Origin of the sequence: Pantoea endophytica (assembly GCF_002858935.1) — a bacterium.
Lineage (GTDB): Bacteria > Pseudomonadota > Gammaproteobacteria > Enterobacterales > Enterobacteriaceae > Pantoea > Pantoea leporis.
Genome location: NZ_PJRT01000001.1, coordinates 57,672 through 140,778 on the forward strand (window position 1 = coordinate 57,672; position 83,107 = coordinate 140,778).

Consider the following 83,107-nt stretch of genomic DNA (forward strand, 5'->3'; position numbering starts at 1 on the left):
TGGGCAGTCGGATAACGCCGACCACCCACAAAAGAAAAAGTATGGTCGCGTGGAGATGGTTGGACCTTTCGCGGTCCGCGATGGCGAAGACAACTATCAGCTCTACCTGATTCGTCCTGCCACCAGCTCGCAGCTCGATTTCGTTAATCTGCTGTTTGACCGCCCGCTACTGCTGCTGATTGTCACGATGCTGATCAGCTCGCCGCTGCTGCTGTGGCTGGCGTGGAGCCTGGCGCGCCCCGCGCGCAAACTTAAATATGCGGCGGATGAAGTGGCAAGCGGCAATTTGCGCCAGCATCCGGAACTGGAATCGGGGCCGCAAGAGTTTCTGGCTGCGGGTTCCAGTTTCAACCAAATGGTGAGCGCGCTCGAACGCATGATGACGGCGCAACAGCGTCTGCTATCCGATATCAGCCATGAATTGCGTACGCCGTTAACTCGCTTGCAGCTGGCAACCGCGCTCCTGCGTCGCCGTAACGGTGAAGGCAAAGAGCTGCAGCGCATTGAAACGGAAGCGCAGCGTCTGGATGGCATGATTAACGATCTGCTGGTGCTGTCGCGAACGCAGCACAATAACGCGCTGGTTAGCGAAGCGATGAAGGCCAATCAGCTTTGGAATGGCGTGCTGGAAGATGCCAAATTTGAAGCCGAGCAGATGGGCAAACTGATGGAAGTGCCCTATCCGCCTGGCCCGTGGCCGCTGTACGGTAATCCCCATGCGTTGGAGAGTGCGCTGGAAAATATCGTGCGTAATGCGCTGCGCTATTCGAATTCGCACATCAGCGTCAGCTTCTCGGTAGATATTGCGGGCATCACCATTCATGTCGATGATGATGGTCCAGGAGTCAGCCCAGAAGATCGCGAGCAGATTTTCCGTCCGTTCTACCGCACCGATGAGGCGCGCGATCGTGAGTCAGGCGGCACCGGATTAGGCCTGGCGATTGTCGAAACCGCCATCCAGCAGCATCGCGGCTGGGTTAAAGCGGATGACAGCCCTCTTGGCGGTTTACGCCTCACGCTGTGGCTGCCACTGTACTCCGCCCGTCAATAATTTGTTATGCTTCGGCCCTCGTTTCTGGGGGCCTTATGCTAAACATTGTCTTATTTGAACCTGAAATTCCGCCAAATACCGGCAACATCATTCGCTTGTGCGCAAATACCGGTTTCCAGTTACACCTGATTGAACCGCTGGGCTTTGCCTGGGATGACAAGCGCCTGCGCCGCGCCGGGCTGGATTACCACGAATATACCGCCTTAAAAAAACACGCCAATTACGCAGAGTTTCTGGCAACAGAAACGCCACAGCGCATGTTCGCCCTCACCACCAAAGGAACGCCTGCGCACAGCGCGGTGAGCTATCAGAAGGGTGATTATTTGGTGTTTGGTCCGGAGAGTCGCGGTTTACCCGCAGAAATTCTCAACGCGCTACCCGCTGAGCAGAAAATCCGCATTCCGATGATGGCGGAGAGCCGCAGCATGAACCTGTCTAATGCAGTATCAGTGGTGGTGTATGAAGCGTGGCGCCAACTCGATTATGCTGGCGCACTGATCAAAGGCTAGATGCCGTCACCGTACTCAAAGCCTGCGCCGTTGAAGTGCTGATCCATATCCATCGACGGTTTATCGCTGGTCGGTTTACCGACAATGCGCGCTGGTACGCCGGCCGCCGTGGTATGCGGCGGTACAGGCTGCAGGACAACTGAACCGGCTCCGATTTTTGCGCCGCGCCCCACTTCAATGTTGCCCAGAATCTTGGCGCCGGCGCCAATCATCACACCTTCACGGATCTTCGGATGGCGATCGCCGCTGGTTTTACCAGTACCGCCGAGCGTCACCGATTGCAGAATTGAAACATCATTTTCAATGATTGCCGTTTCGCCGATGACAATGCCGGTAGCATGATCAAGCATGATGCCGCGACCAATGCGTGCCGCCGGGTGAATATCCACGGCAAATGAGACGGAGATTTCGTTCTGCAGATAGACAGCCAGCGCTCGGCGGCCCTCTTTCCACAGCCAATGGCCGATGCGATAAGCCTGCAAGGCGTGGAAACCTTTGAGGTAAAGTAGCGGCGTAGAGTATTTATCAACGGCGGGATCGCGCTGGCGTACAGCCTGAATATCGTAGGCCGCAGAGACAATCATCTCTGGGTCTTCACGATAGGCTTCTTCCACGATTTCGCGAATAGCGATAGCGGGCATGATCGGGTTCGCCAGCTTGTTAGCGAGCATGTAGCTGAGCGCGCTGCCGAGGTTTTCGTGTTTGAGCAGTGTCGCATGGTAAAAGCTGGCCAGCATCGGTTCACAGTCGGCCAGGGCTCTGGCTTCGGCTTTGATATGGTTCCAGACCAGTTCTAACTCTTCAGACGACATTGCTGTTTGCTCCCGATAAAAAAAGCGCCTGATGGGGCGCTACAGGTGGTGACGCTGGCGCATCCTGCTTTAGCTTTGGCTGTTTTCGTCCTTCCTTGCACGGCCAAGTAAGGTCAATGCTGCCTCTCGCGCTGATTTTCCGCAATAGAGCACCTGATAAATCTGCTCGGTAATCGGCATTTCTACGCCGACGCGCGCGGCCAACGCTTTGACTTCTTTGGTGTTTCTGTAGCCTTCTACAACTTGTCCGATAATGCGTTGCGCCTCGTCTACGCTCTCGCCTTGCCCCAGCATCATGCCGAAACGACGGTTGCGCGACTGATTATCGGTACAGGTCAGCACCAGATCGCCTAAACCGGCCATGCCCATAAAGGTGGTGGCATCGGCGCCCAGCGCTGCGCCAAGACGGCTCATTTCCGTCAGGCCGCGAGTGATCAAGGCGGTACGCGCGTTGGCACCAAAGCCAATGCCGTCAGAAATCCCCGCACCAATCGCAATCACGTTCTTCACCGCGCCGCCTAACTGCACGCCGATGAAATCCTGATTGTTGTAGACGCGGAAACTTTTGCCGCAGTGCAGCTTCTGCTGCAGGTCTTCAGCGAACTCCGCATCGGTGGATGCCAGTGCGATGGCCGTTGGCATGCCGGCTGCCAGCTCTTTTGCAAAGGTAGGTCCGGAAATCACCGCGAGTGGAATCGCATCGCCGAGGATTTCACGCGCCACATCCTGCAGCAACCGGCCGGTCTCTTTTTCCAGCCCCTTAGTCGCCCAGACAATCCGCGAATCGGCACGCAAATGCGGCTTAAGCTGCGTCAGCACGTCGCCAAATACATGGCTCGGCACGACGACCAGCAGATCGCGACTGGCGTTAACCACGGTTGCCAGATCGGCTTCAGGAACGAGATTATCAGGGAAAGGGACATCGGGCAGGAAAGCAGCATTGCAGCGGTCAGCTTGCAGCTGCGCCACGCTTTGAGGATTGTGGCCCCAGAGCAGAACCGGATGGCCGTTGCGGGCCAGCGTGATGGCCAATGCGGTGCCGTACGAGCCGGCACCGATGACGCTAATTGAAGCGTTGAGTGTAGTCATCAGGCATCCTGATGTGGCGCTTCGCCTTCACCTTGCTGCTGCAGATAGTTCATGAACAGCGCATCAAAGTTCACTGGCGCCAGGTTGAGCTGCGGGAAAGTACCACGAGACACAAGGCTGGTTACGCATTCGCGTGCATACGGGAACAGAATGTTCGGGCAGTACGCGCCGAGGCAATGCGCCATCTGCGTGCCTTCGATACCGCTAATGGTGAAAATGCCCGCTTGCTGTACTTCACACAGGAATGCGGTTTCTTCGCCAACGGTTGCCGTTACGGTAACGCGCAGAACGACTTCAAAAACGCCATCAGCTAACTGAGAAGAGGCGGTGTCCAGATCCAGCTTCACTTCCGGTTCCCACTCTTTCTGGAAAACCTGCGGTGCGTTTGGCGCTTCGTAAGAAACATCTTTGGTGTAAACACGTTGAATCTGGAACTGCATTTCGCTGCTGCTTTGCTCTGACATGTGACTAAATCCTGTGAGTTAAAATTGTCTGACCGAAAAGTTATGCCTGGAGTAAAGGATCAAGTCCCTGACGCCCATCCAGCGCGTAAAGATCGTCACAGCCGCCAATGTGCTGCGCATCAATAAAAATCTGTGGCACCGTAGTGCGGCCGCTGCGTTGAATCATCTCTTCACGTTTCGCCGCGTTCCCGTCAATGGGAATCTCCTGGAACGACACGCCTTTCTGATCCAACAACGCCTTTGCACGGTGGCAATAAGGACAAGTGACTTTGGTGTAGATCTCTACATTCGCCATACGGTTACCTCTGAGAAGTTATTTACCGCGCACCAGTGGCAGATTTTCACCACTCCAGCCGCTCACGCCATCTTTCAGTACAGAGACTTTTTCAAAACCCGCTGCGCTCAATTTCGCTGCAGATTCACCCGCACTTTGACCGGTAGCGCAAACTACAATTATGTGCTGTGACTTGTGCTTTTCCAGCTCGCCCAAGCTCTCTTTTTTGATGTCTGCTGCCGCTACGTTGATAGCCCCAGAAATGTGTCCTTTGCGGTAATCGTCACGTGAACGCACGTCTACCACCACCGCGTCCTCTTTGTTTATCAGGTGGGTAGCTTCACCACGGCTGATAGTTTTTACTTTAGAGAACATACCTTTAACGGTGGTCACAATCACGAGAACGAGTAAAGCGACCCATGCCAGACTGAGGATGGGGTGATTGCTTGCAAACTGCATAATTTCTTGCATGAGGGGTAACGACTCCAAACCGGGCTGATAAGCTAAAACAAGGGTTCTGAGTATACCTGCGCCACTTCGCATGTACAGTCGCTAAGGGGACAGAGTTACGATTTGTGCGTCATTTTCCAAAAAAAGTGTTCTAATCCCAAAATTAAGACAAAGTTTATGCCGGTAAGCTCGGTACAGACATTTTTAGTATTAGTAAAGTAAAACCCGGCCGGGCTAACTGGTAAGCGGCTGTTCATCGTGGAATAATTATCGACTATGAAGGGAAAAGCGACCGTTACACACACAAGGACCCGTTACAACGGCACTGCGCTTCCGTTGTCATTTCGCTGGTCCGAAATCTCCCTGAGTCTGCTTCTGGCGGGCACATTATTACTTCCTGCCGCCGCTCACAGTGCGGACGACAGTAAAACGCAGTTGAAGTCCATTCAGCAGGACATTGCCGAGAAAGAAAAGAGCGTTAAAGCGCAGAAAGTGCAGCGCAGTAAGTTGTTGGATCAGCTGCAAAGCCAGGAAAAAGTGATTGCGCAGGCCAGCCGTCAGCTGCGCGAAACGCGTAACAGCCTCAGCACGCTCGAGGGTGAAATCGCGCAGGTCACCTCTTCTATCTCGCGGCTGGAAAAGCAGCAAGCACAGCAGGAAAAACTGCTGGCACAACAGCTTGATGCCGCCTTCCGTCAGGGACAGCATAATGGTCTGCAGTTGCTGCTCGGAGGCGAAGAAGCCCAGCGCAGTGAGCGTATTCTTGCCTATTTCGGCTATCTCAACGCCGCACGCCAGAAAAACATCGACGATCTCAAACAAACCCAGCAGCAATTAGCGGAACAGCGTCAATCATTGCAGGGCAAACAGGAGCAGCAAAAATCGTTGTTGGCCCAGCAGCAGACGCAGCAAAGCAAGCTGGAAGTCGCCAGCGCGGCGCGTAAGAAAACGCTCACCATACTGGAAAGCTCGCTGGAGAAAGATCAGGCGGACCTGGTTGAAATGCGTGAGAACGAAAGCCGCCTGCAAAGCAAAATCGTTAAGGCAGAGCGTGAAGCACGCGAACGTGCGGAACGCGAAGCGCGCGAGGCGGAAAAAGTGCGTCAGCGTCAGGCGCAGGCGAAAGCCAAAGGATCAAGTTATCAGCCAACGCAGAGTGAGCGCGAGCTGATGGCGCGTACCGGCGGATTAGGCAAGCCCGGCGGGCAAGCGGTTTGGCCGGTACGGGGACGTATTGAACATCGCTTCGGTGAATCGATGCAGGGCGAATTGCGCTGGAAAGGTCTGGTGGTCGATGCGCCAGAAGGTACCGAAGTGAAAGCCATCGCTGATGGACGCGTATTGATGGCCGACTGGCTGCAAGGCTATGGTCTGGTTGTCGTTCTGGAACACGGTAAAGGTGATATGAGCCTTTATGGCTACAACCAAAGCGCACTGGTGAGCGTGGGTGCTCAGGTGAAGGCAGGACAGCCTATCGCCCTTGTGGGCACCAGCGGCGGCCGCGGCACGCCTTCGCTCTACTTTGAAATCCGACGCCAGGGACAGGCCGTCAATCCACTACCGTGGTTAGGAAGATAAGTTTTGTTTCAACCCTCTAAGCTCTCGGCCGCCCTGTGCGGCCTGTTTCTGTCACTTTCCGCCCATGCGGGAAAACTCTCAATCGTGATTGATGACTTTGGTTATCGGCCAAAAGAAGAGAATAAAGTGCTGCAGATGCCCACCGCGATTTCCGTTGCGGTCCTGCCGAATGCGCCCCATGCGCGTGAGATGGCCACCAAAGCGCATCAGGGTGGTCGCGAAGTGCTGATCCACCTGCCGATGGCGCCGCTCAGCAAACAGCCGCTGGAAAAAGACACGCTGACGCCCGAGATGAGCAGCACGGAAATCGAGCGGATTATTCGAGAAGCCAGCGGCAAAGTGCCTTTTGCGGTTGGCCTGAATAACCATATGGGCAGCAAAATGACCTCCAGCCTGCCCGGCATGCAGAAAGTGATGCAGGTGCTCAATCACTACAATTATTACTTTCTCGATAGCATGACGATTGGCAATAGTCAGTCGATCCCAGCCGCGCAAGGTACCAACGTTAACGTCCTGAAACGCCGCGTGTTCCTTGATGATAGTCAGGATGAGGCTTCAATCCGCGCGCAGTTTACCCGCGCGGTGAAACTTGCGCAGCGCGATGGTTATGCCATTGCGATTGGTCATCCGCATCCGACGACGGTGCGCGTCTTGCAGCAGATGCTGCCGACATTGCCAGCCGATATCACGCTAGTGCGGCCAAGCCAGTTGCTGAATGAGCCGCTGCATCAGGGTGCGGCTTCGCCGCCATCCAAAACGCAGCCGCCACGCTTCCGTGCGCCAGGCGTGTGTAAGCCGGGCAAACCGTTGCCGCCCGTGCCGCAGCACTATGCCGTTGAGTTGATCAGTGAAAGCATTGCGCAAAGTCTATTGGTTCAGACAATAAGGCAGCTCTTCTGAGCTCGGGAAAAGAAATTCAATGAGAAGAAAAATTCTGCTGTTGGATACCGGCCGCGAATGGGGCGGCGGTACCAACAGTATGCTCGAATTGCTCAAGCGCATTGATCGGCAGAGGTTCGATATTACCTGCTGTTTCTACAACAACTATTCTCGCGGCAACAGTGAAACCATTGAGTCAATTCTCAATTCGATTGGCATTCCGGTGGTTTTTATCGCCCAGCGTCGTCAGCCGAAATGGGCGAAAATCGCCAAAGAGCTGTTACGCACGCTATTCATTTTTAACCGCTCTTTAAAGAAGCAGATGATCGGTCGGGTTGACGAAAAATGGCGTGTATTGCCAAACGCCCAACAGATTTCATCTCTTATGCAAGCTGGGCAATATGACGCGCTGTATATGAATAATCAACCGAGCACCAATGTTGAAGGCTATCGCGCGGTTGAGGATTTGCAGGTTGCACTGATTCAACATTGCCGCATTGAGCCACAGTTAAATTCAGTGTTAGTGGACATGGTTAATAAACGCGTTGATGCCGTTATTGCGGTTTCGCATGGCGTAAATCAGACTTTGCGCCAAAGCGGCATTGATGCGCAGCGTTGCTTCACCGTTTCAAATGCTATCGATATTCATCAGGCCTTACCGGATCGCAAAGCCGTTCGCGCCCGCCTGGCTTATTCCCCTGATACCTTTATTTTTGGATCCATCGGCTCTCTTATTACGCGTAAAGCGAACCATCATATCTTCCAGGCGCTGGGCCAATTCAAACGCATACATCCCGAAGCCAATTGGAAAATGGTAGTGGTGGGTGCCGGGCCGGAACAGGAGAATTTGGTCTTGCTGGCGCGCAAAGAGAACATTGCGTCGAATATTGTGTTTACTGGCTTTCAAAATAACCCTCTGGATTACCTCGCGGCGTTTGACACTTTTATTCTCGCTTCAAGTAGTGAAGGCCTACCGCGCGTCGTGTTGGAAGCCATGCTGGTGAAAACGGCCGTGATTGGTTCGAACGTAGTTGGAACGGCAGAACTAATTAGCCACAACGAAACCGGATTATTATTCGAATACGGCGATATTAAACAATTAAGTGCGCATCTTGCCGTATTATGGCAAGACGCAAGTTTACGCCAGCGTCTCATTAACACCGCCGAAGAACGTGTACGCGAATGCTACGCCATTGAAAACTATGTGGCCGGGGTAGAGACGATATTGGATAACAGTATTGAAAGGAAAACTCATGTTTGATTTTTTGAACAAAAATCGTCGGCATATTCGTGCACGTCATAATATTCCTTATGCGCAAAGCAATACGCAAGGCGACGTTACGGTTACCTCGGTTGTTATTCCGTGCACTGGCGCGGATTATGTTGAAGAAGCGTTATTAAGCGCTGAGTTTGCTCGTCGGTTTGCGCCGGAAATGGAAGAGATTGTTATCGTGAGCGACCAATCTGAGCAGGCTTTTGGCAAACTTCCACATAATTGCCGCGTGGTAACGCTCAATGTTCCGCATCGCGAGGAAAGTTATCGTTATAAGCAAATCTATCGCAGTCGCCTAATTAAAATTCAGGCGCCTTTACAAGCCAAAGGCGACGGTATTTTAATGATTGATTCGGATCTGAATTTGCTTAAATCGCCTGATATTCGTATGCATCCAGGCCACCTTTACTCCAGTTTCCGTAACGGGAAAATGATCGCCAAGCTAGAGGGCGCGGAAGCACAGGCCATTCCCGCCTATTACCGGCCATCGATAAGACCTTATTTTGAAGATCACGTTAATGGTGCGTACCTGGCGGCAACCCGACAAACCTGGAAACGCATTTGTCCACTCTGGTTAACGCTCTTTCAGGATACCTGGGAATTAATGAATGACAGCCAACCGCCGACGGATCAGCTTCCCCTCGCCGCTTTGTTGGATATGTTGGATCTTCGCACGGTCAATTTAGGAGAATGGGCAAACTGGCCGGTTTCCAAAAAGATTGGCGGTAGCTCAGCAACCATTCCGGCAGACGTCATTGGCGCGCACGGTGGATTTCCATTGAGTGAATGGCAAAAGTATTTACTGGATCCCACCCAGCCACTCACCTTTAAAGGCCAGGACTACACCCGCAAAGTGCGCTACCTGACGGACGATGAAAAGAAACAATCCTGAAACTCTCCGGCCACCAGGCCGGAGAATGAATTAATCCCAGCTCAACACCACTTTGCCCGATCTTCCCGAGCGCATCTCATCAAAGCCCTGCTGGAACTCATCAATGTGATAGCGATGAGTGATGATGGGCGTCAGATCGAGGCCGGACTGAATCAGCGCCGCCATCTTGTACCAGGTTTCAAACATCTCGCGGCCGTAGATGCCTTTGATGAACAAGCCTTTAAAGATCACCTGATTCCAGTCGATGGACATCTCGCCCGGCGGAATGCCCAGCAGCGCGATGCGGCCGCCGTGGTTCATTACCTCCAGCAAGGTGCGGAACGCCGGTGGCGCACCAGACATCTCCAGACCGACATCAAAACCTTCGGTCATGCCGAGTTCGGCCATCACATCACGCAGATTTTCCTGCGCCACGTTGACGGCGCGCGTTACGCCCATTTTGCGCGCCAGATCGAGGCGATAGTCGTTGATGTCGGTGATCACCACATGGCGCGCGCCGACGTGCTTGCACACCGCCGCCGCCATGATGCCAATCGGCCCGGCACCGGAGATCAGCACATCTTCGCCCACCAGATCGAACGAAAGCGCAGTGTGCACCGCATTGCCAAAGGGATCGAAAATCGCCGCCAGTTCGTCAGAAATGTTGTCGGGAATTTTGAAGGCATTAAACGCCGGAATCACCAGATATTCGGCAAAGCAGCCCTGACGATTGACGCCAACGCCTACCGTATTGCGGCACAGATGCGTGCGTCCAGCGCGGCAGTTGCGGCAATGGCCGCAGGTGATGTGGCCTTCACCGGAAACACGATCGCCAACGGCAAAGCCCTTAACTTCCTGGCCCATTCCCACCACTTCACCCACATATTCGTGGCCGGTGATCATCGGCACCGGAATGGTTTTGCGCGACCAGTCATCCCAGTTGTAGATGTGCACGTCGGTGCCGCAGATAGCGGTTTTACGAATCTTAATCAGCAGGTCGTTATGGCCGGGTTCAGGTATTGGCGCGTCCTTGACCATCCAAATGCCTTCTTCGGCTTTTAATTTGGCGAGTGCTTTCATTTCCCTGCTCCTGAAATAACGCCCAGCTGTTGACCAATACGGGTGAAGGCCGCCACGGCGTGTTCCAGCTGCGCCTGCGTATGTCCGGCAGAGATCTGCGTGCGGATACGTGCCTGACCTTGCGGCACCACCGGATAGAAGAAGCCTGTGACGTAGATTCCTTCCTGCTGCAACAGGCTGGCAAATTGCTGCGCCACTTTGGCATCGCCCAGCATCACGGGGATGATGGCGTGATCGGCGCCGGCCAGCGTGAAGCCTGCGGCAGTCATCTTTTCGCGGAAGAAGCGGGCATTTTCCCACAGACGCTGGCGTAAACCGTCACCTTCACTCAGCAGCTCCAGCACGCGCAGCGAGGCAGCCACAATCGCTGGCGCCAGCGAGTTGGAGAACAGATACGGACGCGAGCGCTGACGCAGCCACTCAACCACTTCTCTTTTCGCCGCCACGTAGCCGCCCGATGCGCCACCCAGCGCTTTACCCAGCGTGCCGGTCAGAATGTCGACGCGATCCATCACGCCGCAATATTCGTGCGTGCCGCGTCCGGCAGAACCCACAAAGCCCACCGCATGGGAATCATCGACCATCACCAGCGCATCGAATTCATCGGCCAGATCGCAAATGCCCTCCAGATTGGCAATCACCCCATCCATCGAGAACACGCCATCGGTGGCAATCAGGATGTGGCGCGCGCCTTTGTCGCGTGCTTCCTGTAAACGCGCACGCAGCTCACTCATGTCATTATTGGCGTAACGATAGCGCTGCGCTTTACACAAACGCACGCCATCAATGATCGATGCGTGATTAAGGGCATCTGAAATAATCGCGTCTTCGGCGCTGAGCAGCGTTTCAAACAGGCCGCCGTTGGCATCAAAGCAGGACGAGAACAGAATCGCGTCTTCCATGCCGAGGAACGCGGCCAGCTTGTGTTCCAGCTGCTGGTGGATGTCCTGCGTGCCGCAGATAAAGCGCACCGAGGCCATGCCAAAACCGTGCGTATCCATGCCGTCTTTCGCCGCCTGGATCAATGCCGGATGATTAGCTAAACCCAAATAGTTATTGGCGCAGAAGTTGATGACGGGCGGGCTGTTAGCTACGTTGATTTCTGCCTGCTGCGCCGACGTGATGGTGCGTTCTTGTTTGAACAATCCGTCCTGACGTGTTGTCTCAAGTTGTTGACGAATTTGCGAATAAAACTGACTGGACATGATTATGCTCCTCAGATAGCAAATATTTGGCACATATTACTGATCGAAAAGCGAATCAACGACATTTCAGCCATCAATATCTCGGTTTTGCAGCATAGTTCACGCTGCGAACAGGATTTGTGCAGCGTATACGGCGTCATCTGGCTGCCTGCGTCTGGCTGAAATGTTATGATGATAGGCATTCGTGGGTGAAACCTCCTGTTTCCCCCCAACTCTTTAAAGGCAAAGCATATGATTATCGTAACCGGTGGCGCTGGCATGATTGGCAGCAACATTGTTAAAGCGCTGAACGACCGCGGTCTGACCGACATTTTGGTGGTGGATAATCTGAAGGATGGCACCAAGTTCGTGAATCTGGCGGATCTCGACATCGCCGATTACATGGATAAAGAGGAATTCCTCAGCTACATCATGTCTGGCGAAGATCTCGGCCCCATCGAAGCCGTGTTCCATGAAGGTGCGTGTTCCGCAACCACCGAGTGGGATGGCAAGTACATGATGGATAACAACTATCAGTACTCGAAAGATCTGCTGCACTTCTGCCTCGAGCGCGAAATCCCGTTCCTCTACGCCTCATCTGCTGCCACTTACGGCGGCCGCAATGAGAACTTCATCGAAGAGCGCCAGTACGAGCAGCCGCTGAATGTGTACGGCTACTCAAAAATGCTGTTCGATCACTACGTGCGCCAGATTCTGCCTGAAGCAGACTCACCGGTGTGCGGCTTCCGTTACTTCAACGTGTACGGTCCGCGTGAAGGCCACAAAGGCGGCATGGCGAGCGTCGCGTTCCACCTCAATACGCAAATTAGCAACGGTGAAAATCCAAAACTGTTCGAAGGCAGCGACGATTTCCGCCGCGACTTCATCCATGTTGATGACGTGGTTGCGGTAAATCTGTGGTGCTGGGAAAACGGCGTTTCCGGTATCTACAACTGCGGAACAGGCCGTGCTGAATCTTTCCAGGAAGTGGCGGATGCGGTGCTGAACTTCCATCAGAAAGGCCAGATTGAATACATTCCGTTCCCGGACAAGCTGAAAGGCCGTTATCAGGCGTTTACCCAAGCCGATCTCACCAATCTGCGTGCAGCCGGTTACGACAAGCCGTTCAAAACCGTTGCGCAAGGCGTGGGCGAATACATGGCCTGGCTGAACCGTAACGTATAAGGAAACCGGCAGCAGCGATGAAAATTCTGGTTATTGGCCCATCATGGGTCGGCGATATGATGATGTCGCAAAGTCTCTATCGCACGCTCAAGGCTGAGCATCCTGAAGCGGTGATCGACGTGATGGCGCCGGCCTGGTGCCGCCCATTGTTGTCGCGTATGCCGGAAGTGAATCAGGCGCTGGCGATGCCGCTCGGCCACGGCGCATTGGCGCTGGGCGAGCGTCGTCGTTTGGGGAAAACCCTGCAGGCCAGTGGCTATGACCGCGCCTATGTGCTGCCGAACTCCTTTAAATCTGCGCTGGTGCCGTTTTTCGCCGGGATCAAACGTCGCACCGGCTGGCGCGGCGAGATGCGCTATGGCGTGTTAAATGATGTCCGCGTGCTGGACAAAGCGGCCTTTCCGTTGATGGTTGAGCGCTATGTGGCGCTCGGCTATGACAAACCGGTTGCTTCCGCGCAGCAGCTGCCGCAGCCGTTGCTGTGGCCGCAATTACGTGTCGATGACGATGAAAAGCGGATGACGGCGGCGCAATTTGCGTTGTCAGCCGATCGTCCAGTGATTGGATTTTGTCCGGGCGCAGAGTTTGGCCCGGCGAAGCGCTGGCCGCATTATCATTATGCCGCGCTGGCAGAGCAACTGATTGGCGAAGGTTATCAGGTGGTGCTGTTCGGTTCGGCGAAAGATCGCGAAACCGGCGACACCATTGTGCAGACGCTGTCAGAAGCGGCGCATGCGCACTGTAAAAATCTGGCGGGTGAAACGCAACTTGAGCAAGCCGTTATTCTGCTGGCGAACTGTGCGGCAGTGGTCAGTAACGATTCCGGCCTGATGCATATCGCTGCGGCGCTTAATCGTCCGCTGGTGGCGCTGTATGGCCCAAGCAGCCCGGACTTCACTCCGCCGTTGTCTCAGCACGCGCGCATTATTCGTTTGATCACCGGCTATCACAAAGTCCGCAAAGGTGATGCCGAACAAGGTTATCACCAGAGCCTGATTGATATTCAGCCAGCGCGCGTCCATCAGGAACTGAGCGCGCTGTTGCATCCGGTGCAGGAGTAAAGATGCACGTTTTGATTGTTAAAACCTCCTCGATGGGAGACGTGCTGCATACCTTGCCAGCGCTCACGGATGCGATGCAGGCGATTCCAGGCATCAAGTTTGATTGGGTGGTTGAAGAAAACTTCGCTCAAATCCCCGCCTGGCATCCGGCGGTGGATAGAGTGCTGCCAGTGGCGATTCGCCGCTGGCGCAAGCACTGGTTCGGTAGCCAGCAGCGTGAAGAGCGTGTGCAATTTAAGCGTGAGCTGCAATCGCGTCAGTATGATGTGGTGCTGGATGCACAAGGTTTGATCAAAAGCGCCGCGCTGGTAACGCGCCTGGCAAAAGGCGAGAAGCACGGGCAGGACAGCCGCAGCGCACGCGAACCTTTCGCCAGCTGGTGGTATGACAAACGCCATGAAATCAACAAGCAACAGCATGCCGTCGAACGTACGCGCGAGCTGTTTGCCAAAAGCCTCGGCTATGAAAAGCCTGCAACGCAGGGCGACTACGCGATTGCCGGCCATTTCCGCTCTACGCTGCCCAATGACACGCAGCCTTATCTGGTGTTTCTGCATGCTACCACGCGTGATAACAAACACTGGCCGGAGTCACACTGGCGTGCGCTGATTGAGTTAGTTCAGCCAACAGGATTGCGCGTGAAATTGCCGTGGGGCGCAGAGCATGAACATCAACGCGCACAGCGTCTGGCCGAAGGCTTCGACCATGTTGAGGTATTGCCTAAGTTAACGCTGGAGCAGGTAGCGCAAGAATTAGCTGGCGCGCGAGCGGTGGTGTCGGTAGATACCGGTTTAAGTCATCTGACGGCAGCGCTGGATCGTCCGAATATCACGCTGTACGGCCCAACCGATCCCGGTCTAATTGGTGGCTATGGCGAGAATCAGTACGTGCTGCGCCCTGCAGAAGGCCACAGCATGGCGGATATTCAAGCCATAGATGTCGCAACAATGATTAAAGAAATCACGGTATAGTTTTATAACGTACCGTAATTTAGCGTGACTGGTCACTTTTCTTTAAAAGCGCGTATTCTGTTAGCGTCATGCCCTGAGTACGTGGTTGTAACCAGCTAAATAGCTGCTCTAAATCATCGTAAAGGTGCTCAATATCAGCCTCATTTTTAAACGTGGGGCTGCCATCGGGCATAAATTCTGATGAATGCAGCATGAACTCAACGTAATCATTTCCCTGGCTAAGTGTTTGCTCAACCACCTGTTTCATCTGCTGCACATTGCCCCCCACCGGACGTAGCCAATTAACAGATGGACCGCGCTTCTTGCCGCGCATGTCATTCCACGCTTTTTTTAGCTGATTAGTGAAAGCGCCATAGCGGTACTGAATGCTCATCGGCAACTCCAGCAACGGGCTGTCACCCGCGCGGGAAATATCACTAACATCAAGGTAATAGGCATGATCCGGGAAACGGCTGTAATCGGTGCCGCCTTTACCTTGCGGCGCGCCGGATGAATTGCGCCAATCCACGCGAGGTGTGACGGAGCAATCAACTAAATAACCGTTGTCGATCAATGCTCGGGCGTAAACTTCATTAAAAGCCCAGCGTCCGGCACGATGACTGGTCATCTTCTGCCGAAAAGCGCTTTCCAGCAAATCGGTCATGTAAGCGACCTTGTCGCGCAGGATATTTTCTGGAAATTCAATCAAATAAGGCTGATAGCGCCAGTCATCATCGGTCAACGCGTATTCCGGCGGGCTATACCATGCATGAAGATGCATGCCGATTTCACCTTGCCCACGCGCCAGCAGATCGCGACCAAATTCAACATACGCCGCATCGCTCGCCATTTCGTAATTCGTTAGCCAGTTGGGTTTAAAACCGTATTTCTCACATAAGGCTTGAAAGCGCGGCAGAAACTGAACATTTCGCGTGGTAACCTTGCCGCTGCGATTGCGCCAAAGATTATCGCCTTCAGTATCGAGAGTGATTAAAAACGCAGGCTTATCCATAACTTATCCGATAAAATGAGCACTTTCTCATCGCTATGGTACGCAAGCCCATGAATGAGGGCAAACTTTTCATTTGCTGCAGTGAGCAGATGTTGGTAGCAGTATAATAGCGGTTAAACTAGAGTAAATTAGAATGCACATCGGCCCTAATACGCAGAATACTCATCTTAAGAGCAATGCGTAATGTCTGAAGCCAAACATACCTAATAAATTGATTTATCTTATATTCAGTCCTGTTTTATCAGGGGATGATAGATATTTTGTCATACAAAACAGGCTGGCGATTAGGAGCAAAAGAATTTGTCGAAGCGCATTCTGATGGTAATTGATGGCCTGCCGGGCGGTGGCGCCGAAAAAGTTGTTCTGACGCTGGCTGAAGGTTTTATCAGCCAGGGGCATCGGGTGTCGCTCTTCTCCTTACGCAAAGTCTGTGAATATCCCATTCCTGCAGGCGTTGATTATCAGACCGTGATTGATAAAAGCTCACGGCCGTGGCGCAAACTGACTGAAACCCATCGTCGTGCACATTTGCTTGATGAATCCGTGCGCCAAAGCGAAGCGCTGCACGGAAAATTTGATTTGGTCTTGTCTAATCTGCATAAAACCGATCGGATTGTCCGCTATGCGCGTGCGCTGGATGCCAGTAAAACCTGGTATTGCCTGCACGGCGTTTTTTCAGCCTCCTATCTTGCGCGCAAATCAGGTTTCTCTTTGTGGCTTAAGCGGCTGAAAATTCGCGATACTTATCGCGGCAAGCAGCTTATCGGTGTCTCGCAATATGTCATTGATGATGTGATTCAAAACATCGGGGTGAAGCCAAGCAAAGCACAGGTCATCTTTAACCCGTTTGATTTCGAACTTATTTCCCGCCTGGCCGCAGAACCGTGTCCACTTGCCGGAAGCAATTTTGTGCTGCATGTGGGGCGTTTTCATGAAACCAAGCGCCACGATCGCTTGCTGGCCGCCTATGCTCAAAGTGGCATCACGGCTCCGCTGGTGCTATTAGGTCAGGGAAGCGAAAAAATCACGGAAAGATTACGCCAGCAAGCCATCGATTTAGGCATCGCGGAGCGCGTACGCTTTGAAGGTTTCCATAAAAATCCTTACCCATGGATTCGCCACGCTCGCTTATTAGTGGTGAGTTCAGACAGCGAAGGTTTTGGCAATGTACTGGTCGAAGCTTTAAGCTGCGGCACGCCGATAGTGAGCACTCGCTGCCCTGGCGCACCATCAACTATCATGAGCGGAGATCTTGCACGCGGGCTAGCGGATTTGAATGCGGATTCACTGGCGCAGAAAATGCACGAGGTTTATGCCGCTCCGCCTGATTTGCAACATCTGGACTTAAGCATTTATAGTCTCAAGGTTATTTGTCAGCAGTATTTGCAACTGGCAGAAGTGGAAGAACCACTATTTTCAGGCACTGAGCACGTTTCAGGTTAACAGGTCCCCATGTCGGTGTGGCCGTATCATGGGGATAAAAACGTTGACGTATGTGATTCTCTTTTTACTCTTTTTGCCGGTCAAATGGGTGATGAAAATCTTCCATGGCCGAACCGGTAAAAATCTGGTGATTCAAACAGCCAAAATCGGTGATTTCATCAATATCACTCCGCTGTTAACTCATTTGGGGAAAAGCGACGCACTGTTAAGCAATAGCGTTGCCGCGCTCGCTTCGCGCGATAACACGCTGGAAAATATTTGGTATATCGAAGAGCATCGCTCCGGCCTCATTAAGAAAATTAAACTGGTCTGGCAACTGCTCAACCGTTACGACAACATCTATCTGTTACATCCCACCAACCTCAACCTGTTCATTGCCGCTTGCTGTAATGCCAGCAACAAACAGTTTCTTTCCAGCTACCGCCGCAAAGGTTATCAGGGATTGTTTTATCTCACCGCAAGCGGTGTGGTGGAGCATGAGAAAAATACTCTGACGCTGGAAAATTACCTAAAACTCGCCGATCGCTCGTTCACTAAAGAGAGTTATCCGAAGCATGCGACACAACCACTTTGGCACCCCAACTCGCTGCCGGATGAAATATTCCAGCATGATGGCATTCGCATTGGCATCAGTATCACCGCAGGCAATCAGGCAAAAACCATTCCACCGAAAATCTGGCAGCGACTTTTTGACCACTTAAGCGATTTACCCTGCCAGTTTTATGCCTTTGGCGCACCGAATGAACAATCACGCTTGCAGGAGCTGTATAAAGTTGTCGGCGCGCGCGCGAACCTGACAAGCCTTGTCGGCAAAGTGCCGTTGGAGGACGTCCCTGCGGTCATTAGCGAGATGGATTTCTATATCGCGTCAGATTCCGGCAATGTCTATATTGCCGATGCGCAACAAGTGCCGATCATTTTGATTTACGGCCCATGTTGCGTCGAAGAGCAGCGGCCGCTGGGTGATGTGTTGTTGATTGGCCCAAATCATATTGCGCCCTCATCCTTTGTTTTCGCCGCGCAGTACAAATTTATGCATCCTACTGAACAGCTGTTTGAACTGGATCAGCGGAAGCTTGACGATATTCACGATTTTATTAGCACGCGGCAGCAACAACGCCTGGCGCGACGGAAGAACATGAAAACAGCATGACAACGCAGCCCGAAAGCTCAGCCCCGTTACTCAGTCTCATTATTCCTATGTTTAACGCAGGCAGCGATTTTGCTGCCTGTGTGCAAGCGCTGCTGGCTCAAACTCTCACCTCACTGGAAATTATCATTGTCGATGATGGTTCCACTGACGGTTCGGGGGAGCGTGCTGATGCTTATGCGCAGCAGCATCCCCATGTTCGCGTTATCCATCAGACCAATGGCGGCGTATCGCGCGCGCGTAATGCGGGCTTAGCGGTGGCGCGCGGTAAGTACGTTTCGTTTCCGGATGCTGACGACACCATGGATGCCGCGATGTATCAAACGCTGGTTGAGATGGCGGAGCGCGACAACCTTGATGCCGCACAGTGCAACGCGGAATGGTTTTTCAAAGCCAGCCAGCAAGTAAAACCGCTGATTCCGCTCGATCGCCTCACCAGCACCGAGGTACTGAGCGGCCCTGAGTGGCTTAATAAGGCGCTGCAAACGCATCGCTACATGCATGTGGTTTGGCTGGGCATTTACCGCCGAGAGTTGATCGAACAGCTCAAACTCTACTTTGAACCCGGCCTGCATCATCAGGACATTCCATGGACCACCGAGTTCATGCTCAACGCACAACGTGTGCGTTACACCGATAAAGTGTTGTACTGCTACTACATGCATGATGCTTCCATCAGCAACCGTAAGCGCACCGGCCAGCGTAATGTGGAATATCAGCGTCACTACCTGAGAATCGCGCAGTTGCTGGAAGAGCTCAATGCACGCTACCGTCATAAGGTAAAAATCTACCCGGCATTTCACTACCAGATTACGCATGAGGCGCTCAGCGTCTGCCACTGTATCCGACGCGAACCCGAAGAGAGCGCACGTCAGGCGATGATTGCCGATCTGTTCGCTACGCAAACTCACCGGCGCATGCTGCGTAACGCGCGCGGTATAAAGCAATGGTATCAACTGCTGCTGTGGCTAAGCCGGATTTACCGCTGGCGCAAGAAATAAGCGCCGCGTCCGGCTTTCACGCCTTTGGGGTTTGCCTTACAATCAGCTGACTGAATTCTGAGATCATTTGAGTATGGCAAGCCCGATTCCAGACCAATTTGCACCGAAAAATATTCTGCTGATCAAGCTGCGTCATCACGGCGACATGCTGCTGACCACGCCCGCGATAAACGCGCTGCGCCAACGCTATCCTCAGGCGAACATCGACGTTCTGCTCTACAAAGAAACCCGTCCAATGCTGGAGGCGCACCCGGCCATTCGCCAGTTGCACATCATCGATCGCAACTGGAAGAAGGAAGGCGGCTGGCAAAAATTCCGGCATGAAATGGCCCTGCTTTCCGCGGTGCGCGCGTGCCATTATGACCTGGTGATTAACCTCGCCGATCAGTGGCGCAGCGCCATCATTACCGGATTCTCTGGCGCGCCGGTGCGTATCGGTTTTGCCTTCCGCAAACGTGATAACGCCTTATGGCGCTGGATGCACAACCATCTGGTCAGCACGGAAGATCATCATCAGCTGCATACGGTTGAACAGAATATGGCCGCGCTGAAGCCGCTGGGCATCGGCGGCGCCGGCGCAAAAGCCTCGATGCATTTCAGCACAGCCGATCAACAAATAGTGCAGGATGTACTGGCTCATCATGCGGTGAAAATGCCGTTTGTTGTGCTGCAACCCACTTCTCGCTGGCTGTTCAAATGCTGGGAAGATGAAAAAGTCGCACAGCTAATTGATGCGCTCGCTGCCGAAGGCCGCACCGTGGTACTGACGGCGGCGCCGGACCAGAAAGAAATGGCAATGATCGCCAATATTCAATCGCTGTGTCGCAGCCACAACGTGGTGTCGCTGGCGGGAGAATTATCCTTGCCGCAGCTGGCGGCGCTGATTGACGCGGCACAGCTGTTTATCGGCGTAGATTCTGCGCCGATGCACATGGCCGCCGCGCTGGAAACGCCGTGTCTTGCGCTGTTTGGACCCACCAAGCTGCAACACTGGCGTCCGTGGGGCGATCACAATCGCGTGATTTGGGCCGGTGATTATGGCCCGCTACCCTCGCCAGACGACATCGATACCAACACGCAACAGCGCTATCTTTCTGCCATTCCCGTTGAGGATGTGGTGGCTGCCGCCCGGAGTTTTTTGCATGAGTAAGTTACGCCTGGCGATTGTCCGGCAGAAATACCGCCCAGACGGCGGCGCCGAACGCTTTATCTCGCGTGCGCTGGAAGCGCTGGACGGTGAGCAGCTCGATCTCAATATCATCACTCGCAGCTGGCAGGGCACGCCGAATCCGGCCTGGCATCTGCACATCTGCAATCCAGCGAAGTTCGGTCGCATCTCGCGCGAGCGCGGTTTTGCGCGTGCCGCGCGTGAATGCTGGGAACGCGAAAAGTTCGATATTGTGCAAAGCCACGAACGCATCGCCGGTTGCGATATCTTTCGTGCGGGTGATGGCGTGCATCGCGTCTGGCTGGAGCAGCGCGCGCGCATCGTGTCGCCGTGCCAGCGCTTAAGCGCCCGCCTCAGTCCTTATCACCGTTATGTGTTACAGGCGGAAGCCGACATGTTCAACGCGCCGTCGTTGAAAGCGGTGATCTGTAACTCAGAGATGGTGAAACAGGATATTTTGCGACACTTCAGGCTTGATGCCAGCAAGATTCATGTGATTCACAACGCGATTGATAGCCAACGCTTCCAGCCAGCCAGCGAAGCGCTGCGTCATGCAGCACGTCAGCAGCTCAAACTGCCGCAGGATGCCACGGTGATGATTTACGTGGGTTCGGGCTTTGAGCGCAAAGGCTTAAAAGCGGCGATTGAAGCGGTGGCGAAAAGCGATCGCTATCTAGTGGTGGTCGGCCAGGATAAGCAGCTGTCGCGCTATCAGCAGCTGGCAAACCAGCTCAATTGCCTCGATCGCTTACGCTTCGTCGGCGTGCAGCAGGACGTGCAACCGTTCTACCATGCAGCCGATGCGCTGCTGCTGCCCACGCTTTATGATCCCTTCCCAAATGTGGTGCTGGAAGCGATGGCTTGCGGCCTGGCGGTGATCACCAGCACCGGCTGCGGCGGCGCGGAGTTTATCACCGCGGGTCAGGAAGGTTTTGTCTGCGATGCATTAGATATCAACGCGTTAAACGAAGCCGTACTGGCAACACCGGCGCTTTCACACAATTCTGCCATGGGCGAAGCCGCACGTCGCAGAATTGAACCTTATGGTCCGCAGCGGCTGGCGCAAGCGCTGACCTCGCTGTATCAGCAAGTGCTGCAGACCAGCTGACGAAGTGGTATGAGCAGGCGGTTAATTTCTGATAACATGCCGCCTTTCATCTGTTTTTTGACGCGATTCTGTCGTAACGGTAACTATGACGACTCTATACACAGCCTTGCTCTACCTGATTCAGCCACTAATCTGGTTGCGCCTGTGGCTGCGCGGTCGAAAAGCACCGGCCTATCGTAAACGCTGGGCAGAACGCTACGGCTATTGCAGCGGAAAAGTGCTGCCACATGGCATTGTGCTGCACTCGGTTTCCGTCGGCGAGACGCTGGCGGCAGTGCCGCTGGTGCGCGCGTTGCGCCACCGCTATCCAACGCTGCCGATTACCGTCACCACCATGACGCCAACCGGCTCCGAGCGTGCGCAGTCCGCGTTTGGCAAAGATGTACACCACGTTTACCTGCCCTACGATCTGCCAGGTTCGATTAACCGTTTCCTCGATACCGTCGATCCGCGACTGGTGATCATCATGGAAACCGAGCTGTGGCCCAACATTATCCGTATTCTGCATCAGCGCAAGATTCCGCTGGTGATTGCCAACGCGCGCCTGTCTGAGCGCTCGGCCAAAGGCTACAAGAAACTCGGCGGCTTTATGCGCGACCTGCTGCAGCGCATCACGCTGATTGCCGCGCAAAACGCCGAAGATGGCGACCGTTTCCTCAGCCTTGGCCTGAAACGTTCGCATCTCACCGTTACCGGCAGCCTCAAGTTTGATATCTCCGTAACGCCAGAGCTGGCGGCAAAAGCGGTCACGCTGCGTCGTCAGTGGGCGTCGCGTCGTCCGGTGTGGATCGCCACCAGCACTCACGAAGGCGAAGAGGCAATTGTGCTCGATGCGCATCGACGTCTACTGCAGCAGTTCCCCGATCTGCTGCTGATTTTGGTGCCGCGCCATCCGGAACGTTTCAAAGATGCCTGCGACCTGACACAAAAACGCGGCTTCAGCTTTATCCTGCGTAGCAGCGGCGAAATTCCATCAAGCTCCACGCAAGTGGTCATTGGCGACACCATGGGCGAACTGATGATGCTGTACGGCATCGCCGACCTCGCCTTTGTTGGCGGCAGCCTGGTTGAGCGCGGCGGCCACAATCCGCTGGAGCCGGCCGCGCATGCTATTCCGGTGCTGATGGGCCCGCACATCTGGAACTTCAAAGATATCTGCGCCAAGCTGCAGCAGGCCGAAGGGCTGATTACCGTTACTGACGTGGTATCGCTGCAGAAAGAAGTCGCTAACCTGCTGCAGGATGACGATTATCGCCGCTATTACGGCCGTCATGCTGTGGAAGTGCTGCATCAAAATCAGGGCGCATTACAGCGTCTGCTACAGTTACTCGAACCTCATTTACCGCCGCGAGCTCACTAATTCATGTCGCAACGCCAACGTCTCTCCGTGGTGATGATCGCCAAAAATGAAGCTGAACTGCTGCCGGAGGCGCTGGCTTCTGTCAGTTGGGCAGATGAGATTGTGGTGCTCGATTCCGGCAGCAGCGACAACACGATGCAGGTCGCTCGCGAACAGGGCGCGCAGGTTTTCCAGGCGGAAGGCTGGCAGGGATTTGGCAAGCAGCGCCAGCGCGCGCAGGCCCATGCGCAAGGCGAGATGATTTTGATGATCGATGCCGACGAGCGCGTTACACCCGAATTGCGTCGCGCTATCGAGCAGGTTCTCGCACAGCCTGCCTCGGACAATGTTTACAGCCTCGGTCGCAGCAACCTGTTTCTTGGCCGCTTTATGCGCCACAGCGGCTGGTATCCCGACCGCGTTATGCGCCTCTATCCGCGCAAGTTCAATTACAACGACAATCTGGTGCATGAATCACTGGAGACGCAGGGTGCGCCGGTGGTGAAGCTGGCGGGCGATCTGCAACATCTCACCTGTCGTGACCTGATGGCGTTTCAGCGTAAGCAGATGAACTATGCCGAAGCCTGGGCAAATGAGCGTTTCCAGCGCGGCAAACGCTGCGGCTTGTTCTCGATCTTTAGCCACACGCTCGGCGCATTCGTTAAAACCTTGCTGCTGCGTGCGGGTTTTCTCGATGGCAAACAGGGCTGGATTCTGGCGGTGGTTAATGCGCAGTACACTTTCAACAAATACTCGGCGCTCTGGGCGCTGCATCACACCTCAACACAAGGTCGCGTATGAGTACGAAAGCGATTTATCCCGGCACCTTTGATCCCTTCACGTTGGGTCATCTGGATATTGTGACGCGTGCAGCGAGGATGTTTGACCGCATCGTCGTGGCGATTGCCGCCAGCCCGAGTAAAAAGCCGCTGTTTAGTCTCGATGAGCGCGTGGATATGGCGCGTCAGGTGACGGCACATCTGCCGAATGTCGAGGTGATCGGGTTTAGCGACCTGATGGCGAACTTTGCTCAGGCGCAGAATGCCAATGTGCTGGTGCGTGGATTGCGTGCGGTTTCGGATTTCGAATATGAGCTGCAGCTGGCGCAGATGAATCGTCATCTGTTGCCCACGCTGGAGAGCGTGTTTCTGATGCCGTCAGAGGGTTTCTCGTTCGTCTCTTCTTCGCTGGTCAAAGAAGTCGCGCGCCATGCCGGTGACGTGCAGGCATTTCTCCCTGCCGTTGTGCATAAGGCGTTACTGGCGCGACTGGCACAGCCTTAACTCAGTGCTGGCAGCGTGGACACCAGAAGGTGCTGCGCTGACCATGTTTGCCGCTGACAATCGGCGTACCGCACGCACGGCAAGGTTCGCCGGCGCGGCCATAAACCTGCAACTGCTGCGCGAAGTAGCCGGGTTTACCGTCCGTTTGCAGGAAATCACGCAGCGTGGTGCCGCCCTGCTCAATCGAGCGTAACAACACCGCTTTGATGGTGTTAACCAGCAGCTCGGCCTCTTCCTGACTCAAACTCATTGCCGAACGATCGGGCAAGATCCCGGCAGTAAACAGCGATTCGCTGGCGTAGATGTTCCCGACGCCCACCACCACTTTGTTATCCATCAGCCACTGTTTAATCACGGTGCGTTTGCCGCGTGACTTTTCAAACAGATAGGCACCATCAAATTCGCTGCTGAGCGGTTCCGGACCGAGATGGGCCAGCACGCTGCTGCCTGCGAGGTCATTGCTCCACAGCCAGGCGCCAAAGCGACGTGGATCGGTGTAGCGCAACACTTTGCCGTTGCTCATCACTAAATCAACATGGTCATGTTTGGCGGCCGGTTGTTCGCCGGGTAGCACGCGCAGACTGCCGGACATGCCGAGGTGAATGATGATCCAGCCATGCGGTAGTTCGAGCAGCAGATATTTAGCGCGACGCTGCACGCTCAATACGGGTTGGTCGCTCAACGCGTGGATTTCATGCGAGACCGGCCAGCGCAAACGTGGATTGCGCACCACCGCATGCAGAATCGTGGCACCCACCATGTGGGGTTCGATACCGCGACGACTGGTTTCTACCTCAGGTAATTCAGGCATCTCATCTCCTCAACGAATTGCAGAAACAAAAAACCCGGCCGAAGCCGGGTTTTTCACAGAACACTAAAATTACTTAATTTTAGCTTCTTTGTAGATCACGTGCTGACGTACAACCGGATCGAACTTTTTCAGTTCTAATTTCTCTGGTTTAGTACGTTTGTTCTTCGTGGTGGTATAGAAGTGACCTGTACCAGCAGAGGAAACCAGCTTGATCTTCTCACGAATACCTTTAGCCATGATTCAGTTCCTTAGTACTTCTCACCACGGGCGCGGATTTCGGTCAGAACCGTATCGATGCCCTTTTTATCAATAACACGCATACCTTTAGCAGATACACGCAGAGTAACGAAGCGCTTTTCGCTCTCAACCCAGAAACGGTGAGAGTGCAGGTTCGGCAGGAAACGGCGTTTCGTCGCGTTCATTGCGTGGGAACGGTTGTTACCCGTTACCGGACGCTTTCCAGTTACCTGGCAGACTCGTGACATTTCTATTCTCCAAAAATCAAATCAGCTCGAGCTTTAAAAACTAGGTTTTGGCCGCCTCGTCAGGCCTTAGCCCGCCCAGGCGAGTTCCATGTGAACCCGCTAAGCTGGCCCAAACGCCAAACCCGAGATTCTCAAAGGTGGCGTAGTATACGCCGCTCAGCCCGAGTGCTCAAGTCCCGAACAGATAAAGATCCCTCTGGATCGCGCAAAAATGCCCTATTTCTGTTCAGTTGAATCGATGAATTACAACCAACCGCGCTCGGCGAAAGAGGTAAACTCGCCGTGACCGATCACCAAATGATCAAGTAAACGGATATTGAGCAGCGCGCACGCTTGCCCGACTTTTCCGGTAATATCGCGGTCGGCGCGACTGGGTTCAGCGATTCCCGACGGATGATTGTGCGCCAGAATCACCGCCGCCGCGTTAAGTTTCAGCGCTTCGCGCACGATTTCGCGCGGGTGAACTTCCACGCTGGCAATCGAGCCGGAAAACATCTTCTGCGCCTGCAACACGCGGTGCTGATTATCGAGGAACAGCGCCATAAACACTTCGCGCTCCTGATGCGCCAGCACGCTTTGCAGGTAATGGCGCGTCACCTGCGGATTCTCCATCACGTTTTCCCGCGCCAGCTGGCTGGCAAAAAATCGCCTTCCCAGCTCGGCGATGGCATACAGCTGCGTCATTTTGGCACTACCCACGCCTTTAATCTGCCCGAGTTCCTCTTTGCTGGCCGTCATAATGCGATAGAGCGAACCAAACTCGTTCAACATCTGATGCGCCAACAGCAGCACGCTGGTGCCGCTGATGCCGGTACGCAAAAAAATCGCCAGCAGCTCAGCATCACTCAACACTTCAGCGCCCATTAACATCAGTTTTTCCCGTGGTGCCAGTTCCGTCATGACCATCTCCTCCCTGCAATGCGGCGATTCTGCGCGTCAGCCACCGTCAGCGCCAGCACGCGCTGAACGATTTCAGAGCCAGCTCGCAAAGGCCGCAGGCAGTGAAAAGGCGCACTGTGGATTTTGTGATAAAGTTGCCTGCATCTGCCGCCCCTGACGCGGCAATTTGCTTTGAGGCGAACAACATGACGGGATTAGCTGGAAAGAAAATTCTGCTGGGCGTGAGCGGCGGCATTGCTGCATACAAAGCGCCGGAGCTGGTGCGTCGGCTGCGCGATCGCGGTGCTGATGTGCGCGTAATGATGACCGAAGCGGCCAGGGCCTTTATTACTCCGCTGAGCCTGCAGGCGGTTTCCGGTTATCCGGTATTTGATGATTTGCTCGACCCGGCAGCCGAAGCGGCGATGGGCCATATTGAACTGGCGAAATGGGCCGATTTAATTGTGCTGGCGCCGGCTACCGCCGATCTGATTGCCCGCGTCACTGCCGGCATGGCGAATGATTTGGTCACCACCGCGTGCCTGGCAAGCGCAGCGCCGGTTGCCATCGTCCCGGCCATGAATCAACAGATGTACCGCGCGCCGATCACGCAAGAGAACCTGCAGCGTCTGCAGCAGCGCGGCGTAATGATTTGGGGCCCCGACAGCGGCAGCCAGGCGTGCGGCGATGTGGGTCCCGGCCGCATGCTCGATCCGCTGGCGATTGTGGCGCACGCGCTGGAGTGGGCTGCGCCCGTCAACGATCTGCAACATCTCAGCATTATGATCACCGCCGGTCCAACCCGCGAAGCGCTGGACCCGGTGCGGTATATCAGCAATCACAGCTCGGGCAAGATGGGCTTTGCGATTGCTGCGGCTGCGGCCAAACGCGGTGCGAAGGTGACATTGGTTACCGGCCCGGTGGCGCTGCCAACGCCAGTTGGCGTGCAACGCGTGGACGTCGACAGCGCGCTGGAGATGGAGGCGGCGGTGATGGCGCAAATCCAGCAACAACATATTTTCATTGCCAGCGCAGCCGTGGCAGACTACCGGGCGGCTAACATTGCCGCAGAGAAAATCAAAAAACAGGGTGGCGACGACAGCGTCACGCTGCAGTTGGTGAAGAACCCCGATATTGTCGCAGGCGTCGCGGCGCTGCAGGAAAATCGCCCTTATGTTGTGGGATTTGCTGCCGAAACCCAGAATGTGGAAGAATACGCGCGGCAAAAACGGGTGCGAAAAAACCTGGATCTGATTTGTGCCAACGATGTGGCGCAGGCGGGTCAGGGCTTCAATAGCGACACCAATGCTCTTCACCTTTTTTGGCAGGAAGGAGAAAAAGTCTTACCGCTCAGTGATAAGACGCTCCTTGGCCAACAATTACTAGACGAGATTGTCAGCCGTTATGATGAAAAAAATCGACGTTAAAATTCTTGATGCACGTGTGGGCAATGAATTCCCGCTGCCGACTTATGCAACCTCTGGTTCCGCAGGCCTCGATTTACGCGCCTGCCTGGATGATGCGCTGGAAATCACACCAGGCATGACCACGCTGGTTCCCACCGGTTTGGCGATTCACATTGCCGATCCTGCTCTTGCCGCCGTGATTCTGCCGCGCTCCGGTCTTGGCCATAAACACGGCATCGTGCTGGGTAATCTGGTTGGTTTAATCGACTCCGATTATCAGGGCCAACTGATGGTTTCCGTGTGGAACCGCGGTCAGGACAGCTTCACGCTGCAGCCAGGCGACCGTTTAGCACAGCTGGTCTTCGTGCCGGTCGTGCAGGCCGAATTTAACCTGGTGGAAGATTTTGACACCAGCGACCGCGGCGCAGGCGGCTTCGGTCACTCAGGCCGCCAGTAATACGCGACACTTTTCGCTTAGCCATCTTTTTATTTCTTGTCGCCACAGGCCGCTATGTCTGTGGCAGATGAGGCAGTATTGCCTGTTTTTGGTGAATTTCAGGGGTGTTGAAGGTCATGGCAGAAAAAAAAGTCGCGAAACGGAATCGTCGCGAAGAGATTTTGCAGGCGCTGGCGCAAATGCTGGAGTCGGGCGATGGCAGTCAGCGCATCACCACCGCGAAGCTGGCCGCTAATGTCGGCGTGTCGGAAGCGGCGCTTTATCGCCACTTTCCCAGCAAAACGCGCATGTTTGACAGCCTGATCGAGTTTATTGAAGACAGTCTGATTACCCGCATCAATCTGATCCTGAAAGATGAAAAAGAGACGCTGACGCGCCTGCGTTTAATCGTGCAGCTGATTCTGGGATTTGGTGAGCGTAATCCGGGGCTGACGCGTATTTTGACCGGCCACGCGCTGATGTTTGAACAGGATCGCCTGCAAGGGCGTATTAATCAGCTGTTTGAGCGTATTGAAGTGCAGCTGCGTCAGGTGATGCGCGAGAAGAAAATGCGTGATGGTGAAGGTTTCCAGAACGACGAAACGCTGCTGGCGAGCCAGTTACTGGCGTTTTGTGAAGGGCTGTTGTCGCGCTATGTGCGCTCGGAGTTTCGGTTTCGTCCGACCGCAGATTTCGAGAGCCGCTGGCCGCTGATGGCGGCGCAGTTGGTTTAAAAGACCAGGTCGGCATAAATGCCGACCTCATTACCGAATAATTAAATCCCGTACTCTTTACGATACGCGCGCACTTTCGCCAGATGGTCAGCCATCTCCGGCTTCTCTTCCAGGTAATCAATCAGCTCAGCCAGGGTAATAATCGCCGTGACTTTGCACTTATAGTCACGTTCCACTTCCTGAATCGCCGAAATATCGCTGCGACCGCGTTCCTGACGATCCAGCGAAATCAACACGCCCGCCAATGTCGCGTTATGCGCACTGATGATATCCATTGATTCACGAATCGCGGTACCGGCGGTGATCACATCATCCACCAGCATCACTTTGCCTTGCAGCGGGCTGCCCACCAGCAAACCGCCTTCGCCGTGATCTTTGGCTTCTTTGCGGTTGAAGCAGTAAGGCACGTCACGTTCATGATGATCGGCCAGCGCCACCGCGGTGGTGGTGGCAATTGGGATGCCTTTGTACGCCGGGCCAAACAGCAGATCGAAATCAACGCCGCCATCAACGAGCGCCTGCGCGTAGAAACGGCCTAACAGCGCTAAATCGCGACCGGTATTAAACAGACCGGCATTGAAGAAATAGGGGCTTTTACGTCCCGATTTCAGGGTGAACTCACCAAACTTCAGCACCCCTTTGTTCAGGGCGAATTCAATAAACTGACGCTGCCAGGCTTTCATTTCTCACTCCTCAAATAAAGAAAAGGCGACTCTATGGTCGCCTGTTACATCAATTAGTTAGCGCCGCTTTCTGCGCCTGAATCAACTGCTCAATGCCGCCTCGCGCCAGCGCCAGCAGCTGCAGTAACTCGTCGTGGCTGAAGGGCTCACCTTCTGCGGTGCCCTGCACTTCAATCATGCGGCCGTCTTCGGTCATCACCACGTTCATGTCAGTTTCTGCGGCGGAATCTTCCACATACTCCAGATCGCACAGCGCTTCACCGCCGACGATGCCCACAGAAATCGCCGCCACCATGCCTTTCAGCGGGCTGGCTTTCAGCTTGCCCGCCGCCACCAGCGCATTCAACGCATCGGCCAGCGCCACGCAGGCGCCGGTAATAGATGCAGTACGCGTACCGCCATCGGCCTGAATCACGTCGCAATCCAGCGTGATGGTGAATTCGCCTAGCGCTTGCAAATCCACTGCTGCACGCAGTGAACGGGCGATCAGACGTTGAATCTCCAGCGTACGTCCGCCCTGTTTGCCTTTGGCGGCTTCACGCGCCATGCGGCTGTGGGTCGAACGCGGCAGCATGCCGTATTCCGCGGTGATCCAGCCTTGACCTTTGCCTTTGAGGAAACGCGGCACGCTCTCTTCGACGGTTGCGGTGCACAGCACTTTGGTTTCGCCGAATTCAACGAGCACAGAGCCTTCTGCATGTTTGGTGTAGTGACGAGTGAGTGTGACGGGACGTGTTTCAGATGCACTACGGCCTGCTGGACGCATGGTTTCTCTCCGGCTTGCTTAGGTTTGGCTGCGCATTATACGGACTTCAGCTGCGGCTGTCCCGCCCGCGATCGCCACAATCCTGGATGAAATTCTCTGGTGGCTGTGGCTAAATGCGCGTTTCCTCCCTTAAAAAGATAAATGATGATCGCGATACTCCATTTCCTGCTGGCGCTGGTGGTGATATTTGCCCTTGCGCTGTTGGTCAGCCACGACCGCAAACGCATTCGTCCCCGCTTTATTATTCAGCTGCTGGTTGTCGAAGCCGCGCTGGGCTGGTTCTTCCTGCACACGGCGGGCGGACAATCGGTGGTCACTGCGGTGGGCGGCTTCTTTGAAACCTTATTAACCTACGCCGCGCAAGGAACCAACTTTGTCTTCGGCAATATGGCAGATCAGGGATTAGCCTTTATTTTCCTCGGCGTGCTCTGCCCGATTGTGTTTATTTCCGCACTGATCGGCATTTTGCAGCACTGGCGCATTCTGCCGCTGCTGATTCGCGCCGTAGGCACTCTGTTGTCAAAAGTGAATGGCATGGGCAAGCTGGAATCGTTTAACGCCGTCAGCACCTTGATTCTCGGCCAGTCTGAAAACTTCATTGCCTATAAAGGCATTCTCGCCGATATTTCCGCGCCACGCATGTACACCATGGCGGCGACGGCGATGTCGACGGTTTCGCTGTCGATTGTTGGCGCGTATATGTCGATGATTGATGCCAAATATGTGGTTGCGGCGCTGCTGCTTAATATGTTCAGCACCTTTATTATCCTGTCGATCATCAATCCCACCCGCCCGGAAAACGAAGAGCAGATTGCGCTGGATAAGCTGCATGAAGATCAGAGCTTCTTTGAGATGCTGGGCGAATACATTCTCGCCGGCTTTAAAGTGGCGATGATCATCATGGCGATGCTGATTGGCTTTATCGCGCTGATTGCAGCAATCAATGCGTTGTTTTCTGCGGTATTTGGCTACAGCTTCCAGCAGCTGCTTGGCTACGTTTTCTATCCGTTTGCGTGGCTGGTTGGCATTCCCTCCGCCGATGCTTTGCAGGCGGCGAGTATTATGGCCACCAAACTGGTAGCGAATGAATTTGTCGCGATGATCGAGCTGAAGAAAGTGGCGGCTGAAATGACGCCACGCGGACTGGGGATTCTGTCAGTGTTCCTGGTGTCGTTCGCTAACTTCGCCTCAATCGGCATCGTTGCCGGTGCGATTAAAGGCCTGAACGAGAAACAGGGCAATGTGGTTTCCCGCTTTGGCTGGAAGCTGGTGTATGGCTCCACGCTGGTGAGCTTGCTCTCGGCCGCGTTCGCCGGGCTGTTTATCTGATAACGCATGGCGGCTGCATGGCCGCCATTTTTTAAAACGCCACGCACACCAGTGAATCAACCCGCATCACCGATTCCTGCTCGAAGCGCTGTTTATACACATCACGAAGTTTGTTGATGCTGTCAGAACTCGCCACATCCGGAGTGTGAATCAGCATCAACGCTTTGCTGTTTTCCCGCGCCAGCTTACCGTTCTCGCCCAGCCACTGACCTTTGGCGTCATATACCGATAAACCGTCTTTGAAACGCGGCGTCACATCGTTATCGACAAACTGCTGCCATTCGCTGCTGCTGACGATGCCACCTTTCGGTTTATTCATGCCAAACCACAACGTAGTTTGCATCATCACGTCACCAGAACCGCATACCGCAACCGGCGCGGTGTTGGGCGGGATCTTATGCATTTTCGTCGACGGAGCCTGACAGCCAGCGAGCAGTAAGGTTAATAAAGCAGGAAGAACCAGAGAGCGGAACATCACTTCATCCTTTTAAGCGAACCAGCGCTAAGCATAAGTGTCTGTCGGTAAAAGAGGTAATTTTTTGTTATTCACGCTTAAGTGCGCTTATGCCTGTTAGCGTCGAGTCTGCCTCGCTATACTTCACCCAACATTTCTGAAAAAGAGAAGACGATTATGATCCGCAGTATGACCGCTTACGCCCGCCGCGAAGCCAAAGGCCACTGGGGCAGCGCCGCCTGGGAAATCCGTTCGGTTAACCAGCGCTATCTGGAAACCTATATCCGTCTGCCGGAGCAATTTCGTGGCCTGGAGCCGGTCATCCGCGAGCGCATCCGCAATCGCCTGACGCGCGGTAAAATCGAATGCAACCTGCGTTATGACGCCGATGCCAGCGCGCAAGGCGAACTGCAGCTGAATGAATCACTGGCCAAACAGCTGGTGCAGGCCGCCAATTGGGTGAAGATGCAGAGTGATGAAGGCGCGATTAATCCGCTGGATATTCTGCGCTGGCCGGGCGTGATGTCTGCGCAAGAGCAGGATCTCGATGCCATCAACGCCGAACTGCTGGTGGCGCTGGATGGCGCGTTAGATGACTTTATCGAAGCGCGTGAAAGCGAAGGCACCGCGCTGAAAGCGATGATTGAACAGCGTCTGGAAGGCGTATCGCACGAAGTCAGCAAAGTGCGCGCGCAGATGCCAGAAGTAATTAAATGGCAGCGCGAACGTCTGGTCACCAAGCTGGAAGAAGCCGAAGTGCAGCTGGAAAATAATCGCCTGGAGCAAGAGCTGGTGATGATGGCGCAGCGCACCGATGTGTCGGAAGAGCTGGATCGCCTGGATGCGCACGTTAAAGAAACCTACAACATCCTGAAAAAGAAAGAAGCCGTTGGCCGCCGCCTCGACTTTATGATGCAGGAGTTCAACCGCGAGTCGAACACGCTGGCTTCAAAATCAATTAATGCCGAGATCACGACATCAGCGATTGAGCTGAAAGTGTTGATTGAACAGATGCGTGAGCAGATTCAGAATATTGAGTGATCACGCCCTCCATTAATAACGTCAAGTCCGTCATCCTACGGGCTTGACGGTTAATGTGGGTTAACGATTTATTGAGCGTGCCATGCGCGTGTAAGTATGTCGGATACCGCGAATGGCAATGCTGTAAGCCATGATATTTTCAGGCAATGCCATCCCGATGTAACCGGTGTCACCAATATGATGAAGATCTGCGCCCGCCATCTTACTCATTAACGCGATTTGACGAATGGTATTCACATCTGCCCCCTCTTGCGATGTCCCGATCGCGGTCATCGCCAAAGCGCCATGCGAATGAATACATTCAATGAGTGAGGCAACTTTCTGCTGACTCATACCCGGTAGTGTGCCGGGTGCAGGCACTAACACCACATCAACCCCTTGATGCACGAACTCAGCAATATCTTGCTCGGTGAGGATGTCGCTGCCACTCTCCTGAACAATGCCAGCACCATGCATCTTACCGGTGATAATGAGTGCGCTGTTACCAACCGCCTCGCGGATCATTTTCGCCGCTTTAGCCAGCGCACGATTGCTCACACCGTTATTAGGATTGCCCGTGAGAACCAAAATTTTGGCTCCCATTTGCACCAAACGGCAGGCGTTCTCCGCTGTTGCCGCGCGCCCTGGCACCATTTGTAATCCATCAAGATGCGTGGCATCAAAATCAGGATCTACCGCTTCAAGATTGACCCCAATAATACGCCCGGTCAGCCGGCATAATTCATGTAATATTTGTTCCGGCGCAATGTTTGCGGGCATGCCATGAATAATAGGGTTTTCACTGTCGAACATGTTGATCAATACAATATCAGCACCCTGAGAGGCCGCCAATTCGGCGTTAGTAATATTATGCAGCAAAGGTGAAGTCATGCCGATAGTTTCGCTGACTACCACCCGTCCTTCGCTGGCACGCACAGCATATATCAACGCATCTTTATCCATCGGCAGCAGCTCGGAAGCTGAGCAATCCAGCAAACGTTTATGTGTCATAGAATTTATTCTCTTTGGTAAGCATCAGGTTAAGATCGGGAAATTATGCATAAAATAACAGTTAGGGATCCAAAATATATCCGCCCTGATCAACTCTTTGTAAATATCCCCTGTACCAGGTAGCGAAAGCTATACATGAAAAAAATGTTCATCATCAGGCAACGCCTTATTTCATTTTAAATAAGACATTTTCATTTCCGTGTATAAGAAATGTCTCTAATTTTGAAATTTCCTCCTTAATATCTCTAGCACAAAACTTATTAATGCCCTAAGGATGAAAAGAAAAAGACCCTGTTTTTCTGAATATTACTCGTGATCGTAATATTTTACTTTTCCTATTAATTTTTTCGAGAAACCTGTCGCCCTTCAATTCGTGCACATGCAATGGATCGTTTAAGGAAAGCGAATTTTATGCTCATCACTATCGCGGTTCTTTTCCTTTGCGCCTTCAAACACCCATATAGGAACAGGTAAATATTATGAGATTTAACAAGATGTCAGTCGCACTCGGCTTGGGATTGATGATGACCGCCAGCCTGGCTAACGCTGTAAATAGCCAGGGTGCAGGTACTGTCACCATTAAGGGCTCAATTATTGATGCACCTTGTTCAATCAACCCAGGCTCGCAGGATCAAACCATTGATCTGGGTCAGGTATCGAAAAAGCAGTTGGCAGCGGGTGGTAAATCAACACCGGTACCCTTCAACATCAAACTGGAGAATTGCGATTTCACCGCAGGTAAAGATGTGAGTGTGACCTTTACCGGCCAGGCTTCTGCTGCCGTACCGACCCTGATTGGAATGACCGGTACCGCTAGCGGTGCCAGCATTGGCCTGACAGATGGCTCAGGCCAGCTAATTAAATTGGGCCAGCCATCAACTATGACTCTGCAGAATGGTAGCAACACTTTGTCGTTCTCTGCATACCTGCAGGGTGATGGTGCCTCTGCAACCATCACACCGGGGGTATTTCAAAGCACCGTCGACTTTAGCCTGGATTATCAGTAATCGTTTTCCACGCTAATTAGAGACATGCGTAATCTGCGCATCTCTTGTTTATTTCAACAGGGTGTAAGTAGTATGTCAGTCCATACCAGGAACTCATTTCCTTTTCAAAATAACTGGCGCTTACGCCCGTTAGTAATTGCTTTATCATTGGCTTTTTTTAGCAGTGCATTAGCAGAGGAAGTTGAGTTTAATCTGGACAACATGGATATTTCCGACCGGGAAAACATTGATATGAGTCAATTTTCCCGGGCAGGATATATGATGCCTGGTCAATATGACATGGCAATCAAAATTAATGACAATGAATCACCCACCGAGGAGGTTACTTTTTTACCGTCTGAACATGATGAAAACGAAACTGTCGCCTGCTTAACACCAAAAATGATGGCAGGCTTCGGTTTAAAGAAGTCATGGTTAGATAAAGTTACCTACTGGAATAATGAAAAATGTGCCCGGCTTGATATCATGCCGGGTATCATTTTGCGTCCTGATCTCGCGTCATCAACGCTCTACATGAGTGTTCCTCAGGCATATATTGAATATCAAACGGCTAACTGGGATCCCCCTTCACGCTGGGACGAAGGGATTGCTGGATTTATTGCGGATTATAACACCAATTTTAATTACTCCTCCCCGGCACAAGGCAGTGAATCACGCGAATTAAGCGGTAATGGCGTGGTAGGTGTCAACGCCGGTCCCTGGCGTATGCGTGCGTTCTGGAATGGTACTCATTACACTGCCAATAACACTAAAACCTCTACTTTTAACTGGAATCAATATCAGGCATTTAGGGCAATCAAACCTTGGGGCGCAAAATTAATTATTGGTCAAAATGACCTCGCCAGTGATGTGTTTGAAAATGCACGCTATGTTGGCGCCAGCCTTATTAGTGATGATAGCCAGTTACCCCCCAATTTGCGTGGATACGCACCGGAGGTCCGTGGCGTGGCGAAGACCAATGCAAAAGTCACCATTAGTCACGCCGGACGTGTGTTATATGAAAGCCAGGTGGCTCCCTGTCCTTTTATTATTCAGGACTTGAGCGACTCTATTACTGGCACGCTGGATGTCAAAGTTGAAGAGCAAGATGGCAGCATTCAGACCTTTCAGGTCGAAACCGCATCTGTTCCCTATCTTAGTCGCCCTGGACAGGTTCGCTTTAAGGCGGCGGTAGGGCAAACGACAGACGATAGATTTCATCTGCAGAATGAAAGGTTAATGGCAGGGGAATTCTCATGGGGTATTAGTAACGGTTGGTCGCTGCTCGGGGGTGGATTATCCTCTGGAAAATATCATGCCGCGTCGTTGGGTGCAGGGCGTGACCTCTTATCGTTTGGGGCCCTGGCACTCACCGCAACCCAATCTTATGCAAAGCTGCCTATTAACCAAACGCGCTCTGGCGGCTCCTATAGCCTGAGTTATTCTAAACGCTTCGAAAACTATGACACGCAGGTTACCTTTGCAGGTTATCGCTTTACGGAGAAGAGCTATCTTAGTCTAAATCAATATCTTGAGGCGAGCCGTAAGCATTTGGTTATTCGTAATAATGCAGCGAATAAGCAGACCTATACCGTTTCACTTAATAAACAATTCCGTACACTCGGCGTCAGCGCATTTTTAAATTATAACTATCAGACTTACTGGAATCGTCAGGCGACCAGCCGCTGGAATATGTCGTTTGCGCGTTATTTCGATGTGGGAAATTTTAAAAACGTCAGTTTCAATCTCTCCGCCTATCGCGCACAAAATTCAGGTATACAAGATGACGGAGTGTTCTTAAGCCTGAACGTGCCTTTCGGGACCTCATCGGGCTTGAATATCAATGCACAAAATTCAGATGCCGGCCAAATCAATAGCCTGAGTTGGTATAACCGCATGGATGAACGCAACAGTTATCGCTTAGGCGCCAATGTCGATCGCCAACAACGAAGCGCTTATAGTGGCTACTACACCCATACCGGCGATAACACGCTAACGAACTATAGTGCCAGTTATAAACCCGGTCAGTATCGCTCCGCAGCCCTGTCCATGCAGGGAGGATTAACGGCCACAGCACATGGAGCAGCATTACATCGCACCATAATACCTGGAGGCACGCGTCTGATGCTGGATACTGAAGGTATTAGCGATGTGCCCATTAAGTCTTCCGGTGCGGCCACTCATAGCAACAAATTCGGAAAAGCGGTACTGGCGGATGTCAGTAGCTATATACGTAATCAGGCACATCTGGATATCAACCAACTCAACGATGACATTGAAGCGGAGTCGCCCGTTTTGCAATTAACCTTAACCGAAGGCGCCATTGGCTATCGTCGCTTTCGATTAATTAAAGGTCAAAAGCTAATGGCGGTTATTCGCCTAAGTGATGGCAGTTATCCGCCGTTTGGCGCGAGCGTATTAAGTAAAGGGCGTGAGACCGGCATTGTTGATGAGATGGGCAGCGTCTGGCTTAGTGGTGTAAACCCTGAAATGCTGATGGATGTCCGCTGGAACGGCAATATTCAATGCCAAATTACCTTCCCAAAAGTATTACCCATTGATGAGAGTGGAGAAACAAACCTGCTGCTTCCGTGTACAGAAAAAGAATAATTTTTGCGCATTAAAGTTTGTTGAGTATCTGTCGCTCTATTACCCCAGACATATAGAGTGAGTATTAATTTTATGAACCTGAAGGCTTCTCTCGCTACCGTGGCGATGCTGTTTGGCGCTATGATTTTTTCACAAAGCACGCTGGCTGCTGTTGCATTGGATCGCACCCGCGTCATTTATGACGGCGCTGAACGCTCAATCAGTTTGAATATCAGCAATGAAAATAAAGCGCGTCCGTATCTGGCGCAAAGCTGGCTGGAAGATGAGCAAGGAAAAAAAATAAAGTCGCCGCTTATGGCGCTCCCTCCAGTTCAGCGTATTGAGCCGGGTCATAAAAGCGCGATTAAAATCCAATCTTTACCTGCCGCAAAATCATTGCCTCAGGATCGTGAATCTTTGTTTTACTTTAATTTGCGCGAGATTCCGCCACGCAGTGAAAAACAAAATGTATTACAAATTGCGTTACAGACCCGCATCAAACTCTTTTATCGCCCAGAAAAATTAATGATCGATCCACGGGCTTCGATCAAACCCGTACAAAATCAACTCACGTTGAAAAAAAACGGTGATCAATACACGGTGATAAATCCTACCGGATATTATGTCACGCTGATTACTGCAGCCAGTCATGTTGATGGTAAAGAAGAAAGTGATTTTAAACCGATCATGATTCCGCCACAAGGCAGTGCCGCTATTAACGTAAAAGCCAGTAAGTTAGGTTCGCATCCGGTATTAAGCTATATCGACGATTTCGGCGGTCGGCCAAAATTGACATTCAGTTGCAAAGCCAATGAGTGCCGTGTCACTGATAGCCGCGAATAAGCATGAACAGCATGAAGTGGCTGGTCATCTTTTTCGCACTGCTGCACTGCAAAATGCTCTTCTCAGCGCCGATCGCGCCGCATGAAGAAATTATCCCCGGCACGAATAGATATCCAATTAATGTGTCGGGGATTATCGTCAGCTCCCAATGTACTTTGAATGGTGATCGAGAAAGTCGTGTTAACTTCGGCGATATCATCATTCAACTAATTGATGGTATCCGGTTCAGTAAATCGGTGCCATTCACCGTCACGTGTCCGGGAGCTTTCAACGGGGAGCAGGAAGTTTTTATCTCAGCTACAGCGGCGGTGTTTGATAAAAATGTCATTTCTACCACCAACAGCAATGTGGGCATCAAATTAATATTAAACGGTAAAGACATCGAAATAAATAAAGCACACAACATTGATTGGCGAATATCAAACACATTGATTGCCGTGCCGGTTAAAAACAAAGCCAAAGTCACAGCGGGTAATTTTACTGCAACCGCCACCATGGTATTGAATGTTCGTTGAGGAGACACGGAATGCAGATTATAAAAATAATGCTCTGTCCACTGATCATTGCATTTGCGTTGCATAGCACGTTGTCTAATGCCAATGCAGGCGTCAACTTTTCAGGAAAGCTGATTAACGTCCCGTGTAAAATTGACAATAATAAGGATATCGATGTCAACTTTGGTGACAATGTGGATATTAATGAAATAGATGGCCTAAAATACACTGAATTGCTGACGCTGTCGATTAAGTGCGATGAAAACTATTCCGAAAATCTTTACTTCCGTGTATCGGGTAGCGCAGCAACATTTGATAAAGCAGCAATACGCACTAACATCACCAACGTTGGGATAAAATTCATCAATGGTAAAGATGGCACACCACTCGAAATAAACAAAAAATACAATTACGTGCAGACAGGGGATTTTTCTCTAAAGGTGGTTCCTGTTAAAAAATCTGGCTCAATACCCTTGCCAGGTAAGTTAACAATAAGTGCTCAACTGATTGTCGAGCCTCAGTGAATGAAAACTGCAATACTCATACTGTCACTCTTTATTTATTGTTGTAATTCACACGCTGTGAAAATAAATTTTTCAGCCACACTGATCAGTATTAATTGCGTAATAAACAATGACAAACCGGCAGACGTTGATTTTGGTGATGCAGTAGGAGTAAATCATGTTGATGGTGTGAGATATCAACAGCGTGTTCCCATCAGTATCGTATGTCGGACCCCGCCGGGAAAACAGCTGGAACTGGCATTTTTGGGCATAACCAGCAATTTTGATGCCAGCGCATTATTCACAGGGATTGATGATTTAGGTATCAGGATAATGCAGAATAATCAACCCATTATAATCAATCAGCGCTTTACGCTTGATGATGTTACGCAGCCAATATTTTATGCCGTTCCGATAAAGCGAGCTGGCAGCGCTTTGAAAAGCGGACGTTTTAAAGCGCTAGCAACGCTTGTTATTAAATACGAGTAATGATTATGCGCATCCCTGTAATGTTAATAATAACTCTGCTATCAACATGTTCTATAAACGCCTTTGCAGCTGCTGACTTTTCTTTTACGGGCGGATTAGTGCAGGAACCCTGCATTCTCGACCCCAACAGCAGTGATATTGTTATTGATTTTGGCAGCGTCATTAATAAATTTCTTTATCGCTATCAACGTACCGCAGGTATTTCCATAACGCTTAATTTACAGGGTTGCGATACCTCAACATCCGATAAACTCTCAATCACCTTTAAGGCAACAGAAGATGCGCGGCAAGCGGGCATGATGGCACTTGATCCATCCAGTACCGCAAAAGGCATCGCCATTGGCGTTGAAGAAAAAGGTATTTTTATTCCGATAAACAAAAGCGTCGAGAGGATTTTCCATTCTGGTGACAACAAAATGGTCTTTGACTTATTCCTGTCTGCTAATCGTGAAAGTATTAAAAATAACGAATTACATCCCGGGACAATCAATGCCAGCGCAACCATAGAACTGGAGTATCACTAATGAGCATTTTTAAACTCATCTTTTATTTTATTTGCATAATTACTCCTGCATTAGCACAAGCCACGATCATCAGCCATAATACTTTTCTTTCCTGGATTGGGCAATATACTACCTTTCGTGTGTATGTTTATCACTGGGATGAAGATAGCCCTTTGAAAAATCCGTGTTATAAGCAGCCGGGCTGTAAGATCGCATCTTTTCCGGAAAATAATGGGGTTCCCGCTGACATTCATGCGCCAAATGTCTTATCTGCAGAAAACTATGCAACCATTGGTGAACTGGGAAAAGCGTATAAAGCTAAATACCCTTTATCGACAGAACATACCTTCCAAATAGACGGCAGGTCAGCTCTATACAATTGTTTTCGATTGGCAGCATTTCAAAATGATTGGCGTGATGCAACCTTCCTGCCTGACAATATCTGTATCAAGCATCATAAATATCCCGTCAGCTGTTCACTTTTGGGTGATACTAATCTCTATCACGGCTATGTTTCTGATAAAAGCATAAACGGTAATACTGCTCAAACGCAGTTAACACTCTCCTGTAGCTCAGCGGCAACGGCACAAATTTACGCGGTAGGGTTTAACACCAATATTGTCTCACTCCGTTCGGATAACAGTTTGCAGACTGAATTAAAAGTCAACGATCAAGATGCTTCTGAAGGCATTGAGCTTAAAGTAAATTCAGCCGACTCGCTGGCAACATTTACGCTTAGCTCAACGCTGCGTACTCATGGAGCAGTCGCACCTGGCGCATTTAATGGTGCCGGCACGCTCATCATTTCCGCTTATTGATTTGAAGAAAAACATGTTTTTTATCCCTAATTTTCGCAAGCCCCCATTTACTACATTACTTGTGTCATTGGTCGTGGCGAGCGACTTACTATTGATGCTGCAAGTTTACGTTGCCAATATGGGCGGTTCAGGTTTTCGCCTGCCGCAAAATCTTATTACGCTCATTTTTATGGGCATCTGTATTTTTATTGTGGCAATAAAATGCCTCTTTTCGCCCCCCTCGACGGACGGGGTGCGAGTGGCAAAGGTGACACCGATATGGCTGCTAGCGTTTCTGCTCCTTAGCCAGCCCATACTCTATACGTTTTACGGCAATCATGATGTGACCTTACTCCCCCAGCTAACTGCCTATGCTCTGGCAGTGCTGTTTTACCTGGCCATGCTACAAATCCCCCTTTCGCCAAACGTTAAAAGGCTCTGGCTGATATGCATCATTACTGCGGCCGTGGCGCAAGCGATGCTGGCGCTATGCCAACTCTTCATGACGGGGGCAAATAACTGGACGGAATTTCCGGCAGATGGCACCCGCGTCTATGGCATTTTCCAGCAGGTAAATTTACTGGGTAGTTTTCTGGCTACTGGCTGGACGTTAGTGCTGTATTTTAGCTTTAAGGTGCGTCATGGCGGGCTTCGTTTACTATTGGCAGCGATCATGGCTGTATTGCTGGTGATTTTAATGATCATCCAGTCTCGCGTTGCCTGGCTTGGTGCGTCGGCCAGTAGCGCTTTACTTATCTGGACATTCCGCCGGCATCGCCATTGGCGGCAACACCTCTTGATTGGCTTACCGATTGCATTAGCAATTGTGATAGCTTGCCAGACCCTGCTCGCGTATGCCCCCATGGCGGGATTACACAAAGTGGATAAAACCCATTCAACGGCAGGTCGTGTGCAGATGATCACGCACAGCCTGCATATGATCGCCGAACGTCCTTTACGTGGTTGGGGTGCCGGTCATTTTGAGCACGATTATCTGCTGCACGTACGTGAGGAAACGGCGCATCCGTTGAATTCTCGTCCCCCAACGCACCCGCATAATGAAATCCTGTTTCAGTGGGTGGAAAATGGCGTTATTGCGCTGGCGGGAGTGGCACTAATAATTTGGGCATGGTTCAAGCCCGTCGTAACCGGCAGCCCTCATGCAAGGCGACGCGCCTTTACGTTTTGGACGATGACCTTACCTATCGTGACCCATCTGCTTTTTGAGTATCCACTCTACCAGTCCGCGCCGCATGGTCTGGTATTACTACTGCTGATCCGTCTGATGCAATCTGAGTCAGATCTGCAAAGCCTGACTCTGCGCCCGTTGGCGCATTACGCTGCGGCTGGGTTTGTCACCCTTTTTGCTCTCGCATTGATGGTTTTTGCGGCAACAGGTTTGCACACCAATGCCATCCTGACGCAAATTGAGCGCAACAGGTTTGCTGATTTTTCCCATGCTCAGCAACTTATTAATCCTTACGCCCAATGGGAGCGCTATCAGTTTGATGCAAACCTTCATCGTCTAATTACGTTTAACAGCACAAACGATGTCGGGCAATTAATCCAATTCAAAGTGTGGGCCAGGGAATACCTGACAAAGCACCATGATGCCAACGTAACCTACTCACTGCTTAAAATTGCCATGTTGCAGGGAGACACGAAATGGCAACAGAGACTGCATCAGCGCGGTCATCAGCTTTTTCCTGAAGACAAACGCTTTAATCTTCCTGAGCAAAGTAAATAAAGCGTAAAGATTAGTGTGTCCTTATTAACAGACAGTTCTTAATCCACTACGTGATGGGCATTTTGACTTCTTCAAGATGAGTTTACCCTGCTGTTTTTAAAGAGAATGAATAAAAGGTGATAGAATGAGGCCGTTCTAACCATGAATGTGCTCAATCCTGAGGATTGCAGAGATTGGGTAACATTGACGGCACTTTTTGCTAAAGTGCTGGTCGTAATCAATACAGTTGTACCGCTCCAGGAACTCAGGGACCCTTTTTCTTCGTGCGATACATTTTTTCCCCGACATGAAGGCGTTATGACGAAATCCAGGCAGTTCCGTTCCAAACTTCTGCATCCCCGTTATTGGTTTACCTGGTTTGGGCTAGGTGTGCTGTGGCTGCTGGTGCAACTTCCTTACCCCATTCTGATCCGGCTTGGTGCTGGCGCTGGCAAATTGTCGCGTCACTTCCTGAAGCGCCGCGAACGCATCACCCGTCGCAATATCGAGCTGTGCTTCCCCAATATTAAGGAAGAGAAAATCGAGGCGATGATCGCCGGCAACTTCGAATCGCTAGGAATGGCGCTGGCAGAAACCGGCATTGCCTGGTTCTGGTCTGATGCACGCGTGCGTCGTTACTTCGAAGTGCATGGTCTGGAAAACCTGCAGCACGCACAAAGCCACCAGCGTGGTGTGATGGTCATCGGTGTGCACTTTATGTCGCTGGAGCTGGGCGGCCGCATTACCGGTTTATGCCAGCCAATGATGGCGATGTATCGTCCGCACAATAATCAGGCGATGGAGTGGGCACAAACCAAGGGTCGCATGCGTTCGAATAAAGCGATGATCGATCGTCGCGATTTGCGCGGCATGGTGCAGGCGCTGAAAAAAGGCGAAGCGGTTTGGTTCGCACCGGATCAGGATTACGGCCCAAAAGGCAGCGTGTTTGCTCCGCTGTTTGCGGTGAAACAAGCGGCGACCACCAACGGCACCTATGTTCTGTCTCGTCTGGCAAAACCGGCGATGCTGACCATCGTATTGATTCGAAACCAGGATAAGAGCGGTTATCAGCTGATTATTCAGCCTGAACTGGAAAATTATCCGTATGAAGATGAAGCCGCTGCCGCTGCTTACATGAATCGCGTGATTGAAAATGAAATTCTGCGCGCGCCCGACCAATATCTGTGGCTGCATCGTCGCTTTAAAACCCGTCCGCCGGGTGAAGCGTCTCTCTATATCTAATCTCTTGATGCAGCAGGTTTTCGTCTGCTGCTCATTTTCTCTGCTCACATTTAACAACCATTCTTAACGAAAAACAGGTTTGTCAAAATCTGCCCCGCCTCTTGTAATGGTCGCCTTCACCTCTCTTTGACCAGAACCATGACACAGCACTTTCACTGCAAATTTCTCGCGCTGGCCGTTGCCACTGCGCTGCTGGCCAGTTGTGCCAATCCATACGGCTTACACCCCAAAAACACGCTGCTTGATGCTAACGCTCTGCAAGCCAGTCAATCCCTGAAAAACGCGCATTTCAGCGCCGCGAATTGGCCAAAAAGCGCATGGTGGCAAGGTTTTAACGATGCTCAACTCAATCGAATGATTGATGATGCGATGGCATCCAGCCCGGATTTGCAGGTAGTCAACGCGCAAGCGGATAAAGCCAATGCACAAGTGATTGCCGCCGATGCCGAACGCTATCCGGTTGTCGATCTCAACGCGGGCATTACGCGCTCGCGTGTGGCAAAAGTGGATGATCCGCTGCTGGAGGGGAAAAGCTATAGCACGCTGCGCACCGCTAACGTTGGCTTGAGCTACACCTTCGATTTATGGGGCGGCAAAAAAGATGCCGCTGAAGCCGCATTGGGGCAAGCACGTGCCAGCGAGTTGGATCGTCAGGCCAGTCAGTTAACGCTGGCCGCGAACGTGACGCGAGCGTGGAACAACCTTAATCTCGCCTGGAATAATGCCGAACTGGCGCAGCAGAATGCCGGGCGTGCGGCGGGTATCGCCAAAATTCAGCAGCAATATGTCAGCGCTGGCCTCACTTCCGATTACCAATATAAGCAGGCGCTGTCGCAGCAGAAAACCGCGCGAGCCGAATTGACGCAAGCTCAACAGCAAGTCACCGATGCCGGTATTCAGCTTTCGACGCTGATAGGTAAAGGCCCGGATTACTGGCACCAGCTAAAACCGGCGCAGATGAATGTGCCGGTCGCCGCCATGCTGCCAAACGCCATTCCGGCCGAACTGCTGGGTCGTCGTCCGGATGTGGTGGCCGCGCGCTGGCGCGTTGAAGCGGCATCAAAACAGATCGCCGCCAGCAAAACCGAGTTCTATCCCAACATCAATTTGGTGGCCGAAGCCGGCACCAAATCACTGCTCGGCGATGCCTTCTTTGGTGCGCCAAGCCGCTTCTTTAATGTGGGACCGAGTTTGTCATTGCCGATCTTTGACGCGGGCAAACGTCGCGCCGATTTAGCAGAGAACGACGCCGATTACGATCTGGCGGTAGCGCAGTACAACAAATTGCTGATTAGTTCACTGGGCAATATCAGCGACACCATTACTCAGTTGCAGTCGATTCAGGATCAGCTGGCGCAACAGGAAAGCGCTAACCAGCTGATTCACAGCGCGTGGGATGATTTGCATCGTGAATACGCAGCGGGCCTGCGTCCTTATCTTGATGTGCTGACAATCCAAAATCAGCTGATCGAATCCGACCAGAAACTGGTGGCGCTGAAGGCGCAGCAGATTAACCTTGCAGTGGTTTTGATAGAAGATTTGGGCGGCGAATTCCAGAGCTCCAACTTTAAAGTTTAAAAAGTCACCATCAATGGCGGCCCTGAGCTGGAATGTGCCGATTTTGTCGGCTGGCATTCTACCGTGCATTGATGAATCATAGTCCGCACTGTGTAATCACCTGCGGACTATTATGATGGAACAGAATATTGAGGCTGGTTGGTTGCGGCCTCTGATTGCCGATCGACTCACACCTTACCTCGAAATTGATGCAGCGCGCCTGCAACGCAACCTGCAACAGATGCAGCAAAAAGCCGATGCCGCTGGCGTCACGCTACGTCCTCATATCAAAACCCATAAAAGTGTCTGGATTGCTGAGCAGCAGCGCATGCTCGGCGCGCGCGGCATTACCGTATCTAAACCGAGTGAAGGCATCGCTTTTATTCTCGGTGGCGAACGCGATCTGCTACTGGCTTACCCCGTAGTGCATGCCGAAACGCTGAAAGAATTTTTGGCGGTGGCCGCACAACATCAGGCGCGCATTACCTGCATTGCGGATTGCACGCATGGCGTGGCGGCAATAGCGGCTGCACATCAGCGCCAGCTCGATTGCCAGCTGGCGTTAGCCATCAAAGTGGATGTGGGATTACATCGCATCGGTGTTGATCCGCACGGCGATGCCGCCGTTACGCTGGCGCAGCAGATACTGGGTGCGGGCCTCACGTTTGCCGGGCTGGTTTCTCATGCCGGTCACGCTTATGGCGCAGGCAATGCCGCAGCGATTGCCGACGTTGCTCTGCAGGAAATCACATTGATGCGTGATCTGCAGCAGCGCCTGATTGCCGCTGGTTTTGCGCACTGCCCGATTTCAGTCGGTTCAACGCCAACGGCATTGGCGGCACCCGTCGCGCAGGGCAGCGATGAAATCCGCCCCGGCAATTATGCGCTGCTCGATCTTACCGCATGGCGTTTAGGTCTTTGCACGCCAGAGGCGTTGGCGCTGAGCGTGGTAACGCGCGTGGTAGCGGTCAATCCGCACTTCGCCATTATTGATGCCGGTTCCAAAATGCTTAGCTCTGACAAAGGGCCGCACGGCACCAATGCCAGCGGATTTGGTATCGCCGTCGATGAGCAAGGCAATCATTATGAAGTGTTGAAGCTGTCGGAGGAGCATGGTTTCCTGCAATATGCTGAACAGGCACCCGCCGTTGGCGCGCTGCTACGCATCTTCCCTAATCACAGCTGCGCGGTAGTTGCGCAGTCCGATCGCTTCGTGCTGCGCCATGCTAATGGTACGGGTGAAGAACAGGCTATTCAGGGACGCGGCAAGTTTATCTGATTACAGCGTTTTCACGGAAACCGCTGCTGACCCACACTTCCATGACCGGGCCGTTTGCAGCCCGGTATCAGCGTGCTTTAATGGCTGTATCACATCAGGAGGTCCCATGCTGCCATCTCAGACCGTCACACTAACGGTTCCACGCAACTGGTTAGATTTGTATGAAACCATCTGGAAACCGGAATGCTTTGCAAAATGGGCGAGCGGACTCAGCGCCAGTACGCTGACGCAGGAAGGGAACAGCTGGAAAGCCAAAGGTCCCGAGGGAACGGTAAAGATTCGCTTTACCCCACACAATCCCTTTGGCGTGATGGATCACTGGATTGATACCGGAACGGGTAAAGAGATTTATATGCCGATGCGGGTGATTGCCAATGAGCAAGGTGCGGAAGTGGTGATGGTGGTTTATCGTCAAGCATTCATGTCTGACGAGAAGTTTGCCGAGGATGTTGCATGGGTAAAACGCGACCTGGAACAGCTTCTTCATCTGTTAACTCATTAGAATCAATGGATTATGCAGAGATCGCTTCTTTAACGCATGCTGGAATCAATCAATAAAAATCGCTTACTTTTTTGCTCAGTAGCGTTTAACTGTTTTGCTCAAACCTTCACGTATTTATCTGTTAATCACCAGTCTGGCTTAAGCATCCTCAACAGGAAAATTCCTGGTGAGGATGTGCAGAAAAATGCTGAGTGCCTCTGATTTATCAAAGTTTTTTCTTTTTTTCTTTATCACTGATCCATTCAACCCTATGGAATGAAGAAAAGCACTAATAAATAGTAAATCACTCGCCTTATATATTCTGATGCAAATTCTGAAACCATTTATTCCTGCGGTCTATTTATAGGAGTTTTCTGATGGTGTTAAATTAATTAAAACACGGTATAACTCATTTCACACACAGCAGTAACCATAATAACAACAGCAGGGAAATAACATGGATCGCTCAACCTATCCTTTGTTATCAGAAAAAGAATTTGTTGAGATTGCCAGCCGGATGCTGGCCGGGGAATATATAAACTCAAAGGGATTTTATAATGATCTTACGGATTTCCTCCGCACAGGAGGAGATACCATTAAGACAACAACATCATTAAACGCCAGGGTCATCTTAATAAATTCAGAACATCATTTAATTGAACGCATTTTTACGTGGCAAAACCTGAAAGGTATATCAGGGCTGCGTCAGGATGCGCTGCATTGATGTAAGCTGTGCTTTGGCCTGTGGCCAGAGTAACCCCTTAATTGCACTGGTACATATACCATAATGAGCAGAATATGGCGATAAGAGAAAAAAATCTGACCAACGCTAAATGGTCAATTTTGTCATCGATTAAAATCGTCGGCATTGGTGTTTTACAACTTTCACTTCTGGCACAAATACTCCAGGCAAACGAGTTAAATTTACTCGCCATTGCTATTGTAATGTTATTGATTATTGACACACTGGCCGATCGCGGATTTGGCAATACCATTATCAGAACTAAAAACCTGAACAATAGCGATCTCTCAATATTATATTGGGGGAATGTATTAAGCGGACTCGCTATTTTTGCCGCGCTGTTTATTGGTAGCGATATTTCTAGCCGAATAATGAATCAACCCGAAATGGCAATAATGCTGGAAATGATTTCGGTCATCTTCATTATTATTCCGCAGGGACAACATTATCGCGCCATATTACAGCGGGAAAACCAATTTTCACGCATCGCTTTCGCGGAAACATCTTCTGTACTGGTGGGATTAAGCGTCACACTGTTTACCGTGTGGCTGACACCTTCAGTGCTGTGCGCCATCTGGGGCTACCTCGCCATGGTATCCATCAGAATGCTGATTTACTGCTACTACGGTCGCTCCTGGTTCCAGCCAGAATACCGCTTTAGCCTGAAAAGTTTCGCTAACGTGCGAGCAAGAAACGGATAATAAAAACAAGTCTGTATGGTGGGCTCTGGGCATCTGAAAAGATGCGTTCGCGTGCTGGTCGCCAGCACGCTTTTTTCTTTTTAGGCTTCCAGTAACTCTTCCAGTGACTGAAAACTGAGTTCACTTAACTTGCCGTTACGCTGCAAGCGCAGCCAACTCACTATCATGCGTAACTCATCAATCACCATGTAGAGATCGGCCATATCATTCTTGCTTTTGACCTGCAGTCGCGCCAGTGCATTGAGTTTGTGTGCATTCACTGTTTTATGACTGATGCCCAGGCGAATGCCGATGTGCTCAATGCTGTAACCCCACGCCATCATCAGTAGTACCCTTAATTGCCTGTCTGGCAGAAGAATATCCGCGCCTTCAACTAACTGAATTTGGGCATTAGTGTTGATGCTGGTGAGGAGACGGCTGGAAAGTATCTGACGAGATGATTTTAAGTCCAACACCGTCAGCGAAGGCAGGTAACGACTGAGCGCATGCATCAGCGGTAACAAACGCCGCGTCAGCACCACGATTTGCATCGTGGGAAACTGCTGCTGTAAGGCGTAAAGCACTTTTAAGGTGCCGGTTAGCGGCATATTTTCATGAAAGATACACACCAGCAAACGCGGTTTCATCTTTTCGCACTTCGCCATGACCGTGCTGAGAGACCATAGCTCATGCAGCTGACACGCAACAGGTAACGAGGACAAAAGACTCTCAAGCCCCAGCGCCGCCAGTTTGTCAGAGGAGAAAAAGAGGATGTCTTCGTTACGAGTTTTCATGCCTGTCCAATAGTTGCTACACGTGATGCCTGAGAGCGGAAAGCCTGCTTCAATTGCCAGTAATCACGTACGACACAAACTGGCTAGAACTTAAGAAGAGAAGATCTGCCCCTCTTCGCATCATTTATACTTATGCGAAAAGGTCAATAACTGCAGATTTATCCCGCCTGCTAAGCCTGTTAGCATGCACGCCATCAAAAAGCCTAATCCGATAACGCTTTATTTAGAAAATCTCAGTGGTCTACACTCTGAGAAATCTTTAGCCTTGCCGCCAATTTACTGGAGTGCTCTATGTTGTTAACCGTTCTCTATATTATTGGTATTACAGCCGAAGCCATGACCGGCGCGCTGGCGGCAGGACGTCGTAAAATGGACCTGTTTGGCGTGATCATCATCGCCTCGGTCACCGCCATTGGCGGCGGTTCGGTGCGTGACATTTTGCTGGGCCACTATCCGCTCAGTTGGGTTAAAAACCCGGAGTACATCATGATCGTGGCTGCGGCTGCGGTTGTGACCACCTTTGTTGCACCGCTAATGACGCACCTGCGCAAAGTGTTTCTGGTGCTGGATGCGCTGGGTTTAGTGGTGTTCTCGATTATTGGCGCCCAGGTTGCACTGGATAGCGGGCACGCCTCCATCATTGCTGCCATCGCCGCCGTGATCACTGGCGTATTCGGCGGAGTGCTGCGCGATATGTTCTGCAACCGCATTCCGCTGGTGTTCCAGAAAGAGCTGTATGCCGGTATCGCTTTTGCCTCGGGCTGGATGTATATCCTGTTGTTGAAAACGCCGCTGGCGCATGAAGCGGTGGTGATCATCACGCTACTGTTCGGCTTCTTCGCCCGCTTGCTGGCGCTGCGTTTCCGCCTCGGTTTGCCGATCTTCAACTATCCCCATCCTGAACATTGAATCAGTTGCAGGAATCTCCTGCTGCTGCAGAAAGTGAATCAACTGCTGCAGGTGCGCATCCTGCAGCATCATCACAATCCGTTGTGCTAACACGCTACCGATACCGGGCAGCTGCTGCCAGCTTTCCGCCGTTCGCGCCAGCAACTGCGACCACTGCGCATCCGGTAAAGCCTGTAACGCTGCACGCGGCAACGGCAAGCCAAGCGCACTCACCCAGCGTCGCAGCGGCTGCTCACGCGTCAGGTTAAAGCGGTGCCAGATAAGTTGCGCGCGAGCCGGCGTGATGCCATTAGCCTGCGCAATCTGATCCGGCGTCAGTGTCAGCCAGGAAAAGAGATGGCTGATAGCACCGCTATCCAGCAGGCGCTGCCAGCTGCTGCGCTGAACGCCCGCAATATCGAGTACCGACTTCTGGCTGAGCCAGCTAAGGCGAGATAAAAACTGCGCCCGGCAGTCGGCGCTAAAGTGCAGACAGGTTAAGCCGTGGAATTCGCCCTCCTGTGGCGACGCTGGATAATCGCGCTGCGCCACACGCCAAATCACGCGCTCCAGTCGCGGAATGCCTAATCCCGCCAGCGTGAGCGTCACCTCATCACCCGCGATCACATCCAGTTCCCGCCAGCGTCGCAGGGAACCAATGTTTACCCGGCGTACCGTTTTGTCCTCCAGTTGCACCGGTATCAGATTTAGCACCACGGCGATCTTGCCCGTGCGGCCCACATTGAAATCCACTGACAGCACTTCGCTGCTGACTTCTGCTGGTTGATACTTCCATGCCGCTGACCAACTGCCCAGGCCGGGCTGCCAATCGCGCCCTGCACTGACGGGTGATTGATGAATTACCACGCCATCGGTGACAAACGGCAGCGATTCGCGGAACCAGCGATCGCGCCATAACGCGACCTCTTCTTCATTACTCACCTGACGGCTCCAGCTCTGCACCAGCCCAAATCCCCATTGTGTGAGCTGCGCCAGACGATCGGGCATCGAATTGGGTCCATCCGGCCACGCCCAGATAAATACGCCAAGGCGCTCAAGCAGCGGGCTGGTGTCGTGGCGCATCATCGCTCCCGCCACCTGAGCGCGCGCGTTCTTGCCGCCGTCACGCGCCTGTTGATGATCGGTCATTTGCAGAAACAGCTCACCTTGCAGCACCACTTCCTCACGCAAGGTATCAAGCCGCTGCGGGATGGAGGGAATATGTGCGGATTTGGCCAGCCACTCTTCGCCACGTAAACCATCACCGCGACTGATCAATGAGGCCAACTTACCCTGTCGATATACCAAAGTAACGGCGACGCCATCGACTTTCGGCTGCAGCCATAGCGCAGATTTGTCCTGCATCCAGTACGCCACTGCCAGCTTATCGCGCAGTTTGCGCACGCCGGTATGCGCCACCGGATGATGCGTACTGCCGTCGGTGGTGAGTTGTGCATCGTAGGTGGCGTACGCCGGCGTGAAACAGCGCTGCCACTGCTGTAATCGCTGTTGCAGGCTGTCGTAATCGGCATCGGTCACCAGATTTGTGCCCTGCCGGTAATACGCGTCATCCCACTGTCGTAGCTGGGTTTGCAGCTGTGTGATTTCCTGCCCCGCGCGCACCGGCGACCAATTCGGGCAGAGCGCTTCGGCCCAGCAACCTATACTGAATAAGCAACACAATAGACTCAGGCATCCTTTCATCTTCGCTCTCCTTTTTCGCTATTGGAGCGCGCAGCGCAGGCCTTTACCAGCCATGAAGATTGCGCGCTGGATGCTGATTCCAGAGATTAAATTGCTGTTGCAGCCTGCTACATCAGCCTCTGGCGCGGCTTCACAGAAAAAAGAATTGCCTCAGCCAAGCGGCAAACGCTGCGTGACCACCCCAAGCCGTGTATACTGTGCAGGAAATCGACTCCGCTCTTTACTCAATTCAAGATAACCATGGCTCAAGGCACGCTTTATATAGTTTCCGCCCCCAGCGGCGCGGGTAAATCCAGCCTGATTCAGGCGCTGTTAAAGACACAACCGCTGTACGATACGCAGGTGTCTATTTCTCATACCACCCGTGGCGTGCGTCCCGGTGAAGCTCATGGTGAGCACTACTTTTTCGTCTCTAAATCCGAATTCGAGACCATGATTGCAACAGACGACTTCCTCGAACATGCGGAAGTGTTTGGCAATTATTACGGTACGTCACGCGCTGCGATTGAGCAGGTGCTGGCGACCGGCGTGGACGTCTTCCTGGATATCGACTGGCAAGGTGCGCAGCAAATTCGCCAGAAAATGCCTGCTGCACGCAGCATCTTTGTGCTGCCGCCTTCTACCGAAGAGTTGGATCGTCGCCTGCGTGGCCGCGGTCAGGACAGCGAAGAGGTGATTGCCCGTCGTATGCAACAGGCCGTGGCGGAAATGAGCCACTACGCCGAGTATGACTATTTAATTGTTAATGATGATTTCGATCTGGCGCTGTCAGATCTGAAAACCATTATTCGCGCAGAACGTCTGCGTATGGGTCGCCAAAAATCGCGACATGATGCTTTAATCAGCAAACTATTGGCAGTCTGAATTCACTTTCAGTATTATGCCCAGTCATTTCTTCATCATCTGTGGAGTAGCACACCTATGGCACGCGTAACCGTTCAGGACGCAGTAGAGAAAGTTGGTAACCGTTTTGACCTGGTGTTGGTCGCTGCACGTCGTGCACGTCAGATGCAGGTAGGCGGTAAAGATGCGCTGGTTCCGGAAGAGAACGATAAGCCAACCGTTATCGCCCTGCGCGAAATCGAAGAAGGTTTGATCACTACCCAGATTCTGGATGTCCGTGATCGTCAGGAACAGCATGAGCAGGAAGCCGCTGAGTTACAAGCCGTTACCGCTATCGCTGAAGGTCGTCGTTAACAGCACTTCGCAGGTCGCCCTTGTATCTGTTTGAAAGCCTCAATCAACTGATTGAAAAATACTTGCCTGAGGAGCAAATTAAGCGCCTCAAGCAAGCTTATCTAGTCGCGCGTGATGCCCACGAGGGTCAAACACGCTCCAGCGGCGAGCCTTATATCACCCATCCTGTTGCTGTAGCCTGCATTCTGGCCGAGATGAAACTCGACCACGAAACGCTAATGGCGGCGCTGCTGCATGATGTGATCGAAGATACGCCCGCCACTTACCAGGATATGGAACAGCTGTTTGGTAAAAGCGTTGCCGAACTGGTAGAAGGTGTATCCAAGCTCGATAAGCTGAAGTTCCGCGACAAGAAAGAAGCGCAGGCTGAAAACTTCCGCAAAATGATCATGGCGATGGTGCAGGATATCCGCGTCATCTTGATCAAACTGGCTGACCGCACGCACAACATGCGCACGCTCGGCGCATTACGTCCGGATAAAAAACGCCGTATCGCGCTGGAAACGCTGGAGATTTACAGTCCTCTGGCGCACCGCCTTGGTATTCATCACCTGAAAACAGAACTGGAAGAGCTCGGCTTTGAAGCGCTCTACCCGAACCGTTTCCGCGTGATTAAAGAGGTGGTGAAAGCGGCGCGCGGTAACCGTAAAGAGATGATTCAGAAGATCCTTGCTGAAATCGACGGTCGCTTACAGGAAGCAGGTATTCCCTGCCGCGTAAGTGGACGCGAAAAACATCTCTACTCGATCTACCGCAAAATGCACCTGAAAGAGCAGCGTTTTCACTCGATCATGGATATCTACGCTTTCCGCGTCATCGTGAAAGATCTGGATACCTGTTATCGCGTGCTCGGACAGATGCATAGCTTGTACAAACCGCGTCCCGGACGCGTAAAAGATTACATCGCCATTCCCAAGGCCAACGGCTATCAATCGCTGCATACTTCAATGATCGGCCCGCACGGCGTGCCGGTTGAAGTGCAGATCCGTACTGAAGATATGGATCAGATGGCAGAAATGGGTGTGGCAGCACACTGGGCGTATAAAGAGAGCGGCGAAGTCAGCGGCACCACCGCGCAGATTCGTGCTCAACGCTGGCTACAAAGCCTGCTGGAGCTGCAGCAAAGCGCCGGTAGCTCGTTCGAATTTATCGAAAGCGTGAAATCCGATCTCTTCCCGGATGAGATCTACGTGTTCACGCCGGAAGGCCGCATCGTCGAATTGCCGGCTGGCGCCACGCCGGTCGATTTCGCCTATGCGGTGCATACCGATATCGGTCATGCCTGCGTCGGCGCTCGCGTCGATCGCCAGCCTTACCCGCTGTCACAATCGCTGACCAGCGGTCAAACCATTGAAATCATCACCGCGCCGGGTGCTCGCCCGAACGCTGCCTGGCTCAATTTTGTCGTCAGCTCGAAAGCGCGCGCCAAAATCCGTCAGCTGCTGAAAAACCTCAAGCGTGAAGACTCCGTCAACCTGGGTCGTCGCCTGTTGAGCCACGCGCTCGGCGGCAGCAAGAAGCTGGCAGAGATTCCGGTTGAGAACATTCAGCACGAACTTGAGCGCATGAAGCTGACCGCCATCGATGATTTGCTGGCAGAAATCGGCCTGGGCAACGCCATGAGCGTGGTGGTGGCAAAGAACTTGCTGCAGTCAGGCAGTGAAGAGCCGCAGAGCAACAGCAAACGCAAAAAGCTGCCGATCAAAGGCGCGGATGGCGTGCTGATTACCTTTGCCAAATGCTGCCGTCCAATTCCTGGTGACCCGATTGTGGCGCACGTTAGTCCCGGCAAAGGTTTGGTGGTGCATCACGAATCCTGCCGTAACATCCGTGGCTACCAAAAAGAGCCTGAAAAGTTCATGCCGGTTGAGTGGGATAAAGTGACCGACCAGGAATTTGTCGCAGAGATTAAAGTCGACATGTTCAATCATCAGGGCGCACTGGCGAATCTGACCGCGGCAATCAACACTGCCAGTTCCAATATTCAGAGCCTGAATACCGAAGAGCGTGATGGTCGCGTGTATAGCGCCTTTATCCGCCTCACCGCGAACGATCGCGTCCATCTGGCGAATATTATGCGCAAAATCCGCGTAATGCCGGACGTGATCAAAGTTCACCGCAACCGTAACTAGCCCATGAACGCTCAACGTTTTGCCCGAATTCAGGAGATGCTGGCCCTGCGCCAGCACGATCTTACCGTTTGCATGGAACAGGTGCATAAACCGCATAACGTCTCGGCAGTGATCCGTACCGCCGATGCGGTGGGCATTCATGAAGTGCACGCCGTCTGGCCAAGCGTGCGTATGCGCACCATGGTTTCCGCTTCGGCCGGCAGCAACAGTTGGGTGAAGGTTAAAACGCATCAGCATATTGCAGATGCAGTGCGTCATCTGAAGGATGAAGGCATGCAGGTGCTGGCGACCAATCTGTCCGCCAAAGCGGTAGATTTTCGCGACATCGATTACACCAAACCGACCTGCATTCTGATGGGTCAGGAAAAAACCGGTATTACCGCTGAAGCGCTGGCGCTGGCCGATCAGGACATCGTTGTGCCGATGGTGGGCATGGTGCAGTCGCTCAATGTTTCAGTGGCTTCCGCGCTGATTTTGTATGAAGCGCAACGTCAGCGACAGAATGCCGGCATGTATCAGCGCACCTATAGCCTGCTGGATGAAGATGAGCAGCAGCGTTTGCTATTCGAAGGCGGTTACCCGGTGCTGGCACGCGTCGCCAAGCAGAAAGGCCTGCCGTATCCGCACATCAATGGTCAGGGCGAAGTAGAAGCCGACGCCGAGTGGTGGGCCACCATGCAATCTACAGGTAGAAAATGAAAGGCCGTCTGCTGGATGCCATCCCGCTCAGTACCCTGACCGGCGTCGGCGCCAGTCAGGCGGGCAAGCTGGCCAAACTTGGCCTGTTCACCATTCAGGATCTACTGCTGCATCTGCCACTGCGTTACGAAGATCGCACCCAACTGTATAAAATCAATGACCTGCTGCCCGGCGTTTATGCCACGGTGGAAGGTGAAGTGCTGAGCAGCGAAATCACTTTCGGTCGCCGCCGCATGTTGGTGTGCCACATCAGCGATGGCAGCGGCATGCTTACCATGCGTTTCTTCAATTTCAATGCCGGGATGAAAAACAGCCTGGCGCCGGGCCGTCGCGTTACCGCTTACGGCGAGATTAAGCGCGGTCAGCGCGGTGCTGAAATCATTCATCCCGAGTTTCGCGTGCAGGGCGAACAAGGCGGCGTTGAGCTGCAGGAAACCCTGACGCCGGTTTATCCCACTACCGAAGGCATTCGCCAGGCGACACTGCGCAATCTCACCGATCAGGCGTTGACGTTGCTGGAGAGCTGCCCAATTGCCGAGCTGCTACCATCCGAGCTGAGCGGCGGGCTGATTAGCCTGCCGGATGCACTACGCACGCTGCATCGTCCACCGCCGGATCTACGTTTAACTGAGCTGGAGACGGGCCGCCATCCGGCACAGAAACGCTTAATTCTGGAAGAGCTACTGGCGCATAACCTCAGCATGCTAGCAGTACGCGCCGGTGCGCAGCGCCATCATGCATTGCCGATGACGGCGCGCCACGAGCTGGTTGATCAGCTTCTGGCGGCGCTGCCCTTCTCGCCAACCGGTGCGCAACAGCGTGTGGTGGCAGAAATTGAAAAGGATTTGGCCAACGATTTTCCGATGATGCGTTTGGTGCAGGGCGATGTCGGCTCCGGTAAAACGCTGGTAGCCGCACTGGCGGCACTGAACGTCATCGCACACGGCAAACAGGTAGCGCTGATGGCACCGACCGAGCTGCTGGCCGAGCAGCATGCCAACAACTTCCGCCAGTGGTTTGCACCGCTGGGAATTGAAGTGGGCTGGCTGGCGGGCAAGCAGAAAGGCAAAGCGCGCGAAGCGCAGCAGGAAGCCATTGCCAGCGGTCAGGTCGCGATGGTGGTCGGCACCCACGCGCTGTTCCAGGAACAGGTGAAATTCAACGGCATGGCGCTGGTGATCATTGATGAGCAGCATCGCTTTGGCGTGCACCAGCGCTTAGCGCTGTGGGAAAAAGGCGAGGAACAAGGTTTCCATCCGCATCAGCTGATCATGACCGCTACGCCGATTCCGCGCACGCTGGCGATGACGGCTTACGCCGATCTCGATACCTCCACCATCGACGAATTACCGCCAGGTCGTACGCCGGTGACCACGGTGGCGATTCCCGATAGCCGCCGCAGTGAGATCATCACGCGCGTGCAAAGCGCCTGTCACGAAGGACGTCAGGCTTATTGGGTATGTACGCTGATTGAAGAGTCGGAAGTGCTGGAAGCGCAGGCGGCAGAAGCAACCTGGGAAGAGCTGAAAGTGGCGCTGCCCGATTTGCAGGTTGGCCTGGTACACGGCCGCATGAAGCCTGCCGAAAAGCAGGCGGTGATGGCGGCGTTTAAGGCCAATGAAATCCAGCTGCTGATCGCCACCACGGTGATCGAAGTGGGCGTGGATGTGCCGAACGCCAGCCTGATGATTATCGAAAACCCGGAACGTCTCGGTTTGGCTCAGTTACATCAGCTGCGCGGCCGCGTTGGGCGTGGTGCTGTCGCTTCACACTGCGTGTTGTTGTACAAAGCGCCGCTCAGCAAAACCGCGCAGAAGCGGTTGCAGGTGCTGCGCGATAGCAACGACGGCTTCGTGATTGCTCAGCACGATCTGGAGATTCGCGGTCCGGGTGAAATGCTCGGCACACGTCAAACCGGCAACGCCGAGTTTAAAGTGGCGGATTTGCTGCGCGATCAGGGCATGATTCCCGAAGTTCAGCGCGTGGCGCGTCATATCCACCAGCACTATCCAGAGCAGGCGCAGGCACTGATTGAGCGCTGGCTGCCGGAAACCGAGCGCTACAGTAACGCTTAATCCGCCGTCTTGCTTTTATCGATGGCAATAAAATCCCCAGCAAATTTCTGCAGCAGACGCGCCAGCTCGGCGCGCTCTTCATCCGGCCAGCTGGCAAACAGGTTCTGATAAATTTGCGCGCGCGCCGCATCGATTTTGTCAGTCATCGCTTTACCTGCCGCAGTGATCACCGCTTCATTCACCCGTTTGTCTTTGGCATTTTTCTGGCGCTGCGCCAGCCCTAACTCCTCCAGCTTCGCCACCTGACGACTGACGGTGGTGTAATCGCGTCCGGCCCGCTCCGCCAGCTCCACCACGCCAATTGGCCCGAAGCGACCGATTTGAATCAGTAGCGGAAACAGCGCACGATCGAGCTTAATATTTGACTCTTTTATCAATAATTCATCACGTTGTGGACGATTGAAAGTTCCTACAATCATCAGCAGCGCATTGTGCAGATCATCAAATGCAGCACAATTATGTGTATTTTGCACACTTTTCATTGACGTTATCCTGAGGTAAGCCTAATGTGTGCATATTACACATAGTTCCCACTTAACTGAAGGTGAAAGCATGAAAGCAGCGATAGTTTCCGCGGCAGGTGAACTGCCCGTTTACGGTGATTTTCCTGAACCGCAGGCTGGTGAAAGCCATGTGGTGGTAACAGTGAAAGCCGCCGCCGTTAGCCAGCTGGCAAAAGCACGCGCCGCCGGAACGCATTACAGCGCGGCCGCGCACTATCCCTTTATTACCGGCATTGATGGTACCGGCACGCTGAGTAATGGCGATCCGGTTTACTTCCTTGCCTTTAATGCACCTTGGGGCAGCATGGCGGAGAGAACCTTAGTGCCCGCCGACAGCATCGTTTCGTTGCCGGCAAAATTGGATCCGGTGCTGGCCGCTGCGCTGGCGAATCCGGGCATGTCATCCTGGGCGGCATTAACCCGACGCGCCCAGCTGCGTGCCGGTGAAACCGTATTGATCAATGGCGCAACCGGCACGTCGGGCGGTTTAGCGGTGCGTATCGCACAGCATCTGGGTGCAGGAAAAATTATCGCCACTGGTCGTAATCGCGCCGCGCTGGATCAACTGCGCGCGCAGGGCGCCGACCTCACTTTCACGCTGGATGAATTGCCGGACGCGTTACCGGCGTTGATGAAAGAAGGTGTTGATGTGGTACTCGATTATCTGTGGGGCCAGAGCGCACTCGATATCATGCACGCCGCCGTAGCGGGCGGAGAGAAAACGGTACGCTTTGTGCAAATCGGTTCCTTAAGCGGACAGGAAATTACCCTGCACAGCAAACTGCTGCGCTCGTCCGGGCTGACATTAATGGGCAGCGGCCTCGGCAGCGTGTCGGATAAAGAGTTGATCGCCTGCATCGGCGAAATGCTGACGGCCGCCGCCGAGAGCGATTTTTCGATCGCCTTCCAGATGCGCTCGCTGAGTGACGTCGCGCTGGCGTGGCAGGAAGATGACAGCCGTTGCCGTACGGTGTTTACGCTTTAGATCAACGGAAGTAAAAAGGGGCATTGCAAACGATTGCTTTCACAACGCAACCGTTTAAAATCGCCCCTTTGTTGTAATTGAGAACGTCCACCATGTCCGTCAACACCGCTGAAACTCGCCAGCCTGCCAGCGCTGCAAGCCCGAAAAGTGAACTGATTTACCGCCTCGAAGACCGTCCACCGTTACCGCAAACCTTGTTTGCTGCCTGTCAGCATTTGCTGGCGATGTTTGTCGCGGTGATTACGCCTGCGCTGCTGATTTGCCAGGCGCTGGGTTTACCGGCACAGGACACGCAACACATCATCAGCATGTCGCTGTTTGCCTCGGGCGTGGCATCCATTCTGCAAATCAAAACCTGGGGACCCGTGGGCTCTGGCCTGTTGTCGATTCAGGGCACCAGCTTTAACTTCGTGACGCCGCTGATCATGGGCGGCATGGCGCTGAAAAATGGTGGCGTTGATGTGCCGACCATGATGGCGGCGCTGTTTGGCACGCTGATGGTGGCGTCTTGTACCGAAATGGTGCTGTCACGCGTGTTGCACCTGGCGCGCCGCATCATTACGCCGCTGGTTTCCGGCATTGTGGTGATGATTATTGGCCTGTCGCTGATTCAGGTCGGTTTGACCTCCATCGGCGGTGGCTTTGCGGCGATGAGCGATCACACGTTTGGCGCTCCGAAAAACTTGTTGCTGGCGGCTTCGGTATTGGTGGTGATTATCCTGCTTAATCGTCAGCGTAATGCTTATCTGCGCGTGGCTTCGCTGGTGATCGCGATGGCGGTAGGTTATGCGCTGGCCTGGGCGCTGGATATGCTGCCCGCCACCAGCACGCCAGCCGATCAGCCGCTGATTGCCGTGCCATCGCCGCTCTACTACGGCCTGGGCTTTGACTGGAATCTGCTGATCCCGCTGATGTTGGTGTTTATGGTGACCTCGCTGGAAACCATCGGCGACATCACCGCGACTTCTGATGTTTCCGAGCAGCCGGTAAGTGGCCCGCTGTATATGAAGCGTCTGAAAGGCGGCGTGTTGGCCAACGGTCTTAACTCCTTTGTCTCAGCGCTGTTCAACACCTTCCCGAATTCCTGTTTTGGCCAGAACAACGGCGTGATTCAGCTTACCGGCGTTGCCAGCCGCTATGTGGGCTTTGTCGTGGCGCTGATGCTGATCGTGCTTGGCCTGTTCCCAGCCGTGAGTGGTTTTGTGCAGCATATTCCAGAACCGGTGCTGGGCGGTGCCACCATTGTGATGTTTGGTACCATCGCCGCATCTGGCGTGCGCATCGTTTCGCGTGAACCGCTGAATCGTCGTGCCATCATGATTATCGCGCTGTCGCTGGCGGTAGGTTTGGGCGTTTCTCAGCAGCCGCTGATTCTGCAATTTGCCCCGGACTGGCTGAAAACCCTGCTTTCATCTGGCATTGCGGCCGGTGGTATTACCGCCATCGTGCTGAACCTGATCTTCCCGCAAGAAAAGTAATCCTGCAGGCAGGCTTCGGCCTGCCTGATATTTATCCGCATTTACATCCAGGCTGTTGAGCTGTAACGGTAATTCAGGCATAACAACCACTCACCGGATAAATATCGGGATGGATGAGTGCGATGAAATTTTTAGGCAAGTTTTTCCTTACCTTACTGCTGCTAATTCTGCTGGCGCTGGTAGTGCTGTATGTGTTGCTACAAACACAATGGGGCGCAGGTTGGTTTAGCCGCTGGGTAAGCGATAAAACCGCCTGGCATCTCTCTCTCAGCAAGATTGAGCACGACTTCTCCTCCCCTTCGCATATCATTCTCGATGACTTCAGCTTTGGCCATGATGGTCAACCCGCCGTGTTAGTGGCGAAACGCGTTGATCTTGGCCTTGCGCTGGTTCAGTTCAGCGATCCACTGCACTTCAACAGCATCGAAGTGCGCGACGGTGAAATCAATCTCGCCAATCAAGCGCCCGATACCACGCTGCCGATTCAGGCCAATCGCCTGCAGCTGAATAATGTGCGTATTGAGAATCCTCACAGCACATTGCCGATGACCGCTCAGCGCGTGAATGGTGGTCTTCTGCCGTGGAAACCGCTGCCTAACGACGTGCTGGGCAGCGATGCGCAGTTCCAGATTAGCGCTGGCACCCTGACGCTGGATGGCGTACCGGGTAACAACGTGCTGCTGCAGGGCAGTATCAAGCAACGTCGTCTGGTGCTGAGCAATATCGGCGCCGATCTGGCGCGCGGTTCGATGACCGGCAACGCCGAGCGCGATGCGCTGGGTAACTGGAAGATCGACCAACTGCGCCTCAACGATATCCGCCTGCAAACCCATCAAAGCCTGAGCGACTTCCTCAATCCGCTGCGCGCTGTGCCTTCTGTGAGCATCAACCGTCTGGATATGACCGATGCACGCCTGCAAGGACCTGACTGGGCGGTGACCGATCTCGATTTAACCCTGAAAAATGTCACCCTGCGCGGCGATGATTGGGAAAGCGATGGCGGTTCTCTCTCCATGAATGCCGGGAATTTTATTAACGGTGGCTTTGAGCTCAACGATCCTATCGTCAATGCCGATCTCTCGGCGCAGGGCATCGCGCTGACGCAGTTCAGTTCGCGCTGGGTGAATGGCGTGGTGCGCGCCAGTGGCAACTGGACGCGCAGCGACAAACGTCTGACGCTGGATGAACTGGCGATCGCCGGGCTGGAATATACTTTGCCGCAAAACTGGCGTGAACGCTGGCAGCAAACCTTACCGGACTGGCTGGATAGCGTGCTAATAACCCGCGCTACCGCCAACCGTAACCTGATTATTGATATCAATCCGGCGTTCCCGTTCCAGATGACGTCACTGGATGGCAGCGCGAATAATCTGCTACTGGCGCGTCAACATCAGTGGGGAATCTGGTCCGGTAAAGCCAGCTTCAACGCGGCCGAAGCCACCTTCAATCGTACCGATCTGCGTCATCCGTCCATTGCGCTGAATGCCAACGATCAACAGATTCAGGTAACAGAATTGAGCGCCTTTAACGGCAGCGGTTTACTGGAAGGATCAGCAACGGTTGGGCAGGACGCGCAACGTCCGTTGACGCTGAATCTGAAAGGCCAGGCTGTGCCGGCAAACGTGCTGGGCAATTGGGGTTGGCCAACGCTGCAGTTGAGCGGTAACAGTAATTTACAGCTGCAGCTGAAAGGTTCGCTGAACGCCAGCGCGCCGCTGCGCCCCAGCGTGGATGGCACGTTGTCGGTAACCACCGATGCCCAAGCTGTACAGCAAACGATGCGGGGCGGGCAAGTGCAATAATTCTGTAGCGGCGCACATTAATTGCGCCGCTACATTAGGTAAAAAAATTGCAGGACTAATCGATACGGGCGCCGGAGCCGCCCTCTTCCAGTGCTCCGTCAGAATCGGCGGGCAGCACGATATACACACCTTCGAATACCGCGCCCAGCTCATCATCCCCGAACAGCTCCACTTCCATCTGCACGCGCGCTTTGCGGCCACGCGCCAGACGATCAAGATCGCCGCTGAGCGAGCCGAGATCGGCAATCGCGCCCGGACGGCCGCTGATCGGTTTGCTGTAGCGAATATGCGCATCCGCCAGAATAATGGTGCCACCGAGATGGCGCTCGCGCAGCAGCAGCCAAATTAAACCCCAACCGGTGAGCGTGGCTAGCGAGAACAAGCTGCCCGCAAATAGGGTGTGATGGGGATTCTGGTTGCCCGCTTCGGGCATGGTGGTAACGAATTTCTGCCCGGTATATTGCAGAATGCGCACGCCCATTTTTTCACTCAGCGGAATGTGCTCGTACCAGGCTTGTTGCAGCTGTCCGCACCAGTCGGCGCGATGCAGAATATCGTCGAGCGTCACGACCGGTTTAATCATCAGGAAGTGACGCACCGGCGTGGTTTGCGGCGCGGTGATTTCGCCCTGATTGACGTAGCCGAGCTTGGCAAAGAATTCGACGGCGTCTTCACGCGCGCTACAGGTGACGCGTTTTGCCCCTTCCTGACGCGCGACCGATTCCAGCGTCATTGCCACCAGCGTGCCAAGACCTTTCCCCTGCACCGAAGGATGCACGGCAAGGAAGCGAATCGCGGCTTCGTTCTCGGCATTGATGTACAGACGGCCGATTGCCACCGGTTTGCCTTGCTCATCCACCACCATTTGATGATGCGCCAGCGCATCCCAGGCATCACGCTCAGAACCCTGCGGCTGACGCAGCGGCTTTCGTAACATTTCCCAGCGGAACTGGTAATACATATCCAGTTCTTCCGCCGTTTGCGGTACGCGAAGATGATACATAAAGTGATTCTCTCGTTCGAAGCTTGCGTGGCTAAGTCCTTGCCGCTCGGCTGAAACCCTCACACCTGTAACCAGAAGGTCACCGGACCATCGTTTACCAACGAAACCTGCATATTGGCGGCGAAGCGCCCGTTTGCGGTGGCCACGCCCTGTGCTCGGCAGCAATCGCTAAAGTATTCATAGAGGCGCTCGGCTTCCGCCGGTTCTGCGCCGCCAGAAAAAGAGGGACGCATACCTTTATTGGTATCTGCGGCGAGAGTGAATTGCGACACCACCAGCACGCTGCCACCTGCCTGCTGCACATTAAGATTCATTTTGTCATTCTCATCCGCAAAGATGCGGTAGCCCAGCACGCGCTCGGTTAATCGCTGCGCTTTTTGTTCATCGTCGCCCTTTTCCACACCCAATAACACCAGCAAGCCGGCGCCAATTTCGCCCACTGTCGCGTCGTCAACGCTGACACTGGCGCGGCTGACGCGCTGAATCAAAGCAATCATGTTTCCTCACGTTCTTTTTCGCGTTCCTGCTGTTTTAGCTGGCGATAGTCATCCAGCGTGACGGTGATTTCCGCGCCTAACAACACAATACACCACGACCAATAGACCCATAGGAACAGAATGGGGATGACCGCCAGAACGCCGTAAATTAACTGATATGAAGGGAACATCGTAACATAGAGCGCAAAGCCTTTTTTACCCAGCTCGAACAGCAATCCGGCAACAATGGCGCCGATCAGTGCATCACGCGTCGGCACGCGCCGCGTCGGCACAATGCTATACAGCAGCCAGAAAGCGAGGATCGAGAGGCACAGCGGGAATATGCGCAGCAGATGATCGATCAAGCTGGTGACGCCCGTGACGTTTACCCAGCGCAGCGACAGCAGATAGGAGCTGAGCGCTAAACTTGCGCCGGCCAGCAGCGGGCCCAGCGTTAAGATCATCCAGTAAACAGCAAAGGAGTAGACCATTGGACGCGGTTTATCGCTGCGCCAGATGGCGTTCAACGCGCTGTCCACCGAATGCATCAGCAGCAGCGCGGTGACGATCAACCCCACAATGCCGACCGCCGTCATCTTATTGACGTTGGCGACAAACTGATCAAGATAACGCTGAATCACGTCGCCCGTTGCCGGAATGAAGTTGGTAAAGATGAAGTTCTTCAACTGCACGCTGATGTCCGAGAACATCGGAAAAGCAGCAAACAGAGCGAACACCACGGCAATCAGCGGCACCAATGCCAGCAATGAGACGTAGGCGAGATTACCCGCCTGCGTCGTCATGTTGTCATCGTCAACGCGTCGCCACAGCAGTTTTACCCACAAATAAAAGGCATGCGCCGAGTGGCGCAGATGTCGATGGTTCAGCACTCAGAGACGACCCGCAAACCAGTCCGGCACAGTTTTCTCATCAACCACCAGCACGCTTTCAATGCCGAGTGCGCGCGCAGCGTCGATATTGGCCTGATTATCATCGAAAAATACCGCCTGATCGGCCTGATAACCTTCGTGCTGCAGCACATAGTTGTAGATGCGCGCTTCCGGCTTACGCATGCCGATATCCTGCGACATATAAAGATGATCGGCCGCCTGTTGAACATCGGGATATTGGGTTGGCCAGAACTCGAAGTGCAGCTGATTGGTATTGGACAGGATCACCACGCGCTCGCCATTGGCACGCAGCTTGTTCATGATCGCCAACGTTTCCGGACGCACGCCGACAAAGACCGCCTGCCAGCCAGCGGTGAATTGCGGATAGCTCAACGCGATATCCAGCTGGTCGCAAATGCGCGCAGCAAATTCTGGATCGCTGATTTCGCCACGTTCGTGTTTCTCAAAAGCCTCATCCATGCGGAAACGACTTTGTAGCGTGGATAACGGCACGCGCCCTAAGTCGCTCCAGACGCCGAGCACACGATTGAAATCGATATCAACAATCACATTGCCTAAATCAAAGATGTACAGCATGACGACTCTCCTTTTCGTTCCCTGGATCATTCACTTTAGCGGCAAAAGTGGGAGCTGAACAGGGACGAGGGGCGGGAAATCAGTAATCTGGAAGCGGAGGCAAACTTCATTAAGCGAGCGTTGCAGCGGGTTGCAGGCATAAAAAAGCCCCGCGGGTGCGGGGCTCAATATCAGACTGTTTCGCTTACTCTTTGCTGCCGCGAGAAGAACGTTTACGATCGTTCTCGGTCAGATGACGTTTACGAATACGGACTGACAGCGGAGTCACTTCTACCAGTTCGTCATCATCGATGAACTCGATAGCCTGTTCCAGCGTCATTTTCTGCGGTGGAACCAGAGTGGTGGCTTCGTCAGTACCTGACGCACGCATGTTGGTCAGTTTCTTACCGGTCAGGCAGTTTACTGTCAGGTCGTTAGAACGGCTGTGAATACCAATGATCTGGCCTTCATACACTTCCGCACCGTGACCGAGGAACAGCTTGCCGCGATCCTGCAGACCGAACAGGGCGAACGCTACCGCTTTACCCTGACCGTTAGAGATCAGCACGCCGTTCTGACGCTGGCCCACTTCGCCCGGACGAACATCGTCATAGTGGCTGAAGGTGGAGTACAGCAGACCGGTACCTGAAGTCATGGTCATGAATTCGTTACGGAAGCCGATCAGACCACGGCTTGGGATCATGTAATCGAGACGTACACGGCCTTTACCATCTGGATCCATGTTTTTCAGATCGCCTTTACGCTCACCCATCGCTTGCATCACAGAACCCTGATGGGTTTCTTCGATGTCGAGGGTCACGTTTTCGAATGGCTCCTGCTTACGGCCTTCGTGCTCGCGGAAGATAACTTTCGGACGGGATACCGCCAGCTCGAAACCTTCACGACGCATGTTTTCGATCAGAACCGACAAGTGCAGCTCACCACGACCGGAAACGCGGAACGCATCCGAATCTTCGGTTTCTTCAACGCGCAGTGCCACGTTGTGTACCAGCTCTTTGTTCAAACGCTCCAGAATCTGGCGCGAGGTCACGAACTTACCTTCTTTACCGCAGAACGGTGAGGTGTTCACGTTGAAGAACATGGTAACGGTTGGCTCATCAACGCTCAGGGCTGGCAGCGCTTCCACATTCTGCGTGTCGCAGATGGTGTCAGAGATGTTCAGCTCGCCCAGACCGGTGATCGCGATGATGTCGCCCGCTTCTGCCAGGGTACTTTCGATACGTTCCAGACCCAAGTGGCCCAGCACTTTACCGACTTTACCGTTACGGGTTTTGCCTTCGCTATCAATGATAGTGACCTGCTGGTTCGGCTTCACGGTACCGCGCTTGATGCGGCCGATGCCGATCACGCCCAGATAGTTGTTGTAGTCCAGCTGCGAGATCTGCATCTGCAGTGGCGCTTCAACTTCAACCTGAGGTGGAGAAACGTGGTCAACGATCGCCTGATACAGCGGGGTCATGTCGTCAGCCATGTCGGTGTGTTCCAGACCCGCGATACCGTTCAGTGCCGAAGCGAAGATAATCGGGAAGTCCAGCTGCTCGTCAGTCGCATCCAGGTTAACGAACAGGTCAAATACCTGATCAACAACCCAATCAGGACGCGCGCCCGGACGGTCAACTTTGTTGATAACCACAATCGGCTTCAAACCATGAGCAAATGCTTTCTTGGTTACGAAGCGGGTTTGCGGCATAGGGCCATCCATCGCATCTACAACCAGCAGCACCGAATCCACCATGGACATGACGCGCTCCACTTCACCACCGAAGTCGGCGTGTCCTGGGGTATCAACGATGTTGATACGGTAGTCATTCCATTTGATGGCGGTGTTTTTTGCGAGGATGGTAATCCCACGCTCTTTCTCCAAATCGTTGGAGTCCATTACGCGCTCAGTCGCTTCGGTACGAGCATCAAAAGTACCGGACTGTTGGAGCAGCTTGTCAACCAGGGTGGTCTTACCATGGTCAACGTGCGCGATGATGGCGATGTTACGCAAATTTTCGATCACAGCTTTGCCTCAGGCATTATAGAAATAACGCGGTATTGTACACGGATTAAGCGGAAGACTGAACATGATCACAGATTTCGCCGAAAGTTTCTTGTAGCGCTGGTTTTTAGCACCGTTTACGGTGCATTAATCTGCACTGCGATAGTAATTTGCACCAAATTGGTGCTTAACTTCACCTGTGGTGCACCATAACGATGCATGCAATCCATCCTGGTGCAGCCTTCGACTCACGAAAGGGCGCATTGTAGCGCCATTTTCGCCATTGTCATAAAGTTGGCACAGAATTCGCTTTATATATTTTAAGCGAAAACGACAGTTATAAAACGGTTGAAAGAGCTTGCCGAGATCTTTAGTTAGGAGTGGTCAGCAGTCGTGACACATTCCCGGCAACGAAGTTCTCTCACCATGACGATAATGACCATTTCCAGGAGAGTTGAGTATGTCCGCTGAACACGTTCTCTCGATGATGAACGAGCATGAAGTTAAGTTTGTTGACCTGCGTTTTACCGATACCAAAGGTAAAGAACAGCACGTTACTATCCCTGCTCACCAGGTTAACGCTGACTTCTTCGAAGAAGGCAAAATGTTCGATGGCTCCTCCATCGGTGGCTGGAAAGGCATTAACGAATCAGACATGGTGCTGATGCCGGATGCAACTACTGCAGTCATGGATCCGTTCTTCGAAGACTCGACCCTGATCATCCGTTGCGACATCCTTGAGCCAGGCACACTGCAGGGCTACGACCGTGACCCACGCTCCATTGCTAAGCGTGCAGAAGAGTTCCTGCGTTCTTCAGGCATCGCGGATACCGTGCTGTTTGGACCAGAGCCAGAGTTCTTCCTGTTCGATGACATCCGTTTCGGTTCTTCTACTTCAGGTTCACACGTGGCTATCGACGATATCGAAGCAGCCTGGAACACCGGTAAAGAGTACGAAGGCGGTAACAAAGGTCACCGTCCAGGTCTGAAAGGCGGGTACTTCCCAGTGCCACCGGTTGACTCAGCACAGGACATCCGTTCTGCCATGTGTCTGACCATGGAGCAGATGGGTCTGGTGGTTGAAGCACATCACCACGAAGTAGCCACAGCTGGTCAGAACGAAGTGGCAACCCGCTTCAACACCATGACCAAAAAAGCTGACGAAATTCAGATCTACAAATACGTGGTGCACAACGTTGCTCACGCGTACGGCAAAACGGCAACCTTTATGCCTAAGCCAATGTTCGGCGATAACGGTTCTGGTATGCACTGCCACATGTCTCTGTCAAAAGGCGGCGTGAACCTGTTCTCTGGCGACAAGTACGGCGGCCTGTCTGAAACTGCTCTGTTCTACATCGGCGGTATCATCAAGCACGCTAAAGCGATCAACGCCCTGGCGAACCCAACCACCAACTCCTACAAGCGTCTGGTCCCAGGCTACGAAGCGCCAGTTATGCTGGCTTACTCTGCCCGTAACCGTTCTGCTTCTATCCGTATCCCAGTGGTTGCCAGCCCGAAAGCACGTCGTATCGAAGCACGCTTCCCGGATCCAGCGGCTAACCCATACCTGGCATTCACCGCGCTGCTGATGGCCGGTCTTGATGGTGTTATCAACAAGATCCACCCTGGCGATGCGATGGACAAAAACCTGTATGACCTGCCACCGGAAGAAGAAGCTGAGATTCCAAAAGTTGCAGGTTCTCTGGAAGAAGCGCTGAACGCACTGAACGAAGACCGCGAGTTCCTGACCCGTGGCGGCGTGTTCACTGATGACGCTATCGATGCGTACATCGAACTGCGTAAGCCAGAAGTTGACCGCGTGCGTATGACTCCGCACCCAGTTGAGTTCGAACTGTACTACAGCGTTTAATTTAAAAATTTCAGCTCCCTGTTCACGCACTCTTTTTGCTACGTGAACAGCCTGAAAGATTTTTAATTGCCGTGGAAACTTTAGCCCATCTCCGGATGGGCTTTTTTCTCCGCGCATTCATGGTTCGAAGCACAGATTTCCGTCCTGAATGGCTATAATGCACTAAATTAGTGCAGAGGAACGCTGTATGGCAACTGGCACGCTGCCCGACGCGGGGCAGATTCTCAACTCCCTGATCAACAGTATTTTGCTGGTCGATAACGATTTAGTTATCCATTACGCCAATCCGGCGGCTCAGCAATTACTGGCGCAAAGCTCACGTAAATTGTTCGGCACGCCATTACCGGAATTAACCGGCTATTTTTCGCTGAATATTGAGGTGATGAGCGAGAGTCTCGGAGCTGGCCAGGGCTTTACCGATAGCGAAGTCACTCTGGTGGTTGATGGCCGCGCGCACATTATGTCGCTCACGGCACAGCGCTTACCGGATGGCTTTATTCTGCTGGAAATGGCGCCGATGGATAATCAACGTCGTCTTAGCCAGGAACAAATTCAGCATGCTCAGCAGGTCGCTGCCCGCGATTTAGTGCGCGGTCTGGCGCATGAGATTAAAAACCCGCTGGGAGGATTACGCGGCGCCGCGCAGCTACTGACTCGCGCGTTACCCGATCCTTCCCTGCATGAATATACGCGCATCATCATTGAGCAAGCCGACCGCCTGCGTAATCTGGTTGATCGTCTGCTTGGCCCGCAACAGCCGGGCTTGCACGTAACGCAAAGTATTCATCAGGTTGCCGAACGCGTGGTGAATCTGGTGTCGATGGAGCTGCCGGATAACGTTTCGCTGGTGCGCGATTACGACCCAAGCCTGCCGGAACTGCCGCACGATCCCGACCAGATTGAACAAGTGCTGTTGAATGTGGTGCGAAACGCGCTGCAGGCATTGGGCGATGAAGGCGGCACCATTGTGATTCGTACGCGTACCGCCTTCCAGCTCACGCTGCACGGCACGCGTTACCGCTTAGTCGCGCGTATTGATATTGAAGATGACGGCCCAGGCATTCCGGCCCAGCTACAAGATACCCTGTTCTATCCGATGGTTAGCGGACGCGAAGGCGGCACCGGTTTAGGTCTGTCCATCGCCCGTAGCCTGATCGATCAGCATTCAGGAAAAATAGAATTTAACAGTTGGCCAGGTCACACCGAATTCTCGGTTTACCTGCCTATTCGCCAGTGAGGTTTCTATGCAACGAGGGATAGTCTGGATCGTCGATGACGATAGCTCCATCCGCTGGGTGCTTGAAAGGGCACTCACTGGAGCCGGTTTGAGCTGTGCAACCTTTGACAGCGCTAACGAGGTATTGGACGCGCTCGCAAGCAAAACCCCAGACGTATTATTGTCAGACATTCGTATGCCTGGCATGGATGGACTTGCGCTGCTGAAACAGATTAAGCAGCGCCATCCGATGCTTCCGGTGATCATTATGACCGCGCACTCCGATCTGGATGCAGCCGTCAGCGCTTATCAGCAAGGTGCGTTTGATTACCTGCCAAAGCCATTTGATATTGATGAAGCGGTCGCGCTGGTTGAACGTGCGATAAGCCATTATCAGGAGCAGCAGCAGCCGCGTAATCAGCCCGTCAGCGGCCCAACCACCGACATTATCGGCGAAGCGCCGGCAATGCAGGATGTGTTCCGCATCATTGGTCGTCTTTCACGCTCCTCAATTAGCGTGCTGATCAATGGTGAATCCGGTACCGGTAAAGAGTTGGTGGCACATGCGCTGCATCGCCACAGTCCACGCGCGAAATCTCCTTTTATCGCGCTGAACATGGCAGCGATTCCCAAAGATTTGATTGAATCAGAGCTATTTGGTCACGAGAAAGGCGCGTTCACCGGTGCCAACCAGATTCGTCAGGGACGTTTTGAGCAGGCCGATGGCGGCACGCTGTTCCTTGATGAAATTGGTGATATGCCGCTTGATGTGCAAACCCGCTTATTGCGCGTATTGGCCGATGGCCAGTTTTATCGCGTTGGCGGCTATGCGCCGGTGAAAGTGGATGTGCGTATCATCGCGGCAACCCACCAGAATCTTGAGCTGCGCGTGCAGGAAGGCAAATTTCGTGAAGACTTGTTCCATCGTCTTAACGTGATCCGCGTTCATCTGCCGCCGCTGCGTGAACGACGTGAAGATATTCCGCGCCTGGCGCGTTACTTCCTGCAGGTTGCTGCACGCGAGTTAGGGGTGGAAGCGAAGATTCTGCATCCCGAAACCGAAACCGCGCTGACGCGTCTGCATTGGTCCGGTAACGTGCGCCAGCTGGAAAATACCTGTCGCTGGTTGACGGTGATGGCAGCTGGCCAGGAAGTGTTGATTCAGGATCTGCCGCCTGAACTGTTTGAATCCAGCACGCCAGACAATCCGGTGCAATCGTTGCCGGACAGCTGGGCTACGCTGCTGGCGCAGTGGGCAGATCGCGCCTTGCGTTCCGGTCATCAAAACCTGTTGTCGGAAGCACAGCCGGAGATGGAGCGCACGCTGCTCACCACCGCGCTGCGTCATACACAAGGGCACAAACAGGAAGCGGCGCGCTTGCTCGGCTGGGGACGAAATACCCTGACGCGTAAGTTGAAAGAGCTGGGAATGGAATAACGCGCACGTTTTGCGTTTTGAAACCGGGGAGCGAATGGGCTCCCCGTTTTTTTATATCACTCGCGAGAATTGCTGCATGCGCACCTTTTGGCGCATATACACATCGAAGCACATACAGATGTTACGAATCAGCAACCGACCAACGCCGGTAACGTGCAGGCTGCGACCGTGCTGCTCCACCAATCCATCCGCCATCAGCGGCGCTAACAGCGCTAAATCCTCGGCAAAATAGTGTTCAAACTCAACCGGGTATTGCGCCTCTACCGCGGCAAAATCCAGTGCGAAATTACAGATTAAGGCTTTAATCACATCGCGGCGCAAACAATCATCGTTACTCAAGGTAAGCCCGCGCCACAGCGCATTGCCGCGCTGCTCGACATCTGCGTAATAGGCTTTCAACTCTTTGTGATTTTGCGCATAGCTGTCGCCCAGCATGCTGATGGCCGACACGCCCAAACCGAGCAAATCGGTTTCGCCCTGTGTGGTGTAACCCTGAAAATTACGATGCAGTTCGCCAGCGCGTTGTGCCACCGCCAGCTCATCATCCGGACGCGCGAAGTGATCCATTCCGATAAACTGATAGCCTTCGCCGGTTAAGGTGGCGATGGTTTCCTGCAGGATCTGCAGTTTCTGTGCTGCACCTGGCAGCTCCTCATCTTTAATTTTACGCTGCGCAGCGAACAGTGAAGGCATGTGCGCATAATTGAAGACGCTGAGGCGATCGGGATTGAGTGCAATAACGCGCTGTAAAGTAAAGGCGAAGCTTTCCGGCGTTTGCAGCGGTAAGCCATAAATCAGATCAAGGCTGACCGAACGGAAGCCTTGCTCACGCGCACGCTGCACCAGAGCGAAGATGGTTTCTTCATCCTGCACGCGATTCACGCGCTCCTGCACCGCTTTATTAAAGTCCTGCACGCCCATGCTCAGGCGATTAAAACCTTCCGCGCGCAGATGATCGATCATCTCCAGTTCGATTTCACGTGGATCAACCTCGATCGACATTTCGACGTCATCGGCAATCGTAAAATGCCCGCGTAGCAGCGCCACCAGCCGGCTCACCTGCTGCTGGTTGAGGAATGTCGGCGTGCCACCACCCCAGTGCAATTGAGTGACGCAGCGGCCCGCAAAGAAGGGCGCACGTTGACGGATTTCCTGCTCCAGCACATCAAGGTAGCGATCGGCTTTATGCAGCTGGCGCGTCACGATTTTATTGCAGCCACAAAAATAACAAAGCCGATGGCAAAACGGGATGTGCACATACAGCGATAACGGACGATCGGGATAGCGCTGCACGGCTTGCTGAAAATCTGCCTCACCAAATTTCTCACTGAATTCGAGCGCGGTGGGATAAGAGGTATAACGTGGGCCAGCGTAATTGTATTTTTCGATGAGGCGCTGATCCCAATCAATCTGCTGCGATGACATGCTCACTCCTTACGGTGACGTCGTCTGAGAGAGGGTCGCGTAGCTGAAGAGTGGACGAAGCGATGGGCTGAACGCCGACGTAAACGCGACTTAAGACGCGACAGGCGGCGTAGTTTAAACAATAACCAGAGCAGATAACATGTCAGCAGCAGCGCGAAAATTGATCCAGGCCAAAACATAGGTGAATACCTGTTTAGCGCGGCATGCGCGAAAACGCATGCCGATCAAAATTTGCCTTAATTACCTTTTAGCAGGCGCATCATATCTTCTTCAGCCTGCTCATCTTCCGCTTCGTCATCCAGCGCGATGCCCAGCGTTTCCATCAGCTCATCGATGCGGTCTAAGGTTTGATCCAGCCAGGCCTGATCTTCGCCACTCAAGGTTTCACCGTTTTCCAGGCGATCCAGCAGCGTATCCAGACGTTCGTCATTTTCCAGCTTCGCCAGCTCTTCTTGCGGCGTCAGGCGAACTTTTTCTGCTTTTGGCTTTGGTTTCGCTTCAGGCTTTTTTGCCGGCTGGGTTTTACCATCAGCAACTAATGCGATCGGCTTTTTGCTGCCCAGGCGTGGATCCTGAGCTTTTTTACCCTGACCTTTGCCAGCGGCTTGCGTTTCAGGATTGGCGCGGCTGCCAGATTTATGGCCGCTATGTTTTTTATCGCGTTTGCGATCGCGCGCTTCTTGATTAAGGTCTTCACGCGATTTGCGTTTGGCTTTCGCAGCAGGTTTGCCACGCGGGGCTGATGCAGGTTGCTTCATGGTGTCCGGTCTCGGCGGTGCTTTGTGAGTTCAGTATAGAATTGCGGCGAAATCTAGCAGAAAGTAAGCAAAGAAAAAAGGCGATAGCCTATGCTATCGCCTTTTATCGCACCTTCATATGAAGGAAACACTGAATAAATCCTTTACGGCTCACAACGTCCCGGTTGCTCCATCGCCACATCGCTCCTGCGATTAATCCCTGTCCTTGTTCGATTCCTGCCTGAATCGCTTCCCGCCATGCTCTTGGTCATCCCCGACACTCCTGAGCTCATCATCCTGATGGGTGCTGCCGTGCACTGACAACAAATGTAGACTAATAGGTAAAATGAACAAGTGAGACTTGTCTCTATTTTAGAGTGGTATTTCCTATAATAATTTCAAATCATTGAAATATAACATCTAAATGGATTGTTAATATTCCATGAAGCGGTAATCGCTGGCAGTAAAAATCATAGATCTCTTACAAAATGGCGCATTTGGACGCTATCGGGCACTTTTGCGCCATTACAGGTATAATCAGCCCAATTGCCCGATTCATTTTGCTGGAGTTTCACTTTGTCTGCTTTGAACTATCACATGACCCATTTCATGCTCAGCGCCCCCGATATTCGCCACTTACCGGCGGATGTGGGTATTGAAGTTGCTTTTGCCGGGCGCTCAAATGCAGGCAAATCCAGCGCGCTGAACACCATCACTAACCAAAAAGGTCTGGCCCGTACCAGTAAAACGCCAGGTCGTACTCAGCTGATTAACCTGTTTGAAGTGGTTGAAGGTAAATGTCTGGTCGATTTACCCGGTTATGGCTATGCCCAGGTTCCGGAAGAGATGAAGCGCAAATGGCAGCGCTCGCTGGCGGAATATTTGCAAAAACGTCAGGCGCTGAAGGGTCTGGTGGTATTGATGGATATTCGCCATCCGCTGAAAGACCTCGATCAGAACATGATTGAATGGGCCGTGCAGAGCCAGATTCCCGTGCTGGTCTTACTGACCAAAGCCGACAAACTGGCATCCGGCGCACGTAAAGCACAACTGACGATGGTGCGCGAAGCGTCGCTGGCCTTTAACGGTGATGTGCAGGTGGAAATGTTCTCGTCGCTGAAGAAGATGGGCGTTGATATTGTGCGTAAGAAGCTGGACAGCTGGTTTAGCGAACTAGAGCCAGCGCAAGAAGGCGACGGCGAAGAAACAGCAGAGTGATTTTGTTGCGGCTTTTGAGAAAAAGCCCAATAAAAAACGCCCCAGTCATAAATGACTGGGGCGGCTAAATATTCAGCCAAATCCGATTACGTGAAGTAAAAGGTCTGAAAGATAGAACATCTTACCTCTGTACCCTACGCGACAAACTCTACCTGATTTTCAGCGCCCTACAAAGGGTTTTTTGTTGTTAAGTTTCAGGATTCGACATCTTTTTTACTAAGCTCATCACACTTTCACGCGTTCGATGTAGTTTAATTACTAAAAAAATGCTTAGCCGATAGGCAGTTACAAAACGCGCATTTAATAGACCGCTTTGTGAGGTTGCTGAACCGATTAAGTAAACTTTTTTCTTATGATGATGCCAGCGGCACGCAAATACCGCTGAATCAGCATGATCAGTGTGCCTCATCCCAGTTATCGCCGGTGCCTACTTCCACCTGCAGCGGCACATCCAGCTTAATGCTGTTCTCCATCAGATCACGGATGGTCTTAATGGCGCTATCCACTGCATCGCTGCGGATCTCAAACACCAGTTCATCGTGTACCTGCATAATCATGCGCACGGCATCGTCTTTTTGCTCCAACAGCCAGCCATCCACCGCAATCATCGCGCGTTTGATGATGTCTGCCGCCGTGCCTTGCATTGGGGCATTAATCGCCGCTCGCTCCGCCGCTTTACGACGAATCGCATTGCTGGAGGTGATATCAGGCAGCCACAAACGACGACCATCGAGCGTTTCTACATAGCCTTTCTCTGCTGCCTTCGCGCGCGTCTCTTCCATATAACGCAGCACGCCCGGATAGCGTTCAAAGTAGAGATCCATGTATTTCTTCGCCTCACCCGCACCGATATTGAGCTGGCGGGAAAGACCAAACGCGCTCATTCCGTAGATCAGACCAAAGTTGATCGCCTTGGCACTGCGACGCTGCTCACCTGAAACTTTGCTTAACGCCACACCAAACACTTCTGATGCGGTGGCACGGTGGATATCTTCGCCCTGGGCAAACGCATCCAGCAGGCCTTTGTCTTGCGACAGATGCGCCATGATACGCAGTTCAATCTGTGAGTAGTCCGCGGCGACAATACGATTGCCCGATCCGGCGACAAACGCCTGGCGGATTCGGCGCCCTTCTTCGTTGCGCACCGGGATATTCTGCAGGTTAGGATCGGTAGACGAGAGTCGTCCCGTCGCCGTTACCGCCTGATGATAGGATGTATGTACGCGGCCGGTAAGCGGATTGATCATCAGTGGCAGCTTATCGGTGTAAGTCGATTTCAACTTTGATAAACCACGATGTTCCAGAATTACTTTCGGCAGTGGATAATCGAGAGCCAGTTCAGCCAGCACTTCTTCGCTGGTCGACGGCGCGCCGCCCGGCGTTTTCTTGGTCGGTTTAATACCCTGCTTTTCAAACAAAATGGTTTGCAGCTGTTTAGGTGAAGAGAGGTTAAACGGTTCGCCTGCCAGCTCGTGCGCTTTCAGCTCCAGCTCGGCCACACGCGTGGTCAGCTCCTGCGAGTGTTTGGCCAGGATATTCTGGTCAATCAGCACGCCGTTGCGCTCAATCCGCGATATCACCTTCAACAACGGCATTTCGATCTCTTCAAATACCTGTTTCGGCCCCGCTTCCGGCTCCAGTTTCTCCCACATTTTCAGATGCAATTGCAGCGTGACATCGGCATCTTCCGCCGCGTAGTGGCCCGCTTGTTCGATAGCAATCTGATTAAATGTGAGCTGATTTTTGCCTTTACCCGCGATCTCTTCGAAAGTCACCGTTTTATGGTTTAGCCAGCGCGCGGCCAGACTATCCATATCGTGTTTTCCGCCCACGCTGTTCAGGCAATAAGATTCCAGCATGGTGTCAAATTTGATGCCGTTCAGTTCAATGTCGTAATTCTTCAGCACGCCGCGATCGTATTTGAGGTTCTGACCAACCTTCGCCGCGTTACCATCCTCCAGCAGCGGTTTTAGCTGCTTCAGCACTTCGCTGCGATCCAGCTGATCTGGCGCATCCAGATAATCATGGGCAACCGGCAGATAAGCTGCTTCGCCCGGCGCGACGGCAAAACCAATGCCGACAATATTGGCGCTTAAGGTATCCAGCGAGTCGGTCTCAAGATCGAAAGCGAAGAGCTCGGCGCTTTTCAGCTTTTTGAGCCATGCGGCAAATGTCGCTTCATCGAGGATAGTGACGTAGCCATCCGCAGAGAGCACGCTGGTCGCTTGGGCAGCGGGCGCAGCAGGTTCGCTGAGCTGCGGTTTCTTAGCCTGCGCGTTGCTCTTCTTACCTTGTTGCAGCCATGAACCATCCTGCAAATCGGTGATCCAGCGCTTAAATTCATAACGGCTAAACAAGGTTTGCAGCGCTTCGACATTAGGTTCATTGACGACAAGCTGATCGCAGGTCAGATCCAACTCAACGTCGGTTTTGATGGTTGCCAGCTGATAAGACACGAACGCGACGTCGCGATTTTGCTCCAGCTTCGCCGCCATGGTTTTCGCACCGCGGAACGAGAGATCGGCCACTTTATCGAGATTGTCATAGATTGACTGCATACCGCCCAAGCCTTGCAGCAACGCCTGCGCGGTTTTCTCACCGACTCCCGGCACGCCTGGAATGTTATCGGAGCTGTCGCCCATCATGGCGAGGAAATCGATAATCAGTGCTGGCGGCACGCCATATTTCTGCTCGACCTCTTCCGGACCGAGCACGGTATTCGTCATGGTGTTGATCAAGGTAATCGCAGGCGTCACTAACTGCGCCATATCTTTATCGCCGGTGCTGATCAACACCGGACGGCCGAGTTTTTCCGCCTCTAGCGCCAGCGTACCGATAACGTCATCCGCCTCAACGCCAGATACCGCCAACAGCGGCAGGCCCATCGCCTTCACCATTTCATGCAGCGGCTCAATCTGCGCACGCAGATCGTCTGGCATCGGCGGACGGTGCGATTTGTAGTGTTCAAAAAGCTCATCGCGGAAGGTTTTGCCTTTCGCATCGAAGACCACAGCCACATGGCTTGGCTGATACTGCATCAACAGGCTTTTCAACATGTTGAGCACACCATACATGGCGCCAGTTGGCTCGCCTGCACTGTTCGTTAGCGGCGGAAAGGCATGATATGCACGGTACAGATAAGATGAGCCGTCGACCAGAATCAGGGGATTTTCTGCAATTTGCGCCATAGGTTCGTATTTTCTTCGTTGCGATAATGAGGGCTATAAGGATGCCACAACCAGAGGAGAATGTTGAATGCACTCGGGGAAGTCAGGATCTTTTTCGTCGTTACGCGGCACGGATCGCAAGGATCAAACTGTGGATAAGTTTGTGCGTAAAAATCATAACGTATTGTTATTTACGTTAATTGCAATTACTTTAATATTAAAAATTCATTTATATCAGCAAGTTAAATACTTATTGTGATCTTGCTCGCCCTAATGAAAAGACGATCGTCCATGTGGATATTAAGCGAAGGGTTAATAAATACATCGCACAAATAAGAGAATGAAGGCAATAAAAAACGCCGGCAGTACCGGCGTTCTAAAAACTAAATTACTTCTTTTCTACCAGGAACTTCACTACATTGGCGTAATCAGCAACGAAGTTGTCCATTGAGCTGGTATCCAGGCCGCCGTTGTTAACCATATATTTGCCGTTAACGAAGATCGCTGGCACACCTTGCAGATTGACGTCTGCTGCTGCTTTCTGCTGCTGCGCAACCAGCGCTTTTACTGCGAAGCTATTCCACGCTGCATCGTAATCTTCTGAAGAGATACCCGCCGCTTTAATAAAAGTCTCTTTCAGGCTTGCTGCATCGGTAACGGTTTGGGTTTTCTGAATACCGTCGAAAATCGGTGCAGTAACTTTGCTTTCTACGCCTAGCGCCATGGCAACAGCCCATGCCTGAGTGACAACCGGACCGAATTGACCACCAAGGAAATCAACGTGGTATTTGGTCACTTTCGTGTCCGCCGGCAGGTTCTTTTTCACTGCCTCGCTCACGTGATAAACGCGTTCGAACTGGTAGCAATGTGGGCAGAAGAAGGAGAAGAACTCCAGAACCTGCGGCTCACCCGCCACTGGCTTTGGCAACGTAACGAACTGCTTACCATCGTTAAACTGTGCCGCCGAGGCGCCAAATGCCAGCATTAAACCTACCAGCGCAAACATGATCTTTTTCATCGTGAAACAATCTCCTGAGTACTTCATTAATATTGCGGGCTAAGCTGCAACGGCGGTTCGTGTAACAGCCTTTCCTGCTCGATAAATAATGCAATCTGCCGGCGCCAAAAATCCTCATCTGTCATCCAGGGGAAGGCGCGCGGAAAAGCGGGATCCTGCCAGCGGCGTACTACCCAGGCCAAATAATAAACCATGCGCATAGCGCGTAAAGGTTCAATCAGTGACAATTCATGTAAATCAAAATCACCGAATTCATTATAGGCTTCCAGCAAAATGTCCCATTGAATCAATTGTTCCTGTCGATCGCCATTAACCAGCATCCATAAATCCTGCACTGCTGGCCCGTTACGGGCATCATCAAGATCGACAAACATCGGGCCTTCACGCCACAGAATATTGCCGGGATGGCAATCGCCGTGCAACCTTAACGGCTGCCAATGGCTATGCCAGCGCTGCTGCAGCGTCGCGCTGAGCTTATCAACGGCAGCAAGCAGTAAGTCTTTAAGTGAAGCCGGTACTAACGCGCTTTGTTCCAGCTCCCGACGCGGTTGAAAAATATACTCTTCAAGGCCGAAAGTGGGTCGCTGCTGAAACAGGCTTTGCTTTGCGGTTTGATGGATGCGCCCCAGAAAGCGGCCAACCCATTCCATCTGATCCTCGTTATCGGTTTCATACTGCCGTCCGCCTAAACTGGGGAAGACCGCGTACATGAAGCCGGCATGATGATTCAACGTGCTGCCCTGCAGAACGAGCGGCGCGGCAACCGGCACTTCATCCTCTAATAAATCCTGAGTGAACTGATGCTCTTCAAGGATCTGTTGTGCGCTCCAGCGCTGCGGACGATAAAACTTAGCCACATAGCGGCGTTTATCATCGTCGCTGAACTGATAGACGCGGTTTTCATAGCTATTGAGGGCGGTTAAGCCTGATTCGACACGCAGACCCGCATCCCAAAGTGCATCAAGGATGACATCGGGATTCAACGTCTGGAAATTAAAGGCGGCTTCGCTCATCTTTTTGCCTGTGTGTTACCTTTGCGATTAATGCGCAAGGATAACATTACTCATCATCCTTAATCACACCGCGTGCACGTAATAGCGCGGTCTTGAAGTCCACTTCATAATCCTTTTTCAGGCCGGGAATGGCACTCTGGCTATCTGTGTCACGCATTTTGAGATGGTAAATCAATACATCATCGGTTAATTCACTTAATGGGCCACTGAAACCAGATTCCTGCGCCAGTTTTTGCAAAAATGCCAGCAAGTTGAGATCGGCATCCTTCTGCCATGCGGGTTGCAGAAGCTCGAGCAGTTCATTGAGTCGGTGATATTTCATCATTGATTCCTTTATGCAGATGGTACGCTGCCGCTAAGTAAGTATCGTCCAGAATGAAGCAAGGAGACGAATATGACAGCATTTACCGGCGTGATCCTCGCGGGTGGCCAAGGCAGTCGTATGGGAGGCCAGGATAAGGGGTTATTGATGTTACAGGGTGAACACCTTTATCAGCACGTTTTGCGGCGATTCCGGCCGCAGGTCAATATTGTGTTGATAAGCGCTAACCGTAACATTGATCGCTATCAGGCAAGCGGTTGTCAGGTGGTTATCGATACATTGCCCGATTATCCCGGACCGCTGGCTGGCATGCTCAGTGGTTTACGCAGCAGTAAAAACGAATGGGTCGCTTTCTGCGCTTGTGATACGCCATGGATCCCCAATGACTTTGTCGCGCGTCTGTGGCAACAGCGTAATGATGCGCCCGCTGTGTGGGTGAAATCCTCCCAGCGTGATCATCCAGCCTTAGCGCTGGTCAATTGCGCATTGGCTGATGATCTTGAAACCTGGCTACTGCGCGGCGAGCGACGTTTAATGCAGTTCTTACATGAGCATGGCGGGCATGCTATTGCGTTTTCAGACCCAGAATCTGCGTTCCGCAATATCAATACGCCAGACGATCTCATGAATGAGGAAAAGTATTTATGAGTGTGCGCTTACTGGCGATTTCCGCATGGAGCGGGACAGGAAAAACCACTTTGCTTGAGCAAGTCATTCCACTTCTCAAAACTCAGGGGATTCGATCAGGCTTAATTAAGCACACACATCATCAGATGGATATCGATACGCCGGGGAAAGACAGTTATTTGCTGCGTAAAGCTGGGGCGGATCAGGTGATCGTCGCCAGTAATCAGCGCTGGGCATTGATGGTTGAATCACCTAATAAGCCTTTAAGCCTAATGCAATTAGCATCACAGATGGATATCTCAACGTTGGATCTGGTGCTGGTCGAGGGCTTCAAAGATGAGCCGGTCCCCAAAATTGCACTTTGGCGGCGTGGCGTTAAAGGTGAGATTAAGGATTTGCTGGATCAGTATGTGATTGCCGTCGCTACTGATGAGGATATGGAACTGAATTTGCCCATATTGGATATTAATCAGCCAATGCAGGTTGCCGATTTTATTGTTCAGTGGCTTAAAAAGCGTTGAAATAGCCAGTTTTTAGCTAACATTCAGACGTAAAAAAGCCCCGGACTTTCGTCCGGGGCTTCTTCACTTATTTGATGCCTGGCAGTTCCCTACTCTCGCATGGGGAGGCCCCACACTACCATCGGCGCTACGGCGTTTCACTTCTGAGTTCGGCATGGGGTCAGGTGGGACCACCGCGCTAAAGCCGCC

The 83,107-nt window shown here is 52.7% G+C and carries 83 protein-coding genes and 1 rRNA gene (1 of these 84 running past the window's edge); 52 read left to right on the plus strand and 32 right to left on the minus strand.

Annotated features, from left to right (window positions below):
• A protein-coding gene (gene cpxA, locus PZBJ_RS00255; RefSeq protein ID WP_101760665.1) for an envelope stress sensor histidine kinase CpxA crosses the window boundary here: on the plus strand, positions 1–1,051 show its 3' portion. The gene continues 326 nt to the left of window position 1, outside the view; only the last 1,051 of its 1,377 coding nucleotides appear in the window; its start codon lies beyond the left edge, outside the window; the stop codon is at positions 1,049–1,051.
• A 35-nt stretch (positions 1,052–1,086) separates the two neighbouring features.
• Positions 1,087–1,560 (plus strand): tRNA (uridine(34)/cytosine(34)/5-carboxymethylaminomethyluridine(34)-2'-O)-methyltransferase TrmL, encoded by a 474-nt coding sequence (gene trmL, locus PZBJ_RS00260; RefSeq protein WP_101760666.1) that lies wholly within the window; start codon positions 1,087–1,089, stop codon positions 1,558–1,560.
• Here trmL and cysE read toward each other — a convergent pair.
• From cysE to PZBJ_RS00285, 5 genes are all read right to left on the minus strand, one after another.
• On the minus strand, positions 1,557–2,372 hold the full coding sequence (cysE, locus tag PZBJ_RS00265) for a serine O-acetyltransferase (RefSeq protein WP_007885334.1): 816 nt from the start codon (positions 2,370–2,372) through the stop codon (positions 1,557–1,559). The two genes, trmL and cysE, sit on opposite strands and share 4 nt — an antisense overlap.
• 69 nt (positions 2,373–2,441) lie before the next feature.
• Complete coding sequence (gpsA, locus tag PZBJ_RS00270) at positions 2,442–3,461, minus strand: NAD(P)H-dependent glycerol-3-phosphate dehydrogenase (RefSeq protein WP_101760667.1); 1,020 nt, start codon at positions 3,459–3,461, stop codon at positions 2,442–2,444.
• Entirely contained in the window at positions 3,461–3,925 is a 465-nt protein-coding gene (secB, locus tag PZBJ_RS00275) for a protein-export chaperone SecB (RefSeq protein ID WP_101760668.1), read from the minus strand. The genes gpsA and secB overlap by 1 nt, the downstream gene beginning before the upstream one ends.
• A 40-nt stretch (positions 3,926–3,965) precedes the next feature.
• The gene (gene grxC, locus PZBJ_RS00280; RefSeq protein ID WP_007885328.1) at positions 3,966–4,220 is read right to left on the minus strand and encodes a glutaredoxin 3; all 255 of its coding nucleotides are present in this window, start codon (positions 4,218–4,220) and stop codon (positions 3,966–3,968) included.
• 18 nt (positions 4,221–4,238) lie between these two features.
• Entirely contained in the window at positions 4,239–4,670 is a 432-nt protein-coding gene (locus PZBJ_RS00285) for a rhodanese-like domain-containing protein (RefSeq protein WP_101760669.1), read from the minus strand.
• A gap of 255 nt (positions 4,671–4,925) precedes the next feature.
• Between PZBJ_RS00285 and envC the strand changes: the two genes are divergently transcribed.
• The 4 genes from envC to PZBJ_RS00305 are packed head-to-tail and all read left to right on the plus strand — an operon-like array spanning position 4,926 to position 9,271.
• Positions 4,926–6,227 carry a murein hydrolase activator EnvC gene (gene envC, locus PZBJ_RS00290; RefSeq protein WP_101760670.1) on the plus strand — a complete coding sequence of 434 codons (1,302 nt, stop codon included), beginning with the start codon at positions 4,926–4,928 and terminating at the stop codon, positions 6,225–6,227.
• Between the two features lie 3 nt (positions 6,228–6,230).
• Positions 6,231–7,127, plus strand: a complete 897-nt coding sequence (locus tag PZBJ_RS00295; protein ID WP_101760671.1) for a divergent polysaccharide deacetylase family protein — start codon at positions 6,231–6,233, stop codon at positions 7,125–7,127.
• A gap of 19 nt (positions 7,128–7,146) precedes the next feature.
• The gene (locus tag PZBJ_RS00300; RefSeq protein ID WP_101760672.1) at positions 7,147–8,367 is read left to right on the plus strand and encodes a glycosyltransferase; all 1,221 of its coding nucleotides are present in this window, start codon (positions 7,147–7,149) and stop codon (positions 8,365–8,367) included.
• Positions 8,360–9,271 carry a hypothetical protein gene (locus tag PZBJ_RS00305; protein ID WP_101760673.1) on the plus strand — a complete coding sequence of 304 codons (912 nt, stop codon included), beginning with the start codon at positions 8,360–8,362 and terminating at the stop codon, positions 9,269–9,271. The genes PZBJ_RS00300 and PZBJ_RS00305 overlap by 8 nt, the downstream gene beginning before the upstream one ends.
• A gap of 30 nt (positions 9,272–9,301) precedes the next feature.
• On the opposite strand, the gene tdh is transcribed toward PZBJ_RS00305, so the two are convergent.
• Both tdh and PZBJ_RS00315 read right to left on the minus strand, forming a co-directional pair.
• Positions 9,302–10,330 (minus strand): L-threonine 3-dehydrogenase, encoded by a 1,029-nt coding sequence (tdh, locus tag PZBJ_RS00310; RefSeq protein ID WP_101760674.1) that lies wholly within the window; start codon positions 10,328–10,330, stop codon positions 9,302–9,304.
• On the minus strand, positions 10,327–11,535 hold the full coding sequence (locus PZBJ_RS00315; protein WP_101760675.1) for a glycine C-acetyltransferase: 1,209 nt from the start codon (positions 11,533–11,535) through the stop codon (positions 10,327–10,329). The genes tdh and PZBJ_RS00315 overlap by 4 nt, the downstream gene beginning before the upstream one ends.
• 231 nt (positions 11,536–11,766) lie before the next feature.
• On the opposite strand from PZBJ_RS00315, the gene rfaD reads away from it, so the two are divergent.
• Genes rfaD through rfaC form a run of 3 tightly spaced genes read left to right on the plus strand, consistent with a single transcriptional unit; the run spans position 11,767 to position 14,731 of the window.
• Positions 11,767–12,699 carry an ADP-glyceromanno-heptose 6-epimerase gene (gene rfaD, locus PZBJ_RS00320; RefSeq protein WP_101760676.1) on the plus strand — a complete coding sequence of 311 codons (933 nt, stop codon included), beginning with the start codon at positions 11,767–11,769 and terminating at the stop codon, positions 12,697–12,699.
• A gap of 17 nt (positions 12,700–12,716) precedes the next feature.
• Positions 12,717–13,760, plus strand: a complete 1,044-nt coding sequence (gene rfaF, locus PZBJ_RS00325; protein ID WP_101760677.1) for an ADP-heptose--LPS heptosyltransferase RfaF — start codon at positions 12,717–12,719, stop codon at positions 13,758–13,760.
• A 2-nt stretch (positions 13,761–13,762) separates the two neighbouring features.
• Positions 13,763–14,731 (plus strand): lipopolysaccharide heptosyltransferase RfaC, encoded by a 969-nt coding sequence (gene rfaC, locus PZBJ_RS00330; RefSeq protein WP_101760678.1) that lies wholly within the window; start codon positions 13,763–13,765, stop codon positions 14,729–14,731.
• Between the two features lie 19 nt (positions 14,732–14,750).
• On the opposite strand, the gene PZBJ_RS00335 is transcribed toward rfaC, so the two are convergent.
• Positions 14,751–15,722: a polysaccharide deacetylase family protein gene (locus PZBJ_RS00335; protein WP_101760679.1), complete on the minus strand. Its 972-nt coding sequence runs from the start codon at positions 15,720–15,722 to the stop codon at positions 14,751–14,753.
• A gap of 318 nt (positions 15,723–16,040) precedes the next feature.
• Here PZBJ_RS00335 and PZBJ_RS00340 point away from each other — a divergent pair, with 318 nt between their 5' ends.
• The 8 genes from PZBJ_RS00340 to coaD all read left to right on the plus strand — a co-directional run bounded on the left by PZBJ_RS00340 (position 16,041) and on the right by coaD (position 24,214).
• A complete protein-coding gene (locus PZBJ_RS00340) occupies positions 16,041–17,165 on the plus strand; it encodes a glycosyltransferase (RefSeq protein WP_101760730.1) in 1,125 nt (374 codons plus the stop codon).
• Between the two features lie 43 nt (positions 17,166–17,208).
• Entirely contained in the window at positions 17,209–18,318 is a 1,110-nt protein-coding gene (locus PZBJ_RS00345) for a glycosyltransferase family 9 protein (protein ID WP_101760680.1), read from the plus strand.
• On the plus strand, positions 18,315–19,316 hold the full coding sequence (locus tag PZBJ_RS00350) for a glycosyltransferase (RefSeq protein WP_101760681.1): 1,002 nt from the start codon (positions 18,315–18,317) through the stop codon (positions 19,314–19,316). The genes PZBJ_RS00345 and PZBJ_RS00350 overlap by 4 nt, the downstream gene beginning before the upstream one ends.
• Before the next feature lie 73 nt (positions 19,317–19,389).
• Entirely contained in the window at positions 19,390–20,466 is a 1,077-nt protein-coding gene (gene rfaQ, locus PZBJ_RS00355; protein WP_101760682.1) for a putative lipopolysaccharide heptosyltransferase III, read from the plus strand.
• On the plus strand, positions 20,459–21,592 hold the full coding sequence (locus PZBJ_RS00360) for a glycosyltransferase family 4 protein (protein WP_101760683.1): 1,134 nt from the start codon (positions 20,459–20,461) through the stop codon (positions 21,590–21,592). Before rfaQ ends, PZBJ_RS00360 begins: the two co-directional genes overlap by 8 nt.
• 85 nt (positions 21,593–21,677) lie before the next feature.
• The gene (gene waaA, locus PZBJ_RS00365; protein WP_101760684.1) at positions 21,678–22,952 is read left to right on the plus strand and encodes a lipid IV(A) 3-deoxy-D-manno-octulosonic acid transferase; all 1,275 of its coding nucleotides are present in this window, start codon (positions 21,678–21,680) and stop codon (positions 22,950–22,952) included.
• 3 nt (positions 22,953–22,955) lie between these two features.
• On the plus strand, positions 22,956–23,732 hold the full coding sequence (locus PZBJ_RS00370; protein WP_101760685.1) for a glycosyltransferase family 2 protein: 777 nt from the start codon (positions 22,956–22,958) through the stop codon (positions 23,730–23,732).
• Entirely contained in the window at positions 23,729–24,214 is a 486-nt protein-coding gene (gene coaD / locus PZBJ_RS00375) for a pantetheine-phosphate adenylyltransferase (protein WP_101760686.1), read from the plus strand. The genes PZBJ_RS00370 and coaD overlap by 4 nt, the downstream gene beginning before the upstream one ends.
• A gap of 1 nt (position 24,215) precedes the next feature.
• Here the strand turns inward: coaD and mutM are convergent, their stop codons facing one another.
• The 4 genes from mutM to radC all read right to left on the minus strand — a co-directional run bounded on the left by mutM (position 24,216) and on the right by radC (position 26,410).
• A complete protein-coding gene (mutM, locus tag PZBJ_RS00380; RefSeq protein ID WP_101760687.1) occupies positions 24,216–25,025 on the minus strand; it encodes a bifunctional DNA-formamidopyrimidine glycosylase/DNA-(apurinic or apyrimidinic site) lyase in 810 nt (269 codons plus the stop codon).
• Positions 25,026–25,094: 69 nt separating this feature from the next.
• Positions 25,095–25,262, minus strand: coding sequence for a 50S ribosomal protein L33 (rpmG, locus tag PZBJ_RS00385; protein WP_001051798.1), 168 nt, complete (start codon positions 25,260–25,262; stop codon positions 25,095–25,097).
• 11 nt (positions 25,263–25,273) lie between these two features.
• Positions 25,274–25,510, minus strand: a complete 237-nt coding sequence (gene rpmB / locus PZBJ_RS00390; protein ID WP_007885297.1) for a 50S ribosomal protein L28 — start codon at positions 25,508–25,510, stop codon at positions 25,274–25,276.
• A gap of 243 nt (positions 25,511–25,753) precedes the next feature.
• Positions 25,754–26,410 carry a RadC family protein gene (gene radC, locus PZBJ_RS00395; RefSeq protein WP_101760688.1) on the minus strand — a complete coding sequence of 219 codons (657 nt, stop codon included), beginning with the start codon at positions 26,408–26,410 and terminating at the stop codon, positions 25,754–25,756.
• Between the two features lie 185 nt (positions 26,411–26,595).
• On the opposite strand from radC, the gene coaBC reads away from it, so the two are divergent.
• From coaBC to slmA, 3 genes are all read left to right on the plus strand, one after another.
• Positions 26,596–27,816 carry a bifunctional phosphopantothenoylcysteine decarboxylase/phosphopantothenate--cysteine ligase CoaBC gene (coaBC, locus tag PZBJ_RS00400; protein WP_101760689.1) on the plus strand — a complete coding sequence of 407 codons (1,221 nt, stop codon included), beginning with the start codon at positions 26,596–26,598 and terminating at the stop codon, positions 27,814–27,816.
• Positions 27,794–28,252 (plus strand): dUTP diphosphatase, encoded by a 459-nt coding sequence (gene dut / locus PZBJ_RS00405; RefSeq protein WP_167391166.1) that lies wholly within the window; start codon positions 27,794–27,796, stop codon positions 28,250–28,252. Before coaBC ends, dut begins: the two co-directional genes overlap by 23 nt.
• Before the next feature lie 116 nt (positions 28,253–28,368).
• On the plus strand, positions 28,369–28,965 hold the full coding sequence (gene slmA, locus PZBJ_RS00410; protein ID WP_008109747.1) for a nucleoid occlusion factor SlmA: 597 nt from the start codon (positions 28,369–28,371) through the stop codon (positions 28,963–28,965).
• A gap of 41 nt (positions 28,966–29,006) precedes the next feature.
• Here slmA and pyrE read toward each other — a convergent pair whose 3' ends face one another.
• A complete protein-coding gene (pyrE, locus tag PZBJ_RS00415) occupies positions 29,007–29,648 on the minus strand; it encodes an orotate phosphoribosyltransferase (RefSeq protein WP_008109749.1) in 642 nt (213 codons plus the stop codon).
• A gap of 49 nt (positions 29,649–29,697) precedes the next feature.
• Complete coding sequence (gene rph, locus PZBJ_RS00420; RefSeq protein ID WP_101760691.1) at positions 29,698–30,414, minus strand: ribonuclease PH; 717 nt, start codon at positions 30,412–30,414, stop codon at positions 29,698–29,700.
• A 144-nt stretch (positions 30,415–30,558) separates the two neighbouring features.
• Between rph and PZBJ_RS00425 the strand changes: the two genes are divergently transcribed.
• On the plus strand, positions 30,559–31,743 hold the full coding sequence (locus PZBJ_RS00425; RefSeq protein WP_101760731.1) for a NupC/NupG family nucleoside CNT transporter: 1,185 nt from the start codon (positions 30,559–30,561) through the stop codon (positions 31,741–31,743).
• A 31-nt stretch (positions 31,744–31,774) separates the two neighbouring features.
• Here PZBJ_RS00425 and PZBJ_RS00430 read toward each other — a convergent pair whose 3' ends face one another.
• A complete protein-coding gene (locus tag PZBJ_RS00430; protein WP_101760692.1) occupies positions 31,775–32,218 on the minus strand; it encodes a DUF3574 domain-containing protein in 444 nt (147 codons plus the stop codon).
• A gap of 156 nt (positions 32,219–32,374) precedes the next feature.
• Here PZBJ_RS00430 and PZBJ_RS00435 point away from each other — a divergent pair, with 156 nt between their 5' ends.
• Positions 32,375–33,238 (plus strand): YicC/YloC family endoribonuclease, encoded by an 864-nt coding sequence (locus PZBJ_RS00435; protein WP_061720336.1) that lies wholly within the window; start codon positions 32,375–32,377, stop codon positions 33,236–33,238.
• Between the two features lie 60 nt (positions 33,239–33,298).
• Here the strand turns inward: PZBJ_RS00435 and PZBJ_RS00440 are convergent, their stop codons facing one another.
• Positions 33,299–34,228: a DUF7916 family protein gene (locus tag PZBJ_RS00440; RefSeq protein WP_101760693.1), complete on the minus strand. Its 930-nt coding sequence runs from the start codon at positions 34,226–34,228 to the stop codon at positions 33,299–33,301.
• A gap of 479 nt (positions 34,229–34,707) precedes the next feature.
• Between PZBJ_RS00440 and PZBJ_RS00445 the strand changes: the two genes are divergently transcribed.
• The 15 genes from PZBJ_RS00445 to PZBJ_RS00510 all read left to right on the plus strand — a co-directional run bounded on the left by PZBJ_RS00445 (position 34,708) and on the right by PZBJ_RS00510 (position 49,160).
• Complete coding sequence (locus tag PZBJ_RS00445; RefSeq protein ID WP_101760694.1) at positions 34,708–35,235, plus strand: fimbrial protein; 528 nt, start codon at positions 34,708–34,710, stop codon at positions 35,233–35,235.
• A gap of 72 nt (positions 35,236–35,307) precedes the next feature.
• Entirely contained in the window at positions 35,308–37,824 is a 2,517-nt protein-coding gene (locus PZBJ_RS00450) for a fimbria/pilus outer membrane usher protein (RefSeq protein ID WP_101760695.1), read from the plus strand.
• 72 nt (positions 37,825–37,896) lie between these two features.
• Entirely contained in the window at positions 37,897–38,646 is a 750-nt protein-coding gene (locus PZBJ_RS00455) for a fimbria/pilus periplasmic chaperone (RefSeq protein WP_276308727.1), read from the plus strand.
• A gap of 11 nt (positions 38,647–38,657) precedes the next feature.
• Positions 38,658–39,161 (plus strand): fimbrial protein, encoded by a 504-nt coding sequence (locus PZBJ_RS00460; protein WP_158238592.1) that lies wholly within the window; start codon positions 38,658–38,660, stop codon positions 39,159–39,161.
• An 11-nt stretch (positions 39,162–39,172) separates the two neighbouring features.
• Positions 39,173–39,664, plus strand: coding sequence for a fimbrial protein (locus tag PZBJ_RS00465; RefSeq protein WP_101760697.1), 492 nt, complete (start codon positions 39,173–39,175; stop codon positions 39,662–39,664).
• Positions 39,665–40,132: a fimbrial protein gene (locus PZBJ_RS00470; protein WP_101760698.1), complete on the plus strand. Its 468-nt coding sequence runs from the start codon at positions 39,665–39,667 to the stop codon at positions 40,130–40,132.
• A gap of 5 nt (positions 40,133–40,137) precedes the next feature.
• Positions 40,138–40,656, plus strand: a complete 519-nt coding sequence (locus PZBJ_RS00475) for a fimbrial protein (protein WP_158238593.1) — start codon at positions 40,138–40,140, stop codon at positions 40,654–40,656.
• Complete coding sequence (locus PZBJ_RS23970) at positions 40,656–41,453, plus strand: MrpH family fimbial adhesin (protein WP_146001277.1); 798 nt, start codon at positions 40,656–40,658, stop codon at positions 41,451–41,453. Before PZBJ_RS00475 ends, PZBJ_RS23970 begins: the two co-directional genes overlap by 1 nt.
• Positions 41,392–43,179 (plus strand): PglL family O-oligosaccharyltransferase, encoded by a 1,788-nt coding sequence (locus PZBJ_RS00480; protein ID WP_101760700.1) that lies wholly within the window; start codon positions 41,392–41,394, stop codon positions 43,177–43,179. Before PZBJ_RS23970 ends, PZBJ_RS00480 begins: the two co-directional genes overlap by 62 nt.
• A 297-nt stretch (positions 43,180–43,476) precedes the next feature.
• Complete coding sequence (gene lpxP, locus PZBJ_RS00485) at positions 43,477–44,400, plus strand: kdo(2)-lipid IV(A) palmitoleoyltransferase (protein ID WP_101760701.1); 924 nt, start codon at positions 43,477–43,479, stop codon at positions 44,398–44,400.
• A gap of 138 nt (positions 44,401–44,538) precedes the next feature.
• Positions 44,539–45,978: an efflux transporter outer membrane subunit gene (locus PZBJ_RS00490; RefSeq protein ID WP_101760702.1), complete on the plus strand. Its 1,440-nt coding sequence runs from the start codon at positions 44,539–44,541 to the stop codon at positions 45,976–45,978.
• Between the two features lie 112 nt (positions 45,979–46,090).
• Complete coding sequence (locus tag PZBJ_RS00495; RefSeq protein WP_101760703.1) at positions 46,091–47,236, plus strand: alanine racemase; 1,146 nt, start codon at positions 46,091–46,093, stop codon at positions 47,234–47,236.
• Positions 47,237–47,342: 106 nt separating this feature from the next.
• Positions 47,343–47,738, plus strand: coding sequence for a polyketide cyclase (locus PZBJ_RS00500; protein ID WP_101760704.1), 396 nt, complete (start codon positions 47,343–47,345; stop codon positions 47,736–47,738).
• A gap of 436 nt (positions 47,739–48,174) precedes the next feature.
• Entirely contained in the window at positions 48,175–48,441 is a 267-nt protein-coding gene (locus PZBJ_RS00505) for a hypothetical protein (RefSeq protein WP_101760705.1), read from the plus strand.
• A gap of 74 nt (positions 48,442–48,515) precedes the next feature.
• On the plus strand, positions 48,516–49,160 hold the full coding sequence (locus tag PZBJ_RS00510) for an oligosaccharide flippase family protein (protein ID WP_101760706.1): 645 nt from the start codon (positions 48,516–48,518) through the stop codon (positions 49,158–49,160).
• A gap of 80 nt (positions 49,161–49,240) precedes the next feature.
• Here the strand turns inward: PZBJ_RS00510 and PZBJ_RS00515 are convergent, their stop codons facing one another.
• Positions 49,241–49,933 (minus strand): response regulator transcription factor, encoded by a 693-nt coding sequence (locus tag PZBJ_RS00515; protein ID WP_101760707.1) that lies wholly within the window; start codon positions 49,931–49,933, stop codon positions 49,241–49,243.
• Positions 49,934–50,224: 291 nt separating this feature from the next.
• Here PZBJ_RS00515 and PZBJ_RS00520 point away from each other — a divergent pair, with 291 nt between their 5' ends.
• Positions 50,225–50,842 (plus strand): trimeric intracellular cation channel family protein, encoded by a 618-nt coding sequence (locus PZBJ_RS00520; protein WP_008109765.1) that lies wholly within the window; start codon positions 50,225–50,227, stop codon positions 50,840–50,842.
• Here PZBJ_RS00520 and ligB read toward each other — a convergent pair.
• Positions 50,756–52,525 (minus strand): NAD-dependent DNA ligase LigB, encoded by a 1,770-nt coding sequence (ligB, locus tag PZBJ_RS00525; RefSeq protein WP_101760708.1) that lies wholly within the window; start codon positions 52,523–52,525, stop codon positions 50,756–50,758. The two genes, PZBJ_RS00520 and ligB, sit on opposite strands and share 87 nt — an antisense overlap.
• A 240-nt stretch (positions 52,526–52,765) precedes the next feature.
• Here ligB and gmk point away from each other — a divergent pair, with 240 nt between their 5' ends.
• Genes gmk through recG form a run of 5 tightly spaced genes read left to right on the plus strand, consistent with a single transcriptional unit; the run spans position 52,766 to position 58,628 of the window.
• Complete coding sequence (gmk, locus tag PZBJ_RS00530; protein ID WP_008109768.1) at positions 52,766–53,389, plus strand: guanylate kinase; 624 nt, start codon at positions 52,766–52,768, stop codon at positions 53,387–53,389.
• Positions 53,390–53,446: 57 nt separating this feature from the next.
• A complete protein-coding gene (gene rpoZ / locus PZBJ_RS00535) occupies positions 53,447–53,722 on the plus strand; it encodes a DNA-directed RNA polymerase subunit omega (RefSeq protein ID WP_007885265.1) in 276 nt (91 codons plus the stop codon).
• Between the two features lie 20 nt (positions 53,723–53,742).
• Positions 53,743–55,854, plus strand: a complete 2,112-nt coding sequence (gene spoT, locus PZBJ_RS00540) for a bifunctional GTP diphosphokinase/guanosine-3',5'-bis pyrophosphate 3'-pyrophosphohydrolase (RefSeq protein ID WP_101760709.1) — start codon at positions 53,743–53,745, stop codon at positions 55,852–55,854.
• A 3-nt stretch (positions 55,855–55,857) separates the two neighbouring features.
• A complete protein-coding gene (gene trmH, locus PZBJ_RS00545; RefSeq protein ID WP_101760710.1) occupies positions 55,858–56,553 on the plus strand; it encodes a tRNA (guanosine(18)-2'-O)-methyltransferase TrmH in 696 nt (231 codons plus the stop codon).
• A complete protein-coding gene (gene recG, locus PZBJ_RS00550; protein WP_101760711.1) occupies positions 56,550–58,628 on the plus strand; it encodes an ATP-dependent DNA helicase RecG in 2,079 nt (692 codons plus the stop codon). The genes trmH and recG overlap by 4 nt, the downstream gene beginning before the upstream one ends.
• Here the strand turns inward: recG and PZBJ_RS00555 are convergent.
• Positions 58,625–59,110, minus strand: coding sequence for a MarR family winged helix-turn-helix transcriptional regulator (locus PZBJ_RS00555; RefSeq protein WP_101760712.1), 486 nt, complete (start codon positions 59,108–59,110; stop codon positions 58,625–58,627). The genes recG and PZBJ_RS00555 overlap by 4 nt on opposite strands.
• 70 nt (positions 59,111–59,180) lie before the next feature.
• Between PZBJ_RS00555 and PZBJ_RS00560 the strand changes: the two genes are divergently transcribed.
• From PZBJ_RS00560 to PZBJ_RS00570, 3 genes are all read left to right on the plus strand, one after another.
• Complete coding sequence (locus PZBJ_RS00560; RefSeq protein WP_101760713.1) at positions 59,181–60,116, plus strand: quinone oxidoreductase family protein; 936 nt, start codon at positions 59,181–59,183, stop codon at positions 60,114–60,116.
• Positions 60,117–60,208: 92 nt separating this feature from the next.
• The gene (locus PZBJ_RS00565; RefSeq protein WP_008109781.1) at positions 60,209–61,594 is read left to right on the plus strand and encodes a nucleobase:cation symporter-2 family protein; all 1,386 of its coding nucleotides are present in this window, start codon (positions 60,209–60,211) and stop codon (positions 61,592–61,594) included.
• A 122-nt stretch (positions 61,595–61,716) separates the two neighbouring features.
• On the plus strand, positions 61,717–63,396 hold the full coding sequence (locus PZBJ_RS00570; protein ID WP_101760714.1) for an AsmA family protein: 1,680 nt from the start codon (positions 61,717–61,719) through the stop codon (positions 63,394–63,396).
• A gap of 55 nt (positions 63,397–63,451) precedes the next feature.
• Here PZBJ_RS00570 and fabY read toward each other — a convergent pair whose 3' ends face one another.
• The 5 genes from fabY to typA all read right to left on the minus strand — a co-directional run bounded on the left by fabY (position 63,452) and on the right by typA (position 68,367).
• A complete protein-coding gene (gene fabY, locus PZBJ_RS00575; RefSeq protein WP_101760715.1) occupies positions 63,452–64,399 on the minus strand; it encodes a fatty acid biosynthesis protein FabY in 948 nt (315 codons plus the stop codon).
• A 59-nt stretch (positions 64,400–64,458) separates the two neighbouring features.
• Positions 64,459–64,896 carry a D-aminoacyl-tRNA deacylase gene (gene dtd, locus PZBJ_RS00580; RefSeq protein WP_101760716.1) on the minus strand — a complete coding sequence of 146 codons (438 nt, stop codon included), beginning with the start codon at positions 64,894–64,896 and terminating at the stop codon, positions 64,459–64,461.
• On the minus strand, positions 64,893–65,765 hold the full coding sequence (locus tag PZBJ_RS00585; RefSeq protein ID WP_101760717.1) for a virulence factor BrkB family protein: 873 nt from the start codon (positions 65,763–65,765) through the stop codon (positions 64,893–64,895). The genes dtd and PZBJ_RS00585 overlap by 4 nt, the downstream gene beginning before the upstream one ends.
• On the minus strand, positions 65,766–66,362 hold the full coding sequence (gene yihX / locus PZBJ_RS00590; RefSeq protein WP_101760718.1) for a glucose-1-phosphatase: 597 nt from the start codon (positions 66,360–66,362) through the stop codon (positions 65,766–65,768).
• A gap of 184 nt (positions 66,363–66,546) precedes the next feature.
• The gene (gene typA / locus PZBJ_RS00595; protein ID WP_008109794.1) at positions 66,547–68,367 is read right to left on the minus strand and encodes a ribosome-dependent GTPase TypA; all 1,821 of its coding nucleotides are present in this window, start codon (positions 68,365–68,367) and stop codon (positions 66,547–66,549) included.
• 439 nt (positions 68,368–68,806) lie between these two features.
• Here typA and glnA point away from each other — a divergent pair, with 439 nt between their 5' ends.
• The 3 genes from glnA (at position 68,807) to glnG (ending at position 72,870) form a co-directional block, all read left to right on the plus strand.
• Positions 68,807–70,216, plus strand: a complete 1,410-nt coding sequence (gene glnA / locus PZBJ_RS00600) for a glutamate--ammonia ligase (protein WP_007885243.1) — start codon at positions 68,807–68,809, stop codon at positions 70,214–70,216.
• Positions 70,217–70,403: 187 nt separating this feature from the next.
• The gene (glnL, locus tag PZBJ_RS00605; RefSeq protein WP_008109798.1) at positions 70,404–71,453 is read left to right on the plus strand and encodes a nitrogen regulation protein NR(II); all 1,050 of its coding nucleotides are present in this window, start codon (positions 70,404–70,406) and stop codon (positions 71,451–71,453) included.
• 7 nt (positions 71,454–71,460) lie between these two features.
• Positions 71,461–72,870: a nitrogen regulation protein NR(I) gene (gene glnG / locus PZBJ_RS00610; RefSeq protein WP_008109800.1), complete on the plus strand. Its 1,410-nt coding sequence runs from the start codon at positions 71,461–71,463 to the stop codon at positions 72,868–72,870.
• A 51-nt stretch (positions 72,871–72,921) separates the two neighbouring features.
• Here glnG and hemN read toward each other — a convergent pair whose 3' ends face one another.
• The gene (gene hemN / locus PZBJ_RS00615; RefSeq protein WP_101760719.1) at positions 72,922–74,295 is read right to left on the minus strand and encodes an oxygen-independent coproporphyrinogen III oxidase; all 1,374 of its coding nucleotides are present in this window, start codon (positions 74,293–74,295) and stop codon (positions 72,922–72,924) included.
• A gap of 236 nt (positions 74,296–74,531) precedes the next feature.
• Positions 74,532–75,053, minus strand: a complete 522-nt coding sequence (gene yihI / locus PZBJ_RS00620; protein WP_101760720.1) for a Der GTPase-activating protein YihI — start codon at positions 75,051–75,053, stop codon at positions 74,532–74,534.
• A gap of 555 nt (positions 75,054–75,608) precedes the next feature.
• On the opposite strand from yihI, the gene yihA reads away from it, so the two are divergent.
• Positions 75,609–76,250: a ribosome biogenesis GTP-binding protein YihA/YsxC gene (gene yihA / locus PZBJ_RS00625; RefSeq protein ID WP_101760721.1), complete on the plus strand. Its 642-nt coding sequence runs from the start codon at positions 75,609–75,611 to the stop codon at positions 76,248–76,250.
• A 72-nt stretch (positions 76,251–76,322) separates the two neighbouring features.
• On the opposite strand, the gene spfP is transcribed toward yihA, so the two are convergent.
• The 5 genes from spfP to PZBJ_RS00645 all read right to left on the minus strand — a co-directional run bounded on the left by spfP (position 76,323) and on the right by PZBJ_RS00645 (position 81,770).
• Positions 76,323–76,370, minus strand: coding sequence for a small protein SpfP (gene spfP / locus PZBJ_RS24535; RefSeq protein ID WP_071892919.1), 48 nt, complete (start codon positions 76,368–76,370; stop codon positions 76,323–76,325).
• Positions 76,371–76,645: 275 nt separating this feature from the next.
• The gene (polA, locus tag PZBJ_RS00630; RefSeq protein WP_101760722.1) at positions 76,646–79,438 is read right to left on the minus strand and encodes a DNA polymerase I; all 2,793 of its coding nucleotides are present in this window, start codon (positions 79,436–79,438) and stop codon (positions 76,646–76,648) included.
• A 367-nt stretch (positions 79,439–79,805) separates the two neighbouring features.
• Positions 79,806–80,435 (minus strand): thiol:disulfide interchange protein DsbA, encoded by a 630-nt coding sequence (gene dsbA, locus PZBJ_RS00635; RefSeq protein ID WP_101760723.1) that lies wholly within the window; start codon positions 80,433–80,435, stop codon positions 79,806–79,808.
• Between the two features lie 26 nt (positions 80,436–80,461).
• Positions 80,462–81,448, minus strand: coding sequence for a serine/threonine protein kinase (locus PZBJ_RS00640; protein ID WP_101760724.1), 987 nt, complete (start codon positions 81,446–81,448; stop codon positions 80,462–80,464).
• 46 nt (positions 81,449–81,494) lie between these two features.
• Positions 81,495–81,770 (minus strand): YihD family protein, encoded by a 276-nt coding sequence (locus PZBJ_RS00645; RefSeq protein WP_101760725.1) that lies wholly within the window; start codon positions 81,768–81,770, stop codon positions 81,495–81,497.
• Between the two features lie 72 nt (positions 81,771–81,842).
• On the opposite strand from PZBJ_RS00645, the gene mobA reads away from it, so the two are divergent.
• Both mobA and mobB read left to right on the plus strand, forming a co-directional pair.
• Positions 81,843–82,418: a molybdenum cofactor guanylyltransferase MobA gene (gene mobA / locus PZBJ_RS00650; protein WP_101760726.1), complete on the plus strand. Its 576-nt coding sequence runs from the start codon at positions 81,843–81,845 to the stop codon at positions 82,416–82,418.
• The gene (mobB, locus tag PZBJ_RS00655; protein WP_101760727.1) at positions 82,415–82,918 is read left to right on the plus strand and encodes a molybdopterin-guanine dinucleotide biosynthesis protein MobB; all 504 of its coding nucleotides are present in this window, start codon (positions 82,415–82,417) and stop codon (positions 82,916–82,918) included. The genes mobA and mobB overlap by 4 nt, the downstream gene beginning before the upstream one ends.
• Before the next feature lie 76 nt (positions 82,919–82,994).
• On the opposite strand, the gene rrf is transcribed toward mobB, so the two are convergent.
• Positions 82,995–83,107, minus strand: a 5S ribosomal RNA gene (gene rrf / locus PZBJ_RS00660); the annotation flags it as partial.

Bases quoted from the DNA above. Each gene is read 5' to 3' on its own strand.
- trmL (WP_101760666.1), top strand. From the start codon at position 1,087: ATGCTAAACATTGTCTTATTTGAACCTGAAATTCCGCCAAATACCGGC.
- cysE (WP_007885334.1), bottom strand. From the start codon at position 2,372: ATGTCGTCTGAAGAGTTAGAACTGGTCTGGAACCATATCAAAGCCGAA.
- gpsA (WP_101760667.1), bottom strand. From the start codon at position 3,461: ATGACTACACTCAACGCTTCAATTAGCGTCATCGGTGCCGGCTCGTAC.
- secB (WP_101760668.1), bottom strand. From the start codon at position 3,925: ATGTCAGAGCAAAGCAGCAGCGAAATGCAGTTCCAGATTCAACGTGTT.
- grxC (WP_007885328.1), bottom strand. From the start codon at position 4,220: ATGGCGAATGTAGAGATCTACACCAAAGTCACTTGTCCTTATTGCCAC.
- PZBJ_RS00285 (WP_101760669.1), bottom strand. From the start codon at position 4,670: ATGCAAGAAATTATGCAGTTTGCAAGCAATCACCCCATCCTCAGTCTG.
- envC (WP_101760670.1), top strand. From the start codon at position 4,926: ATGAAGGGAAAAGCGACCGTTACACACACAAGGACCCGTTACAACGGC.
- PZBJ_RS00300 (WP_101760672.1), top strand. From the start codon at position 7,147: ATGAGAAGAAAAATTCTGCTGTTGGATACCGGCCGCGAATGGGGCGGC.
- PZBJ_RS00305 (WP_101760673.1), top strand. From the start codon at position 8,360: ATGTTTGATTTTTTGAACAAAAATCGTCGGCATATTCGTGCACGTCAT.
- tdh (WP_101760674.1), bottom strand. From the start codon at position 10,330: ATGAAAGCACTCGCCAAATTAAAAGCCGAAGAAGGCATTTGGATGGTC.
- PZBJ_RS00315 (WP_101760675.1), bottom strand. From the start codon at position 11,535: ATGTCCAGTCAGTTTTATTCGCAAATTCGTCAACAACTTGAGACAACA.
- rfaD (WP_101760676.1), top strand. From the start codon at position 11,767: ATGATTATCGTAACCGGTGGCGCTGGCATGATTGGCAGCAACATTGTT.
- rfaF (WP_101760677.1), top strand. From the start codon at position 12,717: ATGAAAATTCTGGTTATTGGCCCATCATGGGTCGGCGATATGATGATG.
- rfaC (WP_101760678.1), top strand. From the start codon at position 13,763: ATGCACGTTTTGATTGTTAAAACCTCCTCGATGGGAGACGTGCTGCAT.
- PZBJ_RS00335 (WP_101760679.1), bottom strand. From the start codon at position 15,722: ATGGATAAGCCTGCGTTTTTAATCACTCTCGATACTGAAGGCGATAAT.
- PZBJ_RS00340 (WP_101760730.1), top strand. From the start codon at position 16,041: ATGGTAATTGATGGCCTGCCGGGCGGTGGCGCCGAAAAAGTTGTTCTG.
- PZBJ_RS00350 (WP_101760681.1), top strand. From the start codon at position 18,315: ATGACAACGCAGCCCGAAAGCTCAGCCCCGTTACTCAGTCTCATTATT.
- rfaQ (WP_101760682.1), top strand. From the start codon at position 19,390: ATGGCAAGCCCGATTCCAGACCAATTTGCACCGAAAAATATTCTGCTG.
- PZBJ_RS00360 (WP_101760683.1), top strand. From the start codon at position 20,459: ATGAGTAAGTTACGCCTGGCGATTGTCCGGCAGAAATACCGCCCAGAC.
- waaA (WP_101760684.1), top strand. From the start codon at position 21,678: ATGACGACTCTATACACAGCCTTGCTCTACCTGATTCAGCCACTAATC.
- PZBJ_RS00370 (WP_101760685.1), top strand. From the start codon at position 22,956: ATGTCGCAACGCCAACGTCTCTCCGTGGTGATGATCGCCAAAAATGAA.
- coaD (WP_101760686.1), top strand. From the start codon at position 23,729: ATGAGTACGAAAGCGATTTATCCCGGCACCTTTGATCCCTTCACGTTG.
- mutM (WP_101760687.1), bottom strand. From the start codon at position 25,025: ATGCCTGAATTACCTGAGGTAGAAACCAGTCGTCGCGGTATCGAACCC.
- rpmG (WP_001051798.1), bottom strand. From the start codon at position 25,262: ATGGCTAAAGGTATTCGTGAGAAGATCAAGCTGGTTTCCTCTGCTGGT.
- rpmB (WP_007885297.1), bottom strand. From the start codon at position 25,510: ATGTCACGAGTCTGCCAGGTAACTGGAAAGCGTCCGGTAACGGGTAAC.
- radC (WP_101760688.1), bottom strand. From the start codon at position 26,410: ATGACGGAACTGGCACCACGGGAAAAACTGATGTTAATGGGCGCTGAA.
- coaBC (WP_101760689.1), top strand. From the start codon at position 26,596: ATGACGGGATTAGCTGGAAAGAAAATTCTGCTGGGCGTGAGCGGCGGC.
- dut (WP_167391166.1), top strand. From the start codon at position 27,794: ATGATGAAAAAAATCGACGTTAAAATTCTTGATGCACGTGTGGGCAAT.
- slmA (WP_008109747.1), top strand. From the start codon at position 28,369: ATGGCAGAAAAAAAAGTCGCGAAACGGAATCGTCGCGAAGAGATTTTG.
- pyrE (WP_008109749.1), bottom strand. From the start codon at position 29,648: ATGAAAGCCTGGCAGCGTCAGTTTATTGAATTCGCCCTGAACAAAGGG.
- rph (WP_101760691.1), bottom strand. From the start codon at position 30,414: ATGCGTCCAGCAGGCCGTAGTGCATCTGAAACACGTCCCGTCACACTC.
- PZBJ_RS00425 (WP_101760731.1), top strand. From the start codon at position 30,559: ATGATCGCGATACTCCATTTCCTGCTGGCGCTGGTGGTGATATTTGCC.
- PZBJ_RS00430 (WP_101760692.1), bottom strand. From the start codon at position 32,218: ATGTTCCGCTCTCTGGTTCTTCCTGCTTTATTAACCTTACTGCTCGCT.
- PZBJ_RS00435 (WP_061720336.1), top strand. From the start codon at position 32,375: ATGATCCGCAGTATGACCGCTTACGCCCGCCGCGAAGCCAAAGGCCAC.
- PZBJ_RS00440 (WP_101760693.1), bottom strand. From the start codon at position 34,228: ATGACACATAAACGTTTGCTGGATTGCTCAGCTTCCGAGCTGCTGCCG.
- PZBJ_RS00445 (WP_101760694.1), top strand. From the start codon at position 34,708: ATGAGATTTAACAAGATGTCAGTCGCACTCGGCTTGGGATTGATGATG.
- PZBJ_RS00450 (WP_101760695.1), top strand. From the start codon at position 35,308: ATGTCAGTCCATACCAGGAACTCATTTCCTTTTCAAAATAACTGGCGC.
- PZBJ_RS00455 (WP_276308727.1), top strand. From the start codon at position 37,897: ATGAACCTGAAGGCTTCTCTCGCTACCGTGGCGATGCTGTTTGGCGCT.
- PZBJ_RS00460 (WP_158238592.1), top strand. From the start codon at position 38,658: ATGAAGTGGCTGGTCATCTTTTTCGCACTGCTGCACTGCAAAATGCTC.
- PZBJ_RS00465 (WP_101760697.1), top strand. From the start codon at position 39,173: ATGCAGATTATAAAAATAATGCTCTGTCCACTGATCATTGCATTTGCG.
- PZBJ_RS00470 (WP_101760698.1), top strand. From the start codon at position 39,665: ATGAAAACTGCAATACTCATACTGTCACTCTTTATTTATTGTTGTAAT.
- PZBJ_RS00475 (WP_158238593.1), top strand. From the start codon at position 40,138: ATGCGCATCCCTGTAATGTTAATAATAACTCTGCTATCAACATGTTCT.
- PZBJ_RS23970 (WP_146001277.1), top strand. From the start codon at position 40,656: ATGAGCATTTTTAAACTCATCTTTTATTTTATTTGCATAATTACTCCT.
- PZBJ_RS00480 (WP_101760700.1), top strand. From the start codon at position 41,392: ATGGAGCAGTCGCACCTGGCGCATTTAATGGTGCCGGCACGCTCATCA.
- lpxP (WP_101760701.1), top strand. From the start codon at position 43,477: ATGACGAAATCCAGGCAGTTCCGTTCCAAACTTCTGCATCCCCGTTAT.
- PZBJ_RS00490 (WP_101760702.1), top strand. From the start codon at position 44,539: ATGACACAGCACTTTCACTGCAAATTTCTCGCGCTGGCCGTTGCCACT.
- PZBJ_RS00495 (WP_101760703.1), top strand. From the start codon at position 46,091: ATGATGGAACAGAATATTGAGGCTGGTTGGTTGCGGCCTCTGATTGCC.
- PZBJ_RS00500 (WP_101760704.1), top strand. From the start codon at position 47,343: ATGCTGCCATCTCAGACCGTCACACTAACGGTTCCACGCAACTGGTTA.
- PZBJ_RS00505 (WP_101760705.1), top strand. From the start codon at position 48,175: ATGGATCGCTCAACCTATCCTTTGTTATCAGAAAAAGAATTTGTTGAG.
- PZBJ_RS00510 (WP_101760706.1), top strand. From the start codon at position 48,516: ATGGCGATAAGAGAAAAAAATCTGACCAACGCTAAATGGTCAATTTTG.
- PZBJ_RS00515 (WP_101760707.1), bottom strand. From the start codon at position 49,933: ATGAAAACTCGTAACGAAGACATCCTCTTTTTCTCCTCTGACAAACTG.
- PZBJ_RS00520 (WP_008109765.1), top strand. From the start codon at position 50,225: ATGTTGTTAACCGTTCTCTATATTATTGGTATTACAGCCGAAGCCATG.
- ligB (WP_101760708.1), bottom strand. From the start codon at position 52,525: ATGAAAGGATGCCTGAGTCTATTGTGTTGCTTATTCAGTATAGGTTGC.
- gmk (WP_008109768.1), top strand. From the start codon at position 52,766: ATGGCTCAAGGCACGCTTTATATAGTTTCCGCCCCCAGCGGCGCGGGT.
- rpoZ (WP_007885265.1), top strand. From the start codon at position 53,447: ATGGCACGCGTAACCGTTCAGGACGCAGTAGAGAAAGTTGGTAACCGT.
- trmH (WP_101760710.1), top strand. From the start codon at position 55,858: ATGAACGCTCAACGTTTTGCCCGAATTCAGGAGATGCTGGCCCTGCGC.
- recG (WP_101760711.1), top strand. From the start codon at position 56,550: ATGAAAGGCCGTCTGCTGGATGCCATCCCGCTCAGTACCCTGACCGGC.
- PZBJ_RS00555 (WP_101760712.1), bottom strand. From the start codon at position 59,110: ATGAAAAGTGTGCAAAATACACATAATTGTGCTGCATTTGATGATCTG.
- PZBJ_RS00560 (WP_101760713.1), top strand. From the start codon at position 59,181: ATGAAAGCAGCGATAGTTTCCGCGGCAGGTGAACTGCCCGTTTACGGT.
- PZBJ_RS00565 (WP_008109781.1), top strand. From the start codon at position 60,209: ATGTCCGTCAACACCGCTGAAACTCGCCAGCCTGCCAGCGCTGCAAGC.
- PZBJ_RS00570 (WP_101760714.1), top strand. From the start codon at position 61,717: ATGAAATTTTTAGGCAAGTTTTTCCTTACCTTACTGCTGCTAATTCTG.
- fabY (WP_101760715.1), bottom strand. From the start codon at position 64,399: ATGTATCATCTTCGCGTACCGCAAACGGCGGAAGAACTGGATATGTAT.
- dtd (WP_101760716.1), bottom strand. From the start codon at position 64,896: ATGATTGCTTTGATTCAGCGCGTCAGCCGCGCCAGTGTCAGCGTTGAC.
- yihX (WP_101760718.1), bottom strand. From the start codon at position 66,362: ATGCTGTACATCTTTGATTTAGGCAATGTGATTGTTGATATCGATTTC.
- glnA (WP_007885243.1), top strand. From the start codon at position 68,807: ATGTCCGCTGAACACGTTCTCTCGATGATGAACGAGCATGAAGTTAAG.
- glnL (WP_008109798.1), top strand. From the start codon at position 70,404: ATGGCAACTGGCACGCTGCCCGACGCGGGGCAGATTCTCAACTCCCTG.
- glnG (WP_008109800.1), top strand. From the start codon at position 71,461: ATGCAACGAGGGATAGTCTGGATCGTCGATGACGATAGCTCCATCCGC.
- hemN (WP_101760719.1), bottom strand. From the start codon at position 74,295: ATGTCATCGCAGCAGATTGATTGGGATCAGCGCCTCATCGAAAAATAC.
- yihI (WP_101760720.1), bottom strand. From the start codon at position 75,053: ATGAAGCAACCTGCATCAGCCCCGCGTGGCAAACCTGCTGCGAAAGCC.
- polA (WP_101760722.1), bottom strand. From the start codon at position 79,438: ATGGCGCAAATTGCAGAAAATCCCCTGATTCTGGTCGACGGCTCATCT.
- dsbA (WP_101760723.1), bottom strand. From the start codon at position 80,435: ATGAAAAAGATCATGTTTGCGCTGGTAGGTTTAATGCTGGCATTTGGC.
- PZBJ_RS00640 (WP_101760724.1), bottom strand. From the start codon at position 81,448: ATGAGCGAAGCCGCCTTTAATTTCCAGACGTTGAATCCCGATGTCATC.
- PZBJ_RS00645 (WP_101760725.1), bottom strand. From the start codon at position 81,770: ATGAAATATCACCGACTCAATGAACTGCTCGAGCTTCTGCAACCCGCA.
- mobA (WP_101760726.1), top strand. From the start codon at position 81,843: ATGACAGCATTTACCGGCGTGATCCTCGCGGGTGGCCAAGGCAGTCGT.
- mobB (WP_101760727.1), top strand. From the start codon at position 82,415: ATGAGTGTGCGCTTACTGGCGATTTCCGCATGGAGCGGGACAGGAAAA.